At 36.4% G+C, this 115343-nt stretch carries 80 protein-coding genes and 10 tRNA genes (1 of these 90 running past the window's edge); 24 read left to right on the top strand and 66 right to left on the bottom strand.

Annotated features, from left to right (window positions below; translation table 11 throughout):
• The 11 genes in view from ACLI50_RS18120 to ACLI50_RS18070 are tightly spaced (at most 54 nt apart) and all read right to left on the bottom strand, a layout consistent with a single transcriptional unit that may run on beyond the window.
• Positions 1-479, bottom strand: partial view of a glycosyltransferase gene (locus ACLI50_RS18120; protein WP_202839744.1) — the 5' end (the start) only. Its footprint begins 655 nt before the window's first position; 479 of the gene's 1134 nt are visible here — the first part of the coding sequence; the start codon lies at positions 477-479; its stop codon lies beyond the left edge, outside the window.
• Positions 479-1579 carry a hypothetical protein gene (locus ACLI50_RS18115; protein WP_202839745.1) on the bottom strand — a complete coding sequence of 367 codons (1101 nt, stop codon included), beginning with the start codon at positions 1577-1579 and terminating at the stop codon, positions 479-481. Before ACLI50_RS18115 ends, ACLI50_RS18120 begins: the two co-directional genes overlap by 1 nt.
• The gene (locus ACLI50_RS18110) at positions 1563-2480 is read right to left on the bottom strand and encodes a glycosyltransferase (protein ID WP_411414365.1); all 918 of its coding nucleotides are present in this window, start codon (positions 2478-2480) and stop codon (positions 1563-1565) included. The genes ACLI50_RS18115 and ACLI50_RS18110 overlap by 17 nt, the downstream gene beginning before the upstream one ends.
• Positions 2470-3672 (bottom strand): O-antigen ligase family protein, encoded by a 1203-nt coding sequence (locus ACLI50_RS18105; protein WP_227943876.1) that lies wholly within the window; start codon positions 3670-3672, stop codon positions 2470-2472. Before ACLI50_RS18105 ends, ACLI50_RS18110 begins: the two co-directional genes overlap by 11 nt.
• Positions 3669-4655 carry a glycosyltransferase gene (locus tag ACLI50_RS18100; protein WP_411414364.1) on the bottom strand — a complete coding sequence of 329 codons (987 nt, stop codon included), beginning with the start codon at positions 4653-4655 and terminating at the stop codon, positions 3669-3671. The genes ACLI50_RS18105 and ACLI50_RS18100 overlap by 4 nt, the downstream gene beginning before the upstream one ends.
• Complete coding sequence (locus ACLI50_RS18095; RefSeq protein ID WP_411414363.1) at positions 4648-5712, bottom strand: polysaccharide pyruvyl transferase family protein; 1065 nt, start codon at positions 5710-5712, stop codon at positions 4648-4650. Before ACLI50_RS18095 ends, ACLI50_RS18100 begins: the two co-directional genes overlap by 8 nt.
• 2 nt (positions 5713-5714) lie before the next feature.
• On the bottom strand, positions 5715-7235 hold the full coding sequence (locus tag ACLI50_RS18090) for a lipopolysaccharide biosynthesis protein (RefSeq protein WP_411414362.1): 1521 nt from the start codon (positions 7233-7235) through the stop codon (positions 5715-5717).
• Positions 7236-7246: 11 nt separating this feature from the next.
• A complete protein-coding gene (locus ACLI50_RS18085; protein ID WP_227943880.1) occupies positions 7247-8413 on the bottom strand; it encodes a nucleotide sugar dehydrogenase in 1167 nt (388 codons plus the stop codon).
• 11 nt (positions 8414-8424) lie between these two features.
• Positions 8425-9720 (bottom strand): nucleotide sugar dehydrogenase, encoded by a 1296-nt coding sequence (locus ACLI50_RS18080; RefSeq protein ID WP_411414361.1) that lies wholly within the window; start codon positions 9718-9720, stop codon positions 8425-8427.
• Positions 9721-9774: 54 nt separating this feature from the next.
• The gene (locus ACLI50_RS18075) at positions 9775-12117 is read right to left on the bottom strand and encodes a GumC family protein (protein WP_411414360.1); all 2343 of its coding nucleotides are present in this window, start codon (positions 12115-12117) and stop codon (positions 9775-9777) included.
• Positions 12118-12119: 2 nt separating this feature from the next.
• Complete coding sequence (locus ACLI50_RS18070; protein ID WP_227943883.1) at positions 12120-12830, bottom strand: polysaccharide biosynthesis/export family protein; 711 nt, start codon at positions 12828-12830, stop codon at positions 12120-12122.
• 1269 nt (positions 12831-14099) lie between these two features.
• Between ACLI50_RS18070 and ACLI50_RS18065 the strand changes: the two genes are divergently transcribed.
• A complete protein-coding gene (locus ACLI50_RS18065) occupies positions 14100-15566 on the top strand; it encodes a phage tail-like protein (protein WP_411414359.1) in 1467 nt (488 codons plus the stop codon).
• A 392-nt stretch (positions 15567-15958) separates the two neighbouring features.
• On the opposite strand, the gene ACLI50_RS18060 is transcribed toward ACLI50_RS18065, so the two are convergent.
• From ACLI50_RS18060 to ACLI50_RS17960, 21 genes are all read right to left on the bottom strand, one after another.
• A tRNA-Asp gene (locus ACLI50_RS18060) sits at positions 15959-16032 on the bottom strand.
• A gap of 32 nt (positions 16033-16064) precedes the next feature.
• Positions 16065-16138: transfer RNA gene (locus ACLI50_RS18055), tRNA-Asp, on the bottom strand.
• 32 nt (positions 16139-16170) lie between these two features.
• Positions 16171-16244, bottom strand: a tRNA-Asp gene (locus ACLI50_RS18050).
• 126 nt (positions 16245-16370) lie between these two features.
• Positions 16371-16688 carry a thioredoxin gene (trxA, locus tag ACLI50_RS18045; RefSeq protein ID WP_027374941.1) on the bottom strand — a complete coding sequence of 106 codons (318 nt, stop codon included), beginning with the start codon at positions 16686-16688 and terminating at the stop codon, positions 16371-16373.
• An 81-nt stretch (positions 16689-16769) separates the two neighbouring features.
• Positions 16770-17945 carry a cysteine desulfurase family protein gene (locus tag ACLI50_RS18040; protein ID WP_202839762.1) on the bottom strand — a complete coding sequence of 392 codons (1176 nt, stop codon included), beginning with the start codon at positions 17943-17945 and terminating at the stop codon, positions 16770-16772.
• Positions 17946-17947: 2 nt separating this feature from the next.
• Positions 17948-18415 (bottom strand): hypothetical protein, encoded by a 468-nt coding sequence (locus tag ACLI50_RS18035; protein WP_202839763.1) that lies wholly within the window; start codon positions 18413-18415, stop codon positions 17948-17950.
• 24 nt (positions 18416-18439) lie between these two features.
• Positions 18440-19027, bottom strand: a complete 588-nt coding sequence (locus ACLI50_RS18030; protein ID WP_202839765.1) for an HAD family hydrolase — start codon at positions 19025-19027, stop codon at positions 18440-18442.
• 3 nt (positions 19028-19030) lie between these two features.
• Positions 19031-19756 (bottom strand): SDR family NAD(P)-dependent oxidoreductase, encoded by a 726-nt coding sequence (locus tag ACLI50_RS18025; protein WP_411414358.1) that lies wholly within the window; start codon positions 19754-19756, stop codon positions 19031-19033.
• Positions 19756-21075, bottom strand: coding sequence for an FAD-binding oxidoreductase (locus ACLI50_RS18020; protein WP_110010773.1), 1320 nt, complete (start codon positions 21073-21075; stop codon positions 19756-19758). The genes ACLI50_RS18025 and ACLI50_RS18020 overlap by 1 nt, the downstream gene beginning before the upstream one ends.
• Positions 21072-21959 carry a decaprenyl-phosphate phosphoribosyltransferase gene (locus tag ACLI50_RS18015; protein WP_411414357.1) on the bottom strand — a complete coding sequence of 296 codons (888 nt, stop codon included), beginning with the start codon at positions 21957-21959 and terminating at the stop codon, positions 21072-21074. The genes ACLI50_RS18020 and ACLI50_RS18015 overlap by 4 nt, the downstream gene beginning before the upstream one ends.
• A gap of 107 nt (positions 21960-22066) precedes the next feature.
• Positions 22067-22756: a YiaD family glycine zipper/OmpA-like lipoprotein gene (locus ACLI50_RS18010; RefSeq protein WP_110010775.1), complete on the bottom strand. Its 690-nt coding sequence runs from the start codon at positions 22754-22756 to the stop codon at positions 22067-22069.
• A 26-nt stretch (positions 22757-22782) separates the two neighbouring features.
• A complete protein-coding gene (locus ACLI50_RS18005) occupies positions 22783-23274 on the bottom strand; it encodes a lipocalin family protein (protein ID WP_076596761.1) in 492 nt (163 codons plus the stop codon).
• A gap of 124 nt (positions 23275-23398) precedes the next feature.
• A complete protein-coding gene (locus ACLI50_RS18000; protein WP_411414356.1) occupies positions 23399-25081 on the bottom strand; it encodes a S8 family serine peptidase in 1683 nt (560 codons plus the stop codon).
• A 77-nt stretch (positions 25082-25158) separates the two neighbouring features.
• Complete coding sequence (locus tag ACLI50_RS17995) at positions 25159-25782, bottom strand: WbqC family protein (RefSeq protein ID WP_411414355.1); 624 nt, start codon at positions 25780-25782, stop codon at positions 25159-25161.
• 59 nt (positions 25783-25841) lie between these two features.
• A complete protein-coding gene (gene lepB, locus ACLI50_RS17990) occupies positions 25842-27488 on the bottom strand; it encodes a signal peptidase I (protein WP_411414354.1) in 1647 nt (548 codons plus the stop codon).
• Positions 27489-27623: 135 nt separating this feature from the next.
• Complete coding sequence (dapB, locus tag ACLI50_RS17985) at positions 27624-28325, bottom strand: 4-hydroxy-tetrahydrodipicolinate reductase (RefSeq protein WP_411414353.1); 702 nt, start codon at positions 28323-28325, stop codon at positions 27624-27626.
• Between the two features lie 62 nt (positions 28326-28387).
• Positions 28388-29026 (bottom strand): DUF5683 domain-containing protein, encoded by a 639-nt coding sequence (locus ACLI50_RS17980; protein WP_202839779.1) that lies wholly within the window; start codon positions 29024-29026, stop codon positions 28388-28390.
• Positions 29027-29917 carry a ParB/RepB/Spo0J family partition protein gene (locus tag ACLI50_RS17975; protein WP_411414352.1) on the bottom strand — a complete coding sequence of 297 codons (891 nt, stop codon included), beginning with the start codon at positions 29915-29917 and terminating at the stop codon, positions 29027-29029.
• Between the two features lie 69 nt (positions 29918-29986).
• Positions 29987-30760 (bottom strand): ParA family protein, encoded by a 774-nt coding sequence (locus tag ACLI50_RS17970; protein ID WP_002981269.1) that lies wholly within the window; start codon positions 30758-30760, stop codon positions 29987-29989.
• Positions 30761-30924: 164 nt separating this feature from the next.
• Complete coding sequence (locus ACLI50_RS17965; protein ID WP_411414351.1) at positions 30925-31776, bottom strand: energy transducer TonB; 852 nt, start codon at positions 31774-31776, stop codon at positions 30925-30927.
• Between the two features lie 277 nt (positions 31777-32053).
• Positions 32054-33340: an adenylosuccinate synthase gene (locus ACLI50_RS17960; protein WP_062676417.1), complete on the bottom strand. Its 1287-nt coding sequence runs from the start codon at positions 33338-33340 to the stop codon at positions 32054-32056.
• Between the two features lie 781 nt (positions 33341-34121).
• On the opposite strand from ACLI50_RS17960, the gene ACLI50_RS17955 reads away from it, so the two are divergent.
• Together ACLI50_RS17955 and ACLI50_RS17950 are read left to right on the top strand one after the other, a co-directional pair.
• Positions 34122-34742: a hypothetical protein gene (locus tag ACLI50_RS17955; RefSeq protein WP_202839785.1), complete on the top strand. Its 621-nt coding sequence runs from the start codon at positions 34122-34124 to the stop codon at positions 34740-34742.
• A 103-nt stretch (positions 34743-34845) separates the two neighbouring features.
• A complete protein-coding gene (locus ACLI50_RS17950; protein WP_411414350.1) occupies positions 34846-35793 on the top strand; it encodes an alpha/beta fold hydrolase in 948 nt (315 codons plus the stop codon).
• A gap of 140 nt (positions 35794-35933) precedes the next feature.
• On the opposite strand, the gene ACLI50_RS17945 is transcribed toward ACLI50_RS17950, so the two are convergent.
• Positions 35934-37523 carry an ABC-F family ATP-binding cassette domain-containing protein gene (locus tag ACLI50_RS17945; protein ID WP_411414349.1) on the bottom strand — a complete coding sequence of 530 codons (1590 nt, stop codon included), beginning with the start codon at positions 37521-37523 and terminating at the stop codon, positions 35934-35936.
• A gap of 393 nt (positions 37524-37916) precedes the next feature.
• Here ACLI50_RS17945 and ACLI50_RS17940 point away from each other — a divergent pair, with 393 nt between their 5' ends.
• The 6 genes from ACLI50_RS17940 to ACLI50_RS17915 all read left to right on the top strand — a co-directional run bounded on the left by ACLI50_RS17940 (position 37917) and on the right by ACLI50_RS17915 (position 43249).
• Complete coding sequence (locus ACLI50_RS17940) at positions 37917-38471, top strand: phosphoribosyltransferase (RefSeq protein ID WP_047374145.1); 555 nt, start codon at positions 37917-37919, stop codon at positions 38469-38471.
• A gap of 151 nt (positions 38472-38622) precedes the next feature.
• Entirely contained in the window at positions 38623-39201 is a 579-nt protein-coding gene (locus ACLI50_RS17935; protein ID WP_202839791.1) for an adenylate kinase, read from the top strand.
• Positions 39202-39262: 61 nt separating this feature from the next.
• The gene (gene obgE, locus ACLI50_RS17930; protein WP_202839793.1) at positions 39263-40246 is read left to right on the top strand and encodes a GTPase ObgE; all 984 of its coding nucleotides are present in this window, start codon (positions 39263-39265) and stop codon (positions 40244-40246) included.
• 304 nt (positions 40247-40550) lie between these two features.
• Positions 40551-41042 (top strand): DUF6438 domain-containing protein, encoded by a 492-nt coding sequence (locus ACLI50_RS17925; protein ID WP_411414348.1) that lies wholly within the window; start codon positions 40551-40553, stop codon positions 41040-41042.
• Between the two features lie 94 nt (positions 41043-41136).
• Entirely contained in the window at positions 41137-41766 is a 630-nt protein-coding gene (locus ACLI50_RS17920) for a porin family protein (protein ID WP_411414347.1), read from the top strand.
• 178 nt (positions 41767-41944) lie between these two features.
• Positions 41945-43249, top strand: coding sequence for a DEAD/DEAH box helicase (locus ACLI50_RS17915; RefSeq protein WP_202839799.1), 1305 nt, complete (start codon positions 41945-41947; stop codon positions 43247-43249).
• A gap of 220 nt (positions 43250-43469) precedes the next feature.
• Here ACLI50_RS17915 and ACLI50_RS17910 read toward each other — a convergent pair whose 3' ends face one another.
• The 7 genes from ACLI50_RS17910 to ACLI50_RS17880 form a co-directional block, all read right to left on the bottom strand.
• Positions 43470-44231, bottom strand: coding sequence for a TatD family hydrolase (locus tag ACLI50_RS17910; protein ID WP_411414346.1), 762 nt, complete (start codon positions 44229-44231; stop codon positions 43470-43472).
• Positions 44232-44236: 5 nt separating this feature from the next.
• On the bottom strand, positions 44237-44758 hold the full coding sequence (locus ACLI50_RS17905) for a DUF4269 domain-containing protein (RefSeq protein ID WP_411414345.1): 522 nt from the start codon (positions 44756-44758) through the stop codon (positions 44237-44239).
• Positions 44759-45709: a GSCFA domain-containing protein gene (locus ACLI50_RS17900; RefSeq protein ID WP_411414344.1), complete on the bottom strand. Its 951-nt coding sequence runs from the start codon at positions 45707-45709 to the stop codon at positions 44759-44761.
• Between the two features lie 76 nt (positions 45710-45785).
• Positions 45786-46757, bottom strand: a complete 972-nt coding sequence (locus ACLI50_RS17895; protein WP_110010795.1) for a polyprenyl synthetase family protein — start codon at positions 46755-46757, stop codon at positions 45786-45788.
• 102 nt (positions 46758-46859) lie between these two features.
• The gene (locus ACLI50_RS17890; protein ID WP_110010796.1) at positions 46860-48002 is read right to left on the bottom strand and encodes an inorganic phosphate transporter; all 1143 of its coding nucleotides are present in this window, start codon (positions 48000-48002) and stop codon (positions 46860-46862) included.
• A 13-nt stretch (positions 48003-48015) separates the two neighbouring features.
• A complete protein-coding gene (locus ACLI50_RS17885; RefSeq protein WP_027374906.1) occupies positions 48016-48654 on the bottom strand; it encodes a DUF47 domain-containing protein in 639 nt (212 codons plus the stop codon).
• Positions 48655-48805: 151 nt separating this feature from the next.
• The gene (locus ACLI50_RS17880; protein WP_411414343.1) at positions 48806-50503 is read right to left on the bottom strand and encodes a DEAD/DEAH box helicase; all 1698 of its coding nucleotides are present in this window, start codon (positions 50501-50503) and stop codon (positions 48806-48808) included.
• 440 nt (positions 50504-50943) lie between these two features.
• Here ACLI50_RS17880 and ACLI50_RS17875 point away from each other — a divergent pair, with 440 nt between their 5' ends.
• The 3 genes from ACLI50_RS17875 to ACLI50_RS17865 all read left to right on the top strand — a co-directional run bounded on the left by ACLI50_RS17875 (position 50944) and on the right by ACLI50_RS17865 (position 54135).
• Positions 50944-51609 carry a DUF2461 domain-containing protein gene (locus ACLI50_RS17875; RefSeq protein WP_411414342.1) on the top strand — a complete coding sequence of 222 codons (666 nt, stop codon included), beginning with the start codon at positions 50944-50946 and terminating at the stop codon, positions 51607-51609.
• Positions 51610-51852: 243 nt separating this feature from the next.
• A complete protein-coding gene (locus tag ACLI50_RS17870) occupies positions 51853-52647 on the top strand; it encodes an FkbM family methyltransferase (protein ID WP_411414341.1) in 795 nt (264 codons plus the stop codon).
• A 9-nt stretch (positions 52648-52656) separates the two neighbouring features.
• On the top strand, positions 52657-54135 hold the full coding sequence (locus ACLI50_RS17865) for a lipopolysaccharide biosynthesis protein (protein ID WP_411414340.1): 1479 nt from the start codon (positions 52657-52659) through the stop codon (positions 54133-54135).
• A 20-nt stretch (positions 54136-54155) separates the two neighbouring features.
• Here the strand turns inward: ACLI50_RS17865 and ACLI50_RS17860 are convergent, their stop codons facing one another.
• The 4 genes from ACLI50_RS17860 to ACLI50_RS17845 form a co-directional block, all read right to left on the bottom strand.
• The gene (locus tag ACLI50_RS17860; protein WP_202839817.1) at positions 54156-55196 is read right to left on the bottom strand and encodes a hypothetical protein; all 1041 of its coding nucleotides are present in this window, start codon (positions 55194-55196) and stop codon (positions 54156-54158) included.
• Between the two features lie 123 nt (positions 55197-55319).
• Positions 55320-56174 carry a glycosyltransferase family 2 protein gene (locus ACLI50_RS17855; RefSeq protein WP_411414339.1) on the bottom strand — a complete coding sequence of 285 codons (855 nt, stop codon included), beginning with the start codon at positions 56172-56174 and terminating at the stop codon, positions 55320-55322.
• A gap of 91 nt (positions 56175-56265) precedes the next feature.
• A complete protein-coding gene (gene aspA / locus ACLI50_RS17850; protein ID WP_110010803.1) occupies positions 56266-57666 on the bottom strand; it encodes an aspartate ammonia-lyase in 1401 nt (466 codons plus the stop codon).
• A gap of 72 nt (positions 57667-57738) precedes the next feature.
• Positions 57739-58764, bottom strand: coding sequence for an N-acetylmuramoyl-L-alanine amidase (locus tag ACLI50_RS17845; RefSeq protein ID WP_411414338.1), 1026 nt, complete (start codon positions 58762-58764; stop codon positions 57739-57741).
• A 135-nt stretch (positions 58765-58899) separates the two neighbouring features.
• On the opposite strand from ACLI50_RS17845, the gene ACLI50_RS17840 reads away from it, so the two are divergent.
• The 3 genes from ACLI50_RS17840 to ACLI50_RS17830 all read left to right on the top strand — a co-directional run bounded on the left by ACLI50_RS17840 (position 58900) and on the right by ACLI50_RS17830 (position 59188).
• Positions 58900-58984, top strand: a tRNA-Ser gene (locus ACLI50_RS17840).
• Between the two features lie 14 nt (positions 58985-58998).
• Positions 58999-59073: transfer RNA gene (locus tag ACLI50_RS17835), tRNA-Pro, on the top strand.
• A 41-nt stretch (positions 59074-59114) separates the two neighbouring features.
• Positions 59115-59188: transfer RNA gene (locus tag ACLI50_RS17830), tRNA-Arg, on the top strand.
• Positions 59189-59500: 312 nt separating this feature from the next.
• On the opposite strand, the gene ACLI50_RS17825 is transcribed toward ACLI50_RS17830, so the two are convergent.
• Both ACLI50_RS17825 and ACLI50_RS17820 read right to left on the bottom strand, forming a co-directional pair.
• Positions 59501-60631, bottom strand: a complete 1131-nt coding sequence (locus ACLI50_RS17825; RefSeq protein WP_343643616.1) for a tetratricopeptide repeat protein — start codon at positions 60629-60631, stop codon at positions 59501-59503.
• On the bottom strand, positions 60631-62271 hold the full coding sequence (locus tag ACLI50_RS17820; RefSeq protein WP_343643614.1) for a helix-turn-helix domain-containing protein: 1641 nt from the start codon (positions 62269-62271) through the stop codon (positions 60631-60633). The genes ACLI50_RS17825 and ACLI50_RS17820 overlap by 1 nt, the downstream gene beginning before the upstream one ends.
• Positions 62272-62620: 349 nt before the next feature.
• On the opposite strand from ACLI50_RS17820, the gene ACLI50_RS17815 reads away from it, so the two are divergent.
• From ACLI50_RS17815 to ACLI50_RS17805, 3 genes are all read left to right on the top strand, one after another.
• Entirely contained in the window at positions 62621-64912 is a 2292-nt protein-coding gene (locus ACLI50_RS17815; protein ID WP_395972696.1) for a fibronectin type III domain-containing protein, read from the top strand.
• 80 nt (positions 64913-64992) lie between these two features.
• On the top strand, positions 64993-68148 hold the full coding sequence (locus ACLI50_RS17810) for a T9SS type B sorting domain-containing protein (protein WP_411414337.1): 3156 nt from the start codon (positions 64993-64995) through the stop codon (positions 68146-68148).
• Positions 68149-68204: 56 nt separating this feature from the next.
• On the top strand, positions 68205-71291 hold the full coding sequence (locus ACLI50_RS17805) for a T9SS type B sorting domain-containing protein (RefSeq protein WP_343643607.1): 3087 nt from the start codon (positions 68205-68207) through the stop codon (positions 71289-71291).
• A gap of 103 nt (positions 71292-71394) precedes the next feature.
• Here ACLI50_RS17805 and ACLI50_RS17800 read toward each other — a convergent pair whose 3' ends face one another.
• From ACLI50_RS17800 to ACLI50_RS17785, 4 genes are all read right to left on the bottom strand, one after another.
• Positions 71395-71919: a thermonuclease family protein gene (locus ACLI50_RS17800; protein WP_411414336.1), complete on the bottom strand. Its 525-nt coding sequence runs from the start codon at positions 71917-71919 to the stop codon at positions 71395-71397.
• A gap of 340 nt (positions 71920-72259) precedes the next feature.
• Complete coding sequence (locus ACLI50_RS17795) at positions 72260-72724, bottom strand: hypothetical protein (protein ID WP_343643603.1); 465 nt, start codon at positions 72722-72724, stop codon at positions 72260-72262.
• Positions 72687-82964: a SpvB/TcaC N-terminal domain-containing protein gene (locus ACLI50_RS17790; protein WP_411414335.1), complete on the bottom strand. Its 10278-nt coding sequence runs from the start codon at positions 82962-82964 to the stop codon at positions 72687-72689. Before ACLI50_RS17790 ends, ACLI50_RS17795 begins: the two co-directional genes overlap by 38 nt.
• A gap of 9 nt (positions 82965-82973) precedes the next feature.
• The gene (locus ACLI50_RS17785) at positions 82974-84365 is read right to left on the bottom strand and encodes a T9SS type A sorting domain-containing protein (RefSeq protein ID WP_343643599.1); all 1392 of its coding nucleotides are present in this window, start codon (positions 84363-84365) and stop codon (positions 82974-82976) included.
• Between the two features lie 498 nt (positions 84366-84863).
• On the opposite strand from ACLI50_RS17785, the gene ACLI50_RS17780 reads away from it, so the two are divergent.
• The 5 genes from ACLI50_RS17780 to ACLI50_RS17760 all read left to right on the top strand — a co-directional run bounded on the left by ACLI50_RS17780 (position 84864) and on the right by ACLI50_RS17760 (position 87893).
• Positions 84864-84938, top strand: a tRNA-Pro gene (locus ACLI50_RS17780).
• A 13-nt stretch (positions 84939-84951) separates the two neighbouring features.
• Positions 84952-85025: transfer RNA gene (locus ACLI50_RS17775), tRNA-Arg, on the top strand.
• Between the two features lie 362 nt (positions 85026-85387).
• Positions 85388-85462 (top strand) — tRNA-Pro (locus tag ACLI50_RS17770).
• A gap of 14 nt (positions 85463-85476) precedes the next feature.
• A tRNA-Arg gene (locus tag ACLI50_RS17765) sits at positions 85477-85550 on the top strand.
• An 867-nt stretch (positions 85551-86417) separates the two neighbouring features.
• A complete protein-coding gene (locus tag ACLI50_RS17760) occupies positions 86418-87893 on the top strand; it encodes a tetratricopeptide repeat protein (RefSeq protein ID WP_343643491.1) in 1476 nt (491 codons plus the stop codon).
• Between the two features lie 133 nt (positions 87894-88026).
• Here the strand turns inward: ACLI50_RS17760 and ACLI50_RS17755 are convergent, their stop codons facing one another.
• The 8 genes from ACLI50_RS17755 to ACLI50_RS17720 all read right to left on the bottom strand — a co-directional run bounded on the left by ACLI50_RS17755 (position 88027) and on the right by ACLI50_RS17720 (position 101568).
• Positions 88027-88866 (bottom strand): SH3 domain-containing protein, encoded by an 840-nt coding sequence (locus ACLI50_RS17755; protein WP_202840915.1) that lies wholly within the window; start codon positions 88864-88866, stop codon positions 88027-88029.
• Between the two features lie 24 nt (positions 88867-88890).
• Positions 88891-89718 (bottom strand): 50S ribosomal protein L11 methyltransferase, encoded by an 828-nt coding sequence (gene prmA / locus ACLI50_RS17750; RefSeq protein ID WP_202840916.1) that lies wholly within the window; start codon positions 89716-89718, stop codon positions 88891-88893.
• A 442-nt stretch (positions 89719-90160) separates the two neighbouring features.
• On the bottom strand, positions 90161-90874 hold the full coding sequence (locus tag ACLI50_RS17745; protein WP_343643489.1) for a 3-ketoacyl-ACP reductase: 714 nt from the start codon (positions 90872-90874) through the stop codon (positions 90161-90163).
• Between the two features lie 172 nt (positions 90875-91046).
• Positions 91047-92609 (bottom strand): calcineurin-like phosphoesterase C-terminal domain-containing protein, encoded by a 1563-nt coding sequence (locus tag ACLI50_RS17740; protein WP_411414384.1) that lies wholly within the window; start codon positions 92607-92609, stop codon positions 91047-91049.
• 63 nt (positions 92610-92672) lie between these two features.
• The gene (locus tag ACLI50_RS17735) at positions 92673-94121 is read right to left on the bottom strand and encodes a SusD/RagB family nutrient-binding outer membrane lipoprotein (protein WP_227944210.1); all 1449 of its coding nucleotides are present in this window, start codon (positions 94119-94121) and stop codon (positions 92673-92675) included.
• Between the two features lie 10 nt (positions 94122-94131).
• Positions 94132-97095, bottom strand: a complete 2964-nt coding sequence (locus tag ACLI50_RS17730) for a SusC/RagA family TonB-linked outer membrane protein (RefSeq protein WP_411414334.1) — start codon at positions 97093-97095, stop codon at positions 94132-94134.
• Between the two features lie 475 nt (positions 97096-97570).
• A complete protein-coding gene (locus ACLI50_RS17725) occupies positions 97571-98317 on the bottom strand; it encodes a glycerophosphodiester phosphodiesterase family protein (RefSeq protein ID WP_202840920.1) in 747 nt (248 codons plus the stop codon).
• Between the two features lie 167 nt (positions 98318-98484).
• Complete coding sequence (locus tag ACLI50_RS17720; protein ID WP_411414333.1) at positions 98485-101568, bottom strand: TonB-dependent receptor; 3084 nt, start codon at positions 101566-101568, stop codon at positions 98485-98487.
• Between the two features lie 324 nt (positions 101569-101892).
• Here ACLI50_RS17720 and ligA point away from each other — a divergent pair, with 324 nt between their 5' ends.
• Complete coding sequence (gene ligA / locus ACLI50_RS17715; RefSeq protein WP_411414332.1) at positions 101893-103899, top strand: NAD-dependent DNA ligase LigA; 2007 nt, start codon at positions 101893-101895, stop codon at positions 103897-103899.
• Between the two features lie 77 nt (positions 103900-103976).
• Here the strand turns inward: ligA and ACLI50_RS17710 are convergent, their stop codons facing one another.
• From ACLI50_RS17710 to ACLI50_RS17675, 8 genes are all read right to left on the bottom strand, one after another.
• Positions 103977-104435, bottom strand: a complete 459-nt coding sequence (locus tag ACLI50_RS17710; protein WP_411414331.1) for a hypothetical protein — start codon at positions 104433-104435, stop codon at positions 103977-103979.
• Positions 104436-104465: 30 nt separating this feature from the next.
• Positions 104466-106181: a sensor histidine kinase gene (locus ACLI50_RS17705; protein ID WP_411414330.1), complete on the bottom strand. Its 1716-nt coding sequence runs from the start codon at positions 106179-106181 to the stop codon at positions 104466-104468.
• A gap of 5 nt (positions 106182-106186) precedes the next feature.
• The gene (locus tag ACLI50_RS17700; RefSeq protein ID WP_202840931.1) at positions 106187-107296 is read right to left on the bottom strand and encodes a sensor protein KdpD; all 1110 of its coding nucleotides are present in this window, start codon (positions 107294-107296) and stop codon (positions 106187-106189) included.
• Positions 107297-107352: 56 nt separating this feature from the next.
• On the bottom strand, positions 107353-108402 hold the full coding sequence (locus ACLI50_RS17695) for a porin (protein ID WP_411414383.1): 1050 nt from the start codon (positions 108400-108402) through the stop codon (positions 107353-107355).
• 207 nt (positions 108403-108609) lie between these two features.
• On the bottom strand, positions 108610-109167 hold the full coding sequence (gene kdpC, locus ACLI50_RS17690; protein WP_202840935.1) for a potassium-transporting ATPase subunit KdpC: 558 nt from the start codon (positions 109165-109167) through the stop codon (positions 108610-108612).
• Positions 109168-109177: 10 nt separating this feature from the next.
• On the bottom strand, positions 109178-111217 hold the full coding sequence (gene kdpB / locus ACLI50_RS17685) for a potassium-transporting ATPase subunit KdpB (RefSeq protein ID WP_120232938.1): 2040 nt from the start codon (positions 111215-111217) through the stop codon (positions 109178-109180).
• Positions 111218-111392: 175 nt separating this feature from the next.
• Positions 111393-113087 (bottom strand): potassium-transporting ATPase subunit KdpA, encoded by a 1695-nt coding sequence (kdpA, locus tag ACLI50_RS17680; protein ID WP_411414329.1) that lies wholly within the window; start codon positions 113085-113087, stop codon positions 111393-111395.
• Between the two features lie 435 nt (positions 113088-113522).
• Positions 113523-114845 (bottom strand): sigma-54-dependent transcriptional regulator, encoded by a 1323-nt coding sequence (locus ACLI50_RS17675; RefSeq protein WP_411414328.1) that lies wholly within the window; start codon positions 114843-114845, stop codon positions 113523-113525.
• Positions 114846-115343 lie beyond the last annotated feature (498 nt).

The following is a 115343-nucleotide window of genomic DNA, read 5'->3' as shown; positions in this document are numbered from 1 at the left end:
ATTCTTTTTTTATAGACTGCCGAAATGGTTATGATCTTATTCGCATTCTGAAGAATTTTTTTTCCGTAGCCTCTTTCGTGCAGAAAATATTTCAAAAACACATTAAGATCAGTATTACGCACTGCTACTATGTAGGGAATATTATATTTTTTATGAAGTTCATAGGCCGCTCCGCCATCGCTGTACCATGTGTGAGCATGAATAAATTTGACAGTCTTGAGATCTATTTTTGCTTCAATGTCCCGTACAATTTTTTTAATTTTTCTCTTATACAAAACCCGATCTGCATATTTTGATAAAATATGGCTGTAGATAATCTGAGAGCGGTTATTTTTAAAATTTATTTTATTTTTTCCTATTCTGGAAGCCTCCCGAAATGGATTGTATACAATCTGCTCCACCCCGTTACTATCCAGCTCCCTCACTAAATTTTTATAAACTGTGGATCCTGAGTAATCGTTTGTAATGTGAAGTATCATTATGGATAAATTGAATTAAACTGCAGCTCTAAAGAGGAATTGTTAATTTTATTACTATAATTTGTAAGGTTTTTCTCGACCAAAGGATATAAACTTGTATCAAAATAGATAAGTTTCATCCAGCCATCCGATATTTTCCATCCTGTATTTTGTACACTTGGATTTGTAGTACCGTCTACATTATCAGCAATACTGTCTCCTTTAAGAATCTTAAGCTTCAGGGTATTGCAGAGGTAACTGAAATTAAAGTCGGTCCAATTGGCATTTCCCAATTCTTTTGCCTTTATTAAATATAATACGACATGATTTCCATGTGATACATCCTGTATAACGGGCTTATAATTCTTAATTTTCTGTAAAGCCTTACAAAAAGCATCCGGATACGTACTGTTCCATGTATAATACAAAACGCTACCTGTGCTTTTGTTTAAGATCAGTGCTTTTTTCAGCTGCTGATCAAACTGATTTACAAACACGGAATATGAGTTTTTATTAGATTCGTCATATTTCATCAGATATAGTGCAACAACTGCCCAGTTTGCTCCGGTATGAAGCCTCTGATGAAACAATAAAGAATAATCTCCATACTGGCTAAAACTTCTGGCTTTCCATTTATCGAAAGAGTATTTTAAACCACTTTCTATCGCCGGCTGATAATTTGTATACAGTTTATTCTTAGCTAAAATATCCAAAAATTCGCCAATGTATCTGAAAAAATATCCTTCTGAAATTAAATGCTCCTGTCCGTTCACTTTTGCATTCTGATTACCTTTTCCCACATTCATCACCCAGCCATTTTTTTGGTAAGATGTCTTTGAATTGGTGTCAATCAGGATTGGTTTTATGACAGAAATATTAGTATCAATATATTTCTTATCTTTTGTTTTAAGATACATATTGTTATTGGCATTGATAAAATATCCTAATGCCATGAAATCGTAAGTATTTTTACTTACCGACGACAATTCCATTTTTTGCAAACCATAGCTTTTGGATGCCTGCATATCTGCATTATACCTGCTTACTCTGTTTTGCTGAGCATACGAAAAGCTAAACAGTAGTACCGCACTAATCTTTATAAAATCACTTAAATATTTCATAATTATTAATATTATAATTTTGAATCAGATTCTGTAACTGCTTATCATTACCTCCATCGGCAACGTTTTCCTGGCTTAGTTTAAAAATTGAATTTTTATTTTCAATGGGAATCAGGTTTGAAAAATAATTGGATTTCACAGTCTTTGTCTTATTCAACTGAGCCATCATATTCAGCCAGACATCATCCGCCATAAAACATAAGCTGACAAAAGCCTCTTTGTTTAAAACTTCTTCACTAAAAAAATTAGTCTTATACAAAGTTCCTCCCCCACTTGTGTGAAATAGATCAAATGTCGGTCCAAAATTTCCAAAAACCTTTTTCCACTTAGAATATCTGCTTATTGTATCATCATCATTTCTCACAATTTTATGTGCTCTGTGACAACAGATTGTATCAGGAAATTTTTCATGTAAATCCATTAAATCTTTAATGATATTTGATGGATAAAAGATATCATCATCTATTGTTATGATAACGTCATTTTGATATTCTTTAAAGGCGTAGTAATATTTTTTATGAGACCTGAGATCTTCGTCTACAAATTTTATTTCCAGTTGATTCTTTTTATAGTACCCCATCAAATTATCCGGTATATCTTTTAATTCATTCGGAAACTGATCTTTTGCCAAATACAATACAATTTTATTTGGAAGCAGGCTTTGTCGTAGCATACATTCTATAACCATCCATAATTTGGATATCCTTCCCGGGAATGTTGTCAATGATACAATAATATTTTCCGACGATTGTTCGGGTAGTACTATTTCTTTTTTAGTGTTTTTAAGATATATCGGAAAGACAAAATTTGAAAACTTTCTAATAGAAAATCTCGCTAAAGACTGAACTTTAGTAAGTTTTCTTAACGATGAATATTTTCTATCTATATAATCAATTAACATTTTTAGCTGTCGTTTTATAAAATGATGATATACAATAAAGACTTGCTAGCCAAATCCACATGTAAGGATTATTTAAATAAACACTATTAATTGTAAACGCCAATGGCATTACAAGTAATGATCCTAACAAAATATAGTTTGGAATTTCACGCTTTTTAAAAATCTTTTTCGGGTTAAAAATTTTATATAACAATAAAAGAAATGTAAAGAAGACAACAATTCCATATTGAGAAAGTAATTCTATAAATAAATTATGGGGTACCAGGATAGGGTTTTTCGTCATTTTACTGGCCGTTTCAGAAAAATTACCAGCTCCGACACCCAGAAATTTTGAGTTTATAAACATATCGATACCAACATTAATCATTTCCTTTCTGGAATTGTCTTCCAGTCCTTTTTGTTCAATTCTTGTCTTTAAATAAGAAAATGATGCATTATTCATTACATATATATAACCTGCAACAGATGCTATTATCGAAATGAATGTATAAATAATGGTTTTGCTTATTGACTTACTGGAATAAAAAATAATATATATAATTGTAGATATCAATAAGCACAGCATCGTTCCGCGGCTTGCATTAGTCAGTACAACCCAAACGATTGCTAAAATAAAAAGGATATAAAGTATTTTAAAAAACTTGCTTGAAATAAACTTAAGTTTGGCTAAAATAAAAGGGAATGAAATTGCCAAAAGGTGATTATACAAATTATAATTTCCAAAAGTAATAGCTGCATATTTTCTAAGAGTTCCTACTCCTCCTAATACCGTATCATCTCCAAACTTAGAATTGGAAAAGTGTAAATTGAAATTAATTTCTATAAGTGCAATTGGAATACTTAGTAATACAAATATAACCCAGCCATTGATCAGTTTATTCAAACTTAAATACTTGCTAAAATTTAGTATTTCAACAAAAATGATGAAATTTATCAATGCATAAGCAAACTCTTTTAAGGATTGGTCATTATTAAATGTTAAAAATAACATTGATAATACACAATACACAATAAAAGAAAAGAAAAATAATAAATACTCTTTCCCTTTAATAAGCTTTTTATTTAAATCCTGTATTAGTAACGGTAAAAATAAAATAGCAAGAAGTCTCGGTGCCTGTAGCATACCACCGTATAAACCAAATATTTGTGAAATGATTAATATTGGGGTTATATTTTTCTTTAGGTAATTCATCTATTAATCAAATTATCCAATCTTATCAGAAGGAAAATAAAATTCCAATTTTTATAAATAAAAACCGATTTGGAAGGAAATAGTTTTCTTTTGATATATTTCACAATAAAAGAATCATACTCTCTTGTAAAAACAAAAAAGTTTTTTTTACTGATAGTATTTAAAAGATCCATAATTTCATTTTTTTTCATATTGCTTTTATGTAAAAAAATGAACAGCAAACTAAAATAATAGTGATGTCTGTTTATGATGAATTTTTCAGGAAAGAAATCTATTATATCTTTCTTATTATATAATTCTAAAATTTTTAAAACTGATTCTACATTTTTTATAGTCTGCTTTTTCTTCATGATTGACTCTCCCCTTTGTACATAGTTTACGAAGATATTGTCAATAACTTGCAGCGCAGGATTTTTACTATAGACTTGTGTATTAAATAACACATCCTCATAGATAGCTCCTTTTTCAAATATGATCTTATATTGATCCAAGAATTTTTTTGAATAGATCTGTGTCCATGCCTGAACACCATAGTTATTGTATTTTAACAGCAAATCGTGGCCACTGATCTTTTCTTCATTTTCAAATTTTTCAAATTTGACAATTTTATTTTCATAAATTTCCTGATAATTAAATAAGAAAATATCGGTCTCTTTATTGATTTTTTCAAAAAAGATATCAATACTATCACTTTCAATATAATCATCTCCATCAACAAACCAGATATATTCACCTTTGGCTATTTTATATCCGGCATTCCTGGCATCAGAAAGCCCTCCGTTTTCTTTTTCCAGGATGACAATTCTTTTATCAGCTTCTTTATATTTTTTACAAATACTGATACTATTATCCGGAGATCCATCAATTACCAGGATCAGTTCAAAATTAGCAGAAGTATTTTGTATTATACTGGCAATACATTTTTCTATATAATTTTCAACATTATATATTGGGACGATAATTGATAAAAAAACATCATTCATTTACATTCTCTATTAATGGTAGGTAAAACTTCCTTATCTCCTGAGGATTATATTTCTCATATTTATCATTGCTCAATAACTCATCTATTGCTGTGTTTGCTTCCTCTACATTTTTAACAAACTTGATATATTCTAAATACTTAATCCAGTTGTAAGTTCCTATAACTTTCTGATTATAATTCGAAAAAACCACGCATGGTGTTCCTGTAATGATGCAAAGAACCATTCCGTGTAATCTGTCAGTAACCACTATCTTTGCTTTAGAAAATTGTAACAGCTTATTAGTCAATATTTTCTTTCTAACAGATTTTATATCTAAATCTGTTATTTTATCACAATGCATATCAGAATTAATTATCTTGTCAAATCTTTCTTTTAAGATTTGAGTAATTTTATCTTTATCATCTGCTGTTAATATTGATTCCTGATCATTTCTGATTACTTCCAATGCATATTCCCGCTCATTTTCAAAACTATATTCAGTGTAAAGAACAATATCTGGCGTCAGAATTACTTTGTTTTTTGGAAAATATTTTTGCATTAATTCAAATGATTTTTCCTCCCTGGCTGTCAAAATCAAATTTTTATGTTTTCCAAAAATATCTTGTGTTCTTTTTAATTCAGATTCACCAATCTGGTCATTTGAATAATAAATCGTTTGTGGAAACAGTATAATTTTATTTTCAGGAAAATTTTGAATTACCATTCTCCTTAAATTTTCTTCCCTCATATATTCATTCCCAAAATTGCCACCGCCATGAACAAATATCAAATCATCAGGCTTAATAGTATTTCTATACTTTTCTATAAAATACTTCATCTGAGACTGATTGATCTCAAAAATGTGATGCCCGGGTAAATTTTCCTGAAAAAATTTTAGCTGCCCCTCGGCAATAGCGTGATCTCCAATATTAGTATGAGTAGGAGTCTGAAATAAGAATAACCGCTTTGAACTGCAATTAGAAATTTCATCAGCAATTTTATCTACTCTGGCATTATTCTGTATATTATTGATAATTGAATTTGCTTTATTTTTTATTTTGTTAAATAAATCCATATTTATTTCTTTATTTTTTTTATGATTGTTTTCTTAAACTGTAAATACTCTTCCCGCTTAATACCAATAAGAATAATTAATACCAACAAAATAATCTCAGCACCAATGGTTGAAGATATTGCAAAAAAGTAGCTGTTAAAATCTAATTTTTTTATGACCCATACCAGAATAAAACAAGAGAAAATAACCAGGAAGGTCTGTTTTAAATAAAGTAGTACATCTGGCCAATCATATTTCAATTTATGATTAACATAAAGAAAACGAAATATGAAGGTGCATAAATTTAAAATAACATTTAAGCTCATAATATATACAGGAGAAAAACCTAATTTTAAGAATATATATGCCAGCGGAAGATTTAATAATAATATTAATGAAACCCCTAATTGATAATTTCTGATATTTCCAATGGCATTAGCAGACATCCAAAATGGTCCAACTATGGCATTGATAATAGAGCCTATAATAACGATCTGAGTGAAGCTTACAAGATATTGAGGTAAGTTGACACCCAGCCATAATTTTAAAATAAATTCGGTATGTAATAAAATCGGTATTGATAAAACTAAAAATAGAAATACTGAATATTTCGAAGTATTTAATACTAATCTTTTATGTGTTTCCAAATCATTTGAAGCATAACTCTGAGTAATTTGTGGATTGAATGCTACCTGCATATTGGAAACAAAACTATATAAAACACTATTTACCTGATTCGCGATACCTAAGGCTGCATTTATAGTTACACCGATGAATATATTCATAATCATATTCAATCCCTGTGTTGAACTTAAAACAGCCACTTGTCCGAATAAGCTCCAACCAGAAAAAGATAATAATTCCCTGAATAGTTTTTTGTCAGAAAAATAATGGTAAGCAGTTTCTTCCTTAAAGTTCCTATAGCAATAAATTTTATAGATTACATTAATTATAAGATTGACCAGTAATAATAAAAATGAATACACTATCAGCTGATCATATTCAACAAAAAGAGATAATAAAAATACAATAGCTAGTTTTAATATAGTCTCTACTATACCCAGATAGGCATAGAAAGACATCCTTTCATTCGCGAGTATGGTAGCATTGAAAGGTATTCTAATGATATTAATTATTGTTGTAATTATAGAAAATTGAAATACAAAATTCGCTGCATTAAGCCGGTTAACTGGAATATTTAATTTGTAATTTAAAAACCACAATCCAATAGTCTCCGACAAAACCAATACAATAATTGAGATAATTATATGAATATTGAGACTCATACAAAAAACTCTATTAACTTTTTCTTTGATTTTTGAAGCTAATTCAATATTTAAAAATCGTTGAGTAGCACTTGTCATTGCATTATTTAAAAAAGAGAATAATACAACTACCCCCGCTACTAAATTATATATCCCAAAATCCTCTACGCCTAACTTCTGTAAAATAATCCTTGAAGTATATAAGGAGATCCCCATATTGATGATCATCCTTATATAGAGTAATATTGTATTTTTTGCGATCTTTTTTGTACTGGACAATTTATTTACTTTTAATCATTACCAAATAGATCCCTTGTGTACACTTTTTCCTGTACATCAGCAAGTTCCGGTGCATTGCGGTTAGAAATAATGACATCGCATTCTTTCTTGAAAAGTTCTAAATCTTTTACTACTCTGGAACCGAAAAAAGACTCTTCATTAAGGGCCGGCTCAAACACTTCTACTTCTACTCCCTTAGCTTTTATCCTTTTCATTACGCCCTGGATGGCAGATGCTCTGAAATTGTCGGAGCCTGCTTTCATGATCAGACGGTAAACACCTACCTTTTTTGGTTTTTTGGCAAGCACAGAATCTGCTATAAAGTCCTTACGGGTTCTGTTGGCATCTACAATTGCCTGGATAATATTATTGGGAACAGCGTTATAATTTGCCAAAAGCTGTTTGGTATCTTTAGGCAGGCAGTATCCTCCGTATCCAAAAGACGGATTATTATAATGTGAACCAATTCTTGGATCCAGACCAACACCTTCCACAATCTGGCGGGTATCCAGCTCGTGGATTTGCGCATAGCTGTCTAATTCGTTAAAATAAGCTACCCTCAATGCCAGATAGGTATTGGAAAACAATTTAATGGCTTCTGCTTCGGTAGGATTAGTAAACAAAACCGGAATATCCTTTTTTACCGCACCTTCTTTCAGTAATTCTGCAAAAATCCTTGCTCGCTCGCTTTGCTCCCCGACAATAATTCTCGAAGGATATAAATTATCATATAAAGCTTTGCCTTCTCTCAAAAATTCCGGAGAAAACACTACATTATCTAAATGCATTCTGCTTTTTAATTCTACGGTATACCCCACCGGAACTGTAGATTTAATAATAATTACAGCCTCAGAATTATACTCTGCAATTTCCTTAATTACATTCTCAACACTGCTTGTGTCGAAATAATTGGTAGTGGGATCATAATCTGTTGGAGTGGCAACAATAATATATTCAGCCTTATCGTAAGCTTCCTTTTTATCTAAAGTGGCTTTGAAATTAAGGGGTTTAGTACTTAGAAACGTACTGATCTCTTCATCTTCAATAGGAGATTTTTTAGAATTAAGCAATTCTACTCTTTCCTGAACAATATCTAAAGCTACAACTTCATTATGTTGGGCCAATAAGACGGCATTAGACAAACCTACATACCCTGTTCCTACGACTGCTATTTTCATTCTTCTATTTTTTATAAACGATTATCGTATTTCTCTAAAATTCCTTTAACATCATATAAAACTCCTTCTTCCTTCAGATAACGTGAAAGATCAATATTCAGGAATTCATCATGAGAAACTGTAAGAACAATTGCATCAAACTGTCCTTTCACATCTTCAAGAGAATTGGTAGATTGTATACCATATTCATGCATTACTTCTTCTGGATTTGCCCACGGATCATATGTTGTAACTTCTACAGAATAGTCTTCCAGCGCATTGATAACATCTGCAGCTTTCGTATTTCTTACATCCGGACAGTTTTCTTTAAAAGTGATTCCAAGATTCAGTACTTTGGCATCCGTAATGTTGATTCTTTTCTTAATCATTGTTTTTACCACCTCGGAAGCTACAAACTGCCCCATGGAATCATTCAGTCTTCTTGCTGTAAGGATAAGCTCAGAATAATATCCTACGTCCTGCGCTTTCTGGGCAAGATAGAAAGGGTCTACCCCGATACAGTGTCCTCCTACCAATCCGGGTTTGAATTTCAGGAAATTCCATTTCGTTCCTGCTGCCTCCAGAACTGCATGTGTATCAATATCCAGGAGATTAAATATTTTGGCAAGCTCATTCACAAAAGCAATATTGATATCACGTTGTGAATTTTCGATAACTTTCGATGCTTCAGCTACTTTGATGGTAGGTGCCAAATGGGTACCTGCTGCAATTACAGATTTATATAATTCGTCAACTTTTTTACCAATTTCCGGTGTAGAACCTGAAGTTACCTTTAAAATCTTCTCTACGGTACGTTCTTTATCTCCTGGGTTGATTCTTTCAGGAGAATATCCTGCAAAAAAATCTTCGTTAAACTTCAATCCCGAAACTTTTTCAAGCACAGGGATACATTCTTCTTCTGTAACACCGGGATAAACAGTAGATTCATAAATAACAATATCCCCTTTTTTCAATACTTTTCCTACTGTTTCAGATGCTTTATATAGAGGCGTCAGGTCCGGACGATTATGTCTGTCTACCGGTGTAGGAACAGTTACGATATAGATGTTAGCCTCTTTAATATCTTCCAGATCAGATGAGCAAAGCAATCCTTTTGATGAGTTTGAAAATGGGTTCTCTTTTACTAAAACCGGCTGCAGTACTTCATCTTCTACTTCCAAAGTAGAATCTTTTCCGCTATTCAGTTCTGCAATTCTGGCCTGGTTGATATCAAAACCCACTACGGCATATTTTGTTGCAAATAAACGGGCCAGTGGTAATCCTACATATCCCAATCCGATTACCCCAATTTTATTATGTATATTCATATTAAATGTGATGTTCTTACTTTATTTTAATGTTTATTTTGAAGATAATTTGATTTATTTATTAAAAAGCTTCTGCCACCAGTTTTTCTTCTTATCAGCTGTATATCCGTAACCGTAGCCATAGTTGTATCCGTAGCCATAACCACCAACATTTTTAGAAACATCATTGATTACGAAAGAAACGTTTGATATTTTTGATTCTTTAACCAGTTTATTGGCAAAATCTATTAATATTTTTCTTGATACTCCCGATCTTACTACGTATAATGAAGCGTCGGCTGTATCAGAAATACTCAATGTATCTGAAACAAGCATCAGCGGAGCAGAATCGATCACAATATATTCGTAACGGGACGACATCTCACTGATAAGCTTCTGATAACGACCGTTGGAAAGAAGCTCCTGAGGATTTGGAGGAATAGATCCCGCATAGATTACATCACATTCAGGATTGGTATCGGAGGTATGTATAAGGTCTTTTACATCTGTAGTTTCATCATATAAATATTCCGTAAGACCGGCATTCTTAATACGTTCATCATCATATCTCTGGATCTGCGGATTTCTGACGTCCGAACCAATGAGTAATGATCTTCCGTTTTTGCTTCCCAATGTCAGAGCAAGATTTACAGAAACCAGCGTTTTTCCTTCTCCTTTCACAGAAGAAGTTACCAGTATGACTTTCGCTGAATCTTTCTTAGGAAGTAGAAATTTAAGATTGGAAACCAATATTCTGAATGCTTCAGCCAGCTCTGAGAAATCGTTTTTCTGTACAAGGTGATTCTGATTATCTTTAAGAGAAGGAATATCTGCAAGCACTCCAAGTGACGAATTTTCTGAAATATCTGTACGGTTGTAGATTTTATCATCCCACATGAAGAAAAGATAGAACACTCCCAACGGCAGCATCAATCCTAATAGAACTGCAGCCAGAAGAATGATATTTTTCTTAGGTGAAACAGGAACATCATCAGTATAAGCAGGATTTACAATTTTAGCTTTCGGAACATTAACAGATAGATTGATCGCATTTTCTTCCCTTTTTTGTAAAAGGAAAAGGAAAAGCTGCTCTTTAAGGTTCTGTTGACGCTCGATACCTCTGTAGATTTTCGACTGTCCCGGAACTTTTTCAATCATTCCTGTGCTGGCAGAAATCTGGCTGTTTACCTGCGCAATAGATGCCTGGATTGTTGCTTTCTGCTGACGGATGTTATCTCTTACGATTTCTTTTAGTGAAGAAATTTCTTTATTCATTTCTATCACTGCAGGGTTTTCATTGGTAGCCTGCTTCAAAGTTTTATTTCTGGTGATAACCAGCGTATTGTATTGTGAAATTGCCTGTTCCAAAGAAGGGTTAAGTCCTAAATTTGAAGGCATAAGCTGATTATCTCCTTTTGAAGCTTCATTTTGAAGGGAATTAAGAAGATCCAGCTGTGTTTGCTGCTGAAGAAGCTGCTTTGTGTTCTCGTTTGTATTTTGAAGCGCCAATTGAGCCTGAGCCTCTAAGTCTACGATTTTGTTACGGTTCTGGAAGTCTTCTTTCTGATTCTCAACTCCGGAAAGATCCCGTGAAATAACTTCTAATCGTTTATCGATAAACTCCTGTGTATTTTGAGCCTGTAAGTTTTTATCTCTTAGCCCATCCAGATTATATTGTTTGGTTACTTCATTAAGGATGGCTTCTGATTTTTCGGGAACAGTTCCCACGATGCTGATGTCCATAAGCATCGCTTTCTGATCCGGAAGATCCACCTGGATTTTCTTTTCTAAAGATTTTACCTTCTCTATTGGATTCCAGAAAACAATTTTATACTTATCTTTAAAGGTAAGGCCCGGAACTTTTTGAAGAACTACAGTTCCAAAATCAAGTGTCAGGTTTTTACCAAAAGTTCCCTTTACTTTTTTGTTTTCCTTATCCTCCAGAACAAATTCATTTCCATTTACTTCTTTTACTTCATATTCGGAAGAAACAAATTTCTTGACATTTTTATAAGAAATAATTTCTGCAACAATGGGTACCCGGGTAAATAATTCAGAATCCCTTATCTCACCCGAATTATAATATTGTATATTAAGATTTAGATTTTCAACAACCTTCATCAAGATGGGTCTTGAGTTTACTACAGCCACTTCACTCTTTAGCTCATCTGCATTTCCTATACCAAGCCCCAAGTTATCAAGATCAATTAATGCACCTGTTAAATCAGACTGTTTTTTATCAAATTTTAATGTAGTAGTTGATTGATACTGAGGTACAGCGTATCTTAGATATATAAAGGCCACAGTAACAAATAATAGGACAGATGCTATAAACCAAGGCCATTTGACTAAATATTTCCCAATGATCTTTCTTAAATTCAAAGATTCTTCACTTTCCTGAAATTCTATCTGCTGCATATTTATTTACGAGTTAAAGCAATAATAAGTGTACCAGCTGTCAGTAAAGCACCAATAATCTGGAATGTAAGGGCTCTGTTTGGATTCGAGTTAGCCTGAACCTGTTTATTTTTGTCCGGCTGCACATATAATATGTCATTCTGCTTCATATAATAATAGGGCGAACTGACTATATCAGATCTTGTAAGATCGATATTAACAATCTGATCTGTTCCGCTATCATCGGCACGGATAAGCTTAACATTGGTACGGTCTCCGAAATCCGTCATATCACCTGCAAGCCCAAGCGCCTGAAAAATATTGATTTTTTGAGAAACACTTTCTTTCTGCCCCGGTTCCTTTACCTCTCCTAAAACGCTTACATTAAAATTTTTAAGGGTAATGGTCACCAATGGATCTGTCAGATATCTCTTAAGACGCGATTCAAGCTCCTGTTTTAGCTGTACCTGTGTCATTCCTTTAACGTACACATTTCCTAAAACCGGAAAAGAAATATAACCTTCTTCATTGACAAGGTATTGACTTGGTTCTACATATTGGTTAATTCCCCTGCTTGTGTCACCCCCTACCTTATTTGCGGTATTAAGGTTAAAAGGCTTCACTGCTATTTCGTCAAGTGCAGATACAAGAATCAGGAGAGCATCTCCTTCCTGAATATGCAGGCCCTGAAACTTGGCTTTTGCAACCTCTTCTTCCATATTATGCTTTGACATATATACCATATTCTGCTTCGGTCTGCATGATAATAAAGTAACCGATAACAGTACTATATATGCAATAATAGTTTTATTCATATGTTATTATTCTTATCTACTTGTGTTATTATTTAGGTTTATCGAACTGATTTCAACTATATTTAAATATGTATTGTAATAAAACGACTATACTATTTAAATATTTTAAAGCGTGCTTTAAATTCTCATGCTAAAATCACTTCTTTCTCTAGCAATTTTCATTCCGTTTAAAAACAAAATGATGAAATTATTATTTTAATATCAACTTTTTTATTTATTTAATTCTTTAATTTTAATTATATGCTTCATTTTCAGATATTCTACATTGCTTGTAAATTTTTAATGACATTTCCTTTTTACAATTCATCAACTCAATTTCTTCAATTTAATCCTGAATCATAATGTTTATATCATGAGGAATTTTTCTGACACATTTATTATTAAGAAATGTAGTTACCATTTTGAATATTGTAAAAACAAAGAAAAATAAAAACAGAATAGAGGACAAATGAACGGGAGCACCGAAAACAAATCCGGATATAAAATATAATCCAGAAAATACTATCAATGCACTGGTAGAAAACCATGCAGTTTTAAAAAAGTCAAAAGAAACAAAATGTCTTATAATTTCATTTTCTGTTATAAGCAGGATAACAATCTTTATCATCAAAATTATTTTTTCATTTTGATGCCCAATCAAATTAATTTGTACCTCCAGGTTTTTTAAAAGTAAATATGAAATTAAAGCTAAAAAAAATATGAAAGAAATATCAATAATAAAAAACGACCACCCAATCACACATCTTAACTCCCTGATTTTAAAAAAATTCCCCATACACAAACAAACCTGAATGTAGATTTTCTATTAATTCAACAACCAGTGGTTTCTATTATCAAGCGAAGATAATAATTATAATTAATATTTTTAATTACACATATTAATTTTTATTTAAAACATAAGATTTATATCGATATAATCCAGAAAATAAATTCAAAAACAAATCATAAAAGTGATTGTAATTTTTTGTCGAAATTTGATATAGAAAATAATACAAAAATCAGGAAAATAGTATTTTTTTATTTCATTCATTATCAATGCCTTAAATTACATCACATAATCTATCCAAAAAAATGTCCCGCTGAAAATAAAGCAAAATAACAAATGTAGTATAAGTGATGTACCCTGTTATTCTTTTTCATTTTTTTAATCTTCTAGATTTGCAGCACAATTAAGATGATTTAAAAAGGATGAAAAAAAATGTTTTATTATTAGGTAGTATTTTAATTTCTTTACAAATATTCTCCCAGGTGGGAATTAATACTACAACTCCTCAGGCCAGTTTAGATGTAACAGGAAAGCCCACTTCTACCAATGTACTGGACGGCATTATTGCACCAAGAATTACAGGAACCCAGCTTAGAGCAAAGACCTATACAGCCAGCCAGACAGGAGCAATGGTGTATGTTACAGCCGCTGATACAGCCCCGGCAGGCCAGACTGTTGATATTAAAAACTCCGGATATTATTATTTTGACGGCAGTCTGAATAAGTGGCAAAAGTTGTATGCAGGAAATATAGCTGCCGGAGACCTTACGCCGGATGCTTTTATTGACGATCCTGTTAATACAATGGTAAAATTAGGAAATACTTCTTCCGGTACAGGAAGGGTTGCCAATACTGATTTTGTGATTAAAGACGATGGTACGGTGGGAATCGGTACTTCATCACCGGACAGCGGATTGCATATAAAAGAAAATTCTACAACGGGAAGTCATCAGATGAAAGTAGAATCTGTAAGCAATTCTCCTTTGATTGCGTTAGAAAGAACCGGAAACAGTAACTTATCTACCGGAACGGAGCTTGGAAAATTATCCTTTAATGGAAAGATTTCAGGAGCTGATTTTCCATTAGCAGGGATAAAAGCCAATTATTGGGGAAATGGAACAACCAATTCTTCATCCCTTACATTCTCTACCAGTGACCGGCCAGCTGCCGTAATCAATGAGAACGGGAATATGGGAATAGGACGTTCTGATATCAATTATGCCATGTCTCCTACCCAAAAGCTTGATGTAGACGGAAATGTAAGATTCAGAGGTGTCCCGGATGAAACAGGTGTAGCCTCTACAGAAAGAATTATAGTATTGAAAAGTGACGGAACAGCAAAAAAAGTTCCTTTGGAAGCTATGTTTCCTCCTGACAAATTCAGTTTAGATGATATACTTGTCAATAAGGCAGGAGGTTCGGTACATTACGATTACAACTACCCTATTATAAGCTACGCAAATATAGATCTAGTTAATTTCAGCAGAACGATTACCATCCCTCCCAATACTGTTGGCAGAGTCATTTTGAACTATTCTATTCCTGCCGGTACTCATGACACCAATTGTGCAAATCCGGACAGGGTATCTTACATCGGGGTTACATTTTACAAAAATGGTGTAGAACAGCAGGAAGGCTCCAGAAAAGTATCCTTAAAAGGACTAACTTCGGCTGCAAGAATGGGAACTATCAATGGTAATTTTTCAGAAGACATCACCAATAACACCTCTTCTGATATGACTGTAACCTATAAGCTAGCGGGATATGCAGAAGGGAGTGGAGCAGGAACATGTATGCTTGTTTATAATATGTGGGATGGAGGAAACCAGCCAAATTACAATTGGGGCCGTGGAACTATGACCATTCAATTGTTTAAAAGAGCTTTATAGACAGTAACCGTAAATAATATATTTGATAAAAGATTACAGAATCCGGAATAGCAATATTCCGGATTTTATAATTATGATCCCTTGTCATTGAAATCAAAGCTGCTTTGGAAAAAACTTAAGAATATACTTTCTCCGGTGTGAATTCTTTAGCCTTTCATATAAAAATATTTGTTTATGCAACCGTAGAAAGCATCCTGATAAAGAATCAATTATACAACGCTATTTTAAAACTTTTGCACTTGATTCATAAAAACTGAAGATTTCACAGGGATGGTGTAAATAAGTGAAAACTGTTCTGAACTTACATCTTATTCAGGCTATCGACTCTCCTTATATCATTCCGCTTACAAATGGAAAATAAAAAAGTCTTCTATTTCTAGAAGACTTTTTTGCGATCCGGACGGGACTCGAACCCGCGACCTCCGCCGTGACAGGGCGGCATTCTAACCAGCTGAACTACCGGATCAATTTTTTTAAAGTAAATTGAGAAAACTTCCGCGATCCGGACGGGACTCGAACCCGCGACCTCCGCCGTGACAGGGCGGCATTCTAACCAGCTGAACTACCGGATCAATTTTTTTAAAGTAAATTGAGAAAACTTCTGCGATCCGGACGGGACTCGAACCCGCGACCTCCGCCGTGACAGGGCGGCATTCTAACCAGCTGAACTACCGGATCATTATTTTAAAGAACGTCGTTTCTTTTTCGTGGTTGCAAAATTACAACTTTTTTTGTTACCTGCAAATTATTTTAAAAAAAATGCCTCCCAATACTGGAAGGCGTTCATTATCAAACTTATTTTTTTTATAAGTGAGCGCTTAATTTTTCAGCGATTACCTCTTTTGGAGCTACACCTACTAATTTGTCTACTACTTCTCCATTTTTAAAAATAAGAACTGTAGGAATATTTCTGATACCGTACTGCATAGAAATCTCCTGGTTGTTGTCTACATCTACTTTCCCTACTACTGCTTTACCTTCAAAATCTGATGCTACTTCTTCGATGATTGGTCCTAAAGTTCTGCAAGGTCCGCACCATACTGCCCAGAAGTCTACTAATACCGGTTTATCTGATTTTAAAACCGTATCCTGAAATGAGCTGTCTGTAATTTCTAAAGCCATTTTTGTTTCTTTTATTTTAATTAATATTATTTTCTTTTAATCCTTTTGGATATTCAAAATTACGATTTTTAAAGCACAAGACTATCTATGCTCAACATTAGTTTTTTCTATAGTGTAATCGCTTGAGATTTCCTTTAATGCGTTGACCAGTGTGTCAATCTCCGCTTTAGTCGTCATATGGCTGAAAGAGATACGTAATGGGGTACAGTGATCCATTTCATCCTCAGAAAGCACCATCATCATCACCATTGAAGGCTTTGATGCTCCTGATGAACATGCACTTCCCTGAGAAATTGCAATTCCTTTCATATCCAGCTGAAGTCCTATCAATGGATTTTTATAAGGCAGTAATGCGCTTAAAACTGTATAAAGGCTATTTTCCTTTTCTGCACTTCTTCCATTGAATTTAATTCCTTCAATTTCGGCAGAAAGTCTTTCAATTGCATAATCCTTGATATCCTGCATATGACGGGTGTATTCCTCCATATGATTCAGAGAAAGTTCTAATGCTTTTCCTAATCCTACGATACCACAAACATTTTCAGTTCCCGCTCTAAGGCTTCTTTCCTGAGGTCCTCCGGTAATAATTCCTTTTAAACCTGTTGCTTTTCTGATAAATGCAAATCCAGCTCCTTTCGGACCATGAAACTTGTGGGCACTACACGATGCAAAGTCCACAGGGATATCAGAGAAGTCAAGGTTCATATGAGCCATTGTCTGCACGGTATCTGAGTGGAAAAGTGCCTGATACTGTTTGCAAAGCTGGGCAACCTGTTTAAGGTTAATGATATTTCCGATTTCGTTGTTGGCATGCATTAAGCTTACCAGTGTTTTTTTATCTGAAGCTTTTAAAAGTTCTTCTAATTTAGCAAGATCAATATCTCCTTTTTCATTCGGACGGATGTAGTTTACCTCTACTCCTTTTCTGTTTTTCATATCCAGAATACTTTCAGAAACGCATTTATGTTCCAGAGGAGAACTGATGATTCTTTCTACCCCAAGGTGTTCTACCGAGGACTTGATGATCATATTATTTGATTCCGTACCACAGGAAGTGAAAATGATTTCAGCAGGAGTTACATGAAGATAGTCTGCAACCTGTCTTCTTACATTTTCAATAAGGATTTTTGCTTCCTGGCCAAAGCTGTGCGTTGAAGAGGGGTTTCCGAAATTCATCTTCATTGTGCCCACCATTGCATCTATAACTTCTTCTGCAAGCGGAGTGGTTGCGGCATTATCTAAATATACTTTATCCATTGTTATTTTGAATATTTTAATTCTACGGAGTTAAACTGATAATCTGCGGGAACAGTAAAAATAAACCACGGGTTTGAAATTACCTGAATTTCCATTCCACCGGAAGGCTCTCCGGCAGGAACTTCTACATACAGAATCTTATTTTTCACAGATATATTTTTAATTTCTTCAATTTTGTGACTTCCAGATCTGAAGGTTCCCAAATTGTATACAACAACTTTTTTATTTTTCGGAAATTGTGGATATTTAATATAAGATTCTTTTCCCGGTTCTGAAATACCAAAACTTCCGCTGATAATATTACGAAAATCCTTTTCGTCTTCAATGATCTTAAAGCCGGGAGCATCGGTTCCTCCCTGATTTTCAGAAACGAGGAGCTCCGTACTTTGCTGCATAACAGAAGACTTCTGAGATGAAGTGCTGGCACAGCCCATAAAGAGTACTGCACATGCAATGATCAGGCTTTTCATTTTTTACAATTTTATCTCCCAAAATTAGTGAAAAAATTGGTAATGTCCCTCATTTGCCCATTTCAACATTGGCCGATCTCCGGAAGTATCACCAAATGCAATAATTTTATCGTACTTGGAATCGTTAATTTCCTCTTTGATTCTTATCAATTTTTCCTTTCCGTTACAATTTTTTCCTACAAAGTTTCCGGTGAAAATACCGTTTTTAAACTCTGCCCGCGTAGAAACAAGCTCCATTTTCAGTTCTTCGGCGAATGGTTTTACCCAGATGTCCAATGAAGCGGTTACTAATAAACTCTGTGTATTATTCCTATCGATATTTTTTATAAAATCCAATGCATTCTCCCTTACTATTTTAGGGTAGTGCTGTTCAAAAAACTGTTTAGACTTCTGTTCAATTTTCTCCTGGGTCTGTCCTCTTAAAATAGAACCGATAAAGCTTTTTTTCACTTTTTCCGTTTCAGCCAGTTTTAGCTTCAACAGGATAAAAAGAGGTACGTGTCTTAAAAATTGTATACGGTATTTTGTTGAATCGTAAAATTTAAGATACATAAACATGGTATCTTTATACGTAATGGTTCCGTCAAAATCAAAACAATACAATTTTTTCATTTTTTAAAGCTTTAATTTTTTGAATATAAACTCAGGAATATTCCTGATAATCATCATAATAATACTCCAAACCGGCAAAACATATGCCACATTCCTACCCTTTTTGAAGGCTTTATAAATACAGGAAGCTGCCTGTTTTGGCGTTGCTGTCAGTTTCGGATTTAAAGGCAGGCCTTCTGTCATTTTGGTTGCCATAAACCCTGGTTTTATCGTAAGAACGTGCACTTTTTTATCAAAAAGATAATTTCTCAAACCGCTCAGATAAGCCGTAAAAGCTGCTTTTGCACTTCCATAGATAAAGTTACTCTGTCTTCCCCGGTCTCCTGCCACTGATGAAAGCCCGATAATCGTGCCGGATCTTCTGCTTTCAAACTTTTGGGCAAAATAATTCATTAAAGGAACCAGTTTTGAATAATTGATATCAATGATACGTTCTGTATTTCTGTTATCATATAATCCTTCTTCTGTTCCTTCACCCAAATATCCTACGGCACAAAATAATACATTTGAATTGATATTATCAAATCTATTGTAATCAATTTCTTTTGTCAGATCCAGCTCAATAACTTCCGCCTGCTGCAGAAACTTTACATCAAGATGTCTTGCAAAACGCTCTGTAGTTTCTTTATTTGAGGTAAAAAGATAGATTTTTTCAAACTTTTCTCCTTCCTGAAGTGCTTTTTCCACAAAAGCCTGTGCTACTTCAGATGTACTTCCCAGAACTATCATTACGAATTGTTATTTATGATTCTTTTGTGCTGTAAAGACACAAATTTAGGATTTTGAATATTTTTCAGGTAGTTGGTAAGCGATGATCTGCTCATGCTGTCTTTGGTAAGATAAATTCTTCCTCCAAACTCCTGAACAATAGCATCCAACTGATCTACCAGTTTTTTCAGTTTTGAATTGACTTTAAAATCCAGCGCCAATGTATACCCTTCCACAGGGAATGAGTTGTAAGCCTGAGGATTATTTTTTCCAAAAAGTTTTAAAACTGCTAAGAATGATCCGTTTCCGCTTTTGGCGATCGTTTCAAGGATTCTTTTCATTCCTTCTTTTCCAGTTTCTTTAGGAATGACCATCTGATACTGTATAAAACCGGACTTCCCATAGATCTTATTCCAATCTGTGATCGCATCCAAAGGATAGAAAAACGTTTCATAATCGATAAAGTTTTTCACTTCTTTTTTAGACTGCTTTTTATAGTATAACCAATTGAAAATTTTTACGGTAAGGGCATTCAGTACAAATCCCGGAAAATAAAAAGGAACTGTAGGAGAAAATTTCTTCTTCAATCTCAATGGTGTTTTGGAAAAACTCTGGGGAAGTTCATGCTGAAAAGCATGTTCTCCTCTCATGAGAATACTTCTTCCGATATTTTTTCCTTTCTGAAGACAATCAATCCAGGCCACCGTGTAGGTCCAGTTTTCACTTTCATCGAACAGCTTAAAGATCTCATCCAGATTGTCTGCTTTGATACTTTCCTGACGAATGTATGCGGACTCTATATTTTTAAGTTTAAATTTTGCTGTGAGAATAATACCGGTAAGTCCCATTCCACCAATGGTAGCCCAGAACTTTTCTGTATTTTCCTCCCTGGAACAGGTAATGATCTCCCCTTTCTCATTCATGAGCTTGAATTCAAGCACATATTCTGAAAAACATCCTTCTGCATGATGATTTTTTCCATGAACATCGGATGCTATAGCACCTCCTACCGATACAAATTTTGTCCCGGGAGTAACGTATAGAAAATATCCCTGCGGAACCGCTATTTCCAGTACATCTGAAAGCAGCACTCCGGATTCACATTCTATGATCCCGTTCAGACGGTCAAAATTGATGAACTTATTTAATTTTTTTGTTGAAAATATAGCTTCTCCCAATGAAGCATCTCCATAACATCTCCCATTTCCTCTCGCTATGACTTCGTTGTGATTGAGTACAAATTCTTTTATTTTTCTGAAACTGTCCTCAGATCTCATTTCCTTCTCTACTATTGGGAAATTTCCCCAGTTGGTAACTTTCTGTATGAAATTCGGCTTCATTTCTTAAAATAAATTTGAATTAAAAATGCAACGACCCAAAGCAATAAAGTAGCCTGTATATAACGGTCTCTGTACACGATTTTTGTTGGAGATTCCGTTCTGTTGTAAACAAGGGTCTGCTGAAGATATCTTAACAATGCAAATACAACGAAAATCACGGTATAAAAAACTCTTTCATGAAATCTTTCCTGAACTTCCGGAGAGAGCGTAAACATCAGGTAGCAGACAATAGCCAGTGTGATAGAAATGGATAAAGCAATATCTGCAAACTGAACGTTATATCCATCCAGTGCTTTTCTCGTTTTTCCAGAAACCTGGGCATTGATAAGCTCGCCTCTTCTTTTTCCTATTGCCAGCACCAAAGCCAATACAAAGGTCAGCAGGATTGCCCATTGTGAAATACTGATTCCGGTAATATAACCTCCAGCCAGTACACGTAATACAAATCCTATGGCAATAATAAAAATATCAATAATAGGAACATGTTTAAGCCTGAAAGTATAGGCAAGATTCATCACCACATAAAACCCTATGATGATTGCGAACTTCCAAAGTAGTTCATGGAAATAAAGTTGTGTAAAAAATACAAGACCTATATCTGCAATGATAAGACCTATGAGAATTCCTATAGCTTTTGATTTTGAAATAGCTCCACTCGCCAAAGGTCTTCTTCTTTTCTCAGGGTGTTTTCTATCTGCTTCAATATCATTATAATCATTCAGGATATAGACCACACTTGCTGCAAGTGAAAATATGACAAATGCAAAAATGCTTTTGAGAAGCAGATCTATATTGGTAATATTACCTGAAAAGAAAAGAGGGACAAATACAAAAAAGTTTTTCACCCATTGCTCCACACGGAGCAGTTTTAAATATTTCTTCATTTATGTTATTTCAAATACAAAAATAATAAATTCAAAATTTCTAGCATAAAAATACAAAAAAAACCGCCGGGGCGGTCTTTTACGAAAATATTTATATATTAAATTAACTATTGCCCTTGTTTGGCATCGTTAATCATTTTTTCATTGGCAGTAATAGCAAACTCTACTCTTCTGTTTTTAGCTCTTCCTTCTTCAGTATCGTTGCTAGCTACTGGCATTGCTTCACCTTCACCTTTTGTAAACATTCTGTTTGATGCAATTCCTTTTCCTGATAAATAGGCTTTCACAGCATCTGCTCTTCTTTGAGAAAGTTTAAGGTTGTAAGCATCTGCACCTTTGCTGTCTGTGTGACCATAGATGTTGATGTTTGTATCCGGATTATTAGCCAGTACTTCAGCTAATTTATCAAGGTTGGTCTGTGCAACAGAAGTAAGGTTTGAAGAGTCGAAAGCAAAGTTAACAATACTTTCATTCATAGTTACCTTAATACCATCTCCTACTCTTTCTACCTGAGCACCTGGTAAAGTTTCTTTAATATCTTTTGCCTGCTTATCCATTTTGTTACCGATAACGTTACCAGCAACACCACCGATAATACCTCCCAATACTGCTCCGATAGCTCCGTTTCCTCCTTTACCTACATTATTCCCAAGGATACCTCCAAGTACTGCTCCGGAAGCTGCTCCTACGGCTGTACCTCTTTGTTGGTGATTTGAATTCTGAACCGCTTCACAGCTCGTCAATAATAATGCTGATGACAAGAAAAGGGCTCCTACGTATGTTTTTGTAAATTTCATTTTTTTTAATCTTTTATGTTGATAAATTATTTCATTCCGGTTCTCTGGAAGTTGTAAACTACTTTTACATTACCTCCTTCAAAAGGAACATCTTGCTCAAGTGAAAACTGATCTGTAGTCTGATTGATCATTGTAAGACTATAACCTGCTGTATTTTGTTTAGCTTTTGTACCTGAAGCAATTTTTTTAAACATAAACGTATTACCGCCTTTTACTTCAAATTTGATTGGCTGTGTAATTGCCGGGCAATCTCCACCACCGTTTAAAGTATACGCTCCTGTCCAGTTATTGGGAATCAATCTCCAGTGGCTTCCTACGAAGCACTGTGCGTCTGCACCTTCATCAAAAGGCTTAATTTTATAACCTTTATCATAATCTATGCTTACAATCTGCCAGTCTCCTTTCATTTTCAGGAAATCGGCTCTTTGATTTTGAGATGTAGCTGCTTTGTTAACAGAGGAACACGAAACTGCAAAAAGTGATGTTCCCAACATCCCTGCAAGTAGTAACTTTTTCATTTTGTTGTTTATTATTTTGTTACTATAAAGTTACAAAAAACCGTGCCAAAATTTAAAATAAAAAATAAAAAGTCCGAAAAAATTCGGACTCTTTATGGTTTCTCCTTAAACACAGGGAGATAAATTATTTTTTAACAGCCTTTTTTACGGATTTCGAAGGCTTGGTTGTGCCTGTAGTTTTTCCTTTATAAAAGTTGGTATAAGCATATTCTGCAGCTTTTTTCAGGTCGATAACTCCACCTGCCTGAGATTGGTCACCAAAACCATCGGCTGTACTCGGGTTGCTGCTTTTCACAAGGGCTTCGATAATCTGATAAGGTTTCAGATCCGGCATGTAAGCCAGTAAAACAGCTGCTCCTCCGGCTACAACAGGGGAAGCCATAGAGGTGCCCTGAAGGTATTTATATTCGTTTTTAGGAACGGTAGAATAGATTTCTTCTCCCGGAGCAAAAACGTTCACCATCTTTTTATTGTAATTGGAAAAATCTGCTCTCAGCGCATTATTTTTATTGGTACTTGCCCCTACCACAAGAACATTGCTTACAAATGGTTTCTCATCGGTAACATTTTTAAAGTTGGTAGGATATGCAAGATGTTCTGCGACATCTTCATTTTCGTTACCTGCAGCCTTCACTAAAAGAACGCCTTTATCTTCAGCATATTTGAAAGCATCCCAAACCACATTTTTACCTGGAGAAACAGGTTTTCCAAAGCTCATATTTAAAACTTTCGCACCATTATCTACAGCATATCTGATCGCATTGGCAACATCTTTATCTCTTTCATCACCATTAGGAACTGTTCTTACAGACATAATTTTAGCCACTTTGGAAGCCACTCCGTACTGAACTTCTTTTCCTTGCGGAAGTCCGGCAATAATACCTGCCACGTGAGTTCCATGTTCTGCATCAGGTCCTTCATAATGATTATTTCCATAGATTTTTTCAGAATAGTCATCATAGTTATCCCCTACAATTTCTTTTCTCGGATCATATGAAAGGTCATATTGTTTTGCTGCAGGAGCAAAATGATCGATGGCTTCTTTCATTTCCTCTTTCATCTTTTTTTCAAATTCAGCGGCTGATTTTCCTTTGAATTCCGGGCTTTGTGAAATCTGGCCTAAAAATTCCATTGCAATGGCATCTCTCTGATCTGTCGGAGCTTTGATCGCTGCAATAGTTTCAGCGGTTACAGGCTTACCTGCCAGCAGTTTTACCATATTAGGAATCAGCTCGTTCAGCATAGAATAAGTCTGAAAGTTTTGTTTTGCCTCGATACTCTTTTTATTGAACATATCTTTGGCTTTCATGTACATCTCAAACTCTTCCTTCATCTTAGCCTGGTTGGCTTTATTTTTTGTGGAATCATCTCCTTCGAAGACAGGTTTATATTTGGCAACTACTCTTGTCACCTCCATATTATCGATATCGATATCACCGTTTTTACCTCCTATAAAGTTCCATCCGTGTACGTCATCAATATACCCGTTTCCATCATCATCTTTACCGTTACCGGGAACCTCGTTTGGATTCGACCATAGGTTTTTTACCAATCCTGGATGATCTACCTGTACTCCACTGTCTAATACACCCACCACGACGGTTTTAGGCTTCAGACCTTTAGATTCCAGGTATTTATAAGCATTTGCTGTATTTACACCATATACTTTTGAAGTTGCAAAATCTTTGTGATACCATGTCATAAGATCTTTGTCTTCGTTTGGATCAATACTTTTAGCTTTAGATTCCTGTGCAAAAGAGAAACTAAAACCTGCAAAAAAAACTGCAGCTAATAATACCTTTTTCATATGTTGATATTTAATTTTTAAAGCGATATGCCAATCACCGTCATCATCTGTTTTATACTTTACCAACAGTGATTGTACTAATATTGTTGTTTTATATTTTTTATATATACCAATGATTCCGGGCCTTTATTACAAATAAGATCAAGAACCGACAGGTCTTCCAAAAATCCGAATTTATCAGAGAATGTCTGGTAATATTCTTCCATCTGAAATTCTGAAGGAAGTTTTGCCGAAAACTTTTCCCTGAAACTGATACTCTCCGGATTTTTGATATATTCTTTATTCAAAGAGTATGCCTTTTCTGTTTTAAGTATCTGTTGGATGACTTCTATCCCTTTAAGGTTAAAATCCAGCAGGAATTTTTCTTTAAGGTCAAATATTTTCCTGAACTTATCTTCATAATACTCAAAATAAGGAGAGCTTTGATATGCGGTCTTAATGGATTTCCAATGAAGCGTTCTCCAGTCTTCGCGGTAAGAAATTTCAACATCTTTGAATTCTCTTTTCCCGTTATGATTGATGGGAATTATTAATGATAATTTTCCGTTGGCACCATAAATATTGGCTCTGTTTCTATACGTCTGCTTCGGAAAGTTTTCAAACTGTTCAAATACAATTTCATTTTCAGGATTCAAAAACACTGAAAACCAAGAGATTGGAGGCATATAAAATGCCGGTAATAATACATTCTTCATATTCATAATGCAAAAATGAAGTATTTTTTCAAATACTTCATTCTATTTTACGTTTAATTTTTTTATTAATTGTCTTCAGTTTTTTTCTTTCTGAATAATTTCATGAAATACTCCCATCCGAAGAACAGAATCAGGATCATGGCTGCAATCCACCAGTAAGAGGTTTTATTGGCTTCTCCTGTATTGGTTGCTTTGAACATTCTTTCCCAACGGATTTTCTTAGGGGCCTGATACGTTGAGCTTGCATCCGGGAATACTCCCTGTACGCTCATCCATGTAAACATTGGTTTTCCAACAATATTTTCTTCCGGAACGAAACCAAAGAATCTTGCATCCAATGATGCATCCCTGTTGTCCCCGATCATCATATAATAATCCTGCTGAATGGTATACTGATTCGCTTCTTTTCCGTTGATGAAGATTTTTCCGTTCTTTTTCTCTAAGCTGTTGTGCTCGTATTCAGAAATGATCCACTGATACATTGGAAGTGTTTCCTGATTGATCGCCACCACATCTCCTTTTTTAGGAATTCTGACAGGTCCGTACCAATCCTGATTCCAAGGTTTGTTGATTGGGAAAATAGATTGTGTCGTATCAATTTTAGTTTTAGCTTCGTCTCTGTAATATACTGCAGCTTCTCCTTTTGGCGAAATCTCTTCCTTCATATCAATAACGTGAGGAAGCTCTTTAATTTCTTTGGCAGTTTTATCCGTTAAGCCCTGGAATCCATAAAGGAAACCTCCGTTATCCTGCTGTACTTCCTGAACCGGTAAAAATCCGTACGCTTTGTATAAAGTAGGAATATCCAATTGCGCATCAGTCGTTACAATATATCTGTGCTGTACTTCCTGATCTCCTAAAACAGTCTCCGGCTTTCCGTTAACGAAAAGTCTTCCGGCTCTCATTTCAAAAGTGTCGCCTGCTGTAGCTACACATCTTTTTACGTAAGGATCTTTTCTGTCAATAGCAGTATGTACGGAATCCTGAGGATAGTTGAAAACTACAACATCATTTTTCTGTGGTTTGTTGAATTGTAAGATTCTTGTGTAAGGAAGCTTCACTGCATCTACGTAAGACTTTGGATCATCTTTCGGGTTTCCTTTCTGTCCTGTATCCATAATAGTTCCCTGAAGGAAAGGAATCGCCACAGGACGCATTGGCATTCTGTATCCGTAGCTCCATTTGTTTACAAAAAGGAAATCACCCACCAATAATGTTCTTTCCATAGATCCTGTAGGAATCCCGAAAGGCTGTGTTACAAAAACATGGATAATGGTTGCAAAAACTACCGCAAAGGTAATGGAACCAATGAATGTATCTTTCTTTTTATCGTTTTTCTCTTCTTCTGTAAGAAACAGGTCGTTTGCATTTTCATCTTCTAACTCTACATCTTTCGAATAGTTGATGACCGCCATATAAATAAACGGCAGAATCACGGTAAGAATCTGATCTTTGAAAAGTGTTTTCCCAAACTTTTTCACTAAATAAAGGTGGAAAACAGACATCATGATAGGTCCTACTATCGGAAGATAAGACATGATTGCCCACCATTTCGGATGTTTTGTTTCTTTGAGAATAATGAAATAGTTGTAGAAAGGGATAAAAGCAAATAAAGGGCTATAGCCCATTTTTTTGAACAGTTTCCAAGATGAAATCCCCATCAGTACGGATAGTATGAGGACATATACTGTATAAGTTAAAAAATAATTCATAAATTTTTGTGCCTATTCTTAAGATATAAATAATAAAAATGATGAGTAATAAATGATAAAAGCAGTCCGCTGTTTACAATTCACTATTCATCATTTTCTGCTTATTGGTCTGCAATTTACAGAATTTGTTACAAATTAAAGTCCCAAAACGTCTTTCATTGCGAAGTTTCCTTTTTTATCTTTAATCCACTCAGCAGCGACTACCGCTCCCAGTGCAAAACCGTTTCTGTTGAAAGCGGTATGTTTGATCTCGATTTCGTCTACTTCACTTCTGTAATATACGCTGTGTGTTCCCGGAACTTCGTCTTCACGTACCGCAAAAATTCCAAGCTGATTCCCTTCTGTTTCTTCCAGTTTCCAGGCATCGAATTTCGGATTGTTCTGAATGATTCCCTCAGCGATAGAAATCGCAGTCCCACTTGGAGCATCTTTTTTATGGATGTGATGAATTTCTTCCAGCTGGCAAGAGTATTCATCTACGTTTTTCATCAGGTCCGCAAGCTTTTCGTTCAGAGCAAAAAATAAGTTGACTCCCAAACTAAAATTGGAACCGTATAGGAAAGCAGTATCATTATCTATCGCTAATTTTTCAATTTCAGCTTTTTGGTCAAGCCATCCTGTTGTTCCGCAGATCACGGGAATTTTATTTTCAAGGCAAGCTTTGATGTTTTCAAAAGCTACTTCCGGCAGTGAAAATTCAATCACAACATCCGGATTATTAAGATTCTCAGCAGTCGGGGTTTCCTTCAGACGGGCAACTACTTCATGACCTCTCTTCTGTGCGATCTCATCAATGATCTTACCCATTTTACCGTAACCAACTAATGCTATTTTCATATAATCTTATTTATTTTTAATGCTGCATTCAATCTTCAGACCTTCTGCAGATATGTTGTATTTTAAAATCTGTAACTTAAACTGAATCCTGTTTTTGGCGCGCTGTAGCCATACTGGTCCTGAATAACCGATGGTTTAAAAACCAGATCCGGATCATGACGGCTTTCATAAAGATGAGCGTCTACTACAGCATCTACAATATTCAGAATATAAATCAAACCGGTAATGGCAATGGCATAATCCCTTTGCCTCTTGGCCCTGTCCTGTGCATTACCCAACGCTCTTTTGTCCAGCCACGGATGGCTGTCCACAAACTCATTGGGAGTTCCGTTCAGCTTAGCCACATAATATTCACGGTATTTTTTGTATTGGTTATCATTCCATACAGCGATACCAACTCCGGCACCTACCGCTCCCCAGACAATAGGAATTTTCCAGTATTTTTTGTTATAAAACTGTCCTAATCCAGGTAAAACTGCAGAGTACAATCCTGCTCTGGTAGGATTAAGCTTTAAGGTTTTTGCTGTGGGACCGTTTGCTTTTTCAAGATCTTCAATGATTTTGGCTTCGGTCTTACCTGGCTTTACGACACGGGTTTCTTCTTTCGGAGGAGTCTGCATCCGAACGGTATCGATAGGTTTTACTTGTGAGTAAGCCAGTGCAGCGATACACAAGAAAAATGTGAAAAATATTTTCTTCATTTATTTAATATGGGATAAAATATATTCCAGCTCTTCTTCATTTTTGAAGTCCAGAACAATTTTACCTTTTTTACCATTTCCAGAAGCTTTGATCTCTACTTTCACGTCCAAGATATCAGCAATGGTCTTCTGGGCTTTTTTATAGTTATTGGAAAGCTCCACTTTTGCTTTTTTGGCAGCAGGAGACTTCGGGTTCTTCAATGCAGCAGCAGCCTGTTCAGCCTGACGAACGTTTAATTTTTCTTTGATAATAAGATCAAATAAAATCTGCTGAGCTTCTTCACTTTCAAGACTGATAATCGCTCTTCCGTGTCCTGCAGAAATCTCACCGCTTCTGATAGCATTCTGAATATCCGGATTTAATCTTAGCAGTCTGATAGAATTGGTAATCGTACTTCTGTCCTTTCCGATTCTCTGGCTCAGGTTTTCCTGAGTAAGACCTATTTCCTCCAAAAGCCTGTGATAAGTTAATGCAATTTCAATAGCATCAAGGTCTTCTCTCTGGATATTTTCAACAAGAGCCATTTCAAGAAGCTCCTGGTCATTGACTAAACGGATATAGGCAGGAATAGTCGTTAATCCGGCAATTTTAGTTGCCCTATAACGTCTTTCCCCGGAAATGATTTCAAACTTCTCCCCGTCTTTTCTCAAGGTAACCGGCTGGATTACGCCTAAGTTTTTAATAGACTGTGCAAGTTCGTTTAATGCTTTTTCATCAAAATAAGTTCTCGGCTGCGTTGGGTTCGGATAGATATCTTCAAGCGCAACTTCCACAATATTTCCCACAAACTTATCTGCTCCTTCATCAGTAGCGGAATTGATCGTTGCTTTGGATTCTGCACTTAAAATGGCGCCCAGGCCGCGTCCCATAGCTCTTTTTTTGTCCTTCATAGATATAATTGATAAATGATGTTTGAGAAGTGATGACCAGCATTCACTTATTGCCCATTTATTATTAATTTAATTCTTTATTAAGTTTTCATTCTTCAAAAGAACTTCTTCAGCCAACTGAATATACTGAACAGCTCCTTTACTTTCCGCATCATAGTTCAGGATACTTTCCCCGAAACTTGGCGCTTCACTCAATCTTACGTTTCTGCTGATAATGGTTTCAAACACCATTTCAGGGAAGTGCAGATTTACTTCTTCCACAACCTGATTGGATAGTCTCAATCTGCTGTCGTACATGGTTAAAAGAAGACCTTCAATTCCAAGATCTTTATTGTGAATTTTCTGAACATTTTTAACGGTATTCAACAATTTCCCAAGTCCTTCTAATGCAAAATACTCACACTGGATCGGAATAATTACAGAATCTGCTGCTGTAAGAGCATTTACAGTAATAAGACCTAAACTCGGTGCACAGTCGATGATAATATAATCATAATCATCCCTTACACTTGCCAATGCTTTTTTCAGCATATACTCACGGTCTTCCTTGTCTACCAATTCAATTTCCGCTGCTACCAGATCGATATGGGACGGAATAATGTCCAGGTTAGGAGTTGCCGTTCTTTTGATACAGACTCTTGTATCTGCACTATGCTCCAGAAGATTATAGGTAGAATACTGAACATCCTCAACACCCAAACCGGATGTTGCATTCGCCTGAGGGTCAGCATCAATGATTAATATTCTTTTTTCCAATACTCCTAATGCTGCTGCCAAATTTACAGCGGTGGTAGTTTTACCAACACCTCCTTTTTGATTAGCAATACCTATGATTTTTGCCATTATTAGAACTTTAAGTTTCAAAAATACACTTTTTTCTTTGCTCTCGGTGAGTGGAGAAAATCAAAATTGAGTTAAAATATTGTTAATAAGCAATTTAACGATAAAAAAAATTATCCACAAAAAAAATTCTTTGTGGATAACTATTTGAAATTTACTTTTCCGTATTAATTATCAAATTTCATAGAGATTGGAAATTTGAAATAACTTCTTACGAATTCTCCTTTTTTGTTTTTGGCCGGGATCCATTTTCCTTTGTTGGAAATTGATTTAATAGTTCTCATTGCCTCATTGTTAAAATCGGCGTTGGTTCCGTTAGCTTTTACCCCTGAGATGGTTCCGTCCATTTCTACAATAAAGGTAACTGTCGTCTTTACAACATCTTCGGATTCAAATCCTGAACTGTCGAAGCTGTTCATTACTTTATTTCTGAAGGAGTCTATTCCTCCTGCAAAATTGGCTTCTACACCAAGTTCTCCGAATTCTGCAATTTTATTTTTGTCCACCGGAGCAGAAATCACTGTTGGAGCTGTCGTTATTACAGGTCCTGTTCCTACTGTTACTGTTGGAACATTAGGTGTATTCGGAGCTACAGGATCTCCATTAAAATTGTCTTTAAAACCGGCTACAGCATCATCAGGAATGGCTTCTTTTTTCCCATCATCCTGAGCTGTACTTGATGGTGTAGGCACTGTACTGTCAAATGTCTTGGTATTAGATGGAGCTACAGGTTTTATAGTTTCTACAGGAGGTACTACTTCCGGTGTATCTACATTCTTCACATCAAACGGTCCAAAATCACAAGCAATAATCTTTTCAGTAATACTTGGTCCTTGTAACGCAGAGATCACAAATGGTGTAATGGATACTGCTGCCATTAAACTTGCTCCGATAAAGAGTGCTTTGGTTAATATTCTATCTGATTCATTTCTTAATACATAGGCACCATAGTCTTTATTGCGGTGCTCGAACAGGACTTCGTTGAACCGAAATTCCTGGTTTTGGTTATGTTGTTTCATCACTACTACTATTTAAACTGTTAAAAATTTTGATTATTAGTTTTATTATTCTTATCGATAAGTACTGTTTCAATATCAAAACATCTGCCAAAATTTTATCAAAACAACATAATATTAGAAAATTTTATGATAATGTTTAAATTTTAACATTTATAAGTAGAAATAGGAGTTATTTCTTCTAAAGTAAGTGATGGAACAAACTTAATGACCTCTTATAAAAACAAAAAAAAGAGACCATCCAATGATAGTCTCTCTGTTATTTTTATTGCTAAGAATATTAGAATAATTCTTTTCTGATGATGTTCTGACTTCTTTCAGGACCTACAGAAACTAAGTATACGTTGATTCCTAAGTATTTCTCAATAAACTCGATGTATTTTTGCGCAGTATCAGGAAGTTCATCATAGCTTCTTGCTTTGGTAATATCTTCGCTCCAGCCTGGTAAATCCTGGTAAATTGGCTCGTAGTTGTATAGCTTTTCTGTTGACGAAGTGAAATAATCAATGATTTTTCCGTCTTCAGTTTTGTAATGGGTTACTACTTTCAGGTTCTCAATTCCTGTAAGAACGTCAAGTTTAGTAATCACAAGGTTATTGATACCGTTGATCATACAAGCATGTTTCAAAGAAACAAGGTCTAACCAACCTGTTCTTCTAGGTCTACCTGTAGTTGCTCCGAATTCACCACCGATCTGTCTGATTTTTTCACCCAGTTCGTTATCCAGTTCAGAAGGGAAAGGTCCGTTTCCGACTCTTGTACAGTAAGCTTTTGCTACCCCGATAAGGTTCTGAAGTGAAGTTGGCGGAACACCTGCTCCTGAACAAACACCTCCTGTAGATGGAGAAGATGAAGTTACGTATGGATAAGTACCGAAGTCAATATCAAGCATTAATGCCTGTGCTCCTTCGAATAAAACGTTTTTACCGTCTCTGATTGCTTCGTTCAGTTCCAGTTCAGTATCAACAATTCTGTCCTGAAGCTGTTTTCCGATTGCTAAATATTCGTTGTAGATTTCTTCAACGTCTAACGTTGGTTTTCCGTAATATTTTTCAAAAAGAGAGTTCTTAACCTTTAAGTTTTTCTCAATTTTATCTCTTAAAATCTCAGGATTTAAAAGGTCTACCATTCTGATCCCGACTCTTGCAATTTTATCTTCATAACAAGGTCCGATTCCTTTTTTGGTAGTTCCGATCTGAGTTCCTCCGTGCTCCTCTTCACGGTAAGTATCCAAAAGGATGTGATAAGGCATGATGACATGCGCTCTTCTGCTGATAAAGATGTGATCTGTTCTCAAGCCTTTGCTCTCGATCTGACCAACTTCTTTAATGAAAGACTTAGGGTTTACCACTACTCCGTTCGCAATGATACATTTCCCTTTGCATTGAAGAACTCCTGAAGGAAGAAGGTGTAGAACGAATTTCTCATCACCCACATAAACCGTGTGACCAGCGTTGTCTCCACCCTGGAAACGTACTACATAGTCCGATTTTGCTGATAAAACATCCGTGATTTTTCCTTTGCCTTCATCTCCGTACTGAAGACCTACAACTACATAAGTTGACATATTTTACTTTTGTTTTTAGATTCGTGCAAAATTACTTTTAAAAAATTGGGTGAGCAAATTTGAGAGGAATTTTATTTTGGGGTGGGGTGAAAATCATGAGGTTGAACGGAATAATTTTTATATTTGATTTATTTTAAAATTATCATGGAATCAAAAAATGGTGAAGACTTTTATGCCAAATTAAATAATGTAATTAATGCATATGAGATTCTCTTATCAAAACTAAAACCCATTTTCATAATAATATTCTTTTCTTTTTTATTTAATAACATAAGTAAGAAATATATTGACTATGATCAATTAAATTAAAAAACTTACGTATTAGTTATACATACCTCGAAAGGAATATGGCTATCTACAAGTATAATTTTTATTATGGGGTATAATTCTAACGATTTTCAAGCAAAAACAACAATTTTGGTATGGAATATTTGAAACAATATTTTCTGTCGTTAGCTGTTCAATAATATTACAAAACGTAAAAGAAACTTCAGAATATATATGATGGGATAAAAAGAATTTTTGGGGTAAAAATGATGTACTATTAATAAAGGAAAATTCCAAGGAACTTTCGTACACTCAAATAAAATTGAAGAACTTACTAATAGATAAGAAATTTCTTGTTAAAATATTAGATATTGTCACAAGAACAATATCTTAATTAAGCTAAATTTATATAAAAAAATAAATTAATCAGTTAACTCAAAAAAAGTGAAAACTCAAGTTAAAAAAATTTCAATCGTAAAAAACTTAAACAATCTTCACAAACACATAAAATAACATGCAAGAAAACACAAAAGATGAATATTTGAAAATAGCCAAAGAATATCTTTTAAAAGAATTTGGCGATATTGTTCAAATATTCGAAGACGATATAAGTGAAACTGATGACACATTTTGTTTCCATTATCAATCTAAAAAGTTTTTTGAAACATTAAAATTTGAACACCAATTTGTCGGACAAGGTCCTTTATTCGTTTTAAAAAGAAGTAAAAAAATAATTTCCTACGGAAGCGCAACTGGAGAAAAACGTGGCCTTATTCATATAATTAATCAATTGAATAAGGAAAGACTAATAAGAGTTTACTACAAAGATTATGATATTTGGGATGGGAAATATGATTTAATAATTAATAAAGTAGAAGATGAAGCATGTGGATTGGAAGACATAATCCTTGAAAACATAGTAAATGTTTTATTAAAGCATAAAATCTGGAAAGCTAATCAATACAACAGTGATCATCCAAACGCACATTATTACACTCAAGAAGAATTAAAAGAAACCCTACTAAAATCTCCACTAATATTAAAAAGAAATTTTTGCGAGAACTTGGAAGATCTTCTTGTGGATATAATTAATAAAGACATTTACCTTGATTGGACATTATCAGAGGCTAAGTAGCTACTATAATGAAACCTAACAGGTTTTAAAAACCTGTTAGGTTTAAAGTCTGCAAAGAAATATCTTTAATCCTCATCCAAAACACCAAAAGACAATCCCAAACATGAATCCACTCCAAAAATCAGGTTATCTACCTGCAACCACAAACGATCAAACCCAACTCTTTTACACTTTATTTTATCCGTATGCAGCTTCTGTGAAAGCCACGCTACTTATTGTTCACGGAATGCAGGAACACAGCGGAAGATATGCAGAGATTGCAGAATATTTCGCGGCTCATGGGATTGCTGTATTGACGTATGATCATCTGGGACACGGAAAATCGGTAAAAGAAAAAAAGGATATTGGTTTCTTCCAGCTTGAAAAACCGGATGAAAGACTTATAGCCGACGCGGAAATGATGGCAAATCATCTTGCAGAACAATATCCGGATGTCCCCCATTTTATTCTGGGACATTCTATGGGATCTTTTATTACACGTTGTCTTCTTCAAAAGGTAAGCAGTCAATTTTCAGGAGCTGTCATTACAGGAACCGGCGGACCTTTACCGGGAATTGATCTATTAAGAGGGTATTTATCATTAGCCACAGCTATTGCTCCCCGTCATCGTACGTTTTTAAATTCTGTTTTTACGAGTGTCAATAACAAGCATTTTAAAAAGGATAAAGATTTCAGCGATACAAGCTGGCTCAGTATTAATCCTGAAAACAGAAAGGCTTTTGAACAGGATGAACTTTGCGGAATTCCGTTTACCCATAATGCTTTTTATACTCTATTTACTGTTTATAAAAAGGCGACTGCAAGAAACTGGGCTTCTTCTATTTCAAAATCCTTCCCTTTTTTATTTGTAAGCGGACAGAATGACCCGATTGGTGACTTTGGAAAAGGAGTCATGCATACGGTCGATAACTTAAAAGCTGATGGTTTTGAAAATGTAGACGTAAAGATCTATCCGGAAATGCGTCATGAGATTTTGAACGAATCCATAAGAGAAGAGGTTCTGACGGAAATTTATAAGTGGATATTTAAATTCAATAATCACAGAGAATAAAAATTCCAGATAACAATTATCTGGAATTTCTGTATAAGTTTCGGCTAAAGCCGATGGATTCTAATCTTATTGATAGACGGGCTAAAGCCCATCTCTATTGAATATCAAAATGATTCTGTATAATTTGTGAAACCCAGGTATCAATTCAGAATTAATTCCTGACCAGTTCCAATCTCTCCCAGAAAAACTTCATCGTGGGAAATCACCAACAGGGTTCCATGATAATCTTTGATAGAATGGGTGAGAATTTCCACATTCTGCAGATCAAGGTTATTGGTAGGTTCATCAAGGATGATCATATCCGGTGCTTTATTGCTGATGGAAAGCCCGCAGAGAAGTAACCGTAAACGCTCTCCTCCACTCAGCATACCACATTTTTTGTCCCAGGTATCTTTCCAAAATAAAAATCTGGACAGTAATGTTTTCACTTCGGATTCCTGCATGGCACTGTCATTGAAAGTCTGTACAAAATCATACAACGTTGAGTCATTATCAATCAGAGAATATTCCTGATCAATGTAAATACTGTTGAAATCTGCTTTTTTTATTCTCCCTTCCGAAGGCTGAAGACTTCCTAACAAAAGTTTTATCAGCGTCGTTTTTCCTGAACCGTTTCCTCCTTTTATTGAAATTCTGTCTCCACTGCTGATTTCAAGATTAAGATTTTCTTTCCAGAGTTTTCCTTTTCCATAACTGAAGTTGAAATCTTCGGCTGTAATCAAAACCTTCCCTGAATGCAGATTGGAATCATTAAAATTCACTTTCATCTGCTCAAAATTCTTTAACGAGGAACGCAAATCTCTCAAATCACCTGAGATACCACTTATTTTCTCAGCATGGACACTTTTCAGTTTTGAACTATTTTTTTCCGCATTATTCCGAAGAGTATTCATCATAATCCTTGCTACTCCGGATTTTTCCTGTTTGCCTTTACCTCTCGCATCCAATTTTTGCTTTCGTTCTAATGTTTCCCGTTCTTTTTCTTTTGCTTTTTTTAAAGCCCGCTCTTTGGAATGGATATCATTTTGCAATGCTTCCTCCTCCACTTCTTTCTGTTCGGCATAAAAGTCATAGTTTCCACCATAAGTTGCAATTCCCTGATTACTTAACTCAAATATGGTATCCACAAGATTGAGCAAAGTACGGTCGTGGCTTACGATAACCACTGTTGCATCTGTTTTGTCAATAAGATCATACAAGAGTTTTCTTCCTTCCCTGTCCAGGTGATTGGTCGGTTCATCCAATACGATAATATCAGGTTGGTTGATCTGAATTCCAGCAAGAAAAACTTTAGTCTTCTGTCCTCCGCTCAGGTCTTCCAGTTTTTGAGTTAATTCAAAATTTTCGAGACCCCAATGCTCCAAAGCATTCTGGCATCTTTCTTCAATATCCCAGTCGTCATTGAGCGTTTCAAAATATATTTCGTCCACCTCACCATTGGTAATTTTTTGAAGAGCATGGAGTTTCTGATCTATCCTCAGGCATTCTGCAATGGTAAGATCATTTAAATTTCCAAACATCTGCGGTACATAAAAGATATTACCCTGGATATTGGTATTGCCGTTTAGAGGCTGTATTTCTCCCGCGATTATTTTCAGCAGGGTTGATTTTCCCACTCCATTACTCCCTACCAGAGCAGATTTGGTATGATACTGTATTGTTAAATTGATATGATTAAATAGAAGATTTCCTCCCGGAAACCCAAAGGATATATTTTGCAGTAAAATCATGATTTCTTTCTTAATAAAGGTTGAACACCAGCAACATTGTTGTTACCGTTTTATTGAGTCTGAAAGAAATGATATCCTACATGTCTGTTTTTTTGGGTTTTGAAAGAACAAAGATACTCATTTTTCTGAATATTTGTTTTTATCAATAATCAGGACATTTATCATTATCCTTTTCTTCCTTATTTCAAACACCTGCTTTTAATCCCTTTCAAAATCCTTTTTTTAAGGCTATATCATTCTATCTAATTAAAAATCTTATCATTCTTACTATTTAAACATACTTCGCTGTAATATTCAATTTTGTTGTTGCAATACCTTTTAACTTTCGAACTGACAAAAACAGGAAAGTATTTTAATCAAAAATCCGTAACTTTGCCAACTACTAAAAATTTTATGGAAAGCATTAAAGTTCACGACAAAACTTTCGTTCCTTATTTAAAGGATGCCGAAATTCAGGAAATTGTAAAAGAGACAGCGTTAAGAATTTATGAAGATTACAAGGACGAAGTTCCTGTTTTCATAGGGGTTTTAAATGGGGTGGTGATGTTCTTCTCAGATCTTTTAAAATATTACCCGGGAGAATGCGAAATTGCCTTCATTCAAATGAGTTCTTATGTAGGAACTGAGTCTACAGGGATCGTTTATCAGAAAATGGAGCTTACCAAAGATGTAAGAGACCGTCATATTATTCTTGTTGAAGATATTGTAGATACAGGAAATACCGTTGAAAGTCTTTTCAAATATTTCAAAGAAACACAACGTCCTAAATCTGTAAAACTGGCTAGTTTCCTACTGAAACCGGAGATTTACAAGAAAGATTTCAAACTGGATTATATCGGAAAGGAAATTCCTAACAAGTTTGTGCTTGGATATGGACTGGATTATGACGAATTGGGTAGAAACCTTCCGAATTTATATCAGCTGGAAGACGGACAAATCAACCATTAAACGCTGTTGGCTATTAGCTGATAGCTTTTAGCTTAAAATTATATAAAGAAATAAATTTAATAATAACTTAAAAAAGCTGAAAGCAAAGAGCAAACCGCCAAAAGCCTAAAGCCAGAAGCAAAATGCCAATTGCCTAAAGCGAATCAACATTATGATAAACATTGTTCTGTTCGGCCCTCCAGGAAGTGGAAAAGGAACACAAGCTCAGAATCTGATCGAAAAATTCAATTTAAAACAGGTTTCAACAGGTGATCTTTTCAGATACAACATGAAAAATGACACTGAACTTGGAAAACTGGCTAAATCATACATCGATAAGGGAGAATTGGTTCCGGATCAGGTAACAACAGATATGCTGATCGATGAGATCAAAAAACCAACTGATACCAACGGTTTTATTTTTGACGGATATCCAAGAACAACTGCACAGACAGAAGCTTTGGAAACAATCGTTAAAGAAGTACTGAATGACGAGATTGATATCTGTCTTTCATTGGTGGTAGAGGACAAAATTTTGGTGGAAAGACTTCTGAAAAGAGGTGAAACCAGCGGAAGATCAGACGACAGCAATGTAGAGATCATCGAAAACAGAATTAAAGAATATTATACCAAAACAGCAGAAGTTGCCGAGCTTTATAAGAAGCAGGGAAAATATGTAGAGGTAAATGGTGTTGGAGAAATTGATGAGATTTCCCAAAAACTTTTCGCTGAGGTAGAGAAAATTAAATAATCGGGATATGGCAGGGATAAGAAATTTTGTCCTGTAGCCTGAAGCCCGCAACACAAACTATATGTCTAACTTTGTAGATTACGTAAAGATCCATTGTAAAAGCGGACACGGAGGTGCTGGTTCTGCCCACCTTCGCCGTGAAAAGTATATTCCTAAAGGTGGTCCTGACGGAGGCGACGGAGGTCGTGGAGGTCATATCATCATGAAAGGAAATGCCAATGAATGGACTTTGCTTCCACTCCGATACACCCGTCACGTAAAAGCAGAACGTGGTGAAAACGGAGGAAAAAACCAGCTTACCGGTGCCTACGGAGCTGATGTTTATATTGAGGTTCCGGTGGGAACTATTGCCAAAAATGAAGAAGGCGAAATTATTGGTGAAATTTTAGAAGACGGACAGGAAATCATCCTGATGCATGGTGGTAAAGGAGGGTTAGGAAACGAGCACTTCAAGTCTTCTACGAATCAGACCCCAAGATATGCACAGCCAGGTCTTCCGGGAGAAGAAGGGTATATCGTTTTCGAGCTTAAAATTTTGGCAGATGTAGGTCTGGTTGGGTTTCCGAATGCCGGAAAATCTACACTTTTAGCATCTGTTTCTGCGGCAAAACCAAAAATTGCCAATTATGCCTTTACGACACTGACTCCTAACCTCGGAATTGTTGATTACAGAAATTACAAATCATTTGTAATGGCTGATATTCCGGGTATTATTGAAGGAGCAGCAGAAGGAAAAGGTTTAGGACACAGATTCCTGAGACATATCGAAAGAAACTCTATCCTTTTATTCTTAATTCCGGCTGATTCTGAAGATCATTTCAATGAGTTTAAGATTCTTGAAAATGAACTGAAGGAGTACAATCCTGAACTTCTGGATAAAGATTTCATTATTTCCATTTCAAAATCTGACCTTTTGGATGATGAACTGAAAAAGGAAATTGCAGCAGAGTTCCCGGAAAACAAACAGCCTCTGTTCTTCTCAGGTGTTACCGGAGAAGGTCTCATGGAACTTAAGGATGCGATCTGGAAACAGTTGCACGGATAAAATATTGATTTATCAGTTGTAAAAACTGCGTCATAAAAAACAGCCTCAGATTTCTCTAAGGCTGTTTTTTTATAATGAATTTTCTTCTGTTAAATATTATTTTAAACCATTAGAAGGGTTTACGAGATCAAGTAAAATTAAGTTCAATTATTCCGATTTTAAGCGTGAAGTGAGACTTTGTTCTTAATATCTTCATTCGAATCTTAATGGTTCAATAAAAATTAAACTGATTTAACATAAAAACAAAAGAAAATTTTCTCTTTTGGAACAATTATTGGGAGATCCTCTGAAATTGAAAAAAACTATGAAATATTTGCTAGCCATTTGTGCATTTGTATTTTTAACATCCTGTACAACCTCTCAAAAAGTAAATTCAAAATATGCTGCCATTGAATATGAGGCGACTCCATGTTTTGGATTTTGTCCTGTTTTTAAAATGACCATCAATGCGGACAGAACTGCAGTCTTTGAAGCGGAACATTTTAATTTTAATGATAAACCTTCAAAAGATGAGTTTTCAAAGCCGCGTGAAGGAACTTTTAAAGGAACCATTAAAGAAGAGGATTACAATAAATTAATCAGCTTGCTCGACGGATTAAATGTAAAAGCATTAAATGATAAATACGGCGAACACAATATCACCGATCTTCCAACCTCTTATTTAAGAATCAAATTTGCTGACGGAACTTCAAAAAATGTGGAAGATTATGGAAAACGTGGAAGCGAGAAACTCTCAGAAGTGTACCAGTTTTTTGAAAATCTGAGAAAAAACCAGGAATGGACTAAAGTGAAATAAGCCTTATAAAAATATTTAAACTATCTTTACCGCAATAATTCCTTCTTTTGGGAGGAATTATTATTTTACAGAACTATTAACCATTCAAAAAAACATGAAGAAGAACATTTTTATCGCTCTGGCATTTGTTTTATCAACAATAAGTAATGCACAAACAACTTCCGAATCGATGAGCTTTGGAGTAAAAGGAGGATATACCTTATCCAGCATGAAATTCTTTAACACACAACTCGATTCAAAATCTTATTTCTACGCCGGAATCCTGGCCGAGCAACCTTTGTCCTCTAAATTTGGCTTGCAGGCTGAAGTATTATATACACAACTGGGTGGTAAAGACGCTTATCCCTGGTATGAGCTGGTAGGCAACGAAGTGGTAAACATGGGTAACATGAACTTTAATTATAAATTCAACCAGATACAGGTTCCCATTTCAGTAAAATATTATATTGTTCCGGAGCTTTCTGCTTCTGTAGGGATGAACTTAGGATTTAATATATCATCCAAAGTAAAAATGAATACTGTTTTTGATGAGGCTGAAACGCACAATTACGAATCTTTAAAAACCTTGAATTTATTTCCTTTTCTGGGTGCAGAATATAAGATTAATCAAAAGTTTTTTGTTGACGCCAGATACAATTTCAATTTTATAGAAATGAATAAAAGCAATGCAGTTCCCATTAAAATGGGATTTCTTCAGGCTGGCGTAGGATATAGATTTAAATAAACTGCAGATATCTAACAGAAAAAAATGGCGGCTCACATTCGGGCGGCCATTTCTGTTTTTCAATAGGCAATAAGTATAAAAAAGTGGAAAAAGATACTTAAAAATATTTAGACTACCTTTGCAGAATGTAATTCTTTCAGACTGAAGGAATTTTTATTTAAATTTTAAAATAATTCATTTGAATTTTACAGACTTAAACTTAATAGAACCTATTGCAAAAGCAATCCAGGAGCAGGGCTACACGACTCCGACTCCTATCCAGGAAAGATCTATTCCTGATATTTTAGAAGGCAGAGACTTTTTAGGTTGTGCGCAGACAGGAACAGGAAAAACAGCCGCTTTTTCCATCCCTATCCTACAGAATTTATCCAAAAATAAAATTCCCAATAAACATATAAAAGCCTTAATCCTTACCCCCACCAGAGAACTGGCCATTCAGATTGAGGAAAACATTAATGCTTACGGTAAATATCTTCCGTTAAAACAACTTGTTATTTTCGGAGGCGTAAAACAAGGAAATCAGGAAGCTGCTTTGAGAAAAGGGGTTGATATTCTGGTAGCAACACCAGGAAGACTTCTGGACTTTATTGCTCAGGGAATCATCAGCCTGAAAAACCTTGAAATTTTTGTTCTTGATGAAGCAGACAGAATGCTGGATATGGGATTTGTACATGATGTAAAAAGAGTTATTAAACTTTTACCTCAGAAGAGACAGACTTTATTCTTTTCGGCAACAATGCCGGCTGAAATTCAGAAACTGGCTAATTCTATCCTGAATAATCCTGTGAAAGTGGAGGTAACTCCGGTTTCTTCTACAGCAGATACCATCAAACAATCTGTATATTTTGTAGAAAAAGATAACAAACTGAATTTGCTTTCTCACATTCTTCAAAATGATATTTCAGATTCTGTACTGGTTTTTGCCAGAACGAAGCATGGCGCGGATAAGATTTCAAGAAAACTTCAGAAAGATAATATCTCTGCAGAAGCGATTCACGGTAACAAATCTCAGAATGCACGACAAAATGCGTTGAACAATTTCAAATCCGGAAAAACAAGGGTTCTTGTGGCGACAGATATTGCAGCCAGAGGAATTGATATTGATGAATTGAAGTTCGTAATCAATTTTGAACTGTCTGATGTTTCTGAAACCTATGTACACAGAATCGGAAGAACAGGAAGAGCCGGAGCTGAAGGAACCTCTATTTCTTTTGTAGACGGACTTGATCTTCTGAATTTAAAGAATACAGAAAAGCTGATCGGCAAAAAAATTCCTGTGATCAAGGATCATCCGTTCCATACAGATGATCTGGTGGCACAGAAGAGGGATTCGAATAATAAACCTGTTCCTGCCGGCGGCGGAAAGCCCAAAACAGAAAACAGTAATAATTCAAGGTCTAATAATAACCGTAAAAAGCCTTCTGCGGGAGCTTCTGTAGGTTTTAAAAAACCTAAGAATAAGAATTTCACAAGAAAAAAATAAAAAACAAACCCCTTTTCAGTGTTGAAAAGGGGTTTATTTATCTTATTATTAAAGCTTATATTGCTTAACCTGGCTGAATTCGGTAGAAGAATTGCAGGTTTTAATAGAGTCTGGAAGCTGGGAGCTGGAAGAAGGAAGTTATTGAGGTTATAACAATAACTGCCAGAAATTATAAGACTAACAGTAACCTCCAGCTTCTGTCTTCCAGCTTCCAGCCGCTTTACTTAAAAAGATTTTTTGCATTCTCTGTTGTGATACGGTCTATCTCTGTAAAGTCTTTTCCATAAATATTCACCAGTTTTCCGGCTACCAGATCAAGATAAGAACTTTCATTTCTTTTACCTCTGTGAGGAACCGGTGCGAGATAAGGAGAATCTGTTTCCAGAACAATTTTATCCAATGGAACTTCGTTCAGAAACTGATCTATTTTTCCATTTTTAAAAGTGACTACTCCACCGATTCCTAAGATAAAATTAAGATCAATGGCATGTTGTGCCTGTTCAAGATTCCCTGAAAAACAATGGAAAATCCCTCTTAATTTAGGATGTCTTTTTCTTTCCAGCACCTCAAATGTTTCGTCAAAACTTTCTCTTGTATGAATCACAATCGGAAGGTCTTTTTCTATGGCCCAGTCGATCTGCTGTTCGAAAGCTTTCACCTGGATATCGAGTGTTGTTTTATCCCAGTACAGATCTATTCCGATCTCTCCTATCGCAGGAAAATGTCTTTGATCAAGATAATTTTTTACGATTTCAAGTTCTTTTTCCCAGGATTCCTGTTTTACATAACAAGGATGTAATCCCATCATAGAAAAAATCTGCCCCGGATATTCTGTTTCCAGCTGCAGCATTTTCTCATGAGACCCTGAGTCAATAGCCGGAAGGTAGAATTCTGTAATTCCTTTATCTAAAGCTCTCTGAATAGCTTCTTTTCTGTCTTCATCAAATTCTTCTGCGTATAGATGTGTATGTGTATCAATCATTTTATTTAAAATTTCAATAGATCTTCATAAGGGTTTTCAAGTCCCAGCAATAATCCGAAAGCGGGTTCTGTTTTTATTCCCTGTTTTTTAAGTTCTATTATTTTCTGTTTAAATTCTTCTCCTTTTTCCTGTAATATTTTGTATTCGGCAACCATATGAAGATAAGCGTTTTGCTCTATTGTAGGTTTATTCTGTCCGAAAATCTCGATGGGGAAACCATCAAGCATAAAATTTAATGTAATGCATTTTTCACCGTTTACGATAGGATATTCCACTTCTGCGTCTTGAGGAATGAGCTGACAAAATAGTAAATCATCCAGAAAGTCTTGCTCAAATTTTAAATCCACCTCAAAAATAAGATCCAGATCACTTCCTTTGATATCAATTTCTATAGGAACAGTTCCTGCCAGAATCGGAGAATAATCTTTCAGTTTCTCAAAGACACGATACTTTGTAAGAATTTCATAAGCTCTTTTCTGTCTTTCATTTCCATCCTTCAGATAATCAATTCTGGTAAAATCAGGCATTTAAAATATTTTATGTTTTACTTTTTTACGCTGTGCTTCAATTCTTTGATCCAGTTTTTCTCTGAATTCTATAAACTTGGGATCTTTCTTATCGCTGGTCTTATGTTCAAGAGCTTTGATAATCTTAAAATTTTCTTTAATAAAATTCTGGGTTTCTTCTGAAAAATACGACCTTCCGAATTTCTCAAAAATATAATTAACCGCCTGAGCGCTGGGATGGATCATATCTTCTTTGTAAAAACGGTAATCCCGGAGATCATCCATCAAAACCTCATAGACAGGCAGATAATGACAGTCTTCAAACATTGAAATTGATTCATGAATAGCTGTAATCAGTTTCGATTTGCTTAATTGATTTTCTACCATTCCATCCTTGGTATGTCTTACGGGAGAAACGGTAAACAGGATTTGGACTCCTTCTTTACAAATGTCTTTAAGGTCCAGAATAGTCTGGTAAATTGAACTGGTAAGCTCCTGATGGGACAGCAGTCTTTTCTCAAAAAACTTTTGCGGAATTTTATGACAGTTGGCTACCAGTTTATTTTTGGGCAGAAACTCATAAATAAATGATGATCCATAAGTAATGATGATCCAGTCGGCTTCCTGAAGAAAGGCATTTCCCGCTTCAATAGCTCCATTAATCTTATCTAAGGTCTGATGAATATAACGGGTATCAAAACTGGTATGATGATCCAGAGAGATATATTCTTCATTGTAAGTAATCAGTTCCTCTTCTTCATAAAATGTAGAATCATGTAATCTGTGGATGGCATGATTGATGGAATAAGGATTAAAAATCGTCCCGAAAGGATTATTAAGGGTCTGAAGTTGTCCGTCCTGCAATAGATCTGTCATTTCAGAGGCAAAACATGATCCTATTGAGAATATTTTATCTTCAATCTCAATCTTCTTTTCTGATGCGGGAATATCAACTTCTGTTCTGAATTTCATTGTATAAGGGTTAGGTTGCAGGAAATAAGTAGCGGGCAAATTACTGTTACCTGCTACCTATCATCTGCTGCCTATATTAACTTTCTCTTCTCAACAAATAATTGGCCAGTTCAATAAAAGGTTTTTTCTTTTCTTCCGGCACATCAATTTTCTGAAGATAACTTTGTCCGATTTCATTGTGTTTTTCAATCAGTCGTAATGCTTTTTCATCCACTTTTGTTCTTCTGAAAATCTTTTCTACCCCGTACACTTTATCAACGTTTTCCGTCTTTTTAGAATACCAGTAATCCAGTTCTTTTCTTTCCTCATCTGTAGCATGTTCTCTTGCTAACAGATACAGAACTGTTTTTTTATTTTCGTAAATATCTCCGGCGTGTTTCTTTCCAAACTGTGCCTGATCTCCGAATACATCAAGATAATCATCCATAATTTGGAAGGCAATTCCGATATGTTTTCCGAAATTGAAAATAGCTTTAGCATCTTTAAAATCTGCTTTTGCAATCAAAGCTCCTATTTCAAATGAAGAGGCACTCAACACTCCGGTTTTGTAGGTAATCATTCTGATATAATCATCAAAAGTAACATCCTTCTGAGTTTCAAAGTTGATATCATACTGCTGTCCTTCACATAATAAAAGTCCTGTGTGGGTAAATATTCTGATACATGCCTTGAAAATTTCAGGTTCAAGATCTTCAAAAAATTTATAGGCTTTCAGCATCAGTCCGTCTCCGGAAAGAATTCCTACGTTAAGACCATGTAAAGTATGAATAGTTGGCTTGTTTCTTCTCAAAGGAGCTTCGTCCATAATATCATCATGGATCAGGGTGAAGTTATGGAAAAATTCGATAGCCAATGCCGGCTTGATGGCCTGCTTAAGATCTCCACCGAACATCTCACATGCCATCAGTACCATAATAGGACGAAGACGTTTTCCACCATGGGAAATAATATAATTCATCGGCTCATAGAGCTCCGAAGGTTTATCTTTAAAAGTATATTTAGTGATGGCATCTGCAACAATCTGCTGGTATCTGTCTAAAAATTCCATAAAATCTTATAATTTGAACAAAAATACGATTTTTCAAGGCTTTATAAAACAAAAAACTTTGCCCAAAAGGACAAAGTTTGTATAATTATATGATTTGTTTTTCTAGAAAACGAAGGTTACCACAAGATAGGTAATTCCTGCAACAATTGCAGAGATTGGAATGGTAAGAACCCAGGCCCAAAGTAAGCTTACAGTGATTCCCCATCTTACTGCTGAAATTCTTTTTGTTAATCCTACCCCGATGATAGAACCTGTAATCGTATGGGTTGTAGATACAGGAATACCAAAGTGGTCTGTGATGAATAAAGTAATAGCACCTGCAGTTTCTGCACTTACCCCTTCTAATGAAGTTACTTTAGTAATCTTGGTACCCATTGTTTTGATGATCTTCCAACCACCACTCATGGTACCTAAACCAATAGCAAGGAACGAAACCAGAGGAACCCAGATATAATGCTGCGCAAAATAATCAAAACGTTCTGCAGAAGGAATATTCAGATACTGAACATCCTGAAGCATATTAACGTGGTAATATATTACTGCTGCACCAATGATCCCCATTACTTTCTGTGCATCGTTCAAACCGTGTCCCAAGCTGAATAAAGCGGATGAAGCCAGCTGCAATCTTTTGAAAGACTGGTCTGCTTTGTGCGGGTTTGATCTTTTATAAAGATGTACAATGATCAGGGTAATGATAATTGAAATAATCATCCCTATAATCGGAGCCATGAAAATGAACAGGAAGATAGGAATTACTTTATCAAATTTCACCACACTCTGGTGTGTTACCTGATTGAAAGCTTCTTTCACAGTACCCCACATTCCAAGATCCGGCTGGGCTGCAGCCACATCGTGATAATCCATCATGAAAGCATGCATAAGAGCTGCTCCCAGGAATCCTCCGATCAGCGTATGTGATGATGATGAAGGGATTCCGAACCACCATGTAAGCAGGTTCCAAGCAATAGCTGCCACAAGACCGGAAAATATAACTTCAAGGGTGATAAAATTCTCGTTAACTGTTTTGGCAATTGTATTACCAATTTTGAATTCTCCAATAATATAAGCAGCTATAAAGAATGCTGCGAAGTTCCAAAGCGCCGCCCAAAGTACAGCCTGGAATGGAGTTAAAACTTTTGTAGAAACTATAGTTGCAATTGAGTTGGCTGCATCATGGAAACCATTGATATAATCGAAGATCAGGGCCAGCGCAATAATAACTACAAGTAAAATCGGAAATTCCATTTTTTGCTATGTATTAGGCGTATTTAATCATGATGTTCTCAATCGTATTGGCAACATCTTCTGCTTTGTCTGTTACAATTTCAAGGTAGTTTAATACAGATGAAACTTTAATAATGTTGATGGCATCATTAGTTTCAAATAATTCTACCATTGAGTTGGAAAGCAAATCGTCAGCAATATTCTCAATAGAGTTCACCTTAATACAAGCTTCTTTCACCTGTTCCATATTTTTGAACCCTTTAAGGTTTTTCATCGCATTCTGAATTTCAAGACATGCTTTATGGATCAATAAAGAGAAGTCTGAATAGGCCTTCATCTCAGGTGATTTGTAAAGAAAAATATATTTTGTGGATGCGTAGATATAATCAGCGATATCATCAAGCCCTGTTGCCAATGTGTGGATATCCTCACGGTCAAAAGGTGTAATGAAGTTTTTCCCTAATTCTACGAAAATTTCGTGAGTAAGTTCATCGTTCTTGTGTTCGAAGTCGCTCATTTTCTTCAACATTGAATCGTCATTAAGATCGAAATCCTTGATTCCTGTGTTGAATTCTTCTGACATTGCAACTAGATTTTCAGTTACTTTTTCGAAAAGTACAAAGAAGATTTTATCTTTTGGTTGAAAAGCGTGGAAAATATTACCAATTCCCATTTTTTAGTATTTATAATTCGTGTGCAAATTTCTTAAAAAAGGATTGTACGTGAAACTATATAACATTAAGTTTTGTTAACATTCGCTTAACTACTGATTATCAAATAAAAAAACCGGCATTAATGCCGGTTTTGTATGGTATAGGAAGAGATTAGTTAGCTACTTCAGCTCTCATATCTTTTCCTTTGAACTTCATGGATTGAATATTGCTCAATACATTGTCTTTGAACGATTTTTCAACTTCGAAGAAAGAGAATTTCTCCAAGATTTCAATATCACCGATTTCCGCTCTTTTTTTGGTTTTTCCTCCAGCAGTAGCTTTGTTGATAATATCTAAAACATCAAGTTTCTTCAGGTGGTCTTTTTTACCAAGGTTGAAGAAGAATCTTACCATGTTTTCATCTCTTCTTCTTGGTTTTCCGCCACGATCTCTGTCTCTGTCACGTCCACGATCTCTGTCGCGACCTCTATCTCTGTCTCTGTCACGTCCACGGTCTCTTCTTGAGTAATCGTCATCTCTGCTGCTTAATTTCTGCTCAGCAAGGTCGTGCTTGTCTTTGTAGTATAAAGCAAGATCTCTCAGCTGGAACTGTAGAAGCTGGTGTACCAGTTCTTCTTTTGTAAAGTTGCTCAGATCCGGGATTAAGCTATCATCAAATTCGAAAAGATCTTCATGCTCTGTCAATAATTTTTCAAATACACCTCCTACCTGAGCTTTGATAATATCATCACCTGTAGGGATAAATCTTTCGTGGATTTCAATTTTCGTTGCAGATTTGATCTGCTTCAGCTTTCTGCTTTCTTCAGGCTTGATCAAAGCCATAGAAATACCGTCTTTTCCAGCTCTACCTGTTCTTCCGCTTCTGTGAACGAATACTTCAGGGTCATCCGGTAAAGAGAAGTGAATAACGTGAGTAAGAGAGTTTACATCCAGTCCTCTTGCTGCAACATCTGTAGCCACAAGAATATCAATGTTTTTCAATCTGAATTTCTTCATTACCGTATCTCTCTGCGCCTGAGAAAGATCACCGTGAAGAGCATCAGCGGCATATCCGTTCTGCATTAAGAAATCAGCAACCTCCTGAGTTTCCATTCTCGTTCTGCAGAAGATAATGGAGTACTGGTTTGGATTTGCATCGATAAGTCTCTTCAATGCTTCTTTTTTCTGACGGTATCCTACAACATAGTATTCGTGAGTAATGTTCTTCTTCACTTCGTTGATAGAACCTACAGAAATACGATGTGGTTTTGTAAGATAATTTTTGGAAATTCTTTCCACCTCTTTATTCATCGTTGCAGAGAATAAGAAAGTTTGTTTCGTTTCCGGAGTTTCGCTTAGAATCGTTTCCAATTCGTCTTTGAATCCCATAGAAAGCATTTCATCAGCTTCGTCTAATACTAACCAATGGATCGCAGAAAAATCTAATGCTTTTCTGTTGATAAGATCAATTACTCTTCCCGGAGTTCCCACGATAATCTGTGGCTTATCCTTCAAAGATCTCATCTGCTCTACAATACTACTTCCACCATAAACCGCAGTTGTCTTGATGTCTTTCATATACTTAGAGTAATTCTTTATGTCCTTCGAAATCTGAAGACATAATTCCCGTGTCGGACAAAGCACCAATAATTGGATTTTGCGACTCGTATCGTCAATCATATCCAAAATCGGAAGCGAAAACGCTGCTGTTTTGCCTGTCCCTGTCTGCGCAAGTGCGATCAAGTCGCGAATATCTGAAAGAATAAAAGGGATAGTCTGTTTTTGGATTTCTGTTGGGCTTTCGTAACCCAGTTCGCCAATTGCCTTAAGGATATCAGGACTTAAATTGGTTTCCGTAAATAAATTCATTAACTATTTTAAAATTTTTGCAAAGATACAATAAATATTTGATTTGTTTTTGAATAAATTTTTAAATATGCAAACTTAAATTCACAATCCTTTAATATTTCTTTGATTTTTGGAAAATTAAATCTAAAAAAAGAAGCCTAGATTTAAAAAGTTGTTAAACATTATTTTTTTTTATTAAATTGGATTAATTTTTTCTGTGTTATTTATGAATTTTCAAAAATAAAGCCATGAAATGCAAATTTTTGTTTTTCATATTCTTATTTATCGCTATTGAACATTGTCTCTTCATTAATAGTTTTTGTACATTTGAGTTGTGGGATTCGGGGTCCGGGTTGCGAGATCCGACATCCGAGACTTTGATTCGGGATTCTGGGTATGAAATCCAGAATTGAGAATAGATTTTGAATCTCACTTAATAACAAAAAAACACCTATTACAATATGTCTTCAAGTATTTCTTCCAAAACATTTGATTTTTTAAAAAAGTTAAACAAAAACAATAACCGCGAGTGGTTTAATGAAAATAAAAACTTATACACAGAATCGCAGCAAAACGTGGTTTCCTTTCTGGATGAGCTCATCAGAGAGATGTCCGGTTTTGATGAAGAACTTGCCAGAATAGACAGTAAAAAAGCCTTATTCAGGATTTACAGAGATACCCGTTTTTCAAAGGACAAGTCACCTTATAAAACCAATTTCGGAGCTTCTCTGGGAATGGGAAAAGGAAATCAGAAAGGAGGTTATTATCTTCACCTTGAACCCGGAAAATCCTTTTTAGCCGGAGGAATCTATATGCCTGAATCTTCTGTACTGAAAGAAATCCGTAAGGAAATTTCTTTGTATGGAGATGATTTCCTGAAAATTCTCAATAATAAAGATTTTAAAAAACATTTTCCGGAGCTTGATCAGGAAGATAAACTGAAGAAAGTCCCTCAAGGCTTTGAAAAGGAAGACCCTATGGCAGAATACCTCAAGCTTAAAAACTTTATTGTGATATACTCTCTGAAAGATGTGGAAGTACTGGACAAAAATGCAGTGAAAAATATGAGCAGCATTTTCAAGCTGATGAAACCTTTCAATGATTTCCTGAATACGCCTCTGCTTTAATTTGTGATCATAAATCGCAGATTCAACAGACAACTGTGTGTATTCTTACCGGCCACGATGTTTAAAACATGTGTTGCAGAGATAAAGATATCTCTGTGACAAATTGAGAATATCTTAAAATTCAATGGGGTTACAAAATCAAATTTTAAAATTCAGTACTGAAAATCAAGCTATCACAATTAACATTTTTTAAGAAAAGTTTTACATTTTTATGTATCTTTGCTGTTCGCCAAAAAGCCAACAATGTCTTTATACCAAAAAATTGCAGAGAAACTACAATACATAAGCCCGAATTTTTACAAAAAAAGATATTTTAAAACTTTAAATAATCTTAATAAAAACAACTTTTCGGAACGTAATGTAGAACCGGAACTGGTATGGATCAAAGAATACCTTTCTAAAAATGCTGTAATCCTTGATATTGGTGCGAATGTAGGAACTTTCCTTTATCAGTTGGAAAAAACGTTAAATCATGACCATATTTATGGTTTTGAGCCTAATAAAAAGCTTTGCACACGATTGAAAAGACTGTTTCCGGCCATGCATATCTTTCCTCTTGCTCTTTCTGACGAAAACAGAATTGCTGAGTTCAAAGTACCCATTATAAACGGAAAAACGGTTGCTTCCCGCGGTACTTTAAACACGGCTTACAAAGAAAAGGGAGAAGAGAAAAGTTATACAGAGAAAGTAAAAGTGATCAAGCTGGATGAATGGGCAGCAATTGAACATTTTAACAGGCTTGATTTTATTAAAATAGACGTTGAAGGAAACGAAATAAAGACCCTTTCCGGTGCGAGAGAAACTATCAGACAGTTCAAACCAACCCTGATGGTTGAGATGGAACAAAGACACCATGAAACGCCGATCTGGAATGAGATATCCGAAGTGATGAGCTGGGGATATGACGCCAAATATCTGAACAGAAACAGTTTTACGCTGGAGGATCTTACAGAAGATATTATTACACAAAATACAAACGACGAAAAAAATAAAACTCAGTACATCAACAATATTATTTTTATACCTAAAAACATTTAAAACAACTTTATGAGTGTAGTAGCGAGACAAGGCTTCAAATATTCCATTATCGGTTATATTGGTTTTTTGCTGGGCACCGTTTCCGCAATATTCATATTTCCGAATGATTTTGAATTTTACGGAAAGCTGCGCTACAGTATGCAAACCGCTGAAATGCTCGTTCCTTTTGTTGTTTTTGGTATTTCTTATGCGAATGTAAAATTTTTTAATGCTTTGCAGAAAGAAGGAAAAAACCAGAATATGCTTTCACTATCTCTTGTGACAGTTCTGATCAATTTTCTCGTTTTTGTTACTGTATTTTTTATCCTCCCCTATTTTTATCCGAAATTTGTACATTCAGAAGCGTGGAAAATTAAAAAAATTATTTTACCCTTAATTTTAATTTTGTCACTTTGTGCTATTTTCAATAAATACACTTCAAATTATAAAAGAATTGTCGTCTCGAATATCTTTGACAATCTTTTCCCTAAAATAGCAAATCTGGGGGCTTTCTGTCTTTTCTTCTATTTTTCTTTGTCTCAGAATATTGCACTGGCTTTTTTCTTCGGAATATTTGCGCTCATGCTGTTCGGGTATATTTATTATACCAATAAGCTGGAAAAAATAAAGTTCGACATCAGCACAGATTATTTCAAAAAAAATAATTTTTGGAAAGAATTCCTGAACTACAGTTTCTTTGGATTTCTGGGAACATTTGGAAATTATCTGGCGATCAACAGTTTTATGATTGGAGAATTTATGGGAATGGAAGAAAACGGGATATATTCCGTTCTCTATGCTTTGATTTCTCTGATCTCTATCCCCCAACTGGGACTATTCAATATTTCAGCTCCGATTATCAGTAAAAATCTGGCAGACGGAGATATGGTGGAACTGGACAGGTTCCATAAGAAAACTTCTTTAACACTTTATTTCCTTGGCGCTGTGTTGTTCTCGTGCATTATGGTTGGATTTCCATATCTGACGCAGTTTATGCCAAAGAACGGAACCATGCTCAGAGAGTACGAGCCGGTAGTATGGATCTGGGGCTCTGCTGTATTGATCGACCTTGCAACGGGATTTAATGGAAATATTATTTCACTCTCAAAATATTACAGATTCAATATTCTGGTCATGCTTTTACTGGCCGGATTAACGATCGGACTGAATTATTATTTTATTAAAAACACACCACTGAAACTGATCGGAATTGCTTTATCTACAGCTATTTCACTTACGATTTATAATGTGGTGAAAATTGTTTTCAATTATATTGTATTTAAAGTTTCGCCTTTAAGTATTGAAATGATTTTCGTGTCTATTATCTGTACTTTAGCCATTACAGTAGCCATTGTTCTTCCTAATTTCAACAGCAATCTGATTAATCTTGTTTACAAACCTGCAGTTGTTTTGGTACTGATCTATATCGGAAATTACTTCACAAAGATTTTCCCGGTTGAAGATTATCTGAATATGAAGTTTATCAAGAGTGTATTTAAGATAAAATAAGAGAACAATTCAGACTTTTTTTAGATTAAAGATGTTAGAAATTGTTCCAGTCTCTTCTGAACTTCTTTCCTACCATAAGTTTTATAAAAATCAAATGGAGTTTCCGAAACAGTGTTTAATTGTTCAAGAACATTTTCTTTTTCAGCAATAATAAAGTCTAATTTTGAGGGATAATTTCCTGGAAAAACAGCCAGTTTCCCATAGGCTATGGCATCGCCCAGGTTTCCTGTCATTTTAGTCAGTCCATAGGTTTCTTTCATGCTGAAGAATTCTGTATCCTGCTGAATCGGACACCACAAAACGTCTGCTTTCTGCATCCATTTTTCAAAATCCCTGGGGGACACCCTTTCTGAAAAATAGGTAATTTTAATGTTTTCGGGTAATTTTCCGAACAAATTTTCAAGTTGTTTTAACTCGTGTCCGCCTGCTTTTCCAAGGAAAACAAACTGGCAAATCCTGTCTGTATGGAGATTCTGAATAGTTTTAAAAATATAGGCGTAATCTCTTCTCTTTTGTGAAACACCGCCTGGAATTACGACCATAAGATTTTCATTTTTTGTCCTGTCAAAATCTCTGGTATAAAACAGCGGCAGATACTGATATTGATCCGAAATCAATGCTTCATCCAGTACAAAAAGAGACCGGGATGTCTGATACACTTTGGTCTTGTACAGCAACCCTTCTTTCAGCCACAATTTTAACCTGAAAATAACATCTCCTTTGAAAACGCTTTTTATCAGGTCCAGCTTTGAAGATTTTATGAAATTAAGATTATGGGTAATAACTGCTGTATTGTACTTTTTTGTCACTGCAAAAAATGTATTAAAATAACGATGAACAGTTCCTATTACCACGAGGTCATATCCTTTCCCTTTTAACTGATCCAGAATCATGGAACTGTCTGATAAGAAAACAGCTTCGTCACGATGGTTGATCTGATCTTTTATTCTTTTTGAAAAATAATAGTCTACGGCAAAATCCTCAGAACCTTCCATAATATCCATGAAAGCCTGAGCAATTTCTGCATGAGTGTCTATTTCTATGTAAGCTATTTTTTTCACGGGTTAACGGGAGTTATATCTTAAGTTTTGGCTAAAGCCAATGGATTTTTATTTTTTTTAATTAAACGAGCTAAAGCTCGTTTCTACTGATGCACATTTACAATGTATAAAATAATTTATCTTTTACATCTTCAGCCATTTCTTTTTCAACATTTTCAGACGCTGATCATTAACGGCTTTTTGTTCTTCTTTTGTAATTTTCAATTCTAATTTCTTTGATCTGCAGTTTTCATAAGACCTGATAATATCAAAGAAAAATGAAGCAGACTTACTTTTCACAGCTTCTTTTGAGGAGGCTATGTATGCCAGAAACCTGTTCAGTCCTAAGAAATAAAAATATCTTCCGTAATAATCCGCAGGGCGTATCGTGTAATCGGCTCCTTTTACTTTAATCAGCTTTACATGCAGCTCCGGAAGAACAACTTCTTTCCATCCAAGATTATCCAGTAAAATGGAATCAATATTATCCCAGCCCAGTGTTTCCCTTATGCCGCCCATCTGAATAAAACATTCTTTACGGTAGGCCTTCATAGGACCTCTTACATGATGTTTATTGGAATTTCCCTCATATACCCAGTTTCCGTCTTTTTCAATGTACAAAAGGCCTCCTACCAATCCAAATTCCGGATGCGTGGCAAAAGCTGTTTCTACCACTGACAGATAATTTTCCGGAAGAATGATATCGGCATCAAATTTACAGATAATATCAAATTCATCCATAGCCTGGGTCTGAAGTCCGTTTTTGAAAGCGTGAACCACTTTTGATCCCGGCTGATGTTCAGATTTCTGAAGGCTGACCGTTTCAAAACGGGAATCAGCTTCCGTATATTTTCTGATCACCTCAGCTGTTCTGTCTGTAGAACCGTCATTCACTACCACTACTTTAAAATCTTTGCTGCTTTGCTGTTGTAAAGAATCAAGAGTAAATGGAAGGTTGTTTTCTTCGTTATGGGCAGGAATTATGATTAAAAACCTCACGAATTATAGTATAAATGATGAATAATAAATGATCAATGATGAGAAGCTTTCGAGGGCATCAATTACCATTGATCATTTATCGTTGATGAATTTATTTGTTATGCGGTTTCAGCATGTTCTTCGGGTCAAGAATTTCGTCCAGCTTTTCCTGAGAGAGAATTCCTTTTTCCAGAACAAGATTGTAAACGCTTTTCCCGGTTTCCAAAGCTTCTTTTGCAATCTGTGTAGACTGTTTGTACCCGATGTAAGGATTCAATGCCGTTACAATTCCGATGCTGTGTTTCACCATATTCAGGCAGACTTCCTTATTGGCTGTAATTCCAACCACACACTTGTCGCGAAGTGTATCCAAAGCATTGCAAAGGAAGTTGATATTTTCCATGATGGCATGAGAAAGTACCGGTTCCATTACATTCAGCTGTAACTGTCCTGCTTCTGCTGCAAAAGTTACCGTAAGATCGTTTCCGATTACTTTGAAACATACCTGGTTGACCACTTCCGGAATTACAGGATTTACTTTCCCCGGCATAATAGAAGAACCCGGCTGCATTGGCGGAAGATTAATTTCAAAAAGGCCTGCTCTTGGACCTGATGAAAGTAATCTTAAATCGTTACAAATCTTTGACAGTTTCACAGCAAGGCGTTTCATTGCTGATGAGTAGATCACATAAGATCCCGTATCAGGGGTAGCTTCCACAAGGTCTGGTGCTGAAACAATCGGAAATCCTGTTATCTGAGCTAAGTTTTTAGCACAAAGGGCTGCATAGCCTACAGGAGCATTTATTCCTGTTCCGATGGCAGTAGCTCCCATATTTACTTCTACAAAAAGACTGGCATTGTTATTCAGTTTGGAGATGTCCTCTTCCAAAGTGGCTGCATACGCTTCAAATTCCTGTCCTAAAGTCATTGGGACTGCATCCTGAAGTTGTGTACGTCCCATTTTGATTACATCCTGAAATTCCTGTCCTTTTGCACGGAAAGCAGTGATAATTCTTTCTAATTTTTCTACCAGCCCAATGTTCATCTGAAGCAATCCCATTTTGATAGCTGTAGGATAAGCGTCATTGGTAGACTGAGAAAGGTTGATATGATCATTAGGCGAACAGAATTCGTATTCTCCTTTATTTTTTCCTAATTTTTCCAATACGATGTTAGCGATCACTTCATTCGCATTCATGTTGATGGAAGTTCCTGCTCCCCCCTGAATCATATCTACCGGAAACTGCTCATGATATTTCCCTTCTACAATTTCATCACACGCTTCTGCTATTTTAAAATACAGGTTTTCGTCCAGAAGTCCTAATTCATAATTGGTTTTTGCGGCTGCTTTTTTAACAAAAGCCAACCCTTTTATGAAATCCGGATACGAAGACAAAAGCTGTCCTGAGATTTTAAAATTGTCGATAGCTCTTTGTGTCTGAACCCCATAATAAGCATCTAAAGGCACATTCAGTTCGCCTAATAGATCACTTTCTTTTCTGAAATTTTCCATTACAGATATTTTACTGTTTTTGATCGTTTAAAGATAGCAAAAACGCATCTAACCGATGCGTTTTAATTTGAATTATTTTACGGGATATTTTTGATTTAAAGCCTGGAGTATTGCCCATGTTTCAGCATCCATAATTCCGTCATAATTCTGTGGACGGAAGTGGTACTGGAATGCTTCAATTGTTTTCTTGGTAGCATCATCCCATTGTCCGCTAGGATCAAGTGCATATCCGAATTTCTGCAATGAAGTCTGAATAAGGAAAATAAAACTGGACTCATTATATTTCGCTGCCAGGTCAGCTTGTGCAGGTTCAAGATAAGTCTGTTTAGCAGCTTCATCATACCACATTCCAACCTGATATTCGTCATAGAGCTTTTTCCACGGGAACATCGGTCCCGGATCCTGTTTTCTTGTAGGAGCAATATCTGAATGCCCCAATACGTTTGTTGGCTGGATCTGATATCTTGTTACAATATCTTTAACCAGAGCAGCCACTTTTTTCACCTGCTCATCACTAAAAGGGGCAAAAGTTCTTTTACCGGTACTATCTGTAGTATATCCTGTATTTACAATTTCAATACCGATAGAATTATCATTAAGATTTTTGTCATTTCTCCATGCACTTATCCCTGCATGGTATGCTCTTTTATTTTCATCTACCAATTGGTAGATCTCGTTATCTCCTGTATTATTTACCAGATAATGGGCACTTACTGCCTGTTGGGTAAGAACACTGATCGATTTATCATCTGCAAGAGCCGTATAATGTAATATCAGATAACGCTGTCTGAAATTCTGGGCGACTGCAGGAAAATAAGTTTTTACCACTTTATATCCGCCCGGTTTTGCAGATACAATAGAACCATAACTCGCCGTATTATCATTTTTGGTTGGATCTGCTATATTGGTCGTAAAAAATTCTACTCCATGATCAGATACAACTTTGGGTTTTGGAGCAACCGGAGGTTTTGTCTGAACCGCTGGTTTCGCCTGTGTTATTGGGGTTTTCGGTTTGTAAGTATTTTTTTTCACATTTTGCTGAGAAGTACATGAAAAAACAAATGTGCTTAATCCGATGATATATAATGTTTTACGCATCAGTTTGGTTTTTGGATGATTTATTAGTTCAAAAATACACAAAATTTTCTTGAATTTTATTTGGTAAATAAAGAAATCTGTTCTATATTTGCACTCGCAATAACGGAACAACGATCATTAAAAAATAAACAAAAAGGAGGGTTGCCGGAGTGGTTAACGGAGCAGTTTGCTAAACTGTCGACGCGAAAGTGTCGCAAGGGTTCGAATCCCTTACCCTCCGCTCTTCTATATATTCGGGGCGTAGCGTAGTCCGGTCATCGCGCCTGGTTTGGGACCAGGAGGTCGCAGGTTCGAATCCTGCCGCCCCGACTTTTTAATGTGCTTATTACTAAGCGGGAATCAACTTCTAAGGGTGCGTAGCTCAGCTGGATAGAGCATCTGCCTTCTAAGCAGACGGTCAAAGGTTCGAATCCTTTCGCGCTCACAAAAAACCTCACAATTTTTATTGTGAGGTTTTTTGTTTTTATTACCTTCATACAAATTGATATCCACGATTTATTTTCATCGAAAATCTTGAACTTTTTGTTTATATTAGTTCTATGAGCTATTGTTATATACTTCATTCTAAATCTTTGGATAAATTCTATATTGGACATTCCTCAGAGCCTTTACAGGAAAGGTGAAAAAGATTCAAAGGATTTACCACCACATAAATAACCATAGTATTTTTAGAAGATTGAAAAAATTCAATAAGAACAAGCTTAACCAAAAATTATAAAAGCCGGATAATCTCTGTTTAATCCCTGATAAGCTGTTTAATTTCATCCTGATATTTCCTATTCTGCTTTCTGATTTTCATAACAAAATAGGAAAAGATACTTAGTATAAAAAATCCAATAATCATCATCCCAGCCATAAAATAATCATATCGGGAGGCTAGCTTTTCACTTTTTTTCAGAGTCTCCATATTATGAACATCAATAGCGTGATTGATAGAGCTTAATTCACTCTGCTCTCTTTTGAATTTTGTTTCAAAATATTTCTTGCTGTACACCTGATAAAGGTCCGGGTTTCCCATTGCCAGATAATTATCCGCCATTTCCATATAAATTCCTTCATTAAGAGTCAGGTCTCCCGCTTCCCTACCCAGTTCTTCAGCTTTTATCAGCAGTGTAAGAGCTTCCTGATTCTGATGTTTTTGTTTATTCATCTCCGCAAGGCCCTTTAAAGCAAATGCCTCCAGGCTTTTTGCTTTGATTAACCTTGCCAGATTCATAGATTTCATAAAAGCTGTTCCGGCATTGTCGGGCTGGTTCAGATTGAGATAACAGTTCCCTATATTGTAATAAATGATGCTTTGGTTAAAATATGTTTTCTCCTGCTCTTTTACTTTTTCAAAATTTCTGATGGCAATTAAAAATTCCTGAAGAGCTATTTCCGGATTCGACTGACTTTTATAAATCATTCCTCTTAATGCATAACTTCTCGCCGTTTCAAAATGTCTCAGATAAGAATCTTCCGGAAGTTTTGTGAGATATTCATCAGCTTCATCCAGTGTTTCAAGACTTTTGCTGAAGAGTTCCATCTGCTGATACTGCACAGCAGCCGCAATCAAAAAACTGGTGTGAATTTTAGGATCATTCGTTTTCTGAAGCAATTCTCTTGCTTTTAGAATATATTGCAGAGATTCATCAAAGTTTCTTTTGGCAATTCCCGCTGTGGACAAAATCAGATAAATTTTAATGGATTTCTCAAGCCCATTTTCCTTTTGAAGCAGCTTTTTCCCAATATTAATGGCATAATCAGGATTGTTATAAATCTCACGGTTGGCAAGCTTCATCAGGGAATCATCAGAAATTTTCTGTCCTGAAAGAGCTGTCTGGAAAAGCAAAACACTTAGCAAAATGATATGGATAAAGAATTTCATCAGCTTTTATTTTTTATAATTTCCTGAATGTAGGTATTGGGAGACATTCCCGTGATCGATTTAAACACATTTGTAAATGCTCCGTGCGATGAAAACCCTGCGTATTCCGCCAGATAGCTTACTTTATAATTCAGATAGGCAGGATCTGTTTTCAGAAGACGGGCAATGTGATCAATTCTAAGCTCATTAATATAACCGTTAAAATTTTTTCCTTTGTTATTATTGATCACTTCCGACAAATATTTGGTATTTATCCCTGTCTGAGCAGATAAGATCGCCAGCGACATGTTCTTGTTCAGGTAACTGTCAGATTTTTCCCAGTCTTTGAGCTTCTGCAGAATTTCTTCTTCTTTTTCTTTTGAAATTTTAGAGAGATCTTTTTCCTGGGCTTTATTTTCTTTTAAAATTTCGATTGGTCTTTCAGCTACTCCTCCTGTTATTTCTTCTTTGAATTTCAGTTTTTCAAAAAAAACAAGCTGCTTCTTAAGATCTTTGGCTCTTGCGGATTCAATCAGAAAATAAGCAGTCATTATCAGGATAAGAACTAAAATAATACTTCCTGCTATCCGAAGCTGGTTTATCTTATTTTGTTTCTGAAATTCAAGATTTTTATTATGGTACGTTTCAAGCAGCTTTACAACATACTGAATCCCTTCTTTTTTGTTGGAATCCAGCTTTGCTTTCAGATCTGTATATAATTTATTGTAGTAGTAATATTTTTCATCATTATTAAGAGCCAGATAGTTGCGGGCAAACAATTCGTAAAAAATAATTTTCAGATCGTTATAAGGAAGATTTTCGATTTCAGAGAATCCTTTTTCCAACTTTTGGATGGCTGTATTATAGTCTCCTTTCATAAAATAGTATCGGGAAAGACTTTCATAAGCAAACGCACAGATAAAGGCATTATTTCCATGCTTTTCAATATCCGCAATGACACTATCAAACAATTTTTTTGATTCTTCCAGTTTGTTCTGACGTAAGAGAAAAGTAGACCTGAAAATACTATTTTCCCATCTGATAATTCTGTTTTCTCCATTTGTACCAGTGAGATAAGAATCACTCTTATCCATATTCAGTACAGCAGACTCATAGTCTCTTACCATCCCTGCATTGATAGCCTGAAGCTGAAATAACTTGGCGAGAACCATACGTTCTTTTGGATTCTGGCTTTTTAACAGATCCGGATCTTTTAAAATACCTGCAATGATTTTTTTTGACTGCCCATACAATCCTAAATTCTGATACTGATCTGCCAGATTATAATCATCAAACAATTGGATGAATTGTGAAAGATTCCCTCTTTTATCATCTTCTTCCTTCTGATTGGAAATACTTACTGATTGCACATAGTTTCCCTGTAAGGCATAAGCCTGGGAAATAATATTCCGGAGAATGACTTTATGTTCTATATTTTTATCACTGATCAGAAGACTTTGTGAATAGCTGATACACTCTTCAGGATTCTGATATAATTTCTGAAATGCTTTATCGGTTAAAATACTGAAATCCGGAGCCAGCTGCCCATTTATAAAAACCGGGCACCACAAAATGAAAAACAATATTACCATATTACTTTTCAGCATTTTTCTTACCATGAGGATCATTTTCCCACTGTTCTTAACTGATATTTCTATCATTACTCCTTTTAAACCACAAAACCACATTTGCCTGATTTACAATATTTTAATTTTAAAATTCTTGTAAATTCAGTGAATTATGCAAGCACATTCCTTGATGAGGGGCAAATATAACGCTAATATTGTTCAAACCTTTAAGTCGATTCAAAATATTAGACTTATTCTCAAATTTCAATGTAACCATCACACCTATTAGCCATTATTATTAAAAGAAATTAAAGAGAATATCACTATCATCTAATATATGATTTTTAAGACATCAATCAATCATCTGTATTCATTGATATAGAAAAGAAATAAAACGCAGACAATAAAGGCGGTATCTAATCTTAAAAAAAATAAAAATAAAATGAGAAAACACTACTTATTATGGATGATTTTCTTCCTCTCAGTTTATCAACTGAATGCACAGACTTACTGTGTTCCTACTGCCGGAGCTTCAGGCCAGAACAATTACTTAAAAAATGCTGTTTTTTCTGATCAGGGAGGTTTATATTATACAGCCACCGCATATCAGGCTTATGCAGATAATTCTTCCAGTCAGATCGTAACTTCCTATCCTGGAGGAACAGTGAACGTTCATCTGGATTTTGCCGGATCAGGAGTAAAATCCTATATCTGGATCGACTGGAATAATGACGGGGATTTTGATGATTTTTATGAGAATCCACTAGGCCCATCAAGTTATTCGGTTGTTGATGATCAGTTTTTTATTCCGCCTTCTCAGGCATCGGGAATATATAGAATCAGGGTACAGAGCGGAACCTCATTTCCCAATCCGGTAAATCCGTGCGGACCTAACAATTATGGTAATTTTGTAGATTTCAGTTTGAAGATAGATGCTTCTCCGACCTGTTTTGTTCCAACAACTCTTACTTCTTCCGGTATCACCAACAATTCTGCAATTATTTCCTGGACCGCTCCAACGACAGCACCGGGAAGCTATGAATATTATTATACTTCTTCCACTACTATTCCGGATGCCTCTACTCCGATATCGGGAACCAGTAATACAATCTCAGCACCTATCAGCGGACTTTTGCCTTTTACGACTTACTATTTTTATGTGAGATCAGTTTGCGGTACATCTAAAAGTGCATGGTCTTTAAGGGGGATATTTAAAACCAGGTGCGATGCTAAAACTTCAATGTTTGAAGATTTCGAAAATGCTGCAAGCGGGCCTAGTAACGCTGACTGCTGGGACAGGATTATTTTGGGAACAGGATATCAGACTATTGCTTCCGGTAGTGGTGTGAATAACAGTAAAGCCATGTATCAAAGTGCTAATGGGGCTGTCAATACAACCATTGCTGTACTTCCAATGTTCAGCAATGTAAATGCAGGAACCCATTGGTTGAGATTTAAAGCCAAAGTAAGCGGTACAGCCGGAGTATTAGACATTGGCTATGTTACCGGTGATACTGATGCTTCTTCTTTTGTGAATATTCAATCCGTGAATATCAGCAATACGGTTTATGACGGTTATGAATACAGTGTTGTAGTGCCCAATACCGTTCCTGCCAATGCAAGGCTGGCCATAAGACATGGAGGAATTCCTTCTGTGAGTATTTACTGGGATAATGTATATTGGGAGCCTAAACCAACTTGCTTTGCTCCAACAAATATTGTATTATCCAATGCAACCAGTGCAACAGCGAATATTACATGGACAGCACCATCTCCTGCACCAGCAATGGGATATGATATCTACTACAGTACAAACAACATTGCTCCAACCTCATCTACTGCGCCTAGTATAACAGGGGTAACAGCAAATCCTTATACTATCCAGGGATTAAACTCTGCAACAACATATTATGTCTGGGTGAGATCAAGATGCAGCTCCTCCGATCAGAGTGCATGGAGTAATATTGCTTCTATCCTGACTCTCTGTGCACCTGTGGCTGGTTTATCCGAGAATTTTGACTCTTATGCTACAGGACTGTTAACCAATGCTCCATGCTGGGGAAGAATTGTAACAGGAATTGCTGGCGTAAACATTAATGGAAACGGAGCTTTTTCCGGAACGAGACATATATTACAGCGCAGTATTTCTGCAGGAGATATATCAATTGCCATATTACCCGTGTTCACCAACATCAATGCCGGAACCCATTCTTTAAAATTCAATGCTTATTGCAGTGTTAATACGGGAAAATTAGAAGTCGGATATATGACCAATCCTGCGGATGCTGCCAGTTTCACTCTGATCCAGCAGCTGGATATCACAAATACATCCTATACTCCAGCTACAGGAAGCAGTGACTACACTGTTACGATTCCCAATACCGTTCCTGCAGGAGCAAGGCTGGCCATCCGCAATACATATGCTCTTTCAGGGAATGCACAATATTACTGGGATAATATTTCATGGGCTCCTACCCAGACTATGAATGTACATGAGAATACAACCCAAACAAAAACCGGCATCTATCCTAATCCTTTTACTGATGTGATTATGTTTACTGAAAGCAAAAATCTAAAATCAGTCAGAATCTACAGTACTTCCGGGCAATTCATCACTGAGATCAGAAATTTTGAAAATACCATTTCATTAAAGGATCTGGCATCAGGAGTATATGTAGCAAGAATGGAAATGAAAGACGGTACTTCTCATACCGTAAAAGTTATAAAGAAATAAATGTTGTCTCTGCCATTAAAAGCGGCTGAAATTGATCTGTCGCTTTTATGGCAGTTTTTTATCCCCCATAAGCTTATTCAATGAAAGACTTTTACTTTGTTTATACTCCGGATTTTACTATAATGAAGCAATGGTTCATACTGATCAGAAGGCTGTTGCTTACGGTATCTCTTTTTCTGTCCGCCACCAATACTCTTTTTTCCCAAAGAGATACTGAACATTGGTTTGCCCCTATGATGTCCAGACTTAATGATTCCAATAAGCAGGCTTTATTTTTATCTACAGATTCCATGACTCCTTTTCCTGTTACAATCTATAACAATAATACGGTCATAGGAACTGTAACTATCAGTAAAGGCAATCCTCAATCTTTTGACATTCCTGTGGATCATATGATTACAGGATTACAATCGGAGGCTTTTAAAGTAACCGGACGAGGTCTTTATCTCAAAGGAGACAAACCTTTTTTCTGTACTTTCAGGTTTTCCACAAAAAATCATGGAGAAATCCTTACGTCCAAAGGAAAAGCTGGTATTGGAAACAAATTTTATGTTGCTTATGGGCCTATTGCTACAGCTTCTTCCAATAACAATTTCACCTGTGGAGTACTTGCTACTGAAGACAATACAATGGTAACAGTATCTAATTATGGAGCTTCCGTTCAATTCTCCAATGGGACTACTGGTACCAACACGCCTTCAATGACTTTTACCTTACAAAAAGGGCAGTCGTATATTATAGAAGGTACAGGAAACCAGGCAGGAAACCAAAGCGGTTTTATTGGAGCTAAAATTGAGTCTAATAAACCCATAAGTGTCACAAACGGAAACTTCAATGGCCAGATTACTAATTCTAACAATGGCGGTGATATTTTAATGGATCAATCAATTCCTGTTGAACGCTTGGGAGATGAGTTTGTTCTCGTTAAAGGAATGGCTCCGATTGCCTCCAATGTAGAAGGAGCTATCGTAACGGCAACAGAAAATAATACACAGGTCTATCTTAATGATGATGTAAATCCTATAGCCACCCTTGATGAGGGGCAATTCTACCACATCAACTCTTCTTCTTATAGTAATCAGAACAGCAGCGGACATTACAATATGCGGATCCGGACAACTAAAAGAGTTTATGTTTACCAGCTTATGGCCGGAACTTCAACTTCATTTGTTGAGATTACTATTGGAGCCAATTATATACCCCCTCTCAGCTGTTTTCTTCCTAAGAAAATTGATGAAATAGGGATGATCAATATATTACCTTACTACACAACTATTACGCCTGCCGTTAAGCTTAATATTATAACCGGGTCCGGGGCAACGGTAACAGTTAACGGAACACCATTAACCTCTGCACAGGGTCCGTTTCCAGTCACCGGAAATGCAAATTGGGTATCTTATTCTGTCTCTAATATTACAGGTAATGTTACCGTTCAGTCTACCCAAGCAGTTACAGCAGGAATTGCTGCCGGTGAAGGAAATGTAGGCTACGGTGGTTATTTTGCCGGATTTTCTTCTATCCCTGTTATTGCAAGGAAAAACGGAACCTGTATTCCTGGTATGACCCTGGAGGTAGATGACAGTTATTCTTCCTATCAGTGGAATTTTAATGGAGCAGCTATTCCGGGAGCAAACAGCAATACTTACACTCCTACCCAGCCGGGAAATTATACAGTGACTGTATCAGTGGGAGGAAGCTGTCCGCCTGCGACAACTCCTGTTTATAAAGCATTTTCCTGTCTGGTACAGACAACAAAAGCGCTGACAGTATGCTCGACAGGCACCCCTTTGACTATAACCCCAGCTTTTACTAATTCTTCCCAAACTCCGGTTCCGGGTACTGTACAGATCATCACTCCGCCAGCCAATGGTACACTCCATGTAAACCCTACAACAGGACTGCTTACTTATACAGCTAATACAGGGGCTGCAGCCGATACATTCACTTATAAATTCTGTGGTAACGTTCCCGAATTTACCGATTGTGAAGAAGTAAAGGTAAACATTACCGTACAATCAGTGAATGTTGTCAATACTACAATCAAGGCCTGCAATAATAACGGAACAGGAATTTTTGATCTCACTTCTGCCAATGTGGGAGGACCATCGGGAAGTAGTAAGAAATATTATCCCACCGCCGCAGATCTGGCTGCCGGTACTAATGAAATTATTCCAGCCAATGCTTATGTATCATCTGTTCCTAAAGACATTTATGTAAAAGTAACAACGCTTGAAGGGTGTTCTGCCCAGGCAAAGATCAGTCTCCTGTTTAGTCCTTCCCCGCAGGTTCGGAATATATCTTTAACGTCATGTTATATTGCTTCCGCTCCGGATAAAGGAAGCTTTGATCTCACCCAGGCATCTGTTACCAGCGAAACAGGTATTACAAAAGAATATTATAAAACACTCCAGGATGCTGGAGCAGGTATCAATGCTATCCTGAATCCCAGTGTTTACATTTCCTCCGGCGGAACGGTATACATTAAAGTAATTAATGCTACAGGTTGTTATACTATTGCAACAGTAACTCTTACCGTTACCCTGCCCCATCCTTCTCCTTTGCTTAAAGATCAGTTTATCTGTTTTAATTCTACAACCACACTGGATGCAGGAACGGGATATCAGTCATATGAATGGAGCACAGGCGCTACTACCTCATCAATCTCCAATGCAGGAGTGGGAAATTACTGGGTGATCCTGGAACATGATCATTGCTTTACCAAACAGAATATTACGATAAAGGCCGCTCCCAAACCTGTTATCAAAAATATTGATATTGAAAACAATAAAGCTACTCTTACCGTAACCGGCGGACAGCCTCCTTATCTATACTCTCTTGATGGTGTCAGCTGGCAAAGCTCTAATATTTTCATTAACCTCCCGAACGGACAGAACAAATTTTATGTAAAAGATTCTTATAACTGTGACCCTTTAAAAGTAGAATTAACAGTTATTAATCTGATCAGCGCTATTACGCCTAATGGTGATAATATTAATGATACAATTTCGTATGCAGATTTTGCTTATAAAAAAGACCTGTCTTTTATGGTGTACGACAGATACGGAAACAATGTTTTTACCGGGACACGCTTTAACAATTACACATGGGACGGTATGTTCAGTAATAAAAAACTGTTTACCGGAACTTACTGGTACGTCATCACCTGGAAAGAACCAGCTCTGCAGGATACCAGCATTAAATACACCGGATGGATCTTGTTGAAAAATAAAGATTAATTCATAGGCTTACAGCCACCGTCAAGTTCAATTTAATTTAATCTTCCCTACAATTTATGAAAAGGATCATATTTATTTTTATACTGCTATTCTTATCTTCAATTGCTTATGCACAGCGGGATACAGACCACTGGTTTGCTCCCATGGTTGTAAGTTCTTCCAACGGGTCGCCGAAACAGACACTTTATCTTTCCACAGATAATATAACTCCTTTTCCCGTTACCATTTACAATAATAACACCGTTATTGGAACGGTTACTATCAGCAAAGGAAATCCACAGACCTTTGATATACCCTGGAATCTGATGACAGGCCAGAATACAACGGATGCCATGAGTGTAAAAACAAGAGGCCTCTATCTTCACGGTGATTTACCTTTCTTTGCTACCTACAGATTTTCGGAAATCAATCACGGGGAAATCTTAACATCAAAGGGAAAAGCTGGAATCGGAACGAAGTTTTATGCAGTGTATTCACCATTGATGAACAATCAGATCAGTCAGAACTTCACTTGTGGTATTCTGGCAACAGAGGACAATACCCAGGTTAAAGTTTCCGGATATGCCATGACTACCTGGTTTTATAATAATTTCAACGGGCTTACCCATCCCAGTATTACAATTACTCTGAATAAAGGACAGTCTTATATATTGGCAGGCTATGCCAATAAACCCGGAAATAAAGATGGTTTTATCGGAGCTAAAATAGAATCTACGAAACCGATATCAGTAACCAACGGAAATTACCACGGTCAGTTTGGGCTGGCTCCTCCTTATAACGGTGAAGACATTGTGATGGATCAGTCTGTTCCTGTAGAACGCCTTGGTCAGGAGTTTGTTCTTATTAAAGGAATGGGCAACCTTCTTCCAGAAATCGAAGGCGCCATTATTGTTGCTACTGAAAATAATACGGAAATCAGACTGAACAACAACCCTACTCCGGTTGCTACTCTGAACGAAGGACAATATTACCGTGTCAGTGCAATGAATTATATCGTTAACGGGCCATCCCATCTCAATATGTATATCAAAGCATCAAAAAATGTGTATGTTTATCAGCTCCTTTCAGGCATTGCAGATAATGATGCCACAGAAGGTTTTAATTACATTCCTCCTTTGAACTGTTTTCTTCCCACTGTTATTGATGAAATTGGAAAAATTGGAGAAATGCCCTACTATACGACATTCAACCCGCCACTTTCTGTAAAGCTCAATATCCTGACGCAGGCAGGTGCCGGAGTGGCTGTAAACGGGGTAACACCTGCAGCGGCACAGGGACCTTTTCCGGTAACCGGAACTTCAGACTGGGTTTCTTACTCTATTCCAAACATATCCGGAAATATTACGGTAACTTCCACCAAAGCGGTTACAGCCGGCATTATTGGAGGCAGCGGAAATCTGGGGTATGGAGGATATTTTGCAGGATTCAATTCTATTCCGGTGATTAGCAAATCTTCCGGAGAATGTGTTCCGGGAATTGTATTAGAAGTAGAAAGCGGCTTTGATCATTATCAGTGGAACCTCAACGGAACACCTATTCCGGGAGCCAACAGCAATACCTACACTCCTGCACAAGCAGGAAACTATACCGTATCGATTACGAAAAACACCTGTGCACCTCTTACAACCTATCCTTACAAAGTATTTACCTGCCTTGTTCATACAGTAAAACCGATGAATGTCTGCAGTGCCGGTACTCCTGCTACCATCACTCCTGCCTTCTCAAATTCTACACAGATTCCGGTACCGGGTACTGTACAGATCATAACCCCTCCTGCAAACGGAACTTTAACCGTAAATCCTGCAACGGGAGTCCTTACTTACACGGCCAATACAGGCACTACCACTGATACTTTTACTTATAAGTTCTGTGGAAATGATCCCGATTTTACAGATTGTGAACAGGTAAAAGTAAATGTAACCGTTCAGCCCTTGATTTTAACAGATACTACGGTAAAAAGCTGCGAGAGTAACGGAACAGGTATTTTCGATCTCACGACTGCTGCTGTGGGAGGACCGGCTAATGCTGTCAGGAAATATTATCCTACAATGGCCGATTTAAATGCCGGTACCAATGAAATTATTCCGGCAAATGCTTATTCATCAGCTGCCCCTGCTATTGTTTTTGTAAAAGTGACAACGGTAGAAGGCTGTACAGCTACTGCAAAAATCACACTTCAGTTTTATCCCAAACCAAATGTGCAAAATGCTGCACTCTCGGGTTGTTTTATTCCGGCCAGTCCTAATACAGGAATATTTAACCTGGCAACAGCACTTGTCACTACGACCAATTCTGTGACCAAAAAGTATTATCCGACATTGAATGATGCAATCAACGGAACCAATGAAATAACAACTCCGAATGCTTATACTTCTCCCAATACCATAGTATTTGTAAAAGTAAGCAATGCTAGCGGCTGTTTTGATTTTGCTCAGGTCACTTTAACAGTAACACCACCTAAACCTTCACCGCTTTTGACAGACCAGTACATATGCCCGGACGCCCGGGTTACATTAGATGCAGGGCCAGGTTATACCTCTTACTTATGGAGCACAGGAGCAACTACTCCCTCTATCACAGCTTCCATAGGTAATTATTGGGTGATCCTGACTTCCAACGGATGTGAAACAAAGCAATTTGTAAAGGTAATGTCTGTTCCTGCTCCAAAAATCAAAAAAGTGGAAACTACAGGAAATACGGTTACACTTACTGTAGAAGGCGGTACGCCTCCTTACCAATATTCAAGGGATGGGATGATATGGCAGGATTCTAATGTTTTTACAGGCCTTCCAAGAGGTAAAAATATTTTTTATGTGAAAGACTCCAGCAACTGCCACCCTGTAGAAGTACAGATTCTGGTTCCAAATCTTATCAATGCCATTACTCCCAACAGTGATGGTATCAATGACACACTGGATTATACGGAGCTTGCATTTCTGAGAGATTTAAAGTTTGGTATATTCAACCGGTACGGACAGCTTATCCATTCTTCGGATAAAAACAATAATTTCAAATGGGATGGCACTATCGGAGGTACTCCGGTAAACAGCGGCACCTATTGGTATGAAATAACGTGGACGGATCCGGATACCCAGAAAATGGTTTCCTACACCGGATGGATTCTGGTAAAAAACAGGAATTAGATCAAATACAATTATTCAATCAGGATTGTAATACTTTTTGTTTAAAGAAACTGTCTCATTTTTTTGAGACAGTTTTTGTTTTTTCTTCTATCCTTTAGAATATTTATGCAACTCCTTTTATTTTTGCTCCGTTCTTAGCCGCTTCGATTTTCTTAGTATTCCTAAGCTCACGTTTCATTTTACGGTAGTCCCAGGGAGCAACCGCATTGATATCCTGCCAAAGGCCTATTTTCTTCTGTTGTGCAGCTTCCTGCAGTTTTCCCAAAGAGGCATCTTTGGAATAGGAAAAATACCACCATCCCAATCCTGCTTTGATAAGCTCTTTGGAAAGGTATTTCCCATCGTCATAATACACTTTCGCAATGGATCTTCCATAACGGTCCGTAGTGGTTTCAACAAAGCTTACGGTTTTCCCAAAAACCTGAGCAGAAGTAAACTGTTTCGCATTTTTACCGAACGCCTGCCCACTTTCCGGACAATCGACTTCAGCCAACCTCAGTTTTTTTTGCTGGTTGCCTTTTAACAGTAAAGTAATGGTATCTCCGTCTGAAATTTTAATCACTTTTCCGGTCGTCTGTGAAAATAGGAATACAGGGAAAAGTACGTACAGCAGCATTAATCGTTTCATGGGGCAAATATAGGGATTAGTGGGGCTTGTTTAATGAAAAAACCTCGCGTTTTGCGAGGTTTTTATAATATTAAATTGAGTTATTTGATTTTTCTCACCTCAAAGTCGGGAGACTTTGCGGAGCAGGAAGTCTGTGAGAATAGGAATACAGGAAAAAGTACGTACAGCAGCATTAATCGTTTCATGGGGCAAATATAGGGATTAGTGGAGCTTATTTAATGAAAAAACCTCGCGTTTTGCGAGGTTTTCATAATATTAAACTGAGTTATTTGATTTTTTGCCCGTCAAAGTCAGGAGACTTTGCGGAACGGGCAAGATACCTCTTACTATAAAAGCGGCTCTACTCGTTTATTTTAATATCACCAATAAATATTAAATATTTTCCGGTATCCTTTGTTTTTACAAAAATACTATCATTTCTTTCCTCTATTATGGGATATGAGCTATTTAAATAAAATATGTTATTACCTTTTCTTTTAACTGATAGAGAATTATATTGCTCATACACCTTAGGAATCTCGCCGTCCTCTCCAAGCTTATAATAAATTAAACTTTCTGTACTTGGATTAATAACTTCAGCTAATTTACCATCAATGTAATGAAGTTTATTTTCGATTTGAAAAACACCATTTTTATTATATATATAACAATCTGGAGAATACAATTTAATAAAGTTATTATCCTTTTTGTAAGATTCTATAATATAAAAATCTCCACGATATGAGTCTTTACATGATAGACAAAGCAAAAATAAAACAACAATATTACTACTTAGGTAAAGTAACCTGTTTAGTTCTTTCAACATTTTCTCTTTTTTGAATTATTATTTTAACTTTTGAATTTCCAAACCAGGAATCTTTATCAGATTGATTCCTAACACCTCCAATAATCCTTTTGGTTTCATTATCTGAAGGGTTAGATTTAGAATTTCTTTTATTAAAAATTCCAAAACAACCTAAAGAACCTCCTGCTCTTACTCTTTGTTTATCATTATAAGTAGGGTCTTTTTCATTTTTATAATTACCTCCAACATGTATCATGATTGATTTTGCAGTATTAGCTTCTTTACCATCTTGATTAACTCTTGGCTCAGAGGCTAAAATATCACTCCCATTTTGCTCTAGTGCATAGGCTGCAGTATCATTATTATGGGGATATGGTGCATTATAGACACCTTCATATTCATTATTAGTACCATCTAATGGCTCAAATGCCCCATTCTTTATCGTCGCCTCATCCCCATTAATATTACTGATTTGCCAAGAATCTCTACTTACCATCGTTTCCATTTTAAAATTAGAATCCTCATCATCAGTTATAATAGCTCTATATAAGGGTACTCCTATCGTGACATATGACCCTTGACCACGTCTATTATCTGCACCTATTAACTTTATATGCCCCCAACCAACAACTTGATTAGTAATTGTTATAATGGGGTCATACGGTTCCATCCCTGTTGGATCCGTATAGCGTACCGGATTATCAAACGTATAGATGTATGGACTCCAACTTGGGTATTTCTCCGCTAGTGGATCCACCCCGTACCAAATACTCGCTCTCGGATTATAATATCTTGCTCCATAATAATACAGCCCTGTTTCTCTATCCAGTTCTTTTGCATTGAACTTATATGGGTTATCATATACTCCTGTTTGCTGCTCCAGCATTGTTTCTCCGAATGGTAAATTTAAGAAAAACTGCGTACTCTGAGCACTGGAATTGGTAACAAATGTTGCCGTTCCTAAATGGTCAGTATGTAAATAGTATAATCCTAACTGGCTGGTTGGTCCGTTTAAAGTATTCAGCTCTGCCAAGGAAATATCACCTACTCCTGCTTTTTCAAGATACGTTTTGAAATCAACAGAGGGGTCTGGTTCTCTCATTGTGGTTCCCTGATCTGATGTTCTGAGATTTAATGGAATAAAAATATTACCTCCATCCATCACCCTGCTGGCAAATCGGGTTGATCCTTCAAAATAATGTTTGGTATACTGCCCGTTTAAAGATACCGTTACATACGGATTGGGATACAAAGTGTAATCAGTTAAGCTTAAGCTCCCCGGATCTACCAACTCTCCGTTCTGATACAGCTGAGAGCTTCCATGAAGGTTGTATTTTATCGTTCTTTCTCCTTTGTCGTCGTATGCATAATACTGGTATACTCCGGAGTCGTCACTATAGAATGCTTTCAAACGGTCCTGTTCATCCCAGAACATCTGCTTGGCTCCAAATTCATCGATATGTTTGATGGTATTCCCATTATCATCATATTCGAAAATATGCTGTGTACCACTGATATTACCGTCAATAATTGTCTTCACTTTATGAGTTTCCGGAATATACTTGTAGTTATTAGAATACGTATTCAATGGGTTCGGCTGCTGGTCGATCTGATGCACCTGCTCCTTCAATACAATTCCTCCACTTTCGTTATATGTTACCTTTCTAAGCTCAAAATGTGAGTTACTTTGCGCATATGGAGAAGTATTGGGTGTTGTAGGAGTTCCTCCTTTATCATTAAGCCCCATATCACTTTCCGTACCAATCAATCTGTTTAAGGTATCATATCCGTATTTGAAAGCATACGTTCCTCCCATCTGGTTCGGAGTTACTCCTACGTCATTGGCAAGACGGATAATATTTCCTCTCTTATCATACTCATAGCTGTTGGATAAGAACGCATCGGAATTGCTCCATAATCCAAAGTGATTTAACCTTCTGTTGGTAGCAATATATGAATAATTTGTTCTTGTTCCATTTCCATAGTTGGCTGCTGTTCTCTGCTCATAAAGGTCATATTTGATATTCTGAATATAATTATAACTTCCGTTGCTTACCGTTTTAAGATTTCCTCCCAGGTCATAATTGTAAGTAAGCTGCTCTCCATCCGGATAGGTCAGTTTTTTAAGACGGTTCCAGCTGTCGTAGACATAATCCGTTTTGAATTCCATAGTCGGAATATTGTAACCGAATATTCTGCGGGTTTCCGATATTACTTCACCCAGCTTACCATAATTGTAAGTAGTATATCCTGTGCCGTCTGTTTTCGTTGTAATCCTTCCGGAATTATTTCCTGAATTGGCAGGCATATAATCATAATGAACGTTATTAGGATTAGTAACTCCGCTCGGAAGATCAGGAAGTATAATATCTGTCAGTCTGTTCTTATCATATTTATAATGAATCTGATGGGTTTGTATAGTGGGATCATTTGCCAAATTTGGAGTTCCAAACCAGGTAAGATGTCCCGCAGCATCATATACATAAGTAGTAAGTCCTTTATCAGGATGTACCATTTCTGTTCTTCTTCCGGCAAGGTTATACTTATAAGTTGTCTTTATACCTTGCGGATCAGTTACGTTAAGCAGTTCACCTATTGTATTGTATTCAAATTTTGTAGACAGCGGGTTGCTACTCAGGTAATTTATTTTCTCTACAACCTGTCCTTCTGCATTGGTGAAAGTTTCTGTCCTGGTCACATCCAATTCTTCAATACTTTTAAACAGATTCCCCTCTATTTCGTAGCCAATTGATTTTTCAACACCGTCTTCATATTTAATATTCGTAATCCTATCAGAGTGGTCGTACGTATTGGACAACATAAACTGACTGAGATTCAGATTCAGATTATTATCCTGAATGTCACCTTCCTGAGGCTGATATTGATATAGCTGTCTTCCGAATACATCAAATATTGGTCTTCCTGAAACGGATCTGCGTTCTATGCCATTAATATCAATATCTTTCTTCACCTGTATTACTCTACCCATGAAATCTGAATAGGAATCCGTATTGATAAGATTATTCGGATGGTCTGCATCATAATGAGAGGTTCTGGCACGGAATATTTTAATATTCTGATCCGAACTTGGCATACCATAATGATCAAAATAATAGGAATGAGTTATCGTAGAAACATTTGCAGGACTATAAGGCTCAATGATGGATATTGGTCTTCCATAGTCATCATATCCATATTGTATTACATTTCCTGTAATATCTGTGCTTTTTGTTAATACATCCAAATAAAGATTATACTGACCAAAGGAAATATATCCAAAAGCATCTGTTGTCCTTATTACATACTTACCAGTTTCAGCATCATATTCGTAGGATATAGAATATCTATTTTGTGATTCATCAGGCGGATAAGTTACGGTTTTAACATTACCGGAAGGTTCATAAGTATAATCTGTTATGATATCCTGAGAACCATCAGATACGATGTATTTTCCGATATCTCCTGTATTAACGTTTACATCCTGGGTTTTTCTCTTTCTCAAAAGAGTAGATCCCGTTCCGTCATATACATTGATCTCTTTTGGTACTGCGATCATATTTTTATTCAGTCCTGTCCAATAAGTGATCACAGATTTATAGGAATTGGTAGGGCTGGTATAAGTATAATTTGAAACCAATCCGGTATTATAATCATACTCCATTTTTTCCGTAGTTTCTATTTGCCCACCATTTTCATATCTCGTATTGATCTTTGTATTCAACAGAACGGTAGCCATTTTTCTACCTTCTGTTCCTCCGGTATCAAAACTTTCCGCTAAGTAATTAGGGTCTATTTTGGTTGTATTATCTTTAAATTTATATAAACGATAATTATAGATTACTTTGGAAATTAACGCATCATTTCCCGAAAGGATTTTACTTTCTTTAATTAATCCATTTAAGAAATAACTTGTGTTGTAATACGTATCCTCTGTTTTACGGTAAGGATTTCCATCGATATTTATTTCTTCACGTATTACTTTTCCGAAACCAAAATTATCTCTTTCTCTTCTGTCATATCTAGAATTTTCAAATTTATATCGGGTCACAATATCTTTCTCTGTATTGGAAAGCGTATAGTCTGTACTAAAGACATCCGGGTTTAATATTTTAACATCTTTAACCACCAGCTTTGCATGCGGATCCCCATAGTTCGGCTGTGTAAACTGGTAGTCTACAGTATACTTTCCTTTGGTAATGTTTTGAGTAACGGACTTCAGCTTATTGGTTTTCCCAATCAAGGAGTAATTAACTATAAATCCATTGTTTTTATCTACGACAAGGTCTACAAATCCATCACCGTTCATATCTCTGAAAGCCTTTTGAGTATCAGAAACATTGATACCCAGATTGGCAGTGGCCCCTGCACCTACTTTTATGAAAAGATTCAGAATCGGAACAGGAGGAATAATCGGTATAGGTCCTATATTTACCATAAAGTGTCCTCCGAAAGAGAAATAGCCATTATATGAGCCACTTTCTTCGGTGAAATCCACATTTCCTACTGTTTTAAGCAACGGAATTGCATCATCAAATTTATGTCCTAAATTATAACGAACACTGGTTGATTTAACACATCCTGCTAAGCCATCACAGTTTTTTACCTCAAGAATATCAATTAACCCATCTCCGTTAATGTCTTCATATACCACATCAGCTGTTCCTTTAGAAGCAGAACCTCCCAGGCTGGCACTGATACCGAAGCCAAAGCTGCTTAATGCTCCCATATTAGCAGAAGATCCCAAACCTCCACCTATAGAAATGTTTTCACTTCCTATTGGGTGAGATCGGTAAGTAAGCATATTTTCAACAGGCTTGCGCGCTAACAGCTTTTTTCCTAGATTGAGCATCACACCCATATTCAGATCGCCTCCATCTACTACTCTGTCAGGAAGTCCATCACCATTGATATCCATCCAAAAATTTCTCCCTGAATCAAATGAGTTAAAATACTTTGTAACTCCTGCACTAGCAGATCCCGATCCTGACCAAGGCATTGAAGAATCTCCTTTTGAAGTAGTTCCTAAAAGACCATTTACACTAATTCTTCCAGTGGCCGAAAAAAGGTTGTAAGAGAATCCCAGAGAATTCATCTTCTGATAAGTATTAGAATCAGTAGGGAATCCTCCCGAGGAAACCAGGCTTATATCCTCTAAACTTCCGACAGAGTTCGTCATTTGAATAGACTCCGGATAAACCATATCGGGATAACCATCACCATTAATATCAGAGAATGTCTGAGTTTCAATACTTCCTTTCCCCCAAGGTACAGTTTCAGATTCAGCTGCAGATCCACTTATACTCCCTGATGATACACTTAATGTATTCGTCGTATTACGGGTGTAGCTGCTCTGTTTTCTACTGATAGCCTTCATTGTGGTATCCAATGAAAGTACTCCTGTTACCAGAGTAGTAGGTGTTACCGATGGTGTATTAGGTATAGGATTATTGAAATAATTGACAGTTTCATCATCCTTGAAAGAACTTGCAGAAGCAAACTGATTCTCTCCGGCTCCCACCCAAATACTTTTAACAGTGTAACTCGTACCTCCTGTATTTACCAGTGAACTATATGGTTTCATTGGAGAAACAAATTGGGAAATTGTATTATTTCCTGTGTTAGGATTCGCATTAGGTAAGTTATCAATACACTTAGCCAACTCCTCTGCAGTTAAAGGAGGTTGCTGAATACATTGTGGATAAGTATTTTGAGCTACATTACCCGGAGTCAGAGTTTCTGCTTCAATCGGTTTTCCATAGGTGTAACCTTCTATGATTCCCGGACTGTATAAAAATTGTCCCCAGTTATTATAGACAGCAGTTTTCGGGTTATACATTGCTGTATTTACCGAAGTTGGAGGTACAGAGGTAATCAGCTCACCACTTCCGTAAATTTTGAATGGTTTCCCTTGGAAGTATTGAGAGTATTTATTAAATAAAGCATAATCACCGTCTGTTTTACAGTATACCTGAATATTTACAAGATGAGGTTGACCAAATTCAGGTATTGTTAAATCTCCCTTATAAAAATTGATAGGATTTATTCCCGGAACATCAAATGCTCCAATCATATCCTCTTCTTTAATCACGGAGTTAGCTCCATTAGCAGCTACAGTTACTTTTCTTTTTCCCATAACTGTAGATCCGGTTTTGATTACGTAATAAAACGATCCGGTTGAAAGAGTAGAAAAGTTTGTAACACCTTTGTCTATCTGAACTCCATAAGCTCTTTTCCCACTAACGATGTTAGGATTGTCCTGTGTATTTCTAATGTCTATTTTTCCTCTTAATTGTGTTACGGCATATGAAGGATACTGGACAACAGGATACAGTTCTACATTGACTGACGTATTATTATTTGAAACTGCATTATAATTTACTTTTATTTTATCCTTCCAGTTACTATTGAAGAATGATGTATAAGAATCTGATTCAACAATAAACCTCAAGTAAACCGGCTCGCTTGAATTTACATTCAAAGTACCTGTAAAAGTTTCAGTATTGAATGAATCATAGGACTGGACATATTCAGAAGAATGAAGCACTGTAACTGTACCATTATTAGCATTTTCTGCAATCACTTTAAAGGTAAAGCTATCTGTAGTATTGGTGAAATTAACACTTTCCACTGTAATATTTGCTGTCCCCGTACCATCCAGATACACTGATGATAATAAATTATTGGTAAGGAAGTTACTTCCATAATTTCCGTTATTCAGCTTAAACTGATCCTGAAATACAAACTTACTTGACAAAGGGGATCCGGTTGATGGATCAACATAAATAACTTCCGGATTAGAGTTTACCTCTAAATTCTTATTCTGGCTTTTATGCAATCGTATATATACTTTCTCACCACTTTTTACAAAAATCCTGTTGGAACTATTAGCAGCTCCTACCTGATTGGATACTGTATTATATCCTGGGGAAATAGTATTCATTTCTGTATAATAATCATTATACTTCGAGATCGAGATATTTTTCGCAAGGCCCCCGGGATTCAGTTCCGTAAGATAAACTCTTGTATTAACAGAAGCACCCGAAGACATATAAGGGGCTTCCACCGAATAATACATTTTTATGGGTAAATCATTCGGATCTCCAGTATAAGAAGGTACGGATATATTATCTTTAATCGTGATATAACCATCCTGTGAAGCTATCCATACTTTTACAACATCAGTAATTGGTACTGCCGGAATATCTGGAGTAACAATAGGATCGTCCGGTGGTAAGACCGGAGGTGCAATTGGCTTGTCCTTCACTACCATATTTTCTGTAAATTCAGAATGTTTGGTCATTTCAGGCTGTTGTGATATCTTATTATATTTATTAAACCATACCTGCCCATTATTGACAATATCAACCAATCCGTCAGAGTTAGCATCAATCAGATAGGTAGATGTGGTCCCTCTGGATGTAGATTTAATCTGGGATTTGCTGTATACAACTGCTCCCATATCCCATCCTGAATTGTTGGTCTTGGTTTCAGTATAAGTAAAGTTATTATTATAATTCAATAAGGGCTTAGCTGGTAAAAAAGATAAATTTCCATATTGGTCCAGTTTTCCCTGACTGAATTTCAGTTCAGAAGAAGTTCTGTAGATCATATCCTGAATACCATCACCATTAAAATCAATAAGTTGCTGTGCATTTTTTGCTTCAGCAGTAGAATATCCAAAAGGAAATCCAAACATCAGGTGTCCATATGCGTCATTGGAAGAATAAAAGAAATTCAACCCAGCAGCCGGTCTGAAGTTCAATCCATTTTCAGAGGAAATATTTCCATTGATTTTGGAGGGTTTTAGGATGTTTTCGATCAGTCCATTATAGACATTTTCAGAATTCTGTACCTGTACCTGGGTGTCAGGTCCAAATATCTGATTATTTTCTACCTGGTTATAGTATTCAAAAGAATAGTCATCAATAATAGGAAGCGGATTAACAAGTTTAATGTTGTATACCTGACTGTATAATCTTTTTAACCTTGTTTTATTAAATTGTCCATCTTCGTATTCCACACCATATGTTCGTATTTTTTCTGTCTTATGTTTTATATCAATTGATCTTAAAAGATACGGTTCTACCCTCTTTACCCCCTGTTTAGCATTGATACTGATATCTTTTCTGCTAATCCCGGTTTCAGCAATAAAATTAACACTATAATCCTGATTTTTTCCATAAGTTATTTTTTGAATATGAAAATAAACTCCTCCGGTTATATTGTTATTTGTTCCTAGATCTAATGTATTATTCTGATAAGTAAAAATCATTTTATTGCCATGGGCATCTTCTATCATTCTCAACCCCCAGTGAACAATCTGACCTGCATCATTTTTCACAATAGAATTGCTGCTCCCACCATAATAGCTTTTGGTTCCGTTTGTAGAGGTCACCGTCCATGAATACTCTGCAGGACTGTTCCCCTCTCTTTCTATAAGAGTAAAATCATGATTCTTTCTAAGATAAAACTGTTTTTTTCCTGTTGCATTTCTCGATTGCCTTGTAGTTGTAATATTCGTAGATGTTTCACTTACATTATTATGTCTGTGAGGCAGGTAGCCCCCAGGATAAACAAGCATTTCCCCATCCAAGGTATATAGTTCAGTTTCCTGACTACCAAACATGGGCGTTCCCCATCTGGTATCTACTGTAATCGCAGATAATCCCTGAAGATCCCATCCTTCACCCATCCATCCGTTACCCGCGCCACTGTTGTAGCCTATAGCTAAAGAAGGCTGTAATCCTCCCAAACCAGCAGGAACCTTGATAGGATAATTCATATTGGCATCACCTTTCTGATTTGCTGTAGGTGCATTCATAAGTTGCATACCTGCCATTGGATCAGCTGCTTTCAATCCACTGATACTAGTTGGTGAAAAAGCCGTCGTTTGGGGAGATTCCGGAGCGGAAATAATTCCGTTGATATAATCATGATCTCCATCTCCTTCTACCATTACCGTTTTATTTTTCTCATCAACAACTGATTTGTCTGCTACCCATTGTTTCTTGGTATAATCAAAGTGAAAGATTTTAATATCTTTTGGAGAAAACAATCCCAACCTTTTGGTATCGTAAGGAATAGTAATCTTAGCTTTTTTCTGCAGATTCCCGGACACTACTGAAAATCTGTAAGCGGCATTATTCAATGTTACATTTTTAAGCCCCTGAGATACCGCAGGAATATCTTTTTCTCTTAATTTCAGAACTTCAATGTAAGCCGATTCTGATGTTCCTTTTTCTATAGAAACATTCATATTTTCATAGCCTATACTGAATTCTTTATCTTTTGAAATTTCAACACCTTTTGGTTTTGCATAGTAATGATCAACTACTTTAAAGGCTTTTGTTGAAGCCGGAATTTTAAAGGTATTGGATATTCCTTCTGCCGTAACAGAGAATAAACCGTCCGTTTTATCTTTTTCCGAAAGTCTGATTACTTTTTCAAACTCTCCTTTCTTTACAGTAACAGTTTCGTTATTTACTATCACATCTGCCAATGTTCCTGAATTCCCTTTTACATATAGCTGATCATCAGAAAGCATAGAACTAATTATGGGAACGGTATCTGATTTTTCATCTTTCTCAAAGACCAGACGCAAATTTTTAACTTTATATTTTACGCCTGCAGAAGGTGAAGTAAATAATACAGAATTGGAACCTGTTTTAATAAGTCCTGAATTAAGCGCTTCTTTTTGATGGCTCCATTTTGCACTTGGAACAATAATTCCTCCTCCTATAGCAATATTATGATTGATAGACCTGGATACAGACTCATGAGAAGCCAGACCAAATAAGTCATATTCCAGATAAACTACCGTATTCTCCTTCACAGCAGGAATATCTATCGTGAAAAAGTTATCAGAAACTTCATCTTCCTCCTGGTCAGTGAAAGTTCCGATTGTTCCTTCTTTTTCTATTGAGGGATAAAAATTATTGATACTACTTTTAGCATCAGTTGTTAATTCAGAAAATTCCTCTTTTCCATTTTCTGCATCAGCAAATACGGAAGATCTTCCTTTCAGAAGATTCTTCCGGGAAAACTTCTCTGATGGTGATAATAGTTGAGAATTGTCTTTTACATTTTGATCAGGCAAATCTACTGTTTTATGAGTCCATTTACTGAGGAGATCTTTTTTGAATTCCCGTACCTTCTGTCTGTCATCTCTGGTAAAGCTTGCAAAAACAAACATACAGCCAAAGAAACCCACTAACAGAAGTGATTTCCTGGTAACAGGAAATTGATCCACATTTATTTTCATGATATAGTTTTAATCAACGATTAATTTGAACGTTTTTATAATTTTTTTGTCTTGGATAAGATTGATAATATAAGCACTCTGAACGTCCAACTGCCCTGTATAATGAGTTGATTTCCGGTCTATATTATCAAGCTTTACAAGTCTTCCCGCTCCATCATAAATGGAAATTCCAAGTCCTTCCATAGAAGGAAAAGTAACGGTAAATATCTGTCCTTTTTTAACAGGGTTGGGATAGAGATTAATTTTGGTCAGATTCAATGATAAGTCACCGCTGCTTACAGGTAATCGGGAGCCTGAATTTTGATTTTGACCTGAGCTTTCTGTTTTAGGATTTTTCAGAGGACTAATTGCAAAAGTAAAGTGAGCAGTATCACCACTATCAAATTCATTCAGAAAATCAACTTTATTAAAAACAATATACTTTTCAGCTTCGGTACCCTGAATTTTTTGAATACTGCCATCAGTTTTTTTCAAAAACATCCAGTAAGCAATAGGTAAAGAGTCCGGATTTACTGTTTCTTTCAAAATCCTTATTGTATAATCTTTTGTGGGAACCTTATTTCCTATAAAGTTTATTTCCCAGTTTTTCTGAAGGATATCAAAATCCCCGTCATTTTTCAACGATAATTCTTTATTATCATCAGACCAGATTACAAACTGATTATTATCAAAAACTGCATGATTTTCAACATTCGTTCTCTCGATAGCGTTTTTACCAATTGTTAAAAATAAATCTGCCTGGTTGGACGACTGTTTTTGATACAATTCATTACCATCGTCTCTTCCTAATCCGGTAGGTCTATATTTAAATTCTTTATGCTTTTCCGGATCCCAGATAATCTTTCCATTACTGCTGTAATATTTTCCTTTTTCCAGTGAAATTCCATATTTAATAGAAAGATAAGAGTGAATTTTATTAAGATCCGCAGATTTTGCTTTTCTTGACAAAAATATCATCTCATAAAGGTTCTGATCTTCAAATTTAATTTTCAAACTATCAGATTTCTCACGGTTCAAATCAGCAATTGCTACAAACGAAAAAATACTCGGCTTTTTTCTAATTTCAACGTTTTCTTTCCCATCGGTTTTAAAGTTGTTATTTTCTAGAAAAATCTTCTTTTCAGTATTTTCCCATATCAATTCATCTTCCTTCGATCGATGGACAGCTGTAAGAGTATAACTCTTATTTTTACTGTATTTAATATATTTTTTGAAGAGCTTATCCTTGATACCACAATGAAAATTGAGTAAATTTCCATCTTTGTACTTCGTTACTTCGAGAAGTGTTGGATTGGCTTTTTCCCATAGTTGAACATTAGATCCAACCAGTTGAGAATAAGCAGAGACAGTGCACGATAAACAAATTATCGTGAATGCCTTAGAATAAAAAAGGTTATGCATATTAGTTTTTTTTACCAATAGTCAGCAGCAGCCGACTGAAGTTTAGTTTAAAAATTAATCGAAAAAGATAAACTATCTTAAAAATCCAGAATATAATAGTATAAAGAGATAGAAGTGATTAATTTATTCATAAGATTACAATTGTATTAGTTTTTTTTTACAAATTTATAAAAGAAATAGATACCACAAGTTTTTTTAAAAACAATTTTTATTAAGAAGAAAAAACTATAATCCTTTTATTTGGTAGAATGATTAGTGAGAAATTTATTATTAAAACAAAAAACATGAACAATGCTTTCAAATTTAAAGAGGAAAAAAGAAAAATTTTTAAACTTTTTAAAACAAGATAAGTCTATGGTTATTAACCCGGTAAAGGTAATAAAAAAGAATTCAGGAAAATTAATTAAAAAATATTCTTCATTTTATTTTTTTTATTCCAAAAAGTATTGCAAATTTGCAGCCCTAAAAACGATGTAAATTCGTTATTAATAACACTCTCGGGGCGTAGCGTAGTCCGGTCATCGCGCCTGGTTTGGGACCAGGAGGTCGCAGGTTCGAATCCTGCCGCCCCGACTTAAAAAAATTAGGGTGCGTAGCTCAGCTGGATAGAGCATCTGCCTTCTAAGCAGACGGTCAAAGGTTCGAATCCTTTCGCGCTCACATAAAGACTTACTGGAAACAGTGAGTCTTTTTTGTTTTTATTCCCTCAAACAATAATTACTAAATAGAGCATCCCGATTTCAATCGGGACGGCAAAAGTTCGAATCCTTTCGCGCTCACATAAAGACTTATTGGAAACAGTGAGTCTTTTTGTTTCTCCTCAGATTCGGGTAAAACAAACCGTTTTAGCATGGGATTATAAAAACAGTATAAGACTATGATTTTTAAATATGTACAATTAATCAAGAAGCACTCATGAAAAATTAATTAAAAATTATTCCTTATTTTATTTTTTTATTCCAAAAAGTATTGTACCTTTGCAACCGCAAAAACGAAGTAAAATTCGTTACTGATGACACCTTCGGGGCGTAGCGTAGTCCGGTCATCGCGCCTGGTTTGGGACCAGGAGGTCGCAGGTTCGAATCCTGCCGCCCCGACTTAAAAAAATTTAGGGTGCGTAGCTCAGCTGGATAGAGCATCTGCCTTCTAAGCAGACGGTCAAAGGTTCGAATCCTTTCGCGCTCACATAAAGACTTACTGGAAACAGTGAGTCTTTTTTGTTTTTATTCCCTCAAACAATAATTACTGAATAGAGCATCCCGATTTGTAATCGGGACGGCAAAACTTCGAATCCTTTCGCGCTCATATAAGACTTTCGGAAACAGTGAGTCTCTTTGTTTTAATACCTACAATTACTCAAACGAAAAAAAAGAAATGGGACATCCGGATTCATCATTATTTATTGAAAATAAAAGTTTATTAACCGGATAACTTATCCTTCCTGTTGAAAAAATCAATGTATAGCTTATATAAGATATCTCATTGTAACCGTATAAGCCCATATTATTCTGATGTATTATTTGATTTATTGTTCATTTTTCATCAGTAAATCTATTTTATATTTATTTTAAAAGTAGGATTTGCAGTATTAATTCTTAGTAAAAAACACAGGTAAAGAATGACTTACTCTTATTAATAAATTATTTTTTATTTCTTGTTAACGTCTTTGCGCAAAAGCAAACACAACAACCACACCATAACAAAGCCTATCTACAGTGCTTACAAACTATTAACATACATCATGCATACAACATAATAAACAACTCTACATATAGCACAAAAACAAAATGATGTATTTATGATGTATTCAATTATTCTTCTTGTTTGTTTTTTTTTTTGAAATTGCAGACAAATTACTGATTCTAAAGCACAAATAGATCAAAAAACCTTTATGATGCCTACAGGTGGGATTAATAGTCCCACCCGTTTTTTTAAATGGCATTATGCTGAATGACAAGAATCAATACACTGCAGATTATATAGATTATATCTTAATGAATTTATTTTATCATGTATCCATCTCATTCCTGTATTATCTTTAATTCTATAGCCATGAACACATTGAAAAACTTTAACAGGATAATCTATTGCCTGATTTTTACATTTTGTTGTTCTAAACTATTTCCACAACGCTATACTATACACCAAATAGATACTTTACTTATAAAAACCAATGAAGAACTCAGGACAAAATTATCTAACAAAGATCTTATCATCTGGAATCAAAAAATTATAAAATCCGCCATTAAGAATAAATATCCTAAGGGAGAAGCATGGGGTTATGCCAATATTGCGAATCGTCTATGGTTGACGGGAGAATTTAAAAAGGCTCTGGAATATCTGAGCTATGCGGAAAAGAAATCGAAAAAGATTAATGATGGCTTTCTTACCGGTAAAATCAATCAGGAGTATTCACAAGTCTATAACAGAATGAATCTACCCAAAATGGCTTTAGATTATAATTTAAAAGCCATGAAATATGCTTTAAGATTAAAAAAAGATAATCAGGACTGCCGTTTTTTCTTACGGTATGTCTATTCAACCCGGGCGGTTTATTTCAGCGGAACCCAACAGCTGGACTCATCACTTATCTATCTCCATAAAGCTATGAAAATTGATCCCAATCCTTTAGATATAGCCCATATAGCAAGGCATTATACAATATACAAGTGGAATTTAGATTCAGCCAACTCTTATTTTAAAAAAGCCTTTGACCTGTTAGAAACCCAAAGGTTTAAGCATAATAAGTACCAAACAGCAGTAGCCTTATATGATTATGGCATTTTTATGCAGGTACAGAAAAAAAATAACGAGGCTATTAATGCTTTCAGCCAATCTGTTAAACTGGCAAAAGAAGTAGACAGACCTCAGCTGGTTTTAAATGATTACAGATTGCTTGCCTCGGTGTACAAGGCGCTAAAAAAAACTGACAAAGAAGTTGAATATTTAAATAAAGCAGCCTCACTAAATGATAGTATATACAATAACCTAAGCAGTGCTATCACATTATCTTTCAATAAAATAACTAAAGAAGATGAGGAAGAAAAAATGAAAGCTAAAAATCAAGCAGTTTTATGGTATGGAGGGATTTCATTTGTAATCATTACTGTATTGTCTCTTTATTTTTATCAGCAGATTAAAAGAAAGAAAAAAAAGCTTGTAGAAAGCAAACAAATCATTCTTCAGCAGGAAGAAGAAACAAAAATTCTAAAAAGAAAGCTCAGTGAAAATCATGAGCAGATCATCCAGCTGGCAAAGAAAAACAGTGTTGGTTTTTTATCATTATTTCAGAAGACTTATCCTGAAGTCTGCCAGCAGCTTTTAAAAATCAATCCTCGTCTTTCTCATTCCGATTTATCTTTCTGTGCTATGATATGGTTAGGATTCTCTTCAAAAGAAATTGCACAATATTCTTCAATGGAGCATAGATCTGTACAAACAAAAAAATACCGTTTACGCAAAAAATTATACCTTGATGCAGAAAGTGATCTCTATCAATCTATCAAATCAATATCTGAAACCGAATAATTTTAGAGGAACACAAACAGCTGTTTTTACTAATTAATAAATATGATGGTGGTTATCTGCAAACGGGTTTCATCATGACATTATACTAAAAATCCCTCAACCGTAATTGAGGGATTTTAATTACATTCTGATTTTATTTCAGTCTGTATGTATTTCCATTCCAAAGGTAAGTTTTGGAAGAATGTTTTTTCTTCTCTTTGTCTTTCTCGTCTACTTCCATATCTTCCACTTTTAAGATAAATGCATTGGGAATTCCTCCTTTATCATTTGGAAAAATATATTCTTCACTGTGATAAAAAACACCGGCATCCCCTACATTCATTAATTGCGGAAGAGTAATAAGTTTTTTATCCTTAAAAAGAACGTACTGATCATAGCCGGCAATTCCACAGGCTTCTCCGGAAACTGAAGCTTTAAGAGTAAATTCTACATTTTGAAGCTTGTGGCTGCTTTCAATATTAAAAGATGCTGAACTCAGTTCTTCTCCTTTTCCTGTATCAAAATACACCTCATCAAGGAGCATACTTCCTTCCAATACTTTTATTCCGGCAATATTCTGCTTTTCAGTCTCATTGAATTCTTTGTTCTTCCTGTCAATTGTTTTGGAAAGCCCAAAAAGGAAATCGTACCCGTTTTTATTGCGGTATCCTACACAAAGATTACCCCCCCAAATATATCCTTCCACTGTATTTTCACCTTTCTGATATGATATTTTATACCAGTTGGCAGCTCTTTCTCCCAATTTCAGAACGCCTTCTTCTTTTTTCAGAATCATTATCTGCTGATTGGTCTGAAGTGAATCTACAATCTGGGCATTTACTGTGGGATCTAATCTCACCCGGGTCCAATCTGTAAAGATCTTCTGCGTTTTATTTTCTTCGAAACCAAAGATACCATCTGCATATACTTCATTTTCCTGAGCTGTAAAAAACTGCAGCATCAGTAAAAGTAAAGCTGTCCATAAAGCTTTCATATTCGTATTTTGTTTTTTTGTGTGTTATTTTTCAAGCAGAAGACTTACCCATTCTTCACGCTGCAACTTCTTTTTAAGCCCTAGTCCGCTCTCTTTACATACTTCCAGAATATCATCTACATCAAAGAAGCAAAGGCCTGAAAGTAATAATTTTCCACCGTCATTCAATACAGAAACATAGGTTGGGATATCTGAAATCAGGATATTCCTGTTGATATTGGCTAAAATGATATCATAATTTTCTTTCCCTAAGTTTTCTGCAGTTCCCTGTTCAATATCCAGTTCTACATTATTTCTTACTGCATTTTCTTTTGAGTTTTCTACTGACCATTCATCAATATCGATAGCTTTGGTATCTCCGGCGCCCTGCTGTTTTGCATAAATGGCTAATACGGAAGTTCCGCATCCCATATCCAATACTTTTTTACCCTTGAAATCAATATCCATCATTTGCTGGATCATCAAATGGGTTGTAGGGTGATGCCCCGTTCCGAAAGACATTTTAGGCTGAATGATAATTTCATGCATTCCCGGTACAGATTCGTGGAACTCTGCTCTGATCAATACTTTATCATCTATATTAATTGGAGAAAAATTCTTTTCCCATTCTTCGTTCCAGTTGATGTTCGGCATTTCTTCGAAAGAATATTCGATTTTTACGTTTTCGTTTTCAAAGATCGGAAGTCCTTTCAACTGATCTTCGTGAAACAAATCTGTCTGGATATATCCTAAAATTCCGTCAATTTCTTCTGTAAAGCTGTCAAAGCCTATTTCTATAAGCTCTGCCATTAATATCTCATTCCAGGGTTGTAATGGAGAAATTTTGAAATTGAATTCTAAATAATTTTGCATGTGAATAATTTCTGCAAAAATACTAATGTTATTACTGTTAAAAAAATGATGGAGTCATTTTTGGCTGAAACCGGGGAGTTTTATGTTTTTTAAATTGTGGATGTGGTAAAAAAGTTTATTTGTGAATTTTTTCTCCCACAAATTATACGGATGACACAGATGATTGCATCGTATTTTCAATAGAGGCGGGTTTTAGCCCGTCTTCAAAATCATGACAAATTTCCATTGGCTTCAGCCAAAACGTATTTTTTCTATCCTAAAGGCTATGTAGATTTTTTGAAATGCGAAAGATTCTAAGTTTTGGCTAAAATTTAAATAGAAACATAAAAAATAAAGCGGGCTAAAGCCCGCTCCTATTGAATTTTATTGTTCATGAGAAGAATTCTTGTTAACAGCTTTAGACTTTAAACATTAAACTCTGAACTTTAAATTTTTAAATCTCTTAAGGATTCGTAGAGAAAATAGAACCGTTAGCGATCAGCGCTCTTCTGTTCATTTTGAGAATATCTCTTACCCATTCTGCGAAATCTTCCGGTTGTAATACTTTGTCAGGATTTCCGTCTGTAAGACCGCCCTGGATGCTCATATCTGAAGCAATTGTACTTGGAGTCAAGGTGATGACACGGATATTTTGTTTTCTCCATTCTGCCATCATGGATTGAGAAAGAGATACTACGGCTGCTTTTGAAGCGGCGTATGCAGACATATTCGGTCCCCCTTTCAGCCCTGCAGTAGAAGCTACGTTCACGATATCACCTTCTCCTTTAGCTTTCATAAATGGATAAGCTGCCTTAGCTGCATAATACACCCCGAAAAGATTGGTTTTAATCACCTGCTCCCATGTTTCGGATGGCATTTCTTCGATCGATCCAAAGTCTCCGATTCCCGCATTATTGATCAGAATATCAATTCCTCCCAACTGCTCTGCTAAAGATTCTATTCCAGCTTTTACCTGAATTTCATTGTCTACAGAAAATACGGCATATGCTGAATGTACTCCTGATTTTTTGATTTCTTCAACCGTCATTTTAAGGTTTTCCTCGTTTCTTCCTGTAATGGCAACGTTTACTCCTTCATTAGCCAAAGCAAGTGCAACAGCTTTTCCTAATCCTCTTCCACCACCTGTTATGATGGCATTTTTTCCGTTTATATTCATAGTAATAATACTTTTCTTGATACAAAGTTACGAAAGAACATTTTTACGAAACAGCGAAAACATGGATTTAATAGTTTTTTAATTGTTTATCGTAAAACTCGATAAAAATTAAAACCGGCTCATAAGAACCGGTTTCAAATCTAAAAAAGGTATAGTAAAAAAAATAAAAAGCTTAAGGAATCTGGATGGCGTTCTGAACTTCAAATTCTTCTGAAGCTGAGAATTCATTTCCATACATGTCTACAGCTTTCACCTCAACTTTGTGTTTTCCTAATGCTAATTTCTTAGGAAAATCCGCTTCCCAGATATGTTTTGACATTTCAGGATTGGAAGGTCTTCTTCCCGGAAGAATTTTCTCTGTAGAATCCCATTTGAAAACAGAAAGAGCAAAATTCGGGTCGATGGTTTCATCATATGTCATTTCTTCCCATTTTCCACCGTCTATTCTGTATTCTACCTTGTCTTTTTTGCTTCCCATGAAGAAATTGGCCAGTACTTTGGCAGAAGTTCTTGAGGAAGGAATTACTTTCGGAACATATAATTTGATCTGATAATCTTCCGGTTTTCCGGCAGTTCTGTATTTCACTTTATACTGATTGTCTGTAAAGCTGATGAAAGAATATCCTTTCGCGGTTCCGTCTCTCATGGTTGAGGTAGGAAGTCCGGCATCATCTGGTGTTCCTGAATACCAGTCGCCGCAGGTAGTTCCAACATTATATTCGTGTAATTCTTTTATTCCGTTCCAGCCTGCTTTTTTGCCATAGAAAATCTGTTGCTGGATATGGGTATGTGCTGACAAAAGCAATACATTCTGGAAAGGATTTAAGAAATCAAATAACTTCTGACGGTCCGCATTTCTGAAGTTGTCTTCATTATTATGTTCCAATGGAATATGGAAAGAAATGACAATCAGTTTATTCTTATCAACCAGTTTCAGATCGTTTTCAATAAACTGAAGCTGATCTTCGCGGAATCCACCCCAATATCCTTTACCGTCTCTCGGGTCCGGATAAAGAATATCATCCAGAATGATGAAGTGTATATTACCATAGTTGAAAGCGTAATTGGCCGGACCAAAGTTCGATTCAAATGTTTCATCGGAAAGCTTGTCTTCTTTTGCATCATAATTCATATCATGATTTCCCATCACATTATACCAAGGCAGTCCAACTTCTTTCATAACGTCTGCATAAGGTTTCTGAAGGCTTAGATTATCACCTACCAAATCTCCCAGACTGATTCCCAGTACTGCATTTTTCTTGGTATTTTTCACTTCGTTTACGATTCCTCTTTTGAAGTAATCCAGTTCTTTTTCTGTGTAAGGCTGAGGATCACCGAAAACAAGGATGTCAAAATTTTTGTTTTCGTTTTGCTTATAAAGCGGGAAGTTCAGTTCTTTGGGAAGGTCTCCTGTGGGAGCAACTCCTTTGTATTTAAAATCTGCAGGGGATCCATTGGGTTTATGATGATAATAAAACTGTGGAAGATTGTTTGTATTTAAAGCTGTCTGATACCCTGAAGGTTTGATGACAAAAATACTCTGATCTTCCTGAACCGGAAGACTGTATCTACCGTTTTTATCCGTAAGAACTACCTGAACACCATTAGAAACGGCTACTCCTTCAATTCCTTTTTCGCGGTTTTCTTTCTTTTGGTTTTTGTTACTGTCTTCATATACATATCCAGACACAGAAGCTTGTGAGAAAGCCATTGCTGAAACCAGCATACAAGGCATGATGTATTTTATATTGATACTCATTTTTTTAATTTTTAAATTATTTTAATCTTTAAATCACAATTATTTATTCCACCACATTTTCACATTGATATTGTCTCCTCCCATTGATTGTACGGCTGCATTATAGTTATCCGCATTCATTACTTTTGTAGCGGTAGGATACATGAATCTCACAGGCATCTGTCCGCCGTTCTGAAGTCCGCCGTTATTTGGAAGTGCCGGAAGTTTCGTACGTCTGTACTCATACCATTGCTGATGATCAACAAAAAACAGGGAAATGTATTTCTGAAGCATAATTTTTTCCAGAGAACCGTCATACGCCACTTTAGGATTACTGAAGTAATTGGCAGGAACTGTTGCTCCCCATTGTTCGATTATAGATTTCACCCCGGTTTCGTAATAGGTCTGCTGATTTCCTGCAATAATTCCTTTGTTAACCAATTCTGCCAGGATAAACTGTACTTCAGAATAGGTCATGATTAAAATCTTTAAAGGTGCTTTCGCCAGATTCTGGTTCAGGTTGGAAGGCTGATAGTTGAAAGATGTTCCCAACGCATATCCTGATGGAGCTCCTTTATAACCAAGATCTTCTCCTGATGTTGCTTTAGCTTTCGTAAAAAACATGCTCATCCTTGGATCATTGTTATCTTTCATCGCATTAACAAAGAATTCACCTGCTGCCCTGTACGCTGTAAAATCCTGTGGACGGGCGATCGGCGGTAAGTAAGGAGATATTCCGGAAAGTGGCAGAACTGCGCTGTCTGTATTGTTCTGAAAAATTGGATATTGAGCCGGATTATTGATAATTTCCTGAATTCTTTCATACACATTCACTTCTCCGTTCCGGCTTAGAATTCTGGTCAGTAATCTTAATGACAGAGAGTTACAGAATTTTTTCCATCCTAAAATTCCGGTCTGACTATTTGTATTGGCGTTATAAAACAGATCTGTTTCCGTTAATGCCTGATTGGTATTGAATAACGAGTTGGCTGTTTTCAGGTCATTTAACAGCTGGATATAAACATCTTTCTGCTTATCATATTTTGGTTTTAAAATATTTTCTTCAACTCTTAATGCTTCAGATAAAGGGATATCCCCAAAAGCATCAGTAAGATTGGAGGCAATCCATGCGTTCAGGACCATTGAAATCGCCAGATAATTATTATTCTGTTCTTTTGTTGCATATTTTCTAAGATCGCTTACCTGCTTAAGCCATCTGTAAGAAGTATTCCAGTATCCGTTACCACTTTTTTCATCCATATAATATCTGCTGTAGGAATTTCCTTCGTTGGGAAAGTCTAAAGCGATCTGCATGATATCAAATGTAAAATCATCTGCCCTGTTATAGCCATAACTTCCCATTTCATACTGTATCGGAGCGAGAAGGCTGCCAACTGAAGGGTCTTTAACTTTACTGGTATCTGTATTCATTTCATCAAAGGTTCTGTCACAGGATTGAAGCATGAAAACAGAAACTGCCAATGTCAGATGTATGATTATTTTTTTCATTTTTAAAATTTTAGAATTTAAGATTTAACTGAAAACCAACTGTTCTTGCTGTCGGAAGCTGTCCCATTTCCACTCCCGGAGTGATGGTTGCATTGTCCAGTGTAGCCACTTCAGGGTCAAACATCGGGAACTTGGTCCACATCCATAAGTTCTTTCCGAAAATGGCAATGGTAAGATCATCCAGACCTATAGATTTTATGGTTTCTTTTGGGAAGGAATAAGCAATTCTTGCATCTCTGAGTTTAATAAAATCTGTACTGAAGCTGTTGGTCTCCACATTGGCTCTCCTGTAATAATCTCCGTAATAAGAAGATACCAGTACTCCTTTTGTGTTGGGACTGAAGGAGCCATCAGGGTTCTGAACTACTCCGTCTCCTACAATCATTCCGCCAGGGTTGGCTCTTCCCGGAAGTGTCGATTTCAGCTTACCCTGTTCAGACATTTTATGATGTGACTGAGAATATGCAATACCACCATACTGACCGTCAAATGAGAAACTGATCGTAAAGTTTTTGATTTTGAAATCATTCTGAAGACCGGCCCTCCATTTAGGGAATGCATTTCCAACTTTTTCAATATCTGCGGGTCTCGCAGGAAGCCCGTTGTCTCCGTAAATTACTTTTCCTTCCGGGTTTCTTAATAATTTAAATCCATACATATCTCCCAGCGAACCTCCTACTTCCATTTTATAGAATACTACATCTCCTACGTTGGAAACAATGCCATCAAAGCCTTCAGGAAGGGTCATTACCCTGTTTTCGTTGGTAGACCAGTTTCCACCTACTTTCCATGAGAAATCTTTGCCTTTTACAGCTAAGATATCGGCAGAAAGTTCCAAACCCCTGTTTCGGATTTTTCCCGCATTAATGATCCTTTTGGAATATCCAGCTTCGGTGGGTAACGATACAGGGATGATCTGGTTTTCACTGAAATTCTGGTAGGCAGTAAGATTCAGGTTCAATCTGTTTTTGAAAAGGCTGAAATCCATACCGGCTTCTATATTGGTATTTTTCTCAGGTTTAAGGGTAGGATTATTAAAAGTGGTAGGTGCTACTACACTTCCTGTAATGTTGCTTGCTGTATAATAATTGTCCAAAAGATAAGGATCACTGTCTATCCCTACTTTTGCCCATGAAGCTCTCAGTTTCCACAAGTTCAGATTATTGCTTTTCAGATTAAAAATATCTGATAAAATGAAACTGGTACTCACCGAAGGATAAAAGAATGATCTGTTTTGCTTCGGAAGCGTAGAGCTCCAGTCGTTTCTTCCGGTAACGTCCACAAATACTTTATTGTCATATCCAAGGGTAAGCAAACCGTAAACACTGTCTACATGTTTATCTCTTGGTGCCGGATATTTAACCGGAATAGAAAGTGCATTGGTAAGGCTGTATTCTCCTGCTGTTTTCAGTCCGATGGCCTGATAATCATTCAGTAGATATTCATTATAGCGGATACTTCCTCCTGCTGAAGCTGAAATACTGAATTTATTCCAGTCTGCTTTATAAGAAAATAAAAGATCGTTATTATATTCCTGGTTTTTGATAAACTGCTCTCTATAGAAACCTTTTAGGTAATTGGCAGAGCTCCACGGTCTTTTGGTGGTTCTTTTTTCATTCAGGATTTCAATCCCTGACCTCAGCATTATACTGAAATTTTTATTAAACTGATAATCTGCCGTAATATTTCCTGTAATCGTCTTCTTTCTGACTCCATTCAACATTTCATAAGCAATCATATATGGATTGTCAATATAGGAGCTAAACGGATGGATTTGGTCAATTTGTTCCTGCCCCGGCTTCCAGATCGGCTTATACCACTCCAGATCCACATTGGGATTCTGGAAGATCATGAAATAGGAAATCGACTGATTGTTGTATCCCGTCGCAGGAAGGTTGTCACTGGTAGTAGTGTTATAAGCAAATTTTGTTGATATTTTTAATTTTTGGGTAAGCTGATGGGCAAAAGATAAGGCAAAATTGAACCTGTCAAAACCTGTATTCGGCATCATCCACTCGTTATTAAGGTAAGTAAGTGAAGATCTGAAGCTGGTTTTCTCGTTGGAGCTTTCTACCGAGATACTGTTCGAGTAAGTAGAACCTGTTCTCCAGAAACCTTTAATATTATTTTCATAAGGTCTCCACAATTGTCTTTCCTTGCTCTGCCCCATTACGTTAGGATCGTATTGGAAATAATATTGTCCGGCGAATTTAGGACCAAAAGCACTACTGGTTCCTCCGGTACTTGGTCCATCAGGAGAAAGGCCATAAGAATAGTAAAAGTTTCCTGCTGTATTGGTGGCCAGTGTTCCCTGCCCGTATTCGTATTGCCAGTCCGGCCATTTCAATACGGAATCAAAGCTTGAGGAAGAGTTAAAAGTGACTCTCAGTTTTCCGTTTTTAGTTTTGCCGGATTTTGTAGTGATCATTAAGGCTCCATTGGCAGCGCGTGATCCGTATAATGCGGCTGCAGAAGCTCCTTTCAATACCGTTACGGATTCAATATCATCCGGATTGATGCTGTTCAATCCATTTCCAAGATCGATGGGAACATCGCCGCCGGAACCTGCTCCATAGGCTGCTGTACCGGAACCTGTGGTAGAATTCCCTAATGGCACTCCATCCACTACAATAAGAGCATAGTTGTGATCCATCATAATGGATTTTTCCCCTCTCAAAGTAATTCTGGAAGTTCCCAACGGTCCTGCTCCGGCGGTCTGGATTTTAAGGCCTGCCACCTTCCCTTCCATGGATTGCGCCCAGTTGTTGTTCTGGGTTTCTTCAAATGTTTTGGCATCTACTTTTTCGGCAACATACCCTAAAGCTCTGTCGTGCCTCTTGATTCCCAAAGCAGTTACAACTACTTCATCAATTCCTTTAATGGTGTCCTTTTTAGCTTTCTGCTGAGCTGCCAGATTAACGCTGACCAATCCTAACAGCGACAAAACCAACAGTTTTTGTGTCTCTTTACGCATTTCCTTTTTGTTTGCGCAAAATTAGAACGACATTACCAGGATGATCTTAACATAGTTTTAACGTTTCTTAAAAATTTATTAAACCATATGTTAATCCAGTCTTAACAACACTATTTAAACAACTAATAAACAAACACTTAAGCAATTAAGTATTTTTAATACGGTGGTAAAGATGCATTTATGTATCTTTATTGTCTTGCATTGAGATAATACCAAACAAAACAATCAAACCACTGAATTACAGAATATTAAAATAAAAATTCAATCACCTGTTTCTTCATTCATTATCAAAAAGAAGTTCTCAGCTCCTAAAAAAAACAGCCTGCTTCCTTATAAGGGGCAGACTGTATAAATTTTTGGTTATTTGTGGAGATGGTTAAAAAATTTTGTTTGACCACCCCGTCAAAAATTCTTTGATTTTTGACACTCCTCCGGAGGAGGTCCTTCAGTTGCTATATTTCTGAAGATGTTAAATCTATTTATTCTTCAACTGATCAGGAATATTGGTTGTTACGAATCCGATTCCCTGTTTTTTCAATTCTTCGTAAACAGCAACGTCATTTACGGTCCATGAATTGGTAATTAACCCTAATGCTTTTGCATCAGCAATCCATGTTGGGTTTTTCTGGAAGATGCTGTAGTGGTAATCCATACCGTCCAATCCTTCTTTTTTGATCTGCTCAGGAGACAGTTCACCGTTCAGATATTGTACTTTAAAAGACGGAGCCAGTTTTTTGATCTCTTTGCAGATATTAAGGCTGAAAGAAATAAACTCACTTTGAGATTCCAGCTTCATATCTTTAATCATTTTGATCGTTTTCTCCGTGATTTCATTTTCTATTTCCGGAGTTTTCGCTGGCTTGATCTCAACGATCAGCTTCAGAGATTTGTCTTTTTTTCCCTGTTTTAAATAATCTTTTAAGGTCGGGAATTTTTCTCCGTTGGATAATTTCAAGGCTTCCAGTTCTTTGAAAGGAGTTTCTGAAATTTCCATTTTACCATGGTGTTCATCATGATTGATCACCAATACACCATCTTTTGTCATTCTTACATCAAATTCAGACCCATATATTTTTAATTTCTGGGCATTTTCCAATGATTGAATTGAATTCTCTGTTGTTGGAGGCTGAGCCTGGAAATATCCTCTATGGGCAATAATCTGGGTTTGTGCTTTCATCATAACTGTACTTAAAACTGCTAACCCTAAGATAAAATTTTTCATAATATAATTTTAAATTATTAAAATAAAGTCGTGAAACTTCCTGATAAAGGTAGTTATTACAAAATAAAACCCAAAAGACATAAAAGATTTACTGATTAAAGCTAAGTGAGATTTACCATAGCCGGCTCAATTTCTTTTATGTCTTCAGTGGTTAAGAAAGGTAAAAGTTAGAAACTGTATTTCGCACCGATCTGGATCTGGTAAGGATTTCCTGTCAGAGGAACCAAACCGCCTCCACTTACGTTTTTGGTGTATTCGTACTGCATCGTATCTTTATTAAACTTCGTCACTTTATACAGAGAAGTATTTCCGTATGATTTGTTTACCCCCCATTCTTTGTTCAGAAGGTTGGCAACATTGAAAATATCTACGGAAAGTTCGAAAGCTCCCACTTTATCGAATTTAATTTTTTTCGCTACACGAACGTCCCAGACTCCATAGAAACCATTTTTACCACCATTACGTTCTGCAATTTTTCCGTTGTATTCAGTGATATAATCTTTCAGAGCCTGCCCTACCTGTGGATCATCCAAAATAGATTGGGTAAGATTCGGGAAGATAAAAGCAAGGTCGTTGGAATCTACGAAGTCTCCGTTGATATTTCCTCCTGTTGTTGCAGAGAAACGGGTTCCTCCAATTCCTGAATACCTGATTCCCAATGTGAAGCCTGCAATGCTAGGAGAGTTTCCATAGATCACAACTTTATTTCTGAACTGGTTGTCAGAATAGGTCATTCTTAAATCTCTAGGATCACTCTGAATCATCGTAGACAATGTTGCAGAGTTGGCTACATTTCCGTTGTAAGAAGTATTGTCTTTAATATCAGACCATGTATAACTTGCGGTGATTTCTCCATCTTTCCAGTAACGGTAACTTGTATCGATTACGAATGAGAACTGGTTTACTTTACCATCGCTCACCAATTCCAGTACTCTTCCGAAATTATTATTGATTCTTCCCTGTTTCCAGTCGAAACTTACACTGTTATTAGCATTATTGGTAATAGCCCCTGTAGGAATAAATACACCTCTACCACCTTCGTTAGCCAGTGTAAAGAAAGGATTGGCCACCATGTTTCTGTCGTAATAATAGTAATTGTTTCTACCTAAAGCCATATATCCTGCAATTCCTGCTCTGAACCTTTCATTGAAGAAGTGGGTATAAGAAATATTGGCTTTATAAACGATCGGGATCTTTGCATCCTTACCGGTGTAGTTGATCGTTGGAATCTGCTTCTGAGAAAGGGACGGAACCGTATTGTAATCATCTCTATAGCTGTTGAAATCCGGGAACGGAACATCTTTACCCGTTACATCCACAGTAGCCAGATGCTTTCCATCAAATACAAGGTTATTGATGATCATATAATTGTTGATATCGGAAGAGAAAATTCCGGCACCGAACTTCAGGAAGTCTTTATTTCCTTCATTGATGTTCCAGTCAAACTGGAATCTTGGCTGGATGACAAATGATTTGATCTGGTTATCCGTTCTGATTCCCATTTCATCAAACAGTTTCTGGTTGAATTCCGCTTTCGGGTAACCACCGTAATCTAATCTCAAACCAGCCATTAAATCAAGTCCCTTAGCTACTTTGGTCTGGAATTGCCCATAAAGACCGATGTTCCAGATATTTGATCTGACAGACGGATCGGACACCAAAGGAACCTCTCTATAAAATCTGTAAGGTGTCATGGTCTCAAAATTGCTCATTCCCTGGAAATGGAATCTTCCGTTCACCTCACTTCCGTATACCGATTTTGCTGTTGTATACATAAGGTCAGCCCCAAACGTATATTTTACCTTATCTGTATTATAGTATAGGTTATCTACAATCTGGAACACATTATTTCTGAAGCTTTCCTGAGCAAAGCGATGCCCTCCGATCTGAATATTCGTAGATCCCGCACTGGAAGAAACTCCTTCAACAATAGCTCTCGGTACAGGTTTTCCTAATTGATTGTTCTGGTAACTGTCCTGGAAAGTATAGAGATACTGCGCCTTTAATTCGTTGGTTAAGTTAGGTCTCAGATTTGATCTTAAGGTCAATAATAAACTGTTATCAAGGTTTTTATCATTCCCGTAAGATTCAAAAAAGTTGATATTGGTATTATCACCTAATCCGTTTTTGTTAAGATCGTAAGTAAAGTTATTTCTAAGCGTTAATAAATGCTTTTCATTAATCTGCCAGTCTAGACGTAAGAAACCGGCATCAGAGTTTCTCACTTTATCAAAAGTTCCGAATTGTGGGCTGCTTCCTACTCCATATTTAGCTCTTGCAATATCCAGGAACTGATTAAGCGTCTGCGTAGTTGTGTTGAATCTCTTCTCATCATCCGGAGATTTGATATCAGCAATCACTAAAGGTCTTGAATCCAACTGATGATCCCATGCTACGAAGAAGTGCAGTTTATTTTTAATGATCGGACCGCCTAATGAAAATCCGAACTGAGAAGTGGAGAAATCATTATTTCTTTTGTTTCCTCTGATATCATAAGGGCTGGAAAGCCAGTTTGTTCTTAAATATTCCCAGGCACTTCCGGAAAACTTATTGGTTCCTGATTTGGTAACAGCACTTACTGTTCCTCCTCCACTTCTTCCCAATGTAACATCATATTGGTTGGTAGTGATTTTGAATTCACGTACTGCTTCAATGGAGATGGAGAATGGTGCACCGCTTCGGCTCGTTGTTGATCCTGCAGAAGTAGGATTTTTTGCGGTCATCCCATCAATCGTAAAGTTGGTGGAAGATCCAAGCTGACCGGAAAGGTTTCCTCCTTTTCCGCTTAACGGAGACAGTTCCGTAAGATTGGTGAAGTTTCGTCCGTTCACCGGAAGCATGCTGATGTTTTTCGCAGAAATTGCGGTAGCTGCTCCCAGGTTTCCGATCTTGTTTTTAAGGTTTCCTGTAATTTTTACTTCCTCAATAGTCTTTTCGTTCCCCAGATCCATATTCACGGTCACCTGATCTCCGAAGTTGACATTATAGCCTTCTTTTTTATCATCATTCACAATGACCGTATAAGGCCCTCCAAGAGGAATTTCTTTAAAAATATATTCCCCTTTTGAGTTGGTTTCCGTTTCCGTTCTGAATCCTGTAGACTCATTCACGATCGTTACTTTCACTTTTTCCTGAGCCGTACTTCCCGGTCCGGTAACTTTCCCTACAATAGAAGCCTGCGTGGTCTGTGCATAAGCCATTGTCCCAAGCCCTAAAAACAATAATCCCAGTACAATCTTTACTTTTTTCATTTCTTCCGAAGATCTATATTATTAATTTTTTGATGTTAGCCCGGAAACCTCTTTGATTTTCACAATGATAGATCATTCAGAGGTTTCTTTCAATCAGATGTGCAAAGGTATTTTGACTTTAAGAGCGCGGTGTTTAAGAAAGCTTTAACATTCTTTTAATTAAATTAGAACTTTATGTTAAATTACTTTAAACACGTGTTTTATTTTCTGTAAAACCAGTAGGTTAAGACATATTAAGCATTTTTAATTTTCCTGTACTATTTTATTCTGTTATTTTTTAAATGCAATTACTTTAGTTATTTTTGCTCAAAAGATAGAAACCCAATGTCTGAAAACATTCAACAAAAGATAGAACAGCTCCGCAAAGAGCTTCACCAGCATAACGAAAACTACTACCAACTGGATACTCCTACCATTACAGATTATGAATTTGACATGCTTCTGGAGGAGCTACAGGATCTGGAGGCCAGGTACCCAGAGTTTTATGATGAAAATTCTCCCACAGTACGTGTAGGTGGTGGTGTTACCAAAGTTTTCCCCACAATTCAGCATAAATTCAGAATGTATTCACTGGACAATTCCTATGATTTTGACGATCTGGAGGACTGGGAAAAACGAATCATCAAAACCATTGAAGATCCTGTAGAATTTGTTGCTGAGCTGAAGTATGACGGTGCATCCATTTCTATCCTTTATGAAAACGGAAAACTGTCTCAGGCGGTTACGCGTGGTGATGGTTTCCAGGGTGATGAGATTACCCCAAACGTGAGAACCATTTCAGATATTCCTCTGACTTTAAAAGGTGGTTTCCCTGCTCATTTTTTTATGCGTGGTGAAATTTATCTGACCAGAAAAAACTTTGATAAAATCAATAAACTGCGTGAGGAAGAAGGCCTTGATCCCTTCATGAATCCAAGAAATACGGCCAGCGGAAGTTTGAAAATGCAGGACAGCGCTGAGGTAAGAAAACGCGGACTTTCTTCTGTATTATATCAGTTTATTTCTGATGAAGTGCCTGCAGAAACCCATTGGGAACTGCTTCAGAAAGCTCAGAGCTGGGGCTTCAAAACCTCCCAGCAGGCCAAATTATGTAAAACAATGGCTGAGGTACAGGAGTTTATTACTTTCTGGGATACCGAACGCCATAATCTACCTTTTGAAATTGACGGAATTGTTTTAAAAGTGAATTCACTACAACAGCAGAGACAGCTTGGTTATACAGCGAAATCTCCCCGTTGGGCGATGGCATACAAATTTAAAGCAGAAAAAGTAGAAACAGAACTTCAGAGTGTCTCTTATCAGGTGGGAAGAACCGGAGCTATTACTCCTGTTGCCAACCTTAAACCAGTTTTATTGGCCGGAACCATTGTGAAAAGAGCTTCTCTGCACAATGAAGATATCATCAAAAAGCTGGATCTTCATGAACATGATTTCGTGTACGTAGAAAAAGGAGGTGAAATTATTCCTAAAATCGTAGGGGTAAACACAGATAAAAGAACGGAAGAAAGCAGAGAAATTGAATATATCAAACATTGTCCTGAATGTGGTACCGAGCTGGTAAAAATTGAAGATCAGGCCATCCATTTCTGCCCGAACGAGCTTCACTGCCCTCCACAGGTTGTAGGAAGAATGATTCATTATGTTTCCAGAAAAGCTTTGAATATTGATAATCTTGGAAGTGAAACTATTGAACAGCTGTACAGAGAAAGACTGATTGAAAATCCTGCTGACTTCTATACTTTAACAAAAGAACAGCTCCTTCCGTTGGAAAGAATGGCTGAAAAATCTGCCCAGAATATCATCACAGGAATTGAAAAATCCAAAGAGATTCCTTTTGAGAAAGTATTATACGGAATCGGGATCAAACATGTGGGAGAAACGGTTGCCAAGAAACTGGTAAAAAACTTCCCGACGATTGAAGAATTAAAGAATGCTACGGTAGAAGAGCTTTGTCAGGTAGAAGACATCGGAACTAAAATTGCAGTGAGTATTGTTGATTTCTTCCAGAATTCCGAAAACGTATTGATGATCGAGCGTTTGAAATCTTACGGAGTACAGCTTGAAAAAGGAGAAAGTACCAATGAGGTTCTATCCAATGTTCTGGAAGGAAAAACTTTCCTGTTCACCGGAAAATTGTCATTATTCACCAGAGAATCTGCAGAAGAAATGGTAGAAAAGCATGGTGGAAAAAATATTTCTGCAGTTTCAAAAAACCTCAATTATCTTGTAGTAGGTGAAAAAGCAGGAAGTAAGCTGAAAAAAGCTCAGGATATCGGAACAATTACGATTCTGGATGAGCAGCAGTTTCTGGATCTGATTGAAAAGCAGTAAAATTTAAAAATATTTTCAAAAAAACCATTGATTTTTTTTCAATGGTTTTTTTATATTTTTGAAACATACTCGATGCTTTACTTAAAAACAATAATAGTATACGGAGTACTCTCTCCTGCATTAGGCAAGATCAGCCTGATATGTTCCTTATTCCTGTAGTAATCTGTGTAAGGCTCTTTGGTGATAATCTTTCCTTTCTCGGTTTCTTTATACCCGGCAGTCAATATCAGTTTAAGATACTGCTCATAGTCTTTTTTGTCATTAAACTCAAACTCAATCCGATCTTCATATTTTTCTTCTTTGTATTCAAACTTTCCGATTTTCGAGGTATAGTCCGAAGCTTCATATTCGGTTAAAAGGAAGCTTAAGCCCTCGGTTTTGTCATAAAACTTGAACTGAAGCTGTTTCATTTCCTTATTAAATTCATCCATGGTAAGTTTGTTGAATCCTTTAAGCTGTTCTACTGTGAATGTCTGAGCAGAGATCTGAATACTCAGTAAAAATGAAAATAATAAGAGTCCTAAGGGTTTTCTCATTTTATTTTTATCGCAAATATAAAATAATCCTTATGAAACCGGCAGTCTGAAATAAAACGTACTTCCATTATTCAGAGAACTCTTCACTCCTATTTCTCCATGCTGTTTTTCAATAAAGTTTTTTGAAATGGCCAACCCCAATCCAGTTCCATTCTGATGTTCGCCGGGAACCTGAAAATAGCGGTCAAAGATCTGGCGGTGGTATTGTTCATCAATTCCGCTTCCGGTATCAATAATACTGAACTGAATAAATGAATCCAGTTTTTCTACTACAATCTGGATTCTTTCATCCTGAAAAGAGTGCTTTACCGCATTGGTCAAAAAATTATTCATTACCCAGACGGTTTTGTCAAAATCAGCAGTCACAGCATCGTTATCTTCCAGAAGATATTCTGTACTGATGGAAATATTTTTCTGCTCGGCAAGCTTCTCAACATTCTTTACAGCAGTCTGTACAATTTCTTTAGGAGAACATTTCCCAATAGTCAGTCTGATATTTCCGGATTCTACCTGCGACAGATTAAGCAATTCTCCAGTGATATCCAATAATCGCTGTCCGTCTTCATTGATGCTTTTCAATAATTCCTGCTGTTGCTCATTCAGTTCTCCGAACTTTTGGTTTCCAAGAAGCTGCACGCCCATTTTGATTGCAGAAATCGGAGTTTTAAGTTCATGGGAAATGGTTGCAATGAAATTGGTTTTGGCAAAATCAAGCTCTTTAAAAGGGGTAATATTTCTCAACAATATTACCTTTCCTATATTTTTTTTCTCCTTTTCTCCTGTTTTTACAATATTGATGGGAATAATATCCTGTTCAAAATAGTTTTCCTTGTTATCACGGACAATCTTAATCGGATCTTTTACCGGATGGTTGATATTTTTCAGCAGTTCACGCATCAGATCATTATTGATGGCTACTTCATGAGCTGTTTTTCCAATAATATCTTCTTTATGGAGATTGGTGATCTTTAAAGCTTCATCATTGATCATGTAGATAAAATGATTCTCATCCAGACCAATTACCGCATCATGCATATTATTGACCAACGTTTCGATCCGTTTTTTATCCATCAGCTGCTTGGAAAGCGTGCTGCTTTCGTATTCCTGAAGCTTTTCCGCCATACTGTTGAAGGAGTCTGCCAGACTGTTGAATTCTTCACTTCCTTTAAAATGAACCCTCTCGCTATAGTTTTTATCGGCAATCTGTTTGATACTGAAGGTCAATTGATTGATAGGCTCTGCAATGGTTTGCGGCAAATTGAAAAGCAGGATAAAAGCAATCAGAAAGCATACAGTACCTAAACTTACGATCCAAAAAGTAGCATTTTCTGCTGTTATAATCGCAATGTCACTTTTTCGTTCTATCCCTTTCATATTCAAAGACATGATCTTCGAAAGATCTTCACGGATAAGCTTTTCTTTATTGATATCGGGAGCTTTAAGGTAGCTGTTGAAATGCAGATTCAGATTCTGAGTGGCTTCTTTTTCTCCAAATTCTGTAAGGTTCTTTTCCTGAAGCTTATTATTTTTTCGAAAATCTGCTATGGCAACGGTACTGTCTGTACTAATATTATCCAACGCCAAAAGCATATTTTTGGAAAACTCCAGACTGTTATAATTGGCCGTAAGGATCTTTTCAGTATCAGATTTTAATTTATTGATGTATACAGAACCTATCACTGAAAGCAGAACGATCAGTAGAAATAAAAGGCCCACGCCTAAGGTAAGTTTCGTTTTAAGTTTCATTACTTTTAAGATAAAATAATAATATCTATCTGTCTTTCATTCAGCCTGTTCATAAGGGTATAGATCCAGCTGTATCCCAACATTCGCTGCCAGAAACTGGCGTGAGGTTTTCCAATACAGACCGTCGTGATGTTATGAGCAATCACATATTCCAGAATCCCGTTGTGGACACTGCTTTCTTTGATGCGGACTACTTTGGCACCTAATTCCTGTGCTAAATTAAAATTATTAATTAAATACCGTTGTTTATCCAATGCAATTTTTTCCGGATTTTCAGAAGGCTTCTGAACGTACAAAACAGTCCATGGACTGTTATAGTAGCTGGCTAATCTGGCGGTTTTACGGATAATTGTTTTAGCAATCTTCTCATTACTGCTGATACAGGCCAGGAATTTTATGGGCTTAAAATTTTCGGTTTTGATCTCTGTTTCCACCTTTCTCTCCACGTGGGTGGCCACTTCTTTTAAAGCCAATTCACGAAGCTGCAGAATATGTCCGCTCTGGAAGAAATTACTAAGTGCCGTCTGAATTTTTTCTTTTTTATAGATTTTTCCCTCTTTTAAACGGGTCAGCAGCTCATCAGCCGTAAGGTCAATATTGACTACTTCATCTGCTAGCGCCAGTATTTTATCCGGAACCCGCTCTGTTACTTCTACCCCGGTAATTTTCTTTACCTCTTCATTCAGGCTTTCAATATGCTGGATATTCATAGCACTGATGACGTTGATTCCGTTATCAAGAATTTCCAGCACATCCTGCCATCTTTTTTTATTTTTAGAACCTTCTACGTTGGTATGGGCCAGCTCGTCTACTAACACGACTTCAGGATGTTCATTGATAATGGCCTGAAGATCCATCTCCTCAAGGTTTTTTCCTTTATAAAAAACTGATTTCCTTTCAATTTGAGGAATTCCTTCTACAAGAGCTTCAGTTTCTTCACGGCCATGCGTTTCAATATAGCCAATCTTTACATCAATGCCATTTCGCAAAAGGGAATGCGCTTCCTGGAGCATACGGAAGGTCTTTCCTACACCTGCACTCATCCCTATATAAATTTTGAATTTTCCTTTGCGGGATTTTTGAATCAGTTCTAAAAAATCTTTTGCTGATGACATTGATTTTATTCTTTTTAATTTTACTTTAAGCACTATTTTCTGTGGCTAAACCGATTTTAAAACCAGACTGCTAAGCTTGACGTTATAAAGAAATTTCCTTTTTTAAATTCATCATTTTTAGCAAAAATGGCGTCTTTTGAAGTAAAACCTCTCGCTTCTGTGCGGAAAACTACATTTTTGAAAACAGCATAATCTACATTGAGAGAATATCCGAAGGTCTGAAATCCATTGGGAGTTTCTGTACTGATAATCACGCCGTTTTTATCATTATAATATTCCAGTCTTCCCGCTAATGCCCATTTGCTGTCCAATTGATATTTCATCTGAACATTCGGGCTATACCAGATATTATACTGCTCGCTTCCTTTTGATTTCTGCTCAGCGCCAATATCAAATCCCAATATAGCCGAAAACTGATCTGTCAGTTGAAAGCTTCCGTACAAATCATGGAAGTAACGCATTCTTTTATCTTCTTTTGCTTTATCATTTCCTATGAATGAGCTGCTGTTCAAAGTAATTTTATCAGTTGGTTTATAGGTTACCTGGTGACCAAAAGAAATACTCTGGTTTCCCTCAGGTTTGGCAATACGTTGCCATCCGTTCAATACCAGTCCGCTTAAAAACCATTTCCCATTATCTGAGGTATAAGAAATTTTGGCTCCGGTTTCGAAATAAGGTGAGTTTTCAGCAGCCAGACTTCTTGTCAGATTAACATTGTCTTTTCCTATGGCACTTTCCCAACCGATATGGGAAGGCATGATCCCTGCATCAATCCATAAGTTTTTATTTTTTGATATTCTGATTCCTACATTGGCTTCGTTTACATAACGTAGTGCATTTTGTTCGGCAGCCATATTATCCTGAGCATAAGTTCCTGCCATTAAAGCAACGTTGGCACGGATATTTTCACTCTGGTAATTGGCTTTAACCAATCCCAGGTTAAGGTTCATTTCATTGTGCCTATTATAGGAATACAAAAAGTTTTGACGAATATGATTACCAGGCTCATTAAAATCATACGTATAAAAAAGTTCTACATAAGCGGAAAAGGTCACTTTATTACTTGTTTTTAATGAATCTGATGATTGGGCTTTTGAGAAAAACATTCCCAATACGGCTCCTATAACTAAATATTTTTTCACGTTATTTTTATATTATTTAAGAGTATAAGAAGAATTTAGCTATTAAGAAAAGATAAGGATTTACCAGCGAATTATAAATGAGAAATATTTTAAAATCGTAGATTTTTTTGTGTAGCTCCTTCAATCATCTTAATGGCTTCAATTCTTCTTTTTATCATTGTATGATTTGAATTATTTTAATTGATCTAAAGCAATATTAAGCTTCAGAACATTTACTTTTGACGGTCCGAAAAGTCCTAAGAAAGGCTTTTCAGTCTGATTATTAATTAAGCTTTTGATCTGTTCCTCTGAAATACTTCTCACTTTTGCAATTCTTTTTGCCTGGTATAAAGCCCCTTCTTGAGAAATATCCGGATCCAGTCCGCTTCCGCTGGCGGTTACCAATTCTACAGGAACTTTAGCATTACCCATTTCAGGATTGTCCATTTTTAAAGTATCAATTCTTTTCTGTACAATTTCCAGATATTCTTTATTGCTTGGACCTTTGTTGCTTCCTCCACTTCCCGCTGCGTTATAATCGACAGAGGATGGACGACCGTGGAAATATTTTTCAGACTTAAATTCCTGCCCGATATTGGCATAAAACTTCTGCCCTTTATTGTAAACAATTTCTCCGTTTCCTTTGTTAGGAAGTATTTTAGAACCTCCATAAACCACTGCCAGATAAATACCAGTAACTAGCAACATGACAAGAGTTAATCTGAATGCTGAAACAATATGATTTTTCATTTTTTTAATTTTAATAGAATAAACTGATTACCAGATCAATGATTTTGATTCCGATGAACGGAACGATTACTCCGCCTAACCCATAGATCAAAAGGTTTCTTCTTAATAATGCACTGGCACCGATGGGCTTGTAAGCAACTCCTTTCAACGCCAGCGGAATCAGGAACGGAATAATCACCGCATTGAAAATAACCGCTGATAATATGGCTGTTTCAGGACTGTGAAGGTTCATAATGTTCAGCTTCTGAAGAGAAGGAATAAAAGTGATAAAGAGCGCCGGAATAATGGCAAAATACTTTGCTACGTCGTTTGCAATACTGAAAGTGGTCAACGTTCCTCTGGTCATCAATAGCTGTTTACCGATTTCTACAATTTCGATCAGCTTTGTAGGATCATTATCCAGGTCTACCATGTTGCCGGCTTCTTTAGCAGCCTGCGTTCCGCTGTTCATCGCAACACCTACATCTGCCTGGGCTAGTGCCGGAGCATCATTGGTTCCGTCTCCCATCATCGCTACCAGCTTACCTTCCTGCTGTTCCTTTTTGATGTAATTCATTTTGTCTTCAGGTTTAGCTTCGGCAATAAAGTCGTCTACCCCTGCTTTTTCAGCAATGAATTTTGCAGTCAGAGGATTATCTCCTGTTACCATTACCGTTTTCACTCCCATTTTTCTCAGTCTCTGGAAACGTTCCTGAATTCCGGTTTTAATAATATCCTGAAGTTCAATAACGCCCCAAACTTTTTCATTAACGGCTACTACTAAAGGAGTTCCTCCGTTTTCAGAAATTTTGGTTACCGCATCCTGGGTTTCCTGTGGGAAGATATTCCCGGCTTTTTCAGTCAGTTTTTTTATTGTATCGTAAGCTCCTTTACGGATTCTTGTTTCATCAAAATCAATTCCTGAAGTTCTTGTTTCTGCAGTAAAATCGATATATGTAGGGTTAGCAACTAATAAATCTTCAGGTTTTAAAGCACTTAGTTCAATAATAGATTTCCCTTCCGGTGTTTCATCCGCTACGGAACTTAATGCAGAAGCTTTAATAAATTCTTCAAGCTGAATTCCATTCGCAGGGTGAAATTGAGTTGCTTTTCTGTTTCCGATGGTAATTGTTCCGGTTTTATCCAAAAGCAATACATCAATATCTCCTGCAGTTTCCACTGCTTTTCCACTTTTAGTAATCACATTCGCTCTCAGCGCTCTGTCCATCCCCGCTATCCCGATTGCAGAAAGCAGACCTCCGATGGTTGTCGGAATAAGACAAACGAAAAGAGATATAAATGCCGCTATGGTAATCGGAGTCTGCGCATAATCTGCAAAAGGTTTTAAAGTGAGGGTAACAATAATAAATGTAAGCGTGAATCCTGCTAAAAGTATGGTTAATGCGATTTCGTTGGGTGTTTTCTGTCTTGACGCTCCTTCTACAAGAGCAATCATTTTATCTAAGAAGGATTCTCCGGGTTTTGTGGTTACTCTTACTTTAATTCTGTCTGACAATACTTTCGTTCCTCCTGTTACAGAACTTTTGTCTCCACCCGCTTCACGGATGACAGGTGCACTTTCTCCGGTAATAGCAGACTCATCAATGGTAGCAAGACCTTCAATAATCTCACCATCCATCGGAATCTGATCTCCGGCTTCACAAAGGAAAATATCACCTAAGGTCATTTCAGCAGACATCTTCAGCCTTGTTTCTACCTGAAATCCCGGCTTGTTATCAAGTACCAGTTTGGCCGGAGTTTCTTCCCTTGTTTTTCTAAGGGTATCAGCCTGCGCTTTTCCCCTTGCCTCCGCAATAGCTTCTGCAAAATTGGCAAACAAAACGGTGAAAAATAAAATTATAAATACTAAAAAGTTGTAGGAAAAGCTTCCCTGGGTTTTATCACCGGTAAGGCTGAACATGCTTACGATAAACATGACGATGGTTCCGATTTCTACCAGGAACATTACCGGATTTTTAAACATAATTTTCGGATTCAGCTTTACGAAGGACTGTTTTATCGCTTCGTTGACCAAATCTCTTTGAAACAATGTTTGTGACTGATTTTTCATTTTTTTGAAAGAATTTATATCATTGTAAATCAATAGTAACCATCAAGGTCTGCCGGATAATAAGGATAGATATGGATAATATTAAGTGAACGTTTCGTAAGTGTCAGACTAGTTTCCTTACACTTTTCAGCTTCCTTAATGGTTGAATATTGATTTTAATTTTTAATGTTCAAATTTATTTTGAGAAATATTGAATCTGCTCTGCAATAGGGCCTAAAGTCAATGCAGGGAAGAAAGACAACGCTGCAATCAGTAAAATCACTGCCAGAGTCATGAATCCGAAAGTTGCCGTATCTGTTTTCAGTGTTCCTGAACTTTCAGGGATATATTTCTTCTGTGCCAACAGACCTGCAATGGCTACCGGTCCTATGATCGGGATAAATCTTGAGAGTAACAGAACAATTCCCGTTGAGATATTCCACCAGGGTGTATTGTCTCCCAACCCTTCAAATCCGGATCCGTTATTCGCTGCGGAAGAAGTAAACTCATACAGCATTTCACTGAAACCATGGAAACCTGGGTTGTTCAATGTTTTTGCTCCAAATTCCGGTAGATAAGCCGTTAAAGCTGTTCCTGCAAGAATTAAGAAAGGATGGAATAAAGCCACAATCATTGCGATTTTCATCTCTTTAGCCTCAATCTTTTTACCCATAAATTCTGGCGTTCGTCCCACCATCAGACCACTGATAAATACAGCAAGAATGATAAAGATGAAATAGTTCAGAATTCCGACTCCACAGCCTCCGTAGAAGCAGTTGATCATCATCGCAAGCAATTCATTCATTCCCGAAAGCGGCATTGTACTGTCATGCATTGAGTTCACAGATCCTGTTGAAATAACTGTGGTTGCAATACTCCAGTAGCCGGACGCTGCACTTCCGAAACGGATTTCTTTACCTTCCATAGCTCCCAAGCTGTTATCTGTTCCCATTTTTGTGATCAAAGGATTTCCTCCTGTTTCATTCACGATATTCGGAATGGTAAGTGCCAGAAAACCGACCGTCATTACCGTAAAGATTACCCATGAAAGTTTTCTTTTATTCAGATAAAATCCCAGTGCAAATACCAACGCAAACGGAATGATCATCTGAGCGATCATCTCTGTCATATTGGTCATATAATTAGGATTTTCAAGCGGGTGTGCAGAGTTGGCTCCGAAAAACCCACCTCCGTTAGTTCCCAAATGTTTGATCGCAACAAATGCAGATACAGGCCCTCTGGAAACATCAGCTTTCTGACCTTCCAGTGTTATAATGTGATCTTTCCCTTCGAAAGTCATCGGACTTCCATTAATAGAAAGTATTAAAGCAACAATTACACTTACCGGAACCAGGATTCTGATCATTGATTTGGTGAAATAATCGTAGAAGTTCCCAAGTTCGGTACTTGTTTTTTCTTTAAAAGCCTTGAAAAGGACAGCCATTGCCGCCATTCCCGTTGCTGCAGTGACAAACTGTAAAAACATCAGATAAAGCTGGCTCAGATAGCTCACTCCTGTTTCTCCTGAATAATGCTGTAAATTACAGTTAACCAAGAATGAAATGGTAGTATTAAAAGCCAGATCGGGTGACATATTTGGATTCCCATCAGGGTTCAAAGGAAGCCATGCCTGATTCATTAAAAGAAGAAAACCTATGATGAACCAAACCAGATTGATCGCCAGCATGGCATACATATTCTGTTTCCAGTTCATCTGGCGGGCAGGATTAATTCCCGAAACTTTATAAATTAACTTTTCAATGGGTTCAAAAACCGGATCCAGAAAAGTTTTTTTGTATCCGTAGACATTAGCTATATATTTCCCTAAAAATATTCCGATAACTAATGTGATAGCAAACATTGCTATAATGCCTAAAATCTCTGTATTCATGACTAATTAAAATTTTTCAGGTTTCATTAAAACATAACAGATATACACAAAGGCAAGTATTGAGAGGAAAAATAAACTCCACATAACTTATATTCTATCAAAAAATTCAACTGATTTATACAAAAGCCAAAACAATACTGCAAAAAGCAGAATTAAACTTATGAGCATCATATTTTAATCATTAGGGTTAAAAGGGTCAACAATACGTACGATACAATCAGCAGACTAAAAGTCGAGTGCTCCCGTTTTTTAAACGTTTTTCTTGAAATTGTCATTTTTAAATATTTTATTCGAAGACTATATGCCAAAAGAAAGTCCATTTTGAAAAACAAATAGTCAATTAATTGACTAACAACACATTAATACAAAACACAAAACCATATAAAAACAGAAAAGCCTATCAAAATGATAGGCTCTTTATTAAAATGATAAAGGTTATTTTAATCCGTATTCTTCAAGTTTACGGTACAATGTGGCAATACCGATTTCCAGTAAACGGGCAGCTTCTGCCTTGTTACCTTTTGTATACTGTAGAACCTTCTGTATGTGTATTTTTTCCAGTGATCTGATACTTAAAGAATCACTTTCAGGAACAGCTTTTTCCGAATAATGGGGAAGACTTTCTGCGTCAAGGATATTGTTATCCATCAAAATCAAGCTGCGTTCCACGGCATTTCTCAGTTCACGGATATTTCCTTTCCAGTCGTTTCGTTCCAGTACTTTATAGTAATCAGGATTTACCTGAACTCCTGTCAGATGAAGTTTATGAGAAAAAAATTCTATAAAATGCTTGGCAATAGCTTTCAGGTCTTCTTTTCGTTCTCTTAATGGCGGAAGCGTGATCTCAAAGACATTCAGCCTGAAATAAAGGTCTTCTCTGAAATTTCCCTGCTTTATTTCATCTATCAGGTCTCTGTTGGTAGCAGCAATTAACCTGAAGTCAGATTTGGAAACTTTGGTTTCACCCATTTTGATAAATTCCCTGGTTTCTAAAACTCTGAGCAATTTTGCCTGAAGTTCTATTGGCATCTCACCGATTTCATCCAAAAACAGAGTTCCTCCGTTAGCTTCTTCAATCAATCCTTTCTTATCTTTCAAAGCTCCAGTAAAAGCACCCTGTTTATGACCAAAAAGCTCGCTTTCCAGAATTTCTTTACTGAATGCTGAACAATTGATCGCTACAAAACTGTTTTTCTTCCTGTCACTCCCTTCATGAATAGCACTCGCAAAAACTTCTTTACCCGTTCCGGTTTCTCCTGTAAGAAGCACAGCAGCATCAGTTAAAGCGACTTTCTCAGCCAACTTCTTAGCCTGCAAAATAAGTGGTGACTTACCAATAATCTGATCAAATCCTTTCGTCACAGCCTGCTGAACAACCCTCGATTTATTGTCTTTTACCTTATCAAGAGCCTTATACACCAATGGGATTATTTTCTCATTATCATCTCCTTTCACCAGATAATCATAAGCACCATTCTTCATAGCCTGTACAGCATCCGTAATATTACCGAATGCCGTCATCAGGATAATTTCAAGCTGTGGATATTTAGTTTTGATAGCCTTTACCAGCTCTACCCCAAAAGCATCAGGCAGACGAACATCGCTCAGAACAACATCAAATTCATATTGCTCCAGCATCGTCATTGCCGAACGCGCCGTAGAAGCTTCTTTTACATTAAAATTTTCTTGGGAAAGGATCATTCCTAGTAATTTAAGGAGTTTGATCTCATCATCGATGATCAGAATATTTCCTGACATTGTAATTATTTTTGGAAAACTAGTACAAACTTATTGAATTTATTCGAGGAAAACGGGGTAATAGAAGGAAATAGTTTACTGAACACCACTTGAGATTTCAGGAGCTGTTTCCCGCTATCCATTCATACTCCTCGCGCCTGCGCTCCCGCCCTGAGCAAAGCCGCAGGGTCCCACACTCCAACCCATTCACCCTCCAACCCAGCTGCGGGGTAACCATTCCTATCGGGGCTAGGATGGTGAATGAATCATCAATGATAAATTATAAATGATGTAACGAAGTCCGGGATACCGATTCCGTGGTTATCTTTCAATGGAGTTATTGGTTGCAATGGCGTCTTTCTTTTTATTTGGTCTGCTTCTTTCCTACTGTGTCATTCCGCAGGAATCCAGCCTCCTTTATTAGAGTCTTTATGATTTTTTTAACTCAGACGGTTTGATACTGTAAAATTGTTTGATGATACTTTGTTGAGACTCCTACGGAGTGACAATTGGAGTGTA

The organism is Chryseobacterium cupriresistens, from assembly GCF_046614675.1.
GTDB lineage: Bacteria > Bacteroidota > Bacteroidia > Flavobacteriales > Weeksellaceae > Chryseobacterium > Chryseobacterium cupriresistens.
Note: the sequence above shows the minus strand (reverse complement) of the source record. Positions and strands in the feature narration are given on the sequence as shown.

Excerpts from the sequence above, each read along its gene's own strand:
- ACLI50_RS17735 (WP_227944210.1), bottom strand. The coding sequence starts at position 94,121 with ATGAAAAAAATAATCATACATCTGACATTGGCAGTTTCTGTTTTCATG.
- ACLI50_RS17950 (WP_411414350.1), top strand. The coding sequence starts at position 34,846 with ATGAATCCACTCCAAAAATCAGGTTATCTACCTGCAACCACAAACGAT.
- ACLI50_RS17845 (WP_411414338.1), bottom strand. The coding sequence starts at position 58,764 with ATGCGTAAAACATTATATATCATCGGATTAAGCACATTTGTTTTTTCA.
- ACLI50_RS17975 (WP_411414352.1), bottom strand. The coding sequence starts at position 29,917 with ATGAAGGACAAAAAAAGAGCTATGGGACGCGGCCTGGGCGCCATTTTA.
- kdpC (WP_202840935.1), bottom strand. The coding sequence starts at position 109,167 with ATGAAAAATCATATTGTTTCAGCATTCAGATTAACTCTTGTCATGTTG.
- ACLI50_RS18115 (WP_202839745.1), bottom strand. The coding sequence starts at position 1,579 with ATGAAATATTTAAGTGATTTTATAAAGATTAGTGCGGTACTACTGTTT.
- ACLI50_RS18105 (WP_227943876.1), bottom strand. The coding sequence starts at position 3,672 with ATGAATTACCTAAAGAAAAATATAACCCCAATATTAATCATTTCACAA.
- ACLI50_RS18085 (WP_227943880.1), bottom strand. The coding sequence starts at position 8,413 with ATGAAAATAGCAGTCGTAGGAACAGGGTATGTAGGTTTGTCTAATGCC.
- ACLI50_RS17745 (WP_343643489.1), bottom strand. The coding sequence starts at position 90,874 with ATGAATATAAACGGAAAAAATGCCATCATAACAGGTGGTGGAAGAGGA.
- ACLI50_RS17940 (WP_047374145.1), top strand. The coding sequence starts at position 37,917 with ATGGAAAGCATTAAAGTTCACGACAAAACTTTCGTTCCTTATTTAAAG.
- ACLI50_RS18095 (WP_411414363.1), bottom strand. The coding sequence starts at position 5,712 with ATGGATTTATTTAACAAAATAAAAAATAAAGCAAATTCAATTATCAAT.
- ACLI50_RS17760 (WP_343643491.1), top strand. The coding sequence starts at position 86,418 with ATGAACACATTGAAAAACTTTAACAGGATAATCTATTGCCTGATTTTT.
- ACLI50_RS18010 (WP_110010775.1), bottom strand. The coding sequence starts at position 22,756 with ATGAAATTTACAAAAACATACGTAGGAGCCCTTTTCTTGTCATCAGCA.
- ACLI50_RS18075 (WP_411414360.1), bottom strand. The coding sequence starts at position 12,117 with ATGCAGCAGATAGAATTTCAGGAAAGTGAAGAATCTTTGAATTTAAGA.
- lepB (WP_411414354.1), bottom strand. The coding sequence starts at position 27,488 with ATGAATTATTTTTTAACTTATACAGTATATGTCCTCATACTATCCGTA.
- ACLI50_RS17970 (WP_002981269.1), bottom strand. The coding sequence starts at position 30,760 with ATGGCAAAAATCATAGGTATTGCTAATCAAAAAGGAGGTGTTGGTAAA.
- aspA (WP_110010803.1), bottom strand. The coding sequence starts at position 57,666 with ATGGAAAATTTCAGAAAAGAAAGTGATCTATTAGGCGAACTGAATGTG.
- ACLI50_RS17805 (WP_343643607.1), top strand. The coding sequence starts at position 68,205 with ATGAAAAGGATCATATTTATTTTTATACTGCTATTCTTATCTTCAATT.
- ACLI50_RS18065 (WP_411414359.1), top strand. The coding sequence starts at position 14,100 with ATGAAAAAAAATGTTTTATTATTAGGTAGTATTTTAATTTCTTTACAA.
- ACLI50_RS17815 (WP_395972696.1), top strand. The coding sequence starts at position 62,621 with ATGAGAAAACACTACTTATTATGGATGATTTTCTTCCTCTCAGTTTAT.
- obgE (WP_202839793.1), top strand. The coding sequence starts at position 39,263 with ATGTCTAACTTTGTAGATTACGTAAAGATCCATTGTAAAAGCGGACAC.
- ACLI50_RS17905 (WP_411414345.1), bottom strand. The coding sequence starts at position 44,758 with ATGCCTGATTTTACCAGAATTGATTATCTGAAGGATGGAAATGAAAGA.
- ACLI50_RS17730 (WP_411414334.1), bottom strand. The coding sequence starts at position 97,095 with ATGCGTAAAGAGACACAAAAACTGTTGGTTTTGTCGCTGTTAGGATTG.
- ACLI50_RS17965 (WP_411414351.1), bottom strand. The coding sequence starts at position 31,776 with ATGAAACAACATAACCAAAACCAGGAATTTCGGTTCAACGAAGTCCTG.
- ACLI50_RS17875 (WP_411414342.1), top strand. The coding sequence starts at position 50,944 with ATGTCTTCAAGTATTTCTTCCAAAACATTTGATTTTTTAAAAAAGTTA.
- ACLI50_RS17800 (WP_411414336.1), bottom strand. The coding sequence starts at position 71,919 with ATGAAACGATTAATGCTGCTGTACGTACTTTTCCCTGTATTCCTATTT.
- kdpB (WP_120232938.1), bottom strand. The coding sequence starts at position 111,217 with ATGAAAAATCAGTCACAAACATTGTTTCAAAGAGATTTGGTCAACGAA.
- ACLI50_RS17695 (WP_411414383.1), bottom strand. The coding sequence starts at position 108,402 with ATGTTTTTCTCAAAAGCCCAATCATCAGATTCATTAAAAACAAGTAAT.
- ACLI50_RS18030 (WP_202839765.1), bottom strand. The coding sequence starts at position 19,027 with ATGAAAAAATTGTATTGTTTTGATTTTGACGGAACCATTACGTATAAA.
- ACLI50_RS18025 (WP_411414358.1), bottom strand. The coding sequence starts at position 19,756 with ATGATAGTTCTGGGAAGTACATCTGAAGTAGCACAGGCTTTTGTGGAA.
- ACLI50_RS18000 (WP_411414356.1), bottom strand. The coding sequence starts at position 25,081 with ATGAAAAAGGTATTATTAGCTGCAGTTTTTTTTGCAGGTTTTAGTTTC.
- ACLI50_RS17675 (WP_411414328.1), bottom strand. The coding sequence starts at position 114,845 with ATGTCAGGAAATATTCTGATCATCGATGATGAGATCAAACTCCTTAAA.
- kdpA (WP_411414329.1), bottom strand. The coding sequence starts at position 113,087 with ATGAATACAGAGATTTTAGGCATTATAGCAATGTTTGCTATCACATTA.
- ACLI50_RS17945 (WP_411414349.1), bottom strand. The coding sequence starts at position 37,523 with ATGATTTTACTGCAAAATATATCCTTTGGGTTTCCGGGAGGAAATCTT.
- prmA (WP_202840916.1), bottom strand. The coding sequence starts at position 89,718 with ATGCAAAATTATTTAGAATTCAATTTCAAAATTTCTCCATTACAACCC.
- ACLI50_RS17885 (WP_027374906.1), bottom strand. The coding sequence starts at position 48,654 with ATGGGAATTGGTAATATTTTCCACGCTTTTCAACCAAAAGATAAAATC.
- ACLI50_RS18070 (WP_227943883.1), bottom strand. The coding sequence starts at position 12,830 with ATGTCAAAGCATAATATGGAAGAAGAGGTTGCAAAAGCCAAGTTTCAG.
- ACLI50_RS17795 (WP_343643603.1), bottom strand. The coding sequence starts at position 72,724 with ATGTTGAAAGAACTAAACAGGTTACTTTACCTAAGTAGTAATATTGTT.
- ACLI50_RS17960 (WP_062676417.1), bottom strand. The coding sequence starts at position 33,340 with ATGTCAACTTATGTAGTTGTAGGTCTTCAGTACGGAGATGAAGGCAAA.
- ACLI50_RS18005 (WP_076596761.1), bottom strand. The coding sequence starts at position 23,274 with ATGAAAAAGTTACTACTTGCAGGGATGTTGGGAACATCACTTTTTGCA.
- ACLI50_RS17980 (WP_202839779.1), bottom strand. The coding sequence starts at position 29,026 with ATGAAGAAAATATTTTTCACATTTTTCTTGTGTATCGCTGCACTGGCT.
- ACLI50_RS18040 (WP_202839762.1), bottom strand. The coding sequence starts at position 17,945 with ATGGATAAAGTATATTTAGATAATGCCGCAACCACTCCGCTTGCAGAA.
- ACLI50_RS17890 (WP_110010796.1), bottom strand. The coding sequence starts at position 48,002 with ATGGAATTTCCGATTTTACTTGTAGTTATTATTGCGCTGGCCCTGATC.
- ACLI50_RS17880 (WP_411414343.1), bottom strand. The coding sequence starts at position 50,503 with ATGAATTTATTTACGGAAACCAATTTAAGTCCTGATATCCTTAAGGCA.
- ACLI50_RS17710 (WP_411414331.1), bottom strand. The coding sequence starts at position 104,435 with ATGAGAAAACCCTTAGGACTCTTATTATTTTCATTTTTACTGAGTATT.
- ACLI50_RS17720 (WP_411414333.1), bottom strand. The coding sequence starts at position 101,568 with ATGAAAAAAGTAAAGATTGTACTGGGATTATTGTTTTTAGGGCTTGGG.
- trxA (WP_027374941.1), bottom strand. The coding sequence starts at position 16,688 with ATGGCTTTAGAAATTACAGACAGCTCATTTCAGGATACGGTTTTAAAA.
- ACLI50_RS17920 (WP_411414347.1), top strand. The coding sequence starts at position 41,137 with ATGAAGAAGAACATTTTTATCGCTCTGGCATTTGTTTTATCAACAATA.
- ACLI50_RS18100 (WP_411414364.1), bottom strand. The coding sequence starts at position 4,655 with ATGAATGATGTTTTTTTATCAATTATCGTCCCAATATATAATGTTGAA.
- ACLI50_RS18015 (WP_411414357.1), bottom strand. The coding sequence starts at position 21,959 with ATGAAGAAATATTTAAAACTGCTCCGTGTGGAGCAATGGGTGAAAAAC.
- ACLI50_RS17900 (WP_411414344.1), bottom strand. The coding sequence starts at position 45,709 with ATGAAATTCAGAACAGAAGTTGATATTCCCGCATCAGAAAAGAAGATT.
- ACLI50_RS17910 (WP_411414346.1), bottom strand. The coding sequence starts at position 44,231 with ATGATTGATACACATACACATCTATACGCAGAAGAATTTGATGAAGAC.
- ACLI50_RS17825 (WP_343643616.1), bottom strand. The coding sequence starts at position 60,631 with ATGAAATTCTTTATCCATATCATTTTGCTAAGTGTTTTGCTTTTCCAG.
- ACLI50_RS17995 (WP_411414355.1), bottom strand. The coding sequence starts at position 25,782 with ATGAATATGAAGAATGTATTATTACCGGCATTTTATATGCCTCCAATC.
- ACLI50_RS17865 (WP_411414340.1), top strand. The coding sequence starts at position 52,657 with ATGAGTGTAGTAGCGAGACAAGGCTTCAAATATTCCATTATCGGTTAT.
- ACLI50_RS18035 (WP_202839763.1), bottom strand. The coding sequence starts at position 18,415 with ATGAAAAGCCTGATCATTGCATGTGCAGTACTCTTTATGGGCTGTGCC.
- ACLI50_RS17810 (WP_411414337.1), top strand. The coding sequence starts at position 64,993 with ATGAAAGACTTTTACTTTGTTTATACTCCGGATTTTACTATAATGAAG.
- ACLI50_RS17820 (WP_343643614.1), bottom strand. The coding sequence starts at position 62,271 with ATGATAGAAATATCAGTTAAGAACAGTGGGAAAATGATCCTCATGGTA.
- ACLI50_RS17755 (WP_202840915.1), bottom strand. The coding sequence starts at position 88,866 with ATGAAAGCTTTATGGACAGCTTTACTTTTACTGATGCTGCAGTTTTTT.
- ACLI50_RS17955 (WP_202839785.1), top strand. The coding sequence starts at position 34,122 with ATGCAAGAAAACACAAAAGATGAATATTTGAAAATAGCCAAAGAATAT.
- ACLI50_RS17700 (WP_202840931.1), bottom strand. The coding sequence starts at position 107,296 with ATGTCATCAGCAAAAGATTTTTTAGAACTGATTCAAAAATCCCGCAAA.
- ACLI50_RS17895 (WP_110010795.1), bottom strand. The coding sequence starts at position 46,757 with ATGGAATTTTTAGACAGATACCAGCAGATTGTTGCAGATGCCATCACT.
- dapB (WP_411414353.1), bottom strand. The coding sequence starts at position 28,325 with ATGAAAATAGCATTAGTTGGTTACGGTAAAATGGGTAAGATCATTGAT.
- ACLI50_RS17725 (WP_202840920.1), bottom strand. The coding sequence starts at position 98,317 with ATGAAAAATTTTATCTTAGGGTTAGCAGTTTTAAGTACAGTTATGATG.
- ACLI50_RS17705 (WP_411414330.1), bottom strand. The coding sequence starts at position 106,181 with ATGAAACTTAAAACGAAACTTACCTTAGGCGTGGGCCTTTTATTTCTA.
- ACLI50_RS17935 (WP_202839791.1), top strand. The coding sequence starts at position 38,623 with ATGATAAACATTGTTCTGTTCGGCCCTCCAGGAAGTGGAAAAGGAACA.
- ACLI50_RS18110 (WP_411414365.1), bottom strand. The coding sequence starts at position 2,480 with ATGTTAATTGATTATATAGATAGAAAATATTCATCGTTAAGAAAACTT.
- ACLI50_RS17925 (WP_411414348.1), top strand. The coding sequence starts at position 40,551 with ATGAAATATTTGCTAGCCATTTGTGCATTTGTATTTTTAACATCCTGT.
- ACLI50_RS17790 (WP_411414335.1), bottom strand. The coding sequence starts at position 82,964 with ATGAAAATAAATGTGGATCAATTTCCTGTTACCAGGAAATCACTTCTG.
- ACLI50_RS17785 (WP_343643599.1), bottom strand. The coding sequence starts at position 84,365 with ATGCATAACCTTTTTTATTCTAAGGCATTCACGATAATTTGTTTATCG.
- ACLI50_RS18020 (WP_110010773.1), bottom strand. The coding sequence starts at position 21,075 with ATGAAGCCGAATTTCATACAGAAAGTTACCAACTGGGGAAATTTCCCA.
- ACLI50_RS17740 (WP_411414384.1), bottom strand. The coding sequence starts at position 92,609 with ATGCCTTGTATGCTGGTTTCAGCAATGGCTTTCTCACAAGCTTCTGTG.
- ACLI50_RS18080 (WP_411414361.1), bottom strand. The coding sequence starts at position 9,720 with ATGAATATACATAATAAAATTGGGGTAATCGGATTGGGATATGTAGGA.
- ligA (WP_411414332.1), top strand. The coding sequence starts at position 101,893 with ATGTCTGAAAACATTCAACAAAAGATAGAACAGCTCCGCAAAGAGCTT.
- ACLI50_RS17870 (WP_411414341.1), top strand. The coding sequence starts at position 51,853 with ATGTCTTTATACCAAAAAATTGCAGAGAAACTACAATACATAAGCCCG.